A 112,895-nucleotide genomic window follows, 5' to 3' on the forward strand; every position below is an offset into this window, starting at 1 on the left:
GGCCACAAGGAGATCGGCTTCGCGCCGGTCAGCCTGAGCGCTTCAGGCCTTGCATCGGCGCTGGCGCCCTTGGCCGAGAGCCAGCCGGTGCTGCACTGGCACGGGGATCAGTTCGAGATCCCCGCCGGCGCCAGCAGCCTCGCCACCACCGCGCTGTGCCCGAACCAGGCGTTCGAGATCGGCAGCACGGCGCTCGCGCTGCAGTTCCACCTGGAAGCGGACCCGGCGCGCTTGGAGCAATGGCTGATCGGCCATGCGGGCGAGCTGTCGCAGGCGGGCGTGTCGCTGCAGACGCTGCGCGAGGACGCGGCCCATCACGGCGCGGGACTGCGCGCGGCGCTCGACGCGGTGCTCGATCGCTGGATCGCGGGCTGGCCAAACACACCATCCCGCGCGTCTGCCGACGCTCAATCCGCGGGGCAGTAACGCACCGCGTGGGCCTCGGTCGGCACCGGCAGCTCCCACTTGCGCAACATGCCCTGCAGCGCGGTGTTGCTCAACGAGGTGTCGCGGCGGCCGTTGCGGCGCAGCAGCTCCGCGCGCGGCCGCTCCAGATAGACGATCTCGACCTCCGCCCCGTACGCGAAGAGCAGGTCCAGCGTCTTGTCGCGCATCTGCTGGCTCAGGTGCGTGGCGTTCCAGACGAAGGGGGCGTGCTCGCGCAGCAGCGCCTTGGCCTTGTCGACCGCCGCATGCGCGACCGCGCCTTCGTTCTGGCCATGCCGCAGCCCCAGCGCCATGCGCGCATCGTCGAAGGACACGACTGGCAGACCGGGCCGATGCCGCGCCACCCAGGTGTCCTTGCCTGAGGCCGGCAAGCCGCACATCACCGTCACGCGCGAGCCGGGTTCCTGGAACAGCGCGTAGTCCGGATGCACGTCCGCGCCGCGGAAGTAGCTGACGCGGGTGTGCGCGTCGGCGAACGCGCGCGGCTGGCCGTAGCAGCCCTCCTCGCGCGCGAGCTCGCGGAAGAGCTCGATGTGGTCGAGCACCCGATCGCGGTCCTCGCAGATGCGGCCGCGCATGTCGGCCTCGGCCAACGCGGCCAGCAGCCGCAGATCGAGCCGGCAGGAGAGCTCGCGCACGGTGAACTCCGGCGACACGCCACGGCGCGAATCCGCCAGCGCGAAGAACGGCACCTGGTGCACCGCGATCAGCCGGCAGACGGCCTCGCGCTGCTCGAAGGGCATGCCGGCATCCCACAGCAGCACGCGCGCGTCGACCGCGCCCAGGCGCGAATGCCCCGGCTGCCCGATCGCGCCGGTGACCGGATCCACCACCGTCGTGGCGTGCTTGGCGACGTCATGCAGCAGCGCGGCGAAGAACAGCACCTCGCGCTCGGCAAGCGTCGATTGCTGGTAATCGGGCAACGCGAGCAGCGCGTCGACGACCATCATCGTGTGCGTCCAGACGTCGCCCTCCGCGTGATATCGAGGATCCTGCGGCGTGGTCTTGGCGAGCTCGAGGACCGGGAAGGCATCGAGGCAAGCCGTGTAGTCAGGACTTCGTCCGTCGGCGGGCACGAGCGCCCGCCAGGTGTTCCATGAGGTGTTCATGAGGTGCTCCCTCGCACGTGGGGCCGCGCTCAACCGGCGCGGCGTTCTTGTTGTTCAGCGGCCAGCGCGCGCAGCTCGATCAGCGAGCCCAGCGTGCGCAGGCCGAGGTCCTGCCAGCTCACCGTGGGCGACTCGGCGAACAGGTCGGCACCCGGGGCCAGCGCGTTGGGCAGGATGGGCCGGCGCGCGTGGTGGCTGTCGCTGTCCAGGATGGTCTGCGTGAACGACGGCCGGACCAGCTTGAAGCGGCCGAGCACCTGGACGTCGTCCTCGACCTTCAGGTACAGCCCTTCGGACTGGTCGGCCTTGTCGGTCTGCTTCCAGCACAGGTCCAGCGGCAGCGACTCGCGCCGCGCGGTCGATTCGAAGGCCTCGCGCCAGCGCGCCGACTTCGCCAGCGAGGGCCCGACCAGCGCCCACAGCAGCTTGGGCGAGGTCGGCATCGGTCCGGCATACAGCACCGGGACCGACACCACCGGCGAGCCTGCCAGCAGCGCGTGCCGGCGCGGCGTGGACAGGAACTGTCCGGTGGCGCGATCGAGGATGTCGAACTCGTTGAAGTAATGCGGCAGCCGGTCGTACCAGACGCTGTGCTTGGCATAGGCCCACTCGCCGTACATGACATAGCGGTCTTCGAGTCGCTCGATCAGCCGATGCTCGTGGGCCAGGGCCCAGAGCTTCATCGGGCTGAACTGGCGCTCGCCGTAACCGCCGGTCAGGTAATGGCCGCGGGACTGCAGCAGCAGATCGCCGCCCTCGCTGAAGGAGAGGCCGGCATTGGCGCCGTCGATCTTTTCCTCGATGACGACGTGGCAGCCGCCGAGCGCCGCGAGCGGCTGCTGGTCATGGGCGCTGTCGCCCGGTTGCAGGCGACTGCCCGCGAGGTGCGCCGTGCGCGGATAGCGCAGCAGCGGCAGGGATTGCAGATACATGGGGTCCGTCACCCGCCGCGTTGTTGGCGCGGTCAGGTCCTGAGGGTCACAGGGGGCCGACGGACGTGTGGCAGGCGCGGTCAGGTCGCCATCGGGTCGGGGGAACCGGATGGAGTCGCGGCTGGAGGAAGCGGGAGGATTCGCGAGCCGTCGGTCTCATGGCAGACCTGGGGCGGATCAGGAACCGGTGCCGCAGCCTTCGCGGGCGCAGACGGCGCCGACACGATGCTGCTCAGATGCAGTCGTCGGCAATCAGCAGGGGATGGACGTACGGATCTTCATGGGGCACCTCCTGGAATTGAAGAGGTTGAACGTCGCGCGGACGGAGCCGTCCGGCGTGGGCGCGATTCTTCCACTGCGTTGTTGGCGGCGTCAACCCCGCAGCGTGGCGATCACGGTTCTGATGCCTGCGGCGTTGCCGTCACAGCGTCAGGTAGTTCAGCAATTGACGACCGGGCAGGAAGAAGTAGCCGCCGCCCCTCAGCGTCACGAACTGCGGCAATGCCTTCAAGCCGACCGGCCCTCGCCGCGTGGGGATGGTGAAGCCGTCGCCGCCGGGCAACCCGCGGCCTGCGATCGGGTCGGTCTCGGCATCCAGTCCGTGGAACTTCGTGCTGCCCATCCAGGTCTGCTGGACGAATTCGAATTGACGCTCGAGGTCGCCATTCAGGCACATGAACATCAGACCGGACGTCGTCTTCCCGTCCTCGCCGAGATAGCCGCGGCCGACACGCAGGATGCGATGCCGATTGCTGATGGCGATCTGGTCCTGCGAGCCCGGCGAGAGGCTTTCGCGAGGATTGGCACGCCGCACATGGGCGCCATACGGGCAACGCACGCCCTGTGGGTCCTCCGTGCCGAAGAGGAAGTCGTTGTCGGGCTTGATCGCGCGGACCTCGGGATCGGCCCGCTTGTCCGGCGAGGAGATCGCGGTCGCGGCGTGCTCGGCGGGCAGGCTCTCGGGGCGCGAGGCTGCGGTGCCCGGGTCGCGCCCGGTCCGCTCGCGCACAGCGCTCGCGGGGATGTAGGGGTTGCGGATGAGCGATGAGCCGTCCTGCCAGCGGCCGATCAGCTTGGCACCGATGTAATGGGCCATCTCCTCGGGACCTGGCATCAGGGGCAGATCGGGAAATGCATCCTTGAGCCGTTCGCCCTCGCGCAGGCAGTAGTGACGGAAATCGTCGGTGTGCTGCTCAAGCTGGCGAATCACGAGGAACGATCCGTTGTAGCCCACCAGCCTCGGGTTGTCCGGCGCGTTGCTCGCCATGCCATGCGCCGCGCCCGCGACCGGAAGACACATGGCCGGATCGCCGCTGGCGGCCATCGTCGGCCCCGGCGGCACATTGCCGCGGTTGTCCGGATAACCGAGCACGAACTCGCCAGGCTCGACCAGGTGGATGGGGTCGTCATTGCGCAGGCCCCGATAGGTGCCGCGCATCGCCGGCTGCGAGACGCCGTCCACGAAGCCGAAGGGCTCCTTGCGCTCGCTCAGGCTGGCCCCGACCTTCGTCAGCGCCTGACGGAACACGATCCGCGCGCCCATCGGCACCGAGAGACCCTCGATGCGCGCTGTCAGCGCCGCGACGTCCTCTGCAGTGTTCCCGTAGATCAGCAACGCGACATCGTTGCCGTCCCGGCCCCACAGCCATTGGCTGGCCTCGTTGGCACCCAGATCCCCGAGGATCCGATCGCGCCCGGCCCCATGCATGCCTTGCGTGAACGCGGGCGGGAAGGTCGACACGGTCTGCGCATCCAGCCCGAGCCGCGCCAAGCCCCGCGCGCCGAGCGCCAGCGAAACCACGGCAGGCCGGGCCTCATAGCGACCATCGTTGAAGGCCACCAGGGGCATGACCTCCCGCAGCCATGCGCGGTTGGAGGCCTGCGCATCCCCCAGGTCCACGACCAGCAGAAGACCTTCCGGCTTGAACTTCATGCCGCCGAAGACCAGGCTCTGGATCTGCGTGGTCTCGAGCTTCTCGACTGGCCGAGGCGCGGATCCGAACAGGGTCAGCCACTCGACGGCGTCCATCTCCGTCTCGGCCCAAGCGAGTCCGCTACGGATGCGTCGATTCGCGCGGATGTTGTCCGTGGTGAGCGACGGGTAGGCGCAGTACCAGAACGGCGTGTGCAGCATCGACTGCCGGGCGTAGCGCTTGAAGCGTTCGCCATCGGTCGCGCCATCGAGAAAGAGGCTGCGCGTGCGCGGGAAACCGACGGTGTTCGACCACACCGCGGTCAATCCGGCATGGGCCTTGGTGATGAAGTCTTCGAGATAACTCTCCCACGAGCCGCTGAAGTTGGAGAAGAAGACGAAGTCCCGCGTGCCGGGAATGGTGATCCAGCGCGCGAAGTGGATGGTGCCGATGTCGCCCAGGCGGCCGCGACGCGGATTCAGCGCCGTGAGCGTGGCCACGGCCCAGAGCGCCAGGCGAATGCTCAGGTAGCGCAGCGCGCCGGGCTTCAAGACCGTGCACGACATCATGTGGTTCTGGACGTGGCCGTAGGCGTTCTCCCGGCCCACCATCTCCAACAACTCCGCCGGATCCGGGCGTCGATCCGAGGGCACATCGCGCTGCTCCTGACGCAGGAACATCAGGTAGAGGCCAAGAAGGACCGCGCCGGTGATCACGAGCAAGGTGCTTGCGAGGGCGGCGATGAACAGGACGGCCCGCCGAACAGCGTCAAGCGCGCTCGTGGCCGACGTCTCGGGCCACACCAGCCACAGACACAGCGGAAGCAGGACCAGGAGCAGCGGCCACAGGAAGGTGGCGACGAAAGACGGCGACAAGGCCTTGACCTTGGTCCAGACACTCGGCTCTGCACCAGGCGCGGGTTCTGGTGCCACCTCTTCAGCCAGGATGGCCGCGAACACGGGATCGCCGCTCAAGGTCGCCTTGACCTTGTCCAGCTTGGCCAGCGGCGCCAGATCGCGATGGCCGGGGTCGGCGAGAAGTTCACCCACCTTGCGGGCGAGTCGGTGTTCCTGATGGATCGACACCACGCTCTGTCCTGGCGTGCCGCAGAACGCCAGACCCGGTGTGTCGAACAGGCCGACACCGATGCGCAGTTGATGCCCTTCGAGGTAGGACTGCAAGGTCTGTCCCGGCCGCCAATCGCTGGCGGCCTCGAAGATCGGCGTCAGCAGCGAGCCCACGTTGTCCGCGAGCTGTCGCAGCACCTCGGCCGGCGAGCCGTCGCCGGAAAGCTCCAGGATCAGATGGCCGCTGTCGAGCGCATGGCCGCGGTCTTCGCCATCCTGGCGCGCGAGCACATGCAGGCTCGCGAAATGGAGGAATCGATGCGCAGGATCGGTTTCAACCGCCTCTCGGAACGGAGCGCCGGCCGGGTTGCCCAGCAGACTGGCAATCTGCCCCTTCAGCGGCTCGATCCGGGCGCGATGAATCGGCGCCACGATGGTCACCATCGATTGAACGTCTGACATCCAGGCCTCCCAGCCAGTGCGCGCGGATGGTATGCGCAAAGGCTGTCCGAAGGCCACGATCCCCCATGTTTGCAGGGAGTTCCGCGACCCGCGCCATCGCGGCATCAAAGGTCGGTGACGAGCTCCAATCGGGGCAACACGCCCTGCCCCAGTTCCTCGATCACTTCACCGTCATCAGGCCGATGGTGAGGCGTTCGGCTTCGAAGACGGCGCGGTGGCCTGGGTGGGACATGACAGCACGACATCCCTGCATTGACCGTTGCGCATGCGCTCGCGCACCCATACATCAGGCACCTCTTTCGCGATCCCGATCCATTGCGGATCGCGCGGCGCAAGCCATTCAAGCGCTTCGTTCCGGATCGACTTGCCATCGAGTGTCCACTTGCGCATCTTCTCGACGAAGCGCTCCGGGTACTCCCTGGCCGGGACGCTGAGATTGCTCCAGGGATCGCAGGCCACCAATCCCGGCGGCCAGGAAGACATCGGCTGAGACACGGTCGCTGCATCCAGATGACCGATGACCACGAGCGTGTGGTCGCGCCCCAGGGTCACCAGGTTCGTCGGCAGATCCGGATGCCGATGCGCGATCACATCGAGCGCGGCCAGCGCGAGGTCGTGGCCGTTGTGGGATTTCGCCTGCCAGATGTCCGCACTCTGCACCGCGCATTGGACCGGTGCTGTGGGCAGGTCCCCGGCATGGGCCTTCTCGCTTTCCGACGGCATGAGGATCGGTTCGGGAGAGCGATTCTTGTTGTAGGACTTGAGCGCCCCGAAGCGGTGGTCATAGAGGGCCAGCCGCACCAGGCGCAGGGCCTCGGCGCCAGCTCGCGTCGCGGCAGCCTTCGAGCCGCCGTCGCGCCTGGTGGCGACCAATTCATTCGGCCACTCACCGAGCGCGATGCGTTGTTGACTGCGCAATGCGCGTGCTTCGTACTGGGCACGCAGCCGCCGCGCGACGGCCCCGTCCTCAGTTGACCGGAGCTTCACCGGCAGCAGCGGATGCGCGAGATCGTTGCCGACGGCGACGCCGTCAACCGGTTCGCCGGGACGATGCCAGACGGCCTCGACTGACGTGAAGGGAATGCGCATGGGACCTCCTCGAAAGAAGGGCCCGTAGTCACGCCATTCGCGTCGAGGTTCTCACTTGGCCTTCTTCTGCACCACCTTGGCGTAGTCGGCCTGCATCTTGGTCATGAAGTCGACGGTGGCGCGGAACTGCTGCTCCTGGAAGTCGATCAGCTTCTGGAACTCGTCGGCGGCGACCTCGAACGGCGTGCCCGCCGTGCGCATCGAGTCCATGATCGCCTTCTGCGATGCGAGCACGGTGCTCCACCCTGCATAGTTCTGCTCGAACGCCTTCTTCGACTGCTCGAAGAAGGTCTTCGCGAGTTCGACCTGGGCCTGCTGGATCATGAGATGTCTCCTGTTAAGCGTGGGGGGACCGAAGCACGTGCCCGCGCCGTTCCCGGCGTCAGGGCGTGCGGGCCATCCTAACGCCAAGCCTCCCCACCCTGCTGGCGCGCTGGTTCAGGGCATCAATCGATACCCGACTCCGGTCTCCGTCAGCAGGTGCCGGGGGCTCGCCGGCTCGGCCTCGAGCTTCTGGCGCAGATTGCCCATGTAGACGCGCAGGTAGTGGTTCTGCTCGACGTGCGACGGTCCCCACACCGCCTTCAGCAGTTGCCGGTGCGTCAGCACCTTGCCCGCATTGCCGATCAGGTGGCTCAGCAGCCGGTACTCGATCGGCGTGAGGTGCACGTCCTCGCCCGCGCGGCGCACGCGGCGCGCGGCCAGGTCGATCTCGACATCGCCGAAGCGGAACGCCGGGTCCTGATGCTCGCTCGCGCGCGATTGACTGCGGCGCAGCGCCACGCGCACCCGCGCCATCAACTCACCGACGCCGAACGGCTTGCTGAGGTAATCGTCGGCCCCGTGGTCCAGCGCGGCGATCTTGTCGTCCTCGGCGCCGCGCGCCGACAGCACGATCACCGGCACCGACGACCACGAGCGCAGATCCTTCAGGAAGTCCTGCCCATCGCCATCGGGCAGCCCGAGATCAAGGATCACCAGATCCGGCCGGCGCGTGCCCGCGTCGATCAGGCCCTGGCGCAGGGTGCCGGTCTCGTGCACGGTCCAGCCCTCGCCTTCGAGCGAGAGCCGCACGAAGCGGCGGATGTTGGGTTCGTCCTCGACGATCAGCGCCACGGGGGGCACGCTGGTCTGCGGCTCGGTCACGATGGGGAGTCCTCCTCGAAGGCCGGCAGCGCCGGCGGCTCGCCCAGCGGCAGCGCCAGACTGAAACGCGCGCCGCCGGCCGGTGATGCGCGCTCGGCCCAGATGCGCCCGCCGTGGGCCTGCATGATGGCACGGCAGATCGCCAGGCCCAGGCCCACGCCGGGCAGGTGCGATTCGCTGTGCCCGCGCGTGAACTTCTCGAAGAGCGCTTCCTCGCGCCCCGGCGGCAGGCCTGGGCCGTTGTCCTCGACGGACAGGCGCATTTCGGCTGCTCCCGCGCCTCCGCGCTCGCCGGCGATGCCGTGCGCGCGTGCGATGACGCGGATCTCGCTGCCCGCCGGCGTGTACTTCGCGGCGTTCTCCAGCAGGTTGGCCAGCACGCGCTCGATCAGCACCGCGTCGAGCTCCACCATCGGCAGCGTCGCCGGCACGTCCAGCACGACGCGGTGCGCGGCCAGCGCCGGGCCCATCAGCTGAAGGCTCGTCCCGATCACTTCGTCCACCGGCTGCCATTGGCGATGGAGCTTGAGCGCGCCGCTCTGCAGCCGCGCCATGTCCAGCAGGTTGTGCACCATCGCGTTGATGCGCAGCGACTGCTGCTCGATCGCGCGCGCGGTCTCGGCCGTGCCCGCGTCGAGCTCGCGCCGCGCGAGCGTCTCGGCCAGCCCCTGCAGCGCCGCCAGCGGCGTGCGCAGGTCATGCGAGAGCGCTGACAGCAGCGAGTTGCGCAGCCGCTCCGATTCGATCTGCAGCAACGCCTGCTGCGCGACCTCGACGTAATGCACGCGCTCCAGCGCCTGTCCGGCGATGCGCGCGGCGGTGTCGAGCTGCGCGCGGCGCTCGGGCAGCAACAGCGTCTGCGCGTCGCCCGGGCGCAGCGCCAGCACGCCGCGCGTGCGCATCGGCGCGCGCAGCGGCAGGTAGAACCATTGGCTGCCGGGCAGCGTGTCCGTGCCCTGCCCCGCCGCCTGCTCGTGATCCAGCGCCCAGCGCGCGGTGCCGGCGTCGGAGCCCTCGCCCGGCGGCAGCGCGGCCTCGCTGGGCGACGGCTGCAGGCGGTCGTCGTCATCGAGCACATACAGCAGCGCCCGTCCGCCGAATTGCTGCGCGAGCTGCTGCTCGGCGGTGGCCACGACCTGCTCGGTCTGCAGCGCGCCGGCCAGCTCGCGCGTCAGCTCGAACAGCCCGCGCGCCCGCGCCTCGCGCTCCGACGACACGCGCGCCTCATAGCGCAATCCCGCCGTCAACTGTCCGGTGATCAGTCCCACGGCCAGCATCACGACGAAGGTGATCACGTATTGCACGTCGCTGACGGCCAGGCTCAGCTTGGGTGCGACGAAGAAGAAGTCGAACAGCGCCACGCTGAGGAAGCTCGCCAGCACCGCCGGGCCGCGGCCCCAGCGCATCGCCACGGCGACGACGCCCAGCAGGAACAGCATGACGATGTTGTCGTTGGCCACGCGGTGCGACAGCGGCCAGCACGCCAGCGCGACGCCCACGCAGGCGACCGACGCCCACAGGTAGCGAAGCGGCGCGTCACCGAAGCTCGGGCCGGCGTCGTCCTCGCCAGCGCGCTGCGTGGCGGAAGCGCCGATCTGGATCAGGTCCAGCTCCGGCGCGGCGAGCACCAGCGAGGCCGCGAGATCGCGCCGTCCCCAGCGCCGCGCCGAGCTCGCCCGCGCGAGGCTGCGGCCCATCAACAGCTTGGACAGGTTGTGCTCGCGCGCGTAGTCGGCCAGCGCCTGCGCCGGATCCTGCGCGGCCAGCACCGACGTCGTCGCGCCGAGATCCTGAGCCAGCCGCACGACGCGCAGCACGCGCTCGCGGCGCGCGTCGGGCAGGCGATGCAGCGCGGGGGTCTCGACGTAGACCGCATGCCAGCTCACCGCGAGCTGGCGCGCGAGCTGCGCCGCGGCGCGGACCACCGACTCGGCCTCGTCGCCGGGGCCGATCGCGCACAACACCGCGGCCTCGGTCTTCCAGACCGGCGCGATGCGCTCGTTGCTGCGCCAGGCCTGCACGTCGTCCTCGACGCGATCGGCCGTTCGGCGCAGCGCGAGCTCGCGCAGCGCCATCAGGTTGCCCTTGCGGAAGAAGTGCTGACCCGCGCGCTCCGCCTGCGCGCCCTGGTACACCTTGCCCGCCTTGAGCCGCGCGAGCAGCTCGTCGGCCGGCGTGTCGACCAGCACGACCTCGTCGGCGCGGTCGAAGAAGGTGTCGGGCAGCGTCTCCTGCACGCGCACGCCGGTGATGCCGCCGACGACGTCGTTCAGGCTTTCCAGGTGCTGGACGTTGACCGTGGTGTAGACGCTGATGCCGTTGGCAAGCAGCTCCTCGACGTCCTGCCAGCGCTTGGGATGGCGTGAGCCGGCCACATTCGAATGCGCCAGCTCGTCCACCAGGATCAGCGCGTCCGGCTGATCGCGCAGGCGTTCCAGCGCGCCGTCCAGATCGAACTCGGGCAGCGTGCGGTCGCGGTAGGCGACCTGACGCATCGGCAGACGCGGCAAGCCTTCAAGGAGTGCGGCGGTGTCGGCGCGGCCGTGGGTCTCGACGACACCGATCAGCGGCGCGCGGCCCTGATCGGCCAGTTGGCGCGCGGCCTGCAGCATCGCGAAGGTCTTGCCCACGCCGGCCGACGCGCCGAAGTAGATGCGCAAGCGGCCGCGCGAGTCCGCCGATTCCTGCTGGCGGATCTGCGCCAGCAGGCTGTCGGGGTCAGGTCTGTCGTCGGTGACGCTGGGCATCCGGCGATTCTCTCCCTGGATTCACGCGCGCGGCGCTCAGAACGTCTTGCTGACGCTCAGCACCACACCCGTATCGCCCAGGCGTTTCGCGCGAGCACCGGCGCTGTCGCCGGCCTGGTACAGCGCCTTGTCGGCATCGGTGCCGACGACGGCCAGAGCGAGCGTCAAGCCGCCCAGGTCCTTCAACTCCTTGCTGACCGACAGTTTCCAGTCGGTGTAGGACAGGTCGCCGTACTGGCGCACCCACAAGTGGCCCACATGCACGCCGGCGTTGAAGCCCTGCCCCAGCTCGAAGCCGTAGTTCAGGTCCAGGTAGGCCGTGCCCTTGGAAGATCCCTTCGCCGGCAGCGCGCTGAAGTAGGCATAACCGGCGGTCTCGCCGTCCAGGCCGAAGTAGTCGGTCGCGGCGACGGACAGCTTGGCCGAGAACGCGCCCGCGGTGACCGCGGCGTAGACATCGACGTTGTCGTACTTGTTGGCGGTCGGCTGACCGGGCGCGGCGTTCAGGCGCGCGGCGGGATAGACGTAGGCCAGCGCGCCGAGGTCCAGCGTGACGGCGTCGGTCAGCGGCAGCTTGTAGCCGCCGTACAGGTCCCACTCCATGCCGGCGCCGTTGTTGTAGCTGTTGCCCGAGACGTTGGACGCCCAGGTGCCGGCGTACAGGCCGCTGGAGTGGCTGTAGTCGAAACCGGCCTGCACGGCCGGGCGCTTCCAGGTCTGGCTGATGCCGCGGAAGCGGTAGTCCGAGACGAAGCCGACGTTGCCGGTGAAGGTGTGCTCGGGCGTTGCGGCCGGGGCCGCGGGCGCGGACGTGGCGGCGGGGGCCTCGCCTTCAGCGCGCGCGGCGGCGTGCAGGAAGCAGGAAGAGATCAGGAAGAGAGACAGCAGACGGGTTTTCATTGGGACGCATGCGCCTTGTCGAGCGCGAGGTTGAGCTTGAGCACGTTGACACGCGGTTCGCCGAGCACGGCGAGGTCGCGGGATTCGGTATTGGCCTGGATCAGGCGCTGGATGGCATCGGGCGAAAGGCCGCGCTCGCGGGCCACGCGCGCGGCCTGGTAGCGCGCGGCGGCCATGCTGATGTGCGGATCCAGCCCGCTGGCCGAGGCGCTGACCAGGTCCACCGGCACGGGCGCGGTGTTGGTCGGGTCGGCGGCCTTGAGCGCCGCGACGCGGGCCTTCACGGCGTCGACCAGCGCGGGGTTGGTCGGGCCCTGGTTGGAGCCGCTGGAGCCGGTGGCGTTGTTGGCCATCGGGCCGGTGGCCGACGGGCGGCCCCAGAAGTAGCGCGGCGAGCTGAAGTTCTGGCCGATCAGCTCGGAGCCGACGAGCTTGCCGTCCTGCAGGACGAGGCTGCCCTCGGCCTGGAACGGGAACAGCGTCTTGGCCACGCCGGTGACCGCCGCGGGATACAGCAGCCCGGTGACGGCGCTGAGCAGCGCGAAGCCCACGAGCGCGGGGCGAAGCATCTTGAGAGTCGAGTTCATGGTGAGTTCCTCCGCGTCACACGAGATGGAGCGCGACCAGCAGCAGGTCGATCGCCTTGATGCCGATGAACGGCACGATCAGGCCGCCCAAGCCGTAGATCCACAGATTGCGGCGCAGCAGCGCAGCCGCGCCGATGGGCCGGTAGGTCACGCCCTTGAGGGCCAGCGGGATCAGCGCGACGATGATCAGCGCGTTGAAGATCACCGCCGACAGGATGGCCGAGGCCGGGCTGTGCAGGCCCATCACGTTAAGCGCGGCCAGCTGCGGGTACACGCCCAGGAACATCGCCGGGATGATGGCGAAGTACTTCGCGACGTCGTTGGCGATGGAGAACGTGGTGAGCGAGCCGCGCGTCATCAGCAGCTGCTTGCCGGTCTCGACGATCTCCAGCAGTTTGGTCGGATTCGAATCGAGGTCGACCATGTTGCCGGCTTCCTTGGCGGCCTGCGTGCCGCTGGCCATGGCCACGGCGACGTCGGCCTGGGCGAGCGCGGGGGCGTCGTTGGTGCCGTCGCCGGTCATCGCCACGAGCCGGCCTTCGGACTGGTAGTCGCGGATCAGCTTGAGCTTGGCCTCGGGCGTGGCCTCGGCGAGGAAGTCGTCGACGCCGGCCTCGGCCGCGATCGCGGCGGCGGTGAGGCGGTTGTCGCCGGTGATCATCACCGTGCGGATGCCCATCTTGCGCAGCTGCGCGAAGCGCTCCTTGATGCCGCCCTTGACGATGTCCTTGAGCTCGACGACGCCGAGCACGCGGGCCTGGCCGTCGCTGAGGTCCGCCACCACCAGCGGCGTGGAGCCGCGGCGCGCGACCTCCTCGGCCACCGCGGTGACCTGCGCGGGCATCTGGCCGCCGTGTTCCTCGACGAAACGACGGATGGCCTCGACGGCGCCCTTGCGCAGCTGGCGCTTGGGGTGGTCCGGATCGCCGAAGTCGACGCCGCTCATGCGGGTCTGCGCGGTGAAGGGCACGAAGTGCGCCTGCAGCGCGGCGAGCTCGCGCTCGCGCAGGTTGAAGCGCTGCTTGGCCAGCACCACGATGCTGCGGCCCTCGGGGGTCTCATCGGCGAGCGAGGCGAGCTGGGCGGCGTCGGCCAGCACCTGCTCCTGCAGCGTGGGCGCGGGCAGGAAGGCCGAGGCCTGGCGGTTGCCCAGCGTGATGGTGCCGGTCTTGTCGAGCATCAGCACGTCGACGTCGCCGGCGGCCTCGACGGCGCGGCCCGAGGTCGCGATGACGTTGGCCTGCATCAGGCGGCTCATGCCGGCCACGCCGATGGCGGACAGCAGGCCGCCGATGGTCGTGGGGATCAGGCAGACAAGCAGCGACACGAGCGCGGTGATGGACACGACGGTGCCGGCGCCGGCGGCTTCCACGCTGAACAGCGAGTACGGCAGCAGCGTCACGGTGACGACGAGGAACACGAGCGTGAGCGCGACCAGCAGGATGGTGAGCGCGATCTCGTTGGGCGTCTTCTGGCGCTTGGCGCTCTCGACCATCGCGATCATGCGGTCGAGGAAGGCCTCGCCCGGGTTGACGGCGATGCGCACGACGACCCAGTCGGAGAGCACGCGGGTGCCGCCGGTGACGGCGGAGAAGTCGCCGCCCGATTCGCGGATCACAGGCGCGGATTCACCGGTGATGGCGCTCTCGTCGACGGAGGCGACGCCCTCGATGACCTCGCCATCCAGCGGGACGAGATCGCCGGCCTCCACCAGCACGACGTGGCCCTTGCGCAGTTCCTCGGAGGCCACGGGGTGCCAGGACGAGCCATGGCGCGGGGTCTCGAGCTTCTTGGCCCAGGTCTTGGCCTTGAGGCCGCGCAGCGAGGCGGCCTGCGCCTTGGAGCGGCCTTCGGCGAGGGCCTCGGCGAAGTTGGCGAAGAGCACGGTGAACCACAGCCACAGCGCGATGGCGAGCATGAAGCCCGGGCCCTCGGCGCCGGCGAGTTCCGGCTTGGAGAAGCTGGCGAGCCACAGGCCGGTGGTCAGGATGCTGCCGGCGTAGACGACGAACATCACCGGGTTGCGCAGCTGCACCGCGGGCGCGAGCTTGGCGAAGGACTCGCGGATGGCGGGCTTCACCAGCTTGGGGTCCCACATGCCGGTGTTGGCATCGGGGCGCGGCGATTGCGGCGGTTGTGGATCTTGCGGCGCGGAGCCGGTGGGCTTGACGCCGCCCAGGACCTCGGCGCGGGCCGAGGCCGGCACGGAGGTGTGAAGGGTCTTGAGTTGATTGGTCATGACGGGCTCCGAAGGGTCACTTCCAGAGCATCAGGTGCTCGACGACGGGGCCCAGCGCGAGCGCGGGGACGTAGTTCAGCAGGCCGACGAGGAGGACGGTGCCGATGAGCAGGACGACGAAGAGCGGGCCGTGGGTGGGCAGCGTGCCTTCGCCGACGGGGATGCGCTTCTTGGCGGCCAGGCTGCCGGCGATGGCCAGCACGGGGACGATGACCAGGAAGCGGCCCAGCCACATCGCGATGCCGAGCAGCGTGTTGTAGAACGGCGTGTTGGCGGACAGGCCGGCGAAGGCGCTGCCGTTGTTGTTGGCCGCGGAGGTGAAGGCGTAGAGGATCTCGCTGAAGCCGTGGACGCCGGGGTTGGCGATGCCGGCCTTGCCATCGCCGGAGAGGACCGCGGTGGCGGTGCCTGCGAGCACGACGATGGGCGTGACGAGGATGGCGACGGCGCTCATCTTCATCTCGAAGGGTTCGATCTTCTTGCCGAGGTACTCGGGGGTGCGGCCGATCATGAGGCCGGCGATGAAGACGGCGAGGATGGCGAAGATCAGCATGCCGTAGAGGCCGGTGCCGACGCCGCCGAAGACGACCTCGCCGAGCTGCATCATCACCAGCGGCACGGCGCCGCCGATGGGGGTGAAGCTGTCGTGCATCGCGTTGACCGCGCCGCAGGAGGCGGCGGTGGTGACGACGGCGAAGAGCGAGCTCGCGGCGATGCCGAAGCGCGTTTCCTTGCCTTCCATGTTGCCGCCGGGCTGGAAGTCGGTGGCCTGGATGTCGACGCCTTGCGCGGCCACGAGCGGGTTGCCGGCCTGTTCAGCGGGGGTGGCGACGAGCACGCCGGCGATGAACAGCGTGCTCATCGCGGCGAGGATGGCGATGCCCTGGCGGCGGTCGCCGACGAGCTGACCGAAGCTCAGGCACAGCGCGGCGGGGATCACGAAGATCGCCACGATCTGCAGCAGGTTGGAGAGCGGGGTCGGGTTCTCGTACGGGTGCGCGGAGTTGGCGTTGAAGAAGCCGCCGCCGTTGGTGCCGAGCATCTTGATGGCCTCTTGCGAGGCGACCGGGCCCATCGCGAGGGATTGCTCCTGCGTGCGCTGGTTCTCCATGACGGGCTGGCCCTGGGCGTCCTTGAGGGGTTGGCCGTCGGTGCCGAGCTTGGGGGTCTGGTAGTCCTGGGCCTCGAGGGTCTGCACGGTCTTGTAGCCGTCGAAGTTCTGGATGACGCCTTGCTGGACGAAGGCAATGGCCAGGACGAAGGACAGCGGCAGCAGCAGCCAGAGGGTGCAGCGGGAGATGTCCGCCCAGAAGTTGCCGACGTGGCCGGAGAGCTTGTTGGCGAAGCCGCGGATGAGCGCGAAGACGACGGCGATGCCGGTGGCGGCGGACAGGAAGTTCTGCACCGTCAGCGCGAGCATCTGCGTGAGGTAGCTCATCGTGGACTCGCCGCCATAGCCTTGCCAGTTGGTGTTGGCGACGAAGGAGATGGCGGTGTTGAACGAGGAGTCCGGCGAGATCGCGCCCATGCCTTGCGGGTTGAGCGGGAGCACGTCCTGGAAGCGCTGGAGCGCGTAGACGACGAGGACGCCGATGAAGTTGAAGATCAGCAGCGCGAGGGCGTACTGCTTCCAGCCCATGCCTTCATCGGGATGGATGCCGGCGAGTCGGAAGAAGGGGCGCTCGATGGCGGCGATCCAGCGGGGCATGTGGCCCTTGGCGAGCGCGGTGATCCAGCGGGCGAGCGGCCACGCGAGGAGGAGCGTGACGAGGAGGTAGAGGGCGAGGTTGGCCCAGGCGAGGTTCGTCATGTCAGAACTCCTCGGCGCGCCAGAGGGCGATCAGGAGGTAGACGAACAGGCCGGCGGAGAGGAGGCCGGTGAGCCAGTAGAGGGCGTTCATTGCTTGGCCTCCAGGCGGTGGGAGGCAGCAGCCAGGCCCACGGCGATGAGGAACAGCACGACGCTCAGTCCAAGAAAGAGTGCATCCATTTTGTTGAGGTCCCAACCCCCCGACAGGAGGGCGTGATGGGATGGATGGACTCTAGGAAGGACGGGGTCAAGAGCTTGTAGAAGCTCGGGTAGGGGGTATCAAGATTGCATAAAGACGATGGGACTTGCTGGCATCGGGTGACCCCCAGGAAATCCCCGATCTCGCCGATGTCGGGTAGCTCCACAAGAGTTCGTTATAGAGAGGGAGAGAGTCAAGAGTGGCAACGACTGCTCACCGGAAAATCCAGTTCTAACTGCCGCGTTCTAGCCCGAGGGATGAAGTTGATGTCGCGTCCAAGTTTTTCGCGAAGGCTTTGGTATGACCACCGTGATGGCGATGGGGAGGAAGATCGCCGCACCCTTATTCAAACCGACTTGCCCGAAAAGCCAGAGTCAATCGTTGTGCTCGGTGAAGCTGGAATGGGGAAGACCGAACTGCTGCAGTGGCTAGGTACTCAGCCTGGTCATGTCTACTGCACGGCTCGACGACTCAGGAACGCGGGATCGAATCCATCGCGAGTGTTAGGCGACGCTTCCACACTAGTCATCGACGCGCTCGATGAGCTCAGCACCAAAGACGATGGCGACGCGGTCGATCTCGTACTGCAGAAGCTCGCCGACCTAGGATCTCCACGGTTTGTCTTGTCCTGCCGGATATCCGATTGGCGCAACGTCACCAGCAAGGCTGCGATCAAGGAGCAGTATCCGGACCTGGATCCGCTGGTAGTCCATCTGCAGTCTCTTGATGAGCTAGAGATTCGGGAACTGCTCACCTTCGAGCTGGATGGGGACGTCGTCAAGGCTGAAGTCGTGATGGATCACCTGTCTGCCTCAAGTCTTGCAGGCCTGATGGAAAATCCCCAGACGCTGCAGATGTTGGCGCGTGTCGCCAAGGACGGCCCGCTCCCAAAAACGAAAACTGAATTGTTCACGAGTGCTGCCGAGATCCTCCAGCGCGAACACAGCAACGCCAAATACGAACTCCAACCAGACGCACAGTCAGCTCTAGATGCCGCCGGTGCTGCATTCGCAGCATTGATCTTGACTGGCTCCGAAGCCATCGTTGTAGAGAATGCCCAGCCGGATGAGTTTGAGATGCCGTTCTCCGAAGCCGCGGCGATGCCCGGCGCGAGCCATCTGCGTTCTGTTCTGGGAAGCCGGCTATTCGGAACTGCCGCCGCGTCAAATCGCTTGACCTACTGGCATCGAAGCATCGGCGAGTACCTCGGTGCGCGCTGGCTTGCTCGACAAGCCAACACGGCGATGAAGCGCAAACGCCTGCTCGCTCTGTTTCACTCCCATGGTGTTGTCCCCGCATCGCTTCGGGGACTGCACGCGTGGCTGCCGCTCCACAGCGGTGATCTGGCGGCTGACGTCATCAACGCCGACCCGTCCGGCGTAATCGAGTACGGTGATGCTGGCGCACTCACGCAACAGCAGACGATCAACCTTCTCGATGCATTGGAGCGAACTGCAGCAGAGGACCAGCGATTCGTTGCAGGTACTGGCGCCGCATTAGCCATGAGCAGTCTCATGCGCGCCCATCTGGAGAGCCGAGCCAGGAACATCATTACAAGCACCACCGTGCCGTTCGGTCTGAGGGTGCTGTTGATCGAGGCAATAGCTGGGTCGGAACTCGCCGAATCGCTGAGAAACGACCTTAGAAGACTAGTCTCGACTCCGGACGACGGGTACGCCATTCGGTGGGCTGCGTTCGCGTCTCTGCAGGTCTTGGGTGGGGAGGACTGGCCGGCGATCCTGCGTGAGGCGCTTCCAAGCGGGAAGAACGGACCTCGCATGGCCGCAGATATCGTGAAGAGCGTTGGCGCTACGCCGTTCACGGACCAGGAGATCGTCAGTGTCGCCATCCAGTATGCGCGTCAGGATCGTCGCATGGCGATGCAGTTCAGCGGCCTCGAAGCGTCGATACCGGACGCGCGACTAGAAGGCGCACTTGACGCGCTTGCGCAGCAGTTGGGCGCGCTGGGAAATCGACATGACCGTCCCGGCAACTACGAACTAACCGACATGGGGTTTCGTTTGATCGAGCGCCGACTCGCGCTTGGCCCAGTTGAGCCCGCTCGCCTTTGGAACTGGCTGCGCCACTTCGACGCCGATATCGGCTACCGGCGTGAAACTCGCATACGCGTTCATGATTGGCTGCGCGGCTGCGACGAGGTTAGACGTGGCATACAGCGTCTGGTGCTCCTAGAAGAGCCCGGCCCCAAAACCGTGTGGCAGCGCGCATTCCGGGCCACCACTCGCTCCGCCGGCCTATCCACGTCAGAAGAAGACATTGTTTGGCTGCTAGCCTCGTTGAATCCTCAAACCGAGAGCTCGGATGATCGATGGCAGGACCTCGTTCGGATGACGCCGCACTCGCCGACTGAAGGCGTGCTGGCCCGTCGTGCAGCGCTTCGATTTGTTGGGGAGCGCCTTGAAATGGAAAACTGGCTTGAACAACTGGCCGTTCCTAGAGTTCAAGACTGGGAGCTGGACAACGCGCGTCGAGCGCGTCGAGAGGATCGCGCGCGCGCACTCCGCTGGGAACGAGTAAGGCGAGAGATGAGCGACGGCATCCATGAGATTCGCCAAGGACAAGGCGGCTTCATTCTCGGTTTGGCAGAGGCCTACCTCAACTGCTTTCACGACCTTCACCTAGACGCAACGCCAATTGAGCGCCTCAACGGCTGGGTCGGCCCCGAGATCACAGCGGCTGCGCTCGTCGGATTCGAAGCTTTCCTACACACTGACGCCGCACCCACGTCAAGGCAGATGGCGGAAAGCAACGCTGAGTCGCGGCGATGGAATTTCACCAAAGTGATCGTGGCGGCGCTCGCAGAGCGCGTAAGAGTTGGTGCTGGATTTCATGGTGTGCCGGAGGACCGACTCATCTCTGGTTTTTTTGAACTGCGCGACACCGGAATCCAGGAGCGTGCCAAGCTTGTTGACCTGCAACCTGCATTGGAATCAGAGATGCGTTCTCTTGGTCTGTTCGAGAGCGCTTTGCGACTCTGGATCGAACCACAGTTGGAGAAGCGTAGGTCGAACGTCGATCAGCTCGACTCGTTGATGCACGGGGATCTCGCCGACCCAGCTGCTGCTGACCTAGCAGAACAGTGGCTGACGGCATACCCCGACATGGCATTGGAGCCTGAGGCGACGATGATTGATCGGCTCATTGAGTCGCGGAGATATGAGGCGCTGAAGGGAATCGCCAACTCACGGCTGTCTGGCAAGCTTACGGATGAGCGCCGCCGAAACTGGGACTCGGCTTCTTTTGTCGGGGACTTCGACGCACAGCGAGCTCGCCTGTCGTTGGCCGCTGCCCAAGATCCAAAGCTGCTCTGGTCCATCCGAAGGCGGGCATTCCACGGAAGGAACCGGCCAACAAGCACTTCGTTCAACCTCGACCAACTCGTTTGGATCTTCTCGAGCTTCCGAGGCGTTCATCCGGTCAGCGGGCGACCAGAGAATGGATGGACAGGTAGCGAGAACCCATGGGACGCGACGGACTTTCTGGTTTCTTTAGCGAATCGCCTCGCGGCCATGACGTCGGTTTCGGCGCTGGAGGCAATGCGAAACCTGCGCGATGCGCCTGAGGACAGCTACACCGCGACTCTACGAGTCCTGTTCGCTGAGCAGCGCCGCAAAGTGACCGAAGAGGTGTATCGCCCGCCGACGCTTAGCCAAGTCCGAGCGATCGTCGAAGCGAGACCGCCTGAGACGGTGGTCGATTTGCAAGCCACGTTGCTGGAACTACTCGGGCAAGTTCAAAGGCGCATAGTCGGCGATCCTGCGGATCCCTGGCAAGGGTTCTTCCAGAAGCAAGGGATGCCCTTCAACGAAGAGCGCTGTCGAGATCACCTGCTGACAATGCTGTCCCCAAGGCCCGAAGGAATAGAGCTTGCGCCGGAGGGCCATCTCGCCAACGACAACAGAGCCGACATCAGCGCGACTTTGAACGGGATGCGGATGCCTGTCGAGATCAAAGGGCAATGGCACAAGGACGTCTGGCATGCGGCAGACACGCAGTTGGATCGCCTCTACGCAAGTGATTACGCAGCGGAGCGCCGTGGCATCTACCTTGTTCTTTGGTTCGGAAGTAATGCGCCGCCTTCAAAGCAACCTCGATCATCCGGCAAGGGGAAGCGGAGGCCGACGACGGCAACCGAGTTGAAGATGGGGCTCGTCTCGCGCAGTCGTGCGGCGCTCGAAGGTCGCGTGGAGGTCGTCGTACTCGAGATCGAGCAATCTCCTCGGTAGCGGTAATCGATCGTTGCCGAGGATGCGACCTATCGCTGCGGTGTCCCAAACGACTTCTAGAAGTCAGACGAGTTGGAGCACTTCTTCCAAGTGCACGGCGCCGACACTGTCAGCTGCCAGTGAGCCCGTCATCCTTCCGCGCTTAGGCCTAGACGCAGCAGCAACCGAGCCAATCGATCCCCCATCGAGTTTCGATACCGGGGCGCGTACTGCGGAATCGCGTCAAGGATGTCCAGCCATTCGCGCAGGAATGCAGCATCCATGGCAAGGCTCTTGCGGTCCGCGGCCCAACGCGCCTGGCAAGCCCGTTCCCTAGTCCTCAAGCGGAACAGCTCCGCATTGCATGCGGGGCAATGGATGCGTTGCTGCCGGATGTCGTTCTTCTTAACCTCGAACGAGTGCTTCTGCTCTTCGGCGGTGAAGACTGCCGCTGCCCCGCACTTCGCGCAATTGTAGTGGAGGTCCCCGTAGCTGCCCTCGGAGCACACCTCGTACTCGAAAGACTGCTTGCTGGACTGGGACCACTGCTCGCGGTCGATTTCTACCTTCGGCACACGCCACCTCCCTGAACCCGGGGAGCATACGTCCCGATCCCCGCGCATAACGCGCTACGCTGCCTCCCCTACAACACCAACGATTCCAGGGAACGCCCATGCCGGCCATTCACCGATCCAGCCTCGCGCGCCTGACCGTCGTCCTTTGCGCGACCGCTGCTATCACCGGCTGCGCCACCGCACCCCAAGTCGACCGCCAAGGGCGCCCCATCGACAACAGCAGCCCGATCACCGCCGACACCAGCCCGGACCCCGGCCCCGTGCCCACGCAGGCGGAGCTGCTGACCGTCGTGAAGCGCGACTTCCCGCGCGATGGCTTCACCTTCGAAGTCCGCTCCGTGCGGCCCACCGCATGGAACATGTGGGGCGGGCGCCTGTCCGGATGGCTCGTCTGCTTCGAGACCTCCGGCAAGAACTTCCTCGGTCAGGCCGGGACCTACCGCAATGGCGCCATGTACGCCCGCGAGAAGTCCGGCGAGTTGAAGCTCTACGGGCAATTCGCGCAGAGCGCCTTCACGCAGTGCCAGTGAGGCAGGACTTCAAGGAGACACCGTGCAACCCATCCATCTCAAAAGCCTCGTCCGATTCGCATCGGCCTTCTTCGCCGTTGCCCTGATCGCCGGCTGCGCCACCCAAGTCGACCGCCACGGTCGTCCGATCGACAAGCTCTCCAAGATCACCGTCGACACCAGCCCCGATCCCGGCGCCCCGCCGACTCGCGACGAACTCCTGGCCGCCTTGCAACGCGACTTCGGCAAGAAGGACACGAGCTTCGCGCTGCGATCCAGTCGAGACGCCGCCTGGTCCCATGTCGGCACCGTCATGTCGGGCTGGCTCGTCTGCTACGACGCTACCGGCCCCAACGTCTTCGGCCAGATCAAGACCAATCGCACGGGCGCCACCTACATCCGCGAAAAGAGCGGCGAGCTCAAATGGTTCTTCCAGCTGCAGGATTCCTCCATCCGCCAGTGCCAATAACCCCCCCATGGCCCCGCTCCTCCAATCCACCCTCATCCGCGTCGCCATCGTCCTCGGCGTCTTCTACGCGCTGAAGGGGCTGTATCTGAGCGGGGAGGTCCTGCCCACCATGGCCGGGATGATGATCTGCGTGGGACTCGCCGCCATCGTGCTTCCCCGCGCGGTCATCGAGATCGCCTCCGCCATCCGCCAGCGATTCCGGGAGGCGCATTGGGCCGATGACGAGGGTCGATGGCGCGTCTTCCGAGGCGCCTCCATCATGGTCCGCGAGCATCAAGGCGACCTCTGGATCCGCGCCGACGACGTTGCCAAGGCGTGGGAATCTCCGCTCCCTCCCGACGAACCCGCTCGCGTCCGCCTGCCCCAGGCCCGCGGCGACTTCGCCCGCCTCTCCCTCGTGCGCCGCGTGCTGTCGCATCAACCCACGGCCAACTCGGACCCGCGACACATCGCGTTCATCCATTGGCTGGATCAGATCCAGACGGAACGCTCCCGCCGCTGAGCGCGACGCCATCGCTATAGTCCGGCGCCATTCATATCGACCTGGGGAGCAACGCCAATGGGCTTGTGGAATCGCTCGAGAGCATCACGCGTGGCAGTCGCCTTCCTCTTCGGAATCGGCGCTTCAACAGCGGCCGACGCGGGCGTCCTGTCCTCGCAGAAGCCGATCAACTGCAGCTCCACGCCGTTCCCCGTCACCCCCGTCAATGCCGACGGGTATGGGGTGTTTGGTGAGATCACCGTGAACGCCGTCTTCGCGGACGGCAAGGTGCAAAGCGTCGAGCTGGTGTCCGGCGAACCCGCGCTGCTGAAGACCACCGAGGCCGCGCTGCTCCGCTACAACTGCGAGAAGACCGAGGCGCCTCAAACCCTGACGATGACCTTCGAGTTCGAGAACAGCTATGCGAAGCGTCCCCGACCGTTCCCCGTCTTCGACAGCCGCAACACCGCCATCGGCTCCAACTCCCTCGTGCGTGGCTACTTCCCGACGCGCGTGGACGCCGTCCTGAACGTCTCAGAAATGGAATCGGGTCGCTTCACCCCGCTCCGCCTGCTGGAAGACGCGAAGCCGGTGTCCCCCGGCCGCAACCCCAGAAACCGCGGCGACTGGACCGTCACCCTGGTGTTCCTCGTCGAGACCGATGGCAAGCCGAGCAACATCACCATCCTGTCCAACGCACCACCCGCGGTCAGGGACGCAGCGAGGACGGCGCTCGAGCGTTCCAGGTTCGCGCCAGCGACCTACGGGGACACCCCCGTCCCGACGGCCTCGACGAAGAAGTACCAGTTCCTCATCGACTGACGAGCCCCGCGGTCGTCGATGCCCGACGCGTATGACGCGGATGACGCGTCCTGACGACGCTTCGGGCAACACCTGGCGCCTGGCGGCCCTTCACGGCCCACCGCAGCGCCTCCAGTCGTGAACTTCTCCACACTCCCTGGGGAAAGTCCTGCGTTGTGGCAACTGCATACATGTCTTGTCAGCGCCTTCACGGAAGATGCGCCCCTTTCCTGAAGTGCCACGCCGTCATCCGCTCATGAATCGCCGTCACCTGCTCCAGAACTTCGCCGCCCTCGCCGGTGCCAGCGCCCTGCCCGTCTTCGCCGACAACTCCCGCATCGTGCTCGGCCAGTCCGCGCCCTTCAGCGGCCCGGCGCGCGAGCTCGGCGAGCAGTTCAAGGAAGGCGCCATGCTGGTCTTCGATCAGATCAACCAGCGCGGTGGCGTCAACGGCCGCCGCATCGAGCTCAAGTCCCTCGACGACGGCTACGAACCCGAGCGCTGCGCCCTCAACACCCGCCGCTTCATCGAGGACGGCGTCAACGCGCTCTTCGGCTACGTCGGCACCCCCACCACGCTCGCCGCCCTCCCGCTGCTGACCGCCGCCAAGATCCCGCTCGTGGCCCCGTTCACCGGCGCCGAGAGCCTGCGCACCCCGTTCAACAAGTACCTCTTCCACATCCGCGCCTCCTACAACGACGAGGCCGCCGAGATGGTCAAGCAGGTGCTCGCCGTCGGCATCAAGCGCGTCGCCGTCTTCTATCAGAACGACGCCTACGGCCAGTCCGGCCTGGCCGCCGTCACCGCCGCGCTCAAGGCCCACAACCTCGCCCCGGTCTCGCAAGGCACCGTCGAGCGCAACTCCGTCGACGTTGACGGCGCGCTCAAGTCCGTCATGGCCGGCCAGCCCGAGTGCATCGTCCAGGTCGCCGCCTACAAGTCCTGCGCCGCCTTCATCCGCGCCGTGCGAAAGACCGGCTTCCTGGGCAACTTCTACAACTTCTCGTTCGTCGGCGCGCAGGCGCTGGCCAGCGAGCTCGGCAAGGACGCGCGCGGCGTCGTCGTCTCGCAGGTCGTGCCCTTCCCGTTCTCCGGCCTCACCCCCGTCGCCGGTGAATACCTCCAGCGCACCAAGGCCGCCAAGGCCGACGTCAGCTACACCGGCATGGAAGGCTTCATCGCCGCCAAGGTGATGGTCGAAGGCCTGCGCCGCGCCGGCAACAACCCGACGCCCGAGAACATCGTCTCCGGCCTCGAAGCCCAGAGCCAGCTCGACCTCGGCGGCTTCTTCATCGGGTTCTCCAGTCAGCGTCACACGGGGTCGCGGTACGTGGATATGACCATCCTGACCGAGGACGGCAAGGTCCGGCGCTAATCGCCAGTGCACCAAAAGCCCCTCGCCCGCGCAGCGGGAGAGGGGGGTAACTCCCCCTCAAGGGGGTGAAGGGGTTTCGAGCACCCGATCGGGCGAGCGCGCCACGGATACTCCGGCGCCATCGACCGCCACGTCTCGCGACACCATGCCCGCCTTGCGCCCTCTGCTGCTGATCCTCGCCCTCCTCCTCGCGCCGCGCTGGGCTGCGGCGGACGAGGAAACGGACCTCACCGCTGAGGTCGAGCAGATCTCGCGCACCGTGATCGCCGATTCGCAGATGGCCGCCGAGGCCACGGTCTGTCCGACCCAGCTGATGTCGGGCCGCAAGGGATCGTCCCTCCTGCCGCCGATGTATTGCCGCGTCGGCAACATGTCGGTCTGCCTGGCCAAGTGCCAGGAAGGCACGGCCAGCGCCTGCTACTGGCTCGCCCAGGTGCTCGAATACAAGAAGGCGCCCGAGACCGCCACCGCGCCGCTCTTCCAGCGCGCCTGCCGATTCGGCATTGCCTCGGGCTGCACGAATCGCGCATCCCGCCTGCTGTCGCTGGAGGCCAGCAACACCGCCCAGCAGCGATGCGCCGCCGCCACCTTCGTCGCGGCCTGCGACGCCAACGACCCCTGGGCCTGCACGATGAACGCGATGGTGCTCGGCCAAGGCCTGGCCGGCCGCACCGACTTCGACGCCGCGCTGAAGTCGCTCGAGAAGTCCTGCAACAACGGTCAGGACGACCCCGCCTGCACCTACGGCACCCGTCTGCGCGAGGACATCGAGGCGCGCAAGGCCGCCAAGCCCTGAGGCACAAGGGACCCGAGCGCCGCGATCAGGACCTCTGCGTTTCCCCACGCATCAGGCTGATCAATCCCGCGGCCAGCGCGAATCCCGCAGCGACGCCGAGCCCCACGTGCGATGCGCTCGCCGCTGGCAGCGCGCTGAACAGCAGCCCCATCAGCAGGCTGCCCATCGTCTGGCCGGTCAGCCGCGCCATGCCCTGCGCGCCGCCCGCCGCGCCGCTGCGGTCCTTGGGCGCCGACAGCAGCATGTTGCGGTTGTTGGGCGTCTGGAAGAGCCCGAACCCCGCGCCCGCCAGCACCGTGAACGCGACCAGCGCCGGCCGAGGATCCGCCTGCACCGGCCAGAGCGCGCACAGCGTCAGGCCCGCGGCCAGCGCGCCGCCGCCAATCGCGCACAGCCGCGCCGTCGACACGCGGTCCGCGAGCTTGCCCGCCAACGGCGCGGTCGCCATCACCGCCAGCGGCCAGGGCGTCATCAGCAGGCCGGTCTCCAGCACGCCGAGCCCGAGCACGTGATGCATGTAGAACGGCAGCGCGACATAGCTCGCCATCTGCCCCGTGAAGCAGCACACCGACGCGACGATCGACATCCGGAACGGCGGCGAGCGCAGCAGATCGAGCGGGATCAGCGGCGCCGCGCGCGGCAGCTCCCGCCGCACGAGCATGACCAGGCAAGCCACCGCCACCGCGAGCAGCACGCCGCCCTGCAGCGGCTCGGCGATCACGCGATCCCCGCCCATCACGAAGCACGCGAACATCGCCGCGTTGAGCAGCACGCTCCACGGATCGATCGCGCGCCGCGTGCCCGGCGTCGCGGGCAGCGAGCGCGCGGCGAGCAGCACGAGCAGCCCCACCGGCAGGTTGACCGCGAAGAGCCAGGGCCAGCTCGCCACCGACAGGATGGCCGCGCCCACGGCGGGTCCCGCGGCCGACGCGGCGGCCACCGCCAGCGCGTTGTAGGCGATCGCCTGGCCCAGCAGCCGCTTGGGATAGGTGAATCGCAGCAAGGCCAGACCCAGCGGCATCACCGCCGCGCTGCCCAACCCCTGCAGGCAACGCCCGGCCACCAGCCACGCGAGTGACGGCGCCATCGCGCACAGCGCCGACGCCGCGGTGAAGAGCGCCACGCCGCTCACGAACACGCGCCGATAGCCCAGGCGCTCGCCGAGCGCGGCCGCCGGCAGCAGGAACATCACCACGACGAGCTGATACGCGGTCACGACCCAGACCGTGTCCGCCGGCGAGGCCGACAGCCGCTGCGCGATGTGCGGCAAGGCCACGTTGGCGATCGCGCCGTCCAGCACCACCAGCACGATGGCGCCGAGGATCGCAGCGACCGCGGCCAGGCGCCGCGGCATGGGCACGCCATCGGAGTCGCCGTCAGCGTGGGGCTTGGCGTTGACGTTGGCGCTGCCCCCGGGTTCAGGTCGATCGAGCGAGGCGGCGGGTCGGGAGGAAACGGTCATCGGGAACTGCGGTGCGACGAAAGATGCATCCAGTATGAAAGCCGCGAGGCCCGTCAGCCAGCGCGCCGCGCGCAGGGACACCTTGCACGGCACGCCAGCCGCACCGGCCCTTGCGCCGTGCTAGCGTCGCCCGATGGCCGACGACGTCGATCTGAACCTGCTCACCGCGCTGGATGCCTTGCTCGCCGAGGGCAGCGTCACACGCGCCGCCGAGCGTCTGCGCCTGAGCGACTCCGCGATGAGCCGCACCCTCGCCCGCCTGCGCGAGGCCACCGGCGATCCGCTGCTGGTGCGCGCCGGCCGCGCGATGGTGCCCACGCCGCATGCGCTCGCGCTGCGCGAGCAGGTCCGCGACCTGGCGCAAGGCGCCCGCGCCGTGCTGCGGCCCGCCGGTGCCGACTGGGATCCGCGCACCGTCGAGCGCCGCTTCACGCTGCGCGCCAATGACGGCTTCATCGAGGCCTTCGGCCCGTTGCTCGTGCTGCGAGCCGCGGCCCAGGCGCCCGGCATCGGCCTGCGCTTCGCACCCAAGCCCGACAAGGACGTCCGCCCGCTTCGCGAGGGCCTCATCGACCTGGACATCGGCGTGCTCGGCGAATCCGGCCCGGAGGTGCGGCTGCAGGCGCTCTACCGCGATCACTTCGTCGCCGCCGTGAGGCACGGCCATCCGCTGCTCGAGGAAGGTCCGCTCACCGCGGAGCGTTATGCCGCAGCCAGCCACGTGGTGACCTCGCGCCGGGGCCGCCTCGGCGGACCGGTGGATGAGGCGCTTGAGACGCTGGGGCTGAAACGCCGCATCGCCGTGGTCGTGCCGAGCTTCCGCGCGGCCTTGGCGATCGCCGCACAGACCGACCTGGTGGCGCTGGTGCCGCGGTCCTACTTCAGCGCGGAGCTCTCCGGCGGCACGGTGACCGCGATCCCGCTGCCGGTAGAGACCGAGTCCATCACGATCTCCCAGATGTGGCATCCGCGCATGGACCGCGACCCCGGCCACCAGTGGCTGAGGCGCCTGCTCGTCGACGTGTGCGGCGCGCCTGGCAGCCTCACGGCGCCGACCGCTTGAACCGCGCGACCCGCATCTTCGGCGTGCCGTCCTTCAGGAAGTAGGTCTCGGTCTCCGTGAGCACCGCGCCATCCGCGCTGACCGAATACACCCGCGTCGATCGCGGGATGCCCTCGAAGATGAACTGCATCACCAGCACGTTGGGCTCGGGCATCCTCGCCGCCACGACATCCACGAAGTAGCTGCCGGTCGCCTTGCCCGGCGAGCCGTCCAGCACCACCGTCGACGCCGAATCCAGCCGCTGGCCCGCGGCGTCGATGATCTCGACCTTCGTCGCCCATCGATCCGGCGCCACGTCGCGGAACTCCAGCGACACGCGCTGCGGCCGCACCTGCGGCGGCATCGGCAAGGTGGCGACATCCAGCGTCCACGCGCCCACGAGCGGCGACGTCACGCCCGCCGCCGTCGCAGCTCCCGCCACGGTCATCAGACCCGCGGCGATCAGCGTCTTCATCGAGGTGCTCATCGACCTGCTCATCGACGTCTTCATCGATCTCTCCATGCCTGCCTCCTTGATCGTGCGCGCGGCGAGGGCCCTTCCCTTCGCCGAACGGGCGCAGTGTCCACCATCGTCACGGCAGGCGTCTCGTCGATTTCCATCCGCACAAACCTCCCCCCTTCAGGGTGACCAAGGTCGCCTTGTCGCTGAGGGATACTCCTGCGCAGCGGTCAAGTTGGATCGCGTTTTTCCTGGAGCAGCGCCATGGGCCTGATGGACTTCATCAAGAAACAGTTCATTGACATCATCCAGTGGACCGAGGACGACAACGGCGTCCTGGCCTACCGGTTCCCGATGCAGGACTTCGAGATCCAGTACGGCGCCTCCCTCACCGTCCGCGAATCGCAGATGGCCGTCTTCATCAACGAAGGCAAGGTCGCCGACGTCTTCGGACCCGGCATGTACAAGCTGACCACGCAGACGCTGCCGGTCCTCACCTACCTCAAGAACTGGGACAAGCTCTTCGAGTCCCCCTTCAAGAGCGACGTCTACTTCTTCTCCACCCGCCAGCAGGTCGACCAGCGCTGGGGCACCACCCAGCCCGTCACCATCCGCGACAAGGACTTCGGTGCCGTGCGCCTGCGCGCCTTCGGCAACTACAGCTACCGCGTCGTCGATCCGAAGAAGTTCCACACCGAGATCTCCGGCACCCGCGAGCGCTACACCGTCACCGAGCTCGACGGCCAGCTCCGCGGCCTGATGCTCCAGCACATCTCCGACGCGGTCGCGCAGTCCGGCATCCCCTTCCTCGACCTCGCTGCCAACCAGGTCGAGTTCGCCAAGGCGCTGCAGGAAGCCACCGCCCCGGCCTTCGACGCGCTCGGCCTCAAGCTCGAGCTCGTCACGCTGCAGAACGTCTCGCTGCCCGAGGAGCTCCAGAAGATCCTCGACCAGAAGATCGGCATGGGCATGATCGGCCAGAACATGGGCCAGTTCATGCAGTACCAGACCGCGCAAGCCATCCCCAAGCTCGCCGAGGGCGTGGGCTCGGGCGGCGGCAGCGGCATCGCCGGCGACGCCATGGGACTGGGCGCCGGCCTGGCCCTGGGCCAGACCATGGCGCAGCAGCTCCAGCAAGGCCTGGCCAACGCGAACCAGGCCACCGCCAACGCGGCTCAAGCGGCGCAGGCCGTGCCGCAGCCGATCACCCAAGGCGCCGACGAGGTGCTGCTGCTGCTCGAGAAACTCGGCGACCTCAAGGCCAAGGGCATCCTCACCGACGAGGAGTTCGCCGCCAAGAAGGCCGAGCTGCTGAAGAAGCTGAGCTGACCGCGGTCCGCGCGATTCCCGGGTCCTGATTGGCTACCGCTTCCCCCCAGCGCCGTTGGCAGGCGCACTGCCCGAACTGCGGCGGGCCGGTCGAGTTCGCCTCGGCCGCCTCCGCCAGCGCCGTCTGCAGCTATTGCCGCTCCACGCTGCTGCGTGACGGCGAGACGCTGCGCAAGATCGGCACCAGCTCGGAGCTGTTCGAGGATTACTCGCCCCTGCAGCTCGGCGCCGCCGGGCGCTATGCCGGCGCGGGTTTCCTCGTCGTCGGCCGGCTGCAGATGTCCTATGCCGACGGCGGCTGGAACGAGTGGCACATCCTCTTCGACGCCAGCGCCGACCAGACGCCACGCAGCGGCTGGCTGGCCGAGGACAACGGCAGCTTCGTCATCAGCTTCGAGGCGCCGCTGCTCGATCGCGCGCCCGATCCCGCGACGCTGCGCCCGGGCGGCATGCAGATGCTCGCCAACACGGCGTGGCAGGTCGCCAGCATCGTCGACGCCACGCTGGCCGCCGCCGAGGGCGAACTGCCGCATCCGCCGCAGCTCGCCAAGAGCTACCCCGTCGTCGAGCTGCGCAACACGGCCAACGAGGTCGCGTCGCTCGAGTACAGCGATCCCGTGCAACCGACCTGGTCCGTGGGCCGGCCGGTCAAGCTCGCCGACCTGCAGCTCACCGGGCTGCGCGAGGCCAGCGGCGCGACGCTGCAGTCCCGCGCGATGCCCTGCCCCAACTGCGGCGCCTCGCTCGAACCCAAGCTCGACAACTCACAGTCCATCGTCTGCGGGCAGTGCAAGTCCGTCGTCGACATCTCCAAGGGCGCCGGCGCGGACCTCGCGGCCTACCAGCAGAACACCGGCGGCGAGCCGCAGATCCCGCTGGGCACCATCGGTCAGCTGGCGATCTCCGGCGGCACACCGCAGTCCTGGCAGGTCGTCGGTTACCTGGAGCGCTGCGACCTCCCCGAATCGGCCGAGGACGAACAGACCTTCTGGCGCGAGTACCTGCTGTTCAATCGCATGGAGGGCTTCGCCTTCCTCGTGGACACCGAGGACGGCTGGAGCCTGGTGCGCCCGATCACCGGCGCGCCGGCCAACGCGAAGTCCAAGTCGGTCAGCTACCAGGACAAGGACTTCAAGCACAAGTGGACCTACACCGCCAAGGTCACCTACGTGCTGGGCGAGTTCTACTGGCGCGTCAAGCGCGAGGAACGCGCGCTGGTGCGCGACTACGAGTGGCGCAACGGCACGCGGCTGGAGCTGCTCAGCAGTGAGCAGACCGGCAACGAGGTCACCTGGAGCCATGGCCGCGCCGTCGACGCAGCCGAGGTGCGCCGCTTCTTCGCGCTGCCCGAGGACCGCATGCCCGCGCTGCAGCGCGATGTGTCCTCCGGCATGGACCAGGGCAAGCTGCTGCGCAACATCATCGTGGCGATCTTCCTGATCGCCCTGCTCTTCGCGCTGCTGCGCGCCTGCAGCAAGGACGACTGCGACCGCTACAAGGACACTTACGGCGCCAGCAGCGCCGAGTACCAGCAATGCAAGCGCAGCAGCCGCGGCAGCGGCGTCGGCTACGTGGGCTCCAGCGGGGGCTCGTACGGCGGCTACAGCAGCGGCGGCGGCGGACACAAGTAATCAGGTCTCGACCAGGAGAACGACATGGAAGGTTTCGAGTGGCTCAAGCCCGCGATCGTGCTGGGCTCCATCCTCTACGCGCTGATCGGCGTGCTGGTGTTCTGGATCAGCTTCGTCGTCATTGACAAGCTCACACCCTACAAGCTGTGGGAAGAGATCGTCGAGCACAAGAACATGGCGCTGGCCGTGGTCGTCGCCGCGATGTGCATCTCCATCGGCCAGATCGTGGCCGCGGCGATCCATGGCTGACGGCCCAACGTCCGTGACCGTCATCCGCGACCGTCATCCGCGACCGTCATCCGTGATCGTCATTCGTGAAGGACTTCACGGCTGCCAAGCTCGCGGCCGCAGGTCTTGTCACCAGCGGTAAGGGACCCTGGACCCCGCCGGGAGCCGCCCCCTAGACTCGCGCGCCCGCCGACCCTGTCGGCCTCCGCCCGACTCTCCGCTCGTCCGATGCCCGCTTCCGCTTCCGCCCGCAGCGCTCTCACCGCTCGCCCTGTCCGCACCCGGTCCGTGCTTTGCGCGTTGACGCTGCTCACCGCGAGCCTGACGGCCGCCCACGCGGCCTCCCCCACGCCGACCCCGCCCAAGCCCCGGCCCAGCATGGGCATCGCGCCGCGCGGCGAGCTCTTTCCTGATTCCTCGGCCAGCGCGCCGGCCGCCGCCGCGGTCGAGGAAGGCTCCGATGAAGCCTTCCGCGCTGATGCCGAGGCCCGAGTGATGCGCCGGCTGGCGCTGGGCGTGCGCCGCGACGGCCTGCGACTGATGCTGCCGCTGGCCAAGGGGCGCCCGGAGATGCTCGACAGCGTGCGTCCCGACCCCTTCGATGCGACGCGCCCCTACGTCGATTACCGCCTCGACGGCCTGTCGCCGGACCGCGCGTTCTACGTCATCCGCGTCACGCTGGCCTTCGGCGAGGAACTCCTGTGGATCTCGCGGGCCGACGGCACGCGCTACGAGATGCACGGCAATGTCCATCCCTCGCCGGATGGCCGCCATCTGGTGGTGACCCACGCCTCGCCCGGGGTGGAGTTCAACGGCGTCGTGATCTGGAACGTGGCCGACGGCAAGCTCATCGAGCGCTACAAGTTCCAGCCCCAGCCCGACCAGCCGCGGATCAGCTTCCGCTTCATGCGCTGGCGCGATGCCGACACCGTCGAGCTGGAGCAATACGCCGAGGTCGATCCCTCGACCTGCGCGATCGGGACGCTGGCGTCGCTGGCGCAGCTCAACCGCAAGGGCGAGCGCTGGATCCTGCGCAGCGCCAGCGGCCAGTCCTGCGAGCGCTGACCCCGGATTGCCCGACCGGCATCCGGACCTGGACCGGGCACGGCCCTTGCCCCTCTCGCGGCCGACCTTCGCCGCCCTCGCCTTAACACGTTCTTCAAGCCCGCCGATGCCGCCGAGTTGCATCCGTTGTGACGCTCGGTAATCGAACTTGTAACAGCGCCAGGGGCGGACCTAGGATTTCATCCGTCCCCCTTTTTTTCAGGTCCACCATGAACCGACAACAACAAGTCTCCCGCCCCTCCCTGGCCAAGCGCGCGATCGCGTCGACGCTGATCGTGTCGAGCACGCTGATGGCGCTGCCGATGCACGCCAGCGCGCAGATCGTGCCGACGGAGGCGCTGGTGCAGCCCGCCGCGACCGCTGCCACCGCGGAGAGCCGCGCCCGCGTCAACGCCTTCTTCGCCCGCGACGACGTGCGTCAGGCGATGGTCAAGGAAGGCGTGGACGCCACCGCCGCCCAGGCCCGCGTGGACGCGATGTCCGACGAGGAAATCCAGGCGCTGGACGGCCGCATCGCCAACGCCCCCGCCGGCGGCGAAGTGCTGGGCATCATCTTCACCGTGTTCGTGATCCTGCTGGTGACCGACATCCTGGGCTTCACCAAGGTCTTCCCGTTCACCCGCTCGATCCGCTGAGGTCCCGCATGCGCGCCGACTGGTCGTTCCCCGGCATGCCGTCGCGCCGTCCGGCGCGCTCGCGTACGTCGTTGACCCTGGCCGCGCCGGCGCTTGCGCTGGCGCTGCTGCTGGGCGGCTGCGCGAGCACGCCGCCGCAGTTGCAGGCGCTGGAGCGCCAGTGGCCCGCGGAACTGCCGGCGCGCGTGGACCTGTCCGCCGCGACGCCTTTCGTCGCGCAGGACGATTACGAGTGCGGCCCCGCCGCGCTGGCGATGCTGCTGCAGACGGCCGGCAAGCCGGCGACGGTGGAGCAGCTCAAGCCGCAGGTCTTCCTGCCCGGCCGCAAGGGCTCGCTGCAGACGGAGATGCTGGTGGCCACGCGTCGCCAGGGCCTGCCGGCCTACGTGCTGGCGCCGCGTCTGGACGCGCTGCTGACCGAGGTCGCCGCCGGACATCCGGTCATCGTGTTCCAGAACCTGTCGCTGGACATCGCGCCGGTGTGGCATTACGCGGTCGTGGTCGGCTACGACAAGCAGCGCCGGACCATCCTGCTGCACAGCGGCAAGACCGCGCGCCAGGAGGTCGAGCTGCCCGTCTTCGAGCGCACCTGGGCGCGCGGCGACTACTGGGCGATGACGACCTTGCCGCCGGATCTGCTGCCGGCCTCGCTGGACGGCGCGCAGACGGGCTCGGCCCTGGCCGCGCTGGAACGGCTGAACGCGCCGGCCGCGCGCAAGGGCTACAGCACCGCGCTCACGCGCTGGCCCGGTGAACCGGTGCTGCTGCTGGGGGCGGGCAACACCGCCTACGCCGCCAAGGATCGGCGTGCCGCCGCGCGCCATTACGCGCGCCTCACCGATGTGCGCCCCGACCTGCCCGAAGGCTGGAACAACCTGGCGCAGGTGCTCATGGAGCAAGGCCTGCGCTACAAGGCCTCGCTGGCGATCGAGCGCGCGGTCGCGCTCGGCGGACCGCGCCTGGACCAGTACAAGGCGCTGCAGAAGAAGATCTCGGCGGGCAGCTGAGCCCGCCAGGACCGACCGGGCCGGAACAGACCCGACCGAGCTGACCAGGCCTGCTCAGGCCCGATCAAGCCCGCCCACATTCAAGGCCTGAAATCGATCGCCCGCTGCGCCGCTTCCAGCGCCGCGTCGGCCGCGTAGCTCCACGTGTCGAAGCTGCGCTCAAGGTCGTGCCAGTAGCCGTCCAGCACCGCCTGCCCATCGGGCTGCGCGTGCGGAGCGATCACCAGGTATCGCGCCCGGAAGGGCCCGTCCCCGACGACTTCGCGGACGAACCAACGTCCGTTGTGACTCTCGACGCCGCCGACGGCATCGGTGTGGTCCGGTTTTGCTGACATGAAGGACGCTCCTGCTTTGGTGTTGTGATCAGAACCGGATCCCACCCGCAAGCAGGTCCGGCCTTCACGCCTTGGCAAGTTTCTCTCCAAGCGTCGTCCGGCGTCACCCTCATGGACGTTCGGACCCCCAGCTTTACCCCCCGTTGACGGGGGCGCCCCAAGCAACTTCCACACCGAAGGTGTCGGAATTCATTACACCCGCTGCCCCTTTCTCCAGGGACAGGACACGCAAGTGCTTGTGAGGCCTCAGCTTCCGCCCCGGTGGCTTGGATGTTGCTTCCCCGTGCCGCTTCCGGCCCCTCCCACCCGGCCCCCACAAGAACGACAGTCAGAGAGAACCCATGCGCTCGATCCCCCAGGTCCTCCCCCTCCTGCGCTCCGCGCTGATCACCGCCGCGCTGTGCACTGGCGCCCTGGCCGCCCAGGCCTCGGTGCTGATCCTCGGCGCCACCAGCCAGAACGGCGGCCTGGCGGACGTGCAGTCCAAGATCTCCGGCACGGGCATGGTCAGCGGCGCGGTCGACGTCTTCAACGCCAACACCGGCACGCCCACGCTGGCGCTGCTGATGAGCTACGACGCGGTGCTGGTCTTCAACGACAGCTCGACCAAGCCCTTCGCCAGCGCCACGCTGCTGGGCAACGTGCTGGCGGACTACGTGGACGCCGGCGGCGGCGTGGTCGAGGCCGGCCTGTCGCATGCGACGACGGGCTTCGGCGGACTCAACGGCCGCTTCATCACGGCCAACTACGACGTCTTCAACGCCAACAACAACCAGAACTCGTGCGGCAGCCTGGGCGTCGTGTCCGATCCGCAGAGCCCGCTGATGCGCGACATCGACAGCTTCAGCGGCGGCCTGTCGGCGCTGTGCTATCGCGTCACGCCCAAGGCCGGCGCCAGCGTCGTCGCCTACTGGACCAACGACAAGCCGCTGCTGGGCTACCGCACCGATCACAACGGCATCGTCGTCGGGCTCAACATGTTCCCGGTCTCCAGCGACGTGTGGAACGGCGGCTGGAACACCTCCACCGACGGCGCGCTGCTGATGGCCAACGCGCTGGCCTTCGCCGCGGGCGAGCTGCCCGAGCCGGGCTCGCTGGCGCTGCTGGGCATCGCGGCGCTGGCCGCGGGCATCGCCCATCGCCGCCGCGCGGCCGGCACGATGGCAGGCGCACATCAAGGCTGAGCACCAGGGCTGAGGACCCGGGCCGAGGACCTGCGCTGAGGGATACTCCGGCGCATGTCCACGCCGCCGACCTTCAGCTTCCCCGTCCCGCCCGCCGACCTGGTGATCACCGAGGAAGAGCGCGCCGCGCTCTACTTCATCCCGCAGGCGCCGGGCGGCATGCCGGTCAGCGAGGAGATGCAGCAGCGGCTGCAGGACAAGGGCCTGGCGACGGCCATCCGCGAGGACGGCCGGCGCTGGCTCACCGAGCTGGGCGACCGCGCGCGGCTGGGCAAGATCTGACCCCCGCCCCGGCGGCCACGGCGCCCCGAGACCCTTCAGCGGCGCTCGTACTGGGTCCGGCCGAACAGCACCTCGCGCGCCTTGTCATCGACCAGCGGCCGGCGCTTCTCGACCAGCACCTCCACCGCGCGCATCACCGCGGGGCGAGCCGCGATCTCGTCGAACCAGCCCTTCAGATGCGGGAAGTCCGACATCTCCACGCCCTGGTTCTTCGCGCCGCGCAGCCACGGGAAGATCGCCATGTCGGCGATGCCGTACTCGGCGCCCGCGATGTACTTCGTGTGCGCGAGGCGCCGGTCGATGACGCCGTACAGGCGCTTGGCCTCGTTGGTGTAGCGGTCGATGGCGTACTCGATCTTCTCGGGCGCGTACATCCGGAAGTGGTGCGTCTGGCCGAGCATCGGCCCCACGCCGCCCATCTGGAACATCAGCCACTGCAGCGCCTCGTAGCGCCCGCGCGTGTCCGGCGGCAGGAACTGCCCGGTCTTGCCGGCCAGGTACAGCAGGATGGCGCCGGACTCGAACAGCGAGATCGGCTGACCGTCCGGCCCGTGCGGGTCGACGATCGCGGGGATCTTGTTGTTGGGGCTGATGGCGAGGAATCGCGCGTCGAATTGCTCACCGGCGCCGATGTCCACGGGAATCACCCGGTAAGGGAGGCCACATTCCTCCAGCATGATGTGGACCTTGTGGCCATTGGGCGTGGGCCATGAATACACTTCGATCATCAAGCGTTCCCCATAGGGGCGCGAGGCCCCGCTCGTCGACACGTCAATGCACGGACCCAGGGCCCCGCGCGCATCGTCCCGCCTCATGGTAATCAAACAAATCAAGCAGTGGTTGACCGCCCGTGCCAACGCGGCCCGGTGGCGGCCCCTGGCCGACTGGGCCGCCGAGCGCGGCGGTCAGCTGCGCCACGCCCGCGACGGGCGCGGTCTCATCATCGACCTCCCGCGCACGCTGCCCGGGCTGACCCGCATCGAATGGGGCCCGTCCCAGCGCAGCTACATCGAGGGCTACGAGCTGCGCATGCGATGCGAGCTCAAGGTCAATCCCGACATGCAGATGATGCTCATCGAGCGCAAGCTGATGGAGCGGCTGGAGAGCAGCGTCTTCGAGGCCTACACCGACACGCTGCGCACGCGCGTGGACACGGACACGCCCGAGGAGATGCGCTGGCTGGTGATGTTCCCCAAGCAGTCACAGATCGAGTCCAAGCTCGTGCGCCAGCGCTTCGGCGCCGTGGGCATCAACCGCGAGCTGATCATGGCGTGGCTGGACCGGGACCTCACCGAGCGCCTGGCGCAGGCCACGCAGGACGTGCTCATCGAGGGTCGCCCCTTCGTGCTGCTGAGCCTGCGCGGCAATGTGTACCTGCGCACCTCGATGGCGGACCCGACGCTGGCGGACATCCAGGCGCTCACGCGCGTGCTGGAAGCCGCCTCCGCGAGCGCGCTGGCGGTGCACCAGCGCCTCGGCGATGGCGGCCCCTGGCCGACCACGACCTCGGTGGCCTGGCACAACCGCCCGTCCGAGGGCGATTACAGCGCGCCGGCCTGACGACCCTCGGCGCGGCGATGCTCAGACCGGGGTCGGCCTGAGCCCGATCACGCGAAGAGATCCGCCGCGCCGGCGACCGCCTCGGTGCAATCGATCAGCTTGCCCTGCCCGGTGATGAAGGCGCAACGCACCGCGTCGCCGGGCTGCAGCGTGCTCACCGCCTCGCGGTAGCGCCACAGCTGCAGCAGGTACTCGGGATTGCGCTGCGGCGCCGGGTGGAGCTTGTAGTCCAGCACCCACCAGGTGCGCGCGCCGGCGCTGTCCTCGCGGCAGACCAGCCGGTCCAGCCGCATGTCATGGCCCTGCCAGCTCAGCGGCACCTCGTTGCCGTGCCAGGCCAGCACGGACGCGTCGAAGAACGGCGCGCAATCGCGGCTCGCGAGGATGGCCTTCACGCTGCGCTGCAGACGCTCATCGCGACGCGCATCCAGCCCGTACATCTGCGCGGCGGCAGCCATCAGGCGCTCCAGCGCGTGGGCGCGACCCTGCGGCCCGCTGTGCCACTCGAGCACCCGATGCAGCGCCTCGCCCAGCGCCGCGCTTTCCTCGACCTCCTCCGGGCTCTGGCCGACCGCCGCGCGGGCATCCGTCGATGGGCTTCCGTCTTCCTCGGCGGACACCTGAACTGCCTCCGCGCTGGCCGGCAGCGGATCCACGCGCGGCAGCACCTTCAGGCGGACCACGGCGCGCTCGGCGTCGACCAGGGCGGCGCCCTCATTCACGTCGACTTCGGGCAGGGCCAGCGGCTCCGCCTGCGGAGAGACCCGCGCCCACCAGCTCGCCGAGGCGCTCTGGCGCCGCGCAGGTGTGCGGCTCAGCACCAGGCGATGCCGCGCGCGCGTCATCGCGACGTAGAGCGCGTTGAGTTCCTCGCGCTGGCGCTGTTCCTTCTCGTCGTCGAGCAGCGGCTGCAGCGACGGCGGCGGCTTGGCCTCGGAGACGAGGAAAGCCACCGTGCGCGGCACCGGCTCGTGCACCGGCCAGGAGATCGCCAATGCCATGCTTTCGGCGCGAGCCGGACCGGCCTCCGCGTCCATCAGGATGACGACCTGCGCTTCCAGCCCCTTGGCGCCGTGCACCGTCAGCAGTTGCACCGCGTCGGGCTCGGCCGGCGCGGCCAGCTTCAGCGCGCGGCTCTTGAGCGCGCGCACGAAACCGTAGAGGCCGGCGTAGCGGCCGCCGTCGAGCTCCAGCGCGAGCGCCAGCAGCGCCTCCACCGCATGCAGCCGCGCGCGGCGCTCACTGGCCGGCACCGCGGCGGCCAGGCGCGCCATCAACTCGCCCTCGTGCACGATCGCGTCCAGCAGGTCATGCGGGCTGCGCAGCACCGCCATCGACGCCCACCCCGACAGCAACGTGCGGGCGCGCGTCAGCACCGGGCTGAGCTCCGCTGGATCGGCCTGCATCAGCACCTCCCACCAGGAGCGGATGATCGGGGCCTTCGGGGCCGTGCCATCGGCGGCGTCGGGCCCCGCATCGGGCACCGTGTCCGGCACCGCATGCGGCACCGGAATCGGTGCCTCGCGGGCGTCATCGCCCTGCCCCAGCCACCGCACCGATCCCGAGGTCGCGGCGAGCCACAGCAGGTCCGCCTCGCTGGCACCGAACAGCGGGCTGCGCAGCGCGTGCGCCAGCGACAGCTGATGCCCGCTGGACGCGAGCGCATCCAGCAGCGCCAGCAGGTCGCGCACATCGGGCGCGTCCAGCAGGGCCATGTCCTCCGGCGCCGCGTGCGCGATGCCGCGGCCCTTGAGCACCTGCGCCAGCACGCGCAGACTCTCGCGCTTGCGCGCCAGCACGAAGATGTCGCCCGGCTGCGTGCGTCCGTCCGCCAGCAGTTGCTCGATGCTCGCCGCGATGCGCGCGGCCTCCGCCTCGCGCCGATGCAGCTCGGGCTCGCGGCGCGGCTCGGTCAGGCTTGGGCGCCAGGTGCCGGCGTCGCGGCCGATGCCCGCTTCCGCGCCCTCCTCCTCGGCCACCTCGGTCTCCTCGTCATCCTGCGCCCCATCGCCGGCCAGGAAGAACACACCGTCCAGCGGATCGCCGCCGGACGACTCGGTCGTGTGCGCGCGGAAGCCGCTGTACTGCTGCGCCAGCGAGGCCTGCTCGAAGACGGCGTTCACCGCCGCGAGCACCGGCACCGAGTTCCGCCGCGTGTGATCGCAGGCGAGCAGCGCGCCGTCCAGCCCTTCGCGGACGAAGTCCCGCGCCGCGGCGAAGACGCGCGGTTCGGCGCGCCGGAAGCGGTAGATGCTCTGCTTGGGGTCGCCGACGATGAACACCGACGGCGGACGCTGGCCGCTGACGCCGCCGCCCGCGCCGACGTAGCCCGACAGCCAGGCATGCAGCGCGTGCCACTGCAGTGGGCTGGTGTCCTGGAACTCGTCGATCAGCAGGTGCCGCACCTGGCTGTCCAGCCGTTCCTGCACCCAGCCCGACAGCTCGACATCACCCAGCAGCGCGAGCGCGCCGCGCTCCAGGTCGTTCATGTCGACGATGCCGCGCTCGCGCTTGAGCCGCTCGAACTCGGCCAGCAGTGTCAGCGCCAGCGCGCACATCTGCTGATGCCAGGTCCGCGCGCGGTCCTGCTCGAGCGCCAGCTGCAGCCGGTCGAGGCGCTCGCCCAGCTCGAGCAGCAGCGGCGATTCGCCCAGCGCCTTCACCAGCGTGCCGGTCTTCGTGAAGAGCGCGGCACGCGCCGCGGTCATCGTGGCGAGGTCCCATTCAGCGATCGACATCGCCGGGTCGCGCGGTGCCGACAGCGCCATCTCGAGCGCGACCGCGGCGTCCTTCTGCTTCTTGTTCTTCCCCTGCCCCAGCTCGATCGCGAGCGCCTGCAGATCGCCGCGCATCGGCCCGAAGGCCTCGATGGGATCGGTGAACGCGGCGAACTCCGGCACGACCTCGGTGGCCGCCGGCATGCTGTCCAGCAGTCGGCCGTGGCGATGCGCGAGGGTCAGTTCCACGCGTTTCTCGAAGGCCGCGGTGAGCCAGTTCACCAGCTTGTTGCGGCCATGCGCGAGGCTCAGCTCGCGGTAGGTCGCGAGCAGCGTCTCGTCCGCCAGCACCGCGGCGTGGAAACGCTGCCAGAGCTCGGGCATCAGATCGCTCTCGTCCTCCAGCAACTGCAGCTCGGGTGAGAGCCCTTGCGCGCGCAGCAACTCCAGCGGGGCGGCGCGCAGCAGCTGCGAGAACCACGCGTGGAAGGTGCGGATCTCCACCGGGCGCGCGTCCTGCAGCAGCCGTTGCTGCAAGCCGGCCAGTCGCGGCGCGAGGGCGATGGCCTCGGCTTCGGGCAGGCCGCGCTGGCGCAGCGCGAGCACGCGGCCCGCGTCGTCGCAGTGGGCGAATTCGTGCAGCCACTCGTTGAGGCGCGCGCGCATCTCGCCGGCGGCCTTGCGCGTGAAGGTGATGGCGACGATGTCCTGCGGCCGCGCGCCGTCGAGCAGCGCGCGCAGGATGCGCGACACCAGCATCCAGGTCTTGCCCGCGCCGGCGCAGGCCTCGACGACGACACTGCGCGCGGGATCGCAGGCGAGCTCGTAGAAGCGCTCGCGCGCCACCGGGGCGCCGTCTTTCGTGTATGCCGCCGCGCCGAGCGGTCCCATCGTGGATCCGGTCATGGCGCAGCCCCTTCCCAGTCGTCGCGCCGGCACAGGCCGCGCATGTCGCAGTAGGCGCAGGCGGAGCCCTCGCCCAGCGCCGGCAAGGCATCGCCAGCACGGATGGCCAGCAAGTCCTGCCGCAGGCCGTCAAGCATCACGGCGGCGGTGGTGCCGACGTCCTCATGCTCGATCTCGGCGATGCCCTTGGCGTCGTCGAGCGCGACGTACTCGGCACGCAGGGTACCGGTGGTATTCCCAGTCCCCATCAGCACCGCGTAGACCGCCAACTGCGTGTCCTCGAGAGGATTCGATACCTTGTCCTTGAGCCCCTTCACGCTGCCGGTCTTGTAGTCGATCAGCTGCGGGCCCGCAGGGGTCTCGTCGACCCGGTCGATGCGCCCGAGCAGCTCCAGCGCCTCGAGCTCCGGCTCGAACTCCGCCCAGGGCCGCACGCGCCGATCCACCTCGCCGCGCTCGAATCGCAGCCCCTCGGCTTCCCGCTCCTGCAGCCATCCCAGATAGGCCGGGACAAACCGCGCGAAGCTCGCCGAATACGGCAGGAACTCCGCCGGCGACAGGCCCAGCTCGCGCATCTGATCCTGCGCCGCGCGCTGCAACCGCGAGGCGTCATCGAGCGCCGGATCGTGTCCCTCGACGCGCTCCGTGTGGAACTGGTGCAGCACCGCGTGCAGCCACGTGCCGTAATCCCGCTTGTCCGCCTGGACCTCGAGCTCATTGGCTTCCCGCAGCCCCAGCAGCACCCGCGCGAAGAACTGATACGGACACTGGCGCAGCGACTCCACCGCGCTGGCGCTCAGCGCCGCCGGCAGACGCCCTTGCGCGCGCGCCGCGGCGCGGTCCGACGGCGTCGCGACCGACGTCAGCTCGACACGCGGATCCGTCCAGTGGGGCAGCGTGCGGCCGACCGCCTGCAAGGCCAGATCCAGGCGGTCCAGCAGCGGACTCGCCGCCAGCGGCTCGCTGCCCAGATGCCCGCGCCGCAGCAGCGTCACCGCCGGCGCGCGCAGCAACTGCGCGAACTGCCAGGCGAGCGCGTGTCGTTTGTCCTCGGCCGTGGGCAGCCCGAGCTGACGCGCGAGCGTGTCCCCGATCAGCACCGGCCCCGGCGGCACCGGCCCCAGCGTCGCGGCATCCGCGCCGGGCAGCACCACGGCGCCGAACGGCCGCAGCATCGTGCGCGCCAGCGGCGTGATCATGATCTGCAGCCCGCCTTGCAGCGGCGGCTTGTACTCGCCGGCCTCCAGCGTCTGCGACACCCAGTCGACGAATTCCGAGGCGCTCAGCGTCGCCTCGCGCAGCACGGCCTCGTGGCCCGAACCCGGCCACGGCGTCTTGCTGAGCCACAGCGCCTCCAGCACCTGAGGACCACCGGCCTCCTGACGCTTGAGCTGCTCATCGGCGCCGAGCTGCTGCAGCGTCTGGCCGAGCGCCGCGATCCACGCCTCCAGCGTCGGCGCGCCGCGCAACTGCAGCGGCGCGAGCGCCTCGCGCGCGCCTTCCCACAGCCGCGCGCTGCCCGGAGGCAGGCGATCGGCGCGCACCGCCTGCGGCGCGGACCAGCCGCGGCGGCGGCAGTGCGATTCCAGCGCCCCCAGCGACGCGCTGCCGCCGAGCTCGCGCAGCGACGCGGCCAGCGGCGTCTTGAGCCAGGCGAGCCAGTCGTCGACGGTCGCGTCGCGGCGCGCCGCGCGCAGCATCGCCATCAGCTGGGCCGCCGGCGCGGTGGTGGCGAGCGTCCAGCCCGTCTCGTCCTGGATGCCCAGCCCCTGTCGCTCCAGCAGCGCGCGCACGCGGCGCAGCACCACCCGGTCCTGCGCGATCAGCGCGACCGGCGCGCGGCCCGCCCGCAGGTGGTCCAGCACCGACGCGGCGCTGCACTGCGCCAGGTCCTCGAAATCCTCGCAGACCGCCTGTTCCAGCCGCCCCAGCGGCTCGCCGCCGTCGAAGGCGGCATCCAGCGGCAGGTCCGCGTTCAGGCGCAGGCACGGAATGCCGGCCGCCTCGGCGCTGGCCATGAGCGCGTCGGCCAGCGTATCCGGTCCGCCGCACTGCAGGTGCAGCCAAGCGCTGGGTCGCAACGCGAAGAGCGCATCGGTGGCCGGCGCGCGCGGATCGGCCGCGGCCCATTCCAGCGCCACGGCCAGCAGCGCGCGTTCCAGGTGACCGACACCGCTCTGCGCGGCCAGCGCCTGACGGCCCTCGTCCCAGAACGCCGCGCGCCGCGCCGGATCGCGCAGCGCCGCGCCGCGCGCCAGCGCATGCGCGGCTTCCACCAGCCGGCCCACGGCGGCGTCGTGGGCGCGCGGATCCTCGTCGCGCAGCGCCTCGGCCCAGCTCTGGCCGCGCAGCAGCGCGCGCGCCGCGAGCGCGTCGATCGCAGCGTCGCCGGTCAGCTGCTGCGCCTGCGGGAGCGCGCTCGGGCCCAGCGCCGAGGCCAGGCTGTGCGTGGTCTCGATGCGCGGCTGCCAGCGCGAGAGCTTCATCCACGCGCGTCGCGCCGGCGCCAGATGCTGCGCGAAGGGCAGCAGCAACACCGCGTCGCGCGACGCCACGCCCCGTTCCTGCATCCAATCGGCGGCTCGGCGGACGACGCCGTCCCAGATCGCGGCGCTGGTGTGGGCGGGGAGCAACGGGAAATCCGGGGGGGATGGCGGCGGCGAAGTCGTCAAGGCGGTGGCGGGCTCTGGCGAATGGGGGAAGTCGAAGATTCTGCGAATGGCGACGATAGCGAATTCCACGGCCGCGGGACCTTGAGATCCGCTGAGCGCACCGTCATGTCGGTCCTGCGCCTACTCGGGCCGAGGTTTCCGGGCTTGTGTGAGAATCGACGCTCCCTGCAAGCCCTGGGGCCCCCGCGGCGACGCATTGTCGCCCGGCCGGCCGCCCGCCCGTGGCATCCGCCCGGCAGGGACATCACGCAAGGACCATCTCCATGAGCAGCGAACAGATCAAACACATCTCCGACGCCTCGTTCGACAACGACGTCATCCAGTCCGACAAGCCCGTGCTGGTGGATTACTGGGCCGAATGGTGCGGCCCCTGCAAGATGATCGCCCCCATCCTGGACGAAGTCGCCAAGGACTACGGCGACCGCCTGCAGATCGCCAAGCTCAACGTCGACGACAACCGCGAAGTCCCGGCCAAGTTCGGCATCCGCGGCATTCCGACGCTGATGCTGTTCAAGGGCGGCCAGCTCGCGGCGACCAAGGTCGGCGCGCTGTCCAAGGCCCAGTTGACGTCCTTCCTGGACGCCCACCTATAATCATTCGATCCGTCGGGGCCCATGCGGCCTCGACGGTCACTTTGCCAACACGCCCTCCCGGGCACCGCGGCGTCCTCGGACGCCGTCGACGTTCCGGGCGAGCGCGTGTACTCGGCGCCCAAGACTCCACGCATTTCCATCGTCCGCCAACACGCGGCACGCGCGTCCCTTGGGCTCGCCGTTGTTTGTGTCCCTGGCCTTGGCAGGCCCTGGACGACAGACCGGGTAAACCCCCCCATGCATCTTTCTGAACTGAAGGCGCTTCACGTCTCCGCCCTGATCAAGATGGGCGAAGAGCTGGAGATCGACAACGTCGCCCGCCTGCGCAAGCAGGAGCTGATGTTCGCGATCATGAAAAAGCGCGCCAAGGCCGGCGAGCAGGTGTTCGGCGACGGCGTGCTGGAAGTCCTGCCCGACGGCTTCGGCTTCCTGCGCTCACCCGAGGCCAGCTACATGGCCTCGACGGACGACATCTACCTGTCGCCCAGCCAGATCCGCCGCTTCAACCTGCACACCGGCGACATGGTCGAAGGCGAGGTGCGCGTGCCCAAGGACGGCGAGCGCTACTTCGCGCTGGTCAAGGTGGACCGCGTCAACGGCCTGACGCCGGAGGAGTCCAAGCACAAGATCATGTTCGAGAACTTGACGCCGCTCTTCCCGAAAGAGCAGTTCAAGCTCGAGCGCGACATCCGCGGCGAGGACAACATCACCAGCCGCATCATCGACCTGATCGCCCCGCTGGGCAAAGGCCAGCGCGCGCTGCTCGTCGCGCCGCCCAAGTCCGGCAAGACGATGATGATGCAGCACCTGGCGCACTCGATCGCGGCCAACTATCCCGAGGCTCATCTGATGGTGCTGCTGGTGGACGAGCGCCCCGAGGAAGTGACCGAGATGCAGCGCACCGTGCGCGGCGAGGTCATCAGCTCCACCTTCGATGAACCGGCCGCCCGCCACGTGCAGGTCGCCGAGATGGTCATCGAGCGCGCCAAGCGCCTGGTGGAACTGAAGAAGGACGTGATCATCCTGCTGGACTCGATCACCCGCCTGGCCCGCGCCTACAACAACGTGCTGCCCAGTTCCGGCAAGGTGCTGACCGGTGGCGTCGACGCCAACGCGCTGCAGCGCCCCAAGCGCTTCTTCGGCGCGGCGCGCAACATCGAGGAAGGCGGCTCGCTGACGATCATCGGCACCGCGCTGGTGGACACCGGCTCCAAGATGGACGAGGTGATCTACGAGGAATTCAAGGGCACCGGCAACTGCGAGATCCACCTGGATCGCCGCATGGCCGAGAAGCGCGTCTATCCGTCGATCCTGCTGAACAAGTCGGGCACCCGTCGCGAGGAACTGCTGCTCAAGCCGGAGATCCTCCAGAAGGCCTGGATCCTGCGCAAGCTGCTGTACCCGATGGACGAGATCGAGGCGATGGAGTTCATCCTCGACAAGATGAAGTCCTCGAAGAACAACCACGATTTCTTCGACATGATGCGGCGCGGCGGGTAAATCTCGCTCCGCATGGACTTCACGGAAGCCGCCCCCTGGGCGGCTTCTTGCATTTCAGCTATACTCCGCGTTTTTCCGCTGTCGACAAGTGCATCGCATCGGGCGATGTGGCTGGCGGCACCGCAGCGAGGATTTTCAAATGGCCAAAGAAGGCATTCACCCCAACTACCGCGAAGTGGTCTTCCTGGACCAGTCCAACGGTTCGCAATTCGTGATCCGTTCGACGGTGCACACCAAGGAATCCATCAAGCTGGACGACGGCCGCGAACTGCCGCTGGTCAAGCTGGAAACCTCCAGCGAATCGCACCCGTTCTACACGGGCACGCAGAAGAGCGTCGACAGCCTGGGCGGTCGCGTCGAGAAGTTCCGCAACAAGTTTGCGAACCTGCGCAAGAAGGCCTAAGCAGCCCTCCCCGACCGGATCTCATCCGGTCCCCCGAAGAAGGCAGCCCCACCGGCTGCCTTTTTTCATGGCCTGACCCGTCCTGCCCCACGTTGACACCTCGGGCTCGCTGAAAGGGCGGGATCGATGGATAAGGGGATCAAGAGAACGCAGCGCGATTACACGATGGCCTTTAAGTTGGCGGTCGTGGCGCAGGTGGAGAGGGGGGAGCTGACCTACCGGCAGGCACAGGCCGAGTACGGCATCCAGGGCCGATCGACGGTGTTGAAGTGGCTGCGCAAACATGGTCGCCTGGGCTGGGGAGCTGGGGCATCATCGGCAGCCATGCCGATAGACAAGACCCCCACGCCGCTGACGCCGGAGCAGCAGATCAAGGCGTTGCAAGTACAGCTCAAGGAAGCGCAGCAGAAGGCGCAGCTGTTTGAAGCCGTGATCGATGTGTTGAAGAAGGATTACGGAGTACGCGTCGTAAAAAAGCCTTCAGGCAAGTCCTCGAGCAAGACCTTGTCCAAGGGTTGAGCGTCAGCGGGGCTTGCCGACACATGGGCATAAGCCGTCAAGCTTATTACCAGGACCGCTGCCGCCAGGCAGCGCTGGCGCAGAGGGCGCAGGCGGTGGTGAGTCTGGTGCGGGAGAGGCGACTGAGGCAGCCGCGGGTGGGTACGCGAAAGTTGCATTGCATGCTGCGCGAGCCGCTGGAGCGCCAAGGCATCAGCGTGGGGCGAGATGCGATGTTTGATGTGCTTCGCAACGCGAGGTTGCTGGTGGCGCCGCGCAGGGCGTATCACAAGACCACCGATAGCCATCACCGCTTCAGGCGTCATCCGAACCTGCTTAAGCCTGGGCCGGAGCAGATCAGGCCAACCGGGCCGGAACAGGTCTGGGTGGCTGACATCACGTATCTGCCGACGGCGGGGCGATTCGTTTACCTGAGCCTGGTCACGGACGCGTATTCAAGAAAGATCGTGGGCTGGCACGTGCACGCGAGTCTTCAAACGGAGGAAGTGGCGCAAGCGCTGAAGGTTGCGCTCAAAGGGAGGAAGACCAGACAGCGGCTGGTGCATCACTCGGATCGAGGGATCCAGTACTGCTCGACGCTCTACCAGGAGCTGCACGGACGGCATGGACTGACCTGCTCGATGACAGACGGGTATGACTGCTACCAGAACGCGTTGGCCGAGCGGGTCAACGGGATCCTGAAAATGGAGTTCCTGCTGGACAGGCCCAACGACCTGAAGGAAGCCAGGCGGATGGTGCAAGAGTCGGTCCAGATCTACAACGAGGAGCGACTGCATTTGTCGCTGAAAATGCAAACGCCCGATGCTGTGCATCGGGCGCTACTGGTCGGCTGACGCCGACCTTTACAACCGTCCGAGACTGTCAACGCAGTTCAGGACGGGTCAGCCGAACCGGAACCGGCCCGGCCGCCCCACGCGGCTTTACCGTGCGCTGTCAGGAGACTCATCCTGGCGCTGCCCAAGCTGCGGCATGATGCGCACCGGCATCCACAACGACAACGAGACAGACGCGCATGAATCTGCCTACCCCGGCCGTCGTGGCCGAGCGCAGCACCCACCCGATCCCGCGCTGGGCCCTGCTGCTGTTGTGCGCGGCCTATGTGCTGCCCGGCCTGTTCGGCCGCGACCCGTGGCGCAATGCCGACCTCACCGCCTACGGCTTCATCGCCAGCATCGCGCAAGGCCATGCACCCTGGCTGCAGCCCGCGATCGCCGGACTGCCCGCGGACGGCGGCCTGCTGCCCTACTGGATCGGCGCGCTGGGCATCAAGCTGCTGCCCTTCCTCGATCCGTCGGTGGCCGCGCGGATCCCCTTCGGGCTGATGCTCGCGGCGGTGCTCGCGCTGGTCTGGTACAGCTGCCTGCACCTGGCACGCACCGAGGCCGCCCAGCCGGTGGCCTTCGCCTTCGGCGGAGAAGCCCATGCGGTCGACTACGCCCGCGCGATGGCCGACGGCTGCCTGCTCGCGCTGATCGCCAGCGTGGGCCTGCTGCGCCTGGGTCACGAGATCACGCCGGAGATCCTCCAGCTGCTGGGCATCACGCTGTTCGTCTACAGCCTGGCGGCGCTGCCCTTCCGGCTGTGGAAGGCGCGCGCGGCGATGTTCGCGGCGCTGCCCATCCTGGCCACCAGCGGCGCGCCCGCGGTGGCGCTGGCGCTCGCCATCGGCGCCCTGTGGCTGTGCTACCGGTCGACCTACGAGGACGCACGCCAGTTCCTGCCGTGGATCCTGGGCGCGATGGCGCTGGCGGCGCTCATCGCCTGGCCGATGCACGGCTGGGCCTGGCGCGTGCGCGCCAGCGAGCGCAGCGTGCTGGACTGGCTCCGGCTGGTGGGCTGGTTCTGCTGGCCGGCCTGGCCACTGGCAGCCTGGTCGCTGTGGCGCTGGCGCACGCACCTGATGCGGCGCCACCTGTCGGTGCCATTGCTGGCCTCGGTGGTGCCGCTCACGGCCAGCCTGCTGATGGGCGCGGATGATCGCGCCATGCTGCTCGCGCTGCCGCCGCTGGCGGTGCTCGCGAGCTTCGCGCTGCCCACCTTCCAGCGCAGCGCGAGCGCCCTGCTCGACTGGTTCTCGGTGTTCTTCTTCAGCGCCGGGGCCATCTTCCTGTGGCTGTACTACACGGCCATCCAGATCGGCTGGCCCGCCAAGCTGCTGGCCAACGTGCGCAAGCTCGCGCAGGGGTATGAGCCCGAATTCGGCCTGCTGACCTTCGTGCTGGCGGTGCTGGGCACGCTGGCCTGGTTGTGGCTGGTGCGCTGGCGCACCGCGCGCCATCGCCATGCGCTGTGGAAGAGCCTGGCGCTGCCGGCGGGCGGTGTCGCGCTCGCCTGGCTGCTGGCGATGACGCTGGGCCTGCATACGCTGAACTACGCGCGCAGCAACAAGCCGCTGGTGGATCGCATCGCGGCGCACCTGCCGGGTCAGCCGGAATGCATCGCCGCGCCGGGGCTGCCCACGCACGCGCTGGCCGCGCTGGAGTTCCAGGGCCACTGGCGCGTCGATGCGACGCAAGGGCTGGACCGCACGCGCTGCCCGATCGCGATCTCGGTGCAAGCTGAGAGCACGCCGATGCCGCCCTCGGGCTGGAAGGTGCTGGGCGTCGTGCGTCGACCGACCGACCGATCCGGCACCTACCTGGTGATGCAAAAGGATCAATGAAAAAGGCCCCGAGGGGCCTTTTTCGTTGTGAGCGCGGTGGACCTCAGAGGTCCTCGCCTCCCGCGAGCGCGGCGGGCGCCGATTCATCGCCCATCGCGGTGGCATCGGCCATCCGCACGCGGGCGGACGGGAATTTCAGTCGGAAGCTCGAGCCCTTCCCGGGTTCGCTGTCGATGCGCAGTTCGCCGCCATGGCGTTGCACGACGTGCTTCACGATGGACAAGCCCAGGCCCGTGCCGCCCGTATCCCGCGAGCGGCTGCCATCGACGCGATAGAAGCGCTCCGTGAGCCGCGGCAGGTGCTCGCGCGCGATGCCCGGACCGTTGTCGATCACCGAGATCTCTCCGCCCATCTCCGGCGTCCAACGCCATTGCAGCTCGATCCGCCCGCCTTCCGGCGTGTAGCGCACCGCGTTGCTCAGCAGGTTGGCGATCGCGCTGAGGAGCTCCGTCTCGACCCCCGCCAGCTCCACGCCGGTCTGGCGCTCGCAGACGAGCTCGTGACGTCCTTGCGACAGGGCCTGCGCGTCCGCGCCGAGCCGCGCCAGCAGCGGGTCCAGCGAGATCCAGTGATCGGCCGCCGGACGCGGGCTGCCCTCGAGCTGCGCCAGCGTCAGCAGATCGCCCACCAGCGTCTGCATGCGCGTGGTCTGCTGCTGCATCAGATGCAGCACGCGCTTGCGCTCCGCCTCGGTCAGCTGCAGGCTCGCCATGGTCTCGATGAAACCGGCCAGCACCGTCAGCGGGGTGCGGATCTCATGCGAGACGTTGGCGACGAAGTCGCGCCGCATCGCCTCGTTGCGCTCGCGATCCGTCACGTCCAGCGACAGCACCAGCTTGCGGCTCTCCCCGCCCACGCCGTAATCGCGCACCAGCACCTGCAGTGTCGACTTCGCGCGGGTGTTGGTCAGCGTCAGCGGCTGCTGGAACTGGCCCTGCTGCAGATACGACACGAAGGCCGGATAACGGACCAGGTTGGTGATGCGCTGCAGCTTGTCACGCTGCGGATCCAGCGAGAAATGATCGCCGGCGACGACGTTGCACCACAGGATGTGGTCCTGCCCGTCGAGCAGGATCACGCCGTTGGGCGAGGCCTCGATCGCCTGCAGGAACTGCTCGAGCTGCTGCCGCTCGCGATCGAAACGCCGCTCGCGGTCGCGCAGGCCGCGCTCGACGCGATAGGCCATCTCGCCCCAGAGTCCGCCCAGGCGGGGCGCGTCATCGTCCTGATCGCCGCGCAGCCAGGTCACCAGACGATGCGCGCGCGCCGCGTCCCACACGGCCATGACGATGACGGCGACCGCGGCGGCCAGCGCCGCCGCCAGATGCGGCATCTGCATCCACTCGCCCAACCAATAACCCAGCCCGCCCGCGATGCCGGTGCCCAGCACCAGCATCAGCACCCGCGACAACATCCATGCCATGGATGCGTCCTCAGGCCGACAGGGCGCTGCTTTGTTGGGTCAGGCGGTAACCGGCGCCGCGCACCGTTTCGATCATGCGCGCGCAGCTGACCTTCTCCAGCGCCTCGCGCAGGCGCTTGACGTGGACGTCGACGGTGCGTTCCTCGATGAACACGTGGTCGCCCCACACGCGGTCCAGCAGCTGCGAGCGGCTGTGCACGCGCTCGGGGTGCGTCATGAAGAAATGCAGCAGGCGGAACTCGGTCGGACCGAGCTTGACCTCCACGCCCTCGCGGCTCACGCGGCGCGTGCCCGGATCGAGCACCAGACCGCCGACGTCGACCGCGGAGTCCAGCGCCTCGGGCGCCTTGCGACGCAGCACCGCGCGGATGCGCGCCAGCAGCTCGTTCGTGGAGAACGGCTTGGTCAGGTAATCGTCAGCGCCGGCGTCCAGCCCGGACACCTTGTCCACCTCTTCCGCGCGCGCCGTCAGCATGATGATCGGCAGCTCGCGGGTGCGGGTGGCACCGCGCCATTGACGCGCCAGCGCCAGGCCCGTCTGACCCGGCAACATCCAGTCCAGCACGACCAGATCTGGCAGCACGCGGTCCACTTCCAGCTGCGCCTGCTCGGCATTGCCGGCCAGCGTCACCTCGAAGCCGGCGTGGCGCAGGTTGATGGAGATGAGCTCGGCGATGGCGGATTCGTCCTCGACGACCAGGATGCGACTCATGCGGGGTAACTCCTCTTATTGGGGTCTTCCGGCCTACCCGCTCCCGGAGGTGCTGGTCGGCCGGAGGGGTTCATCGCTTGCGGTGCTCAGCGCACCAGTTGCTCGACGGCGTCGGGCGTGTTGTGGCGGACGTCCGTGCCCTTGACCACGTAGATGATGACCTCGGCCAGGTTCTTGGCGTGGTCGCCGACGCGCTCGATCGCCTTGGCGACGAACACCAGGTCGATCGACGACGAGATCGTGCGCGGGTCTTCCATCATGTAGGTGATGAGCTTGCGCATCAGACCGTCGAATTCCTTGTCGATCTGGTCATCGGCCTTGAGCACTTCCAGCGCGCGGTCCACGTCCAGGCGCGCGAACGCGTCCAGCGCCTTGCGCAGCTGCGCGGTGGCCAGCTCCGCCTCGTACGACAGGTCGGACATCGGCAGGCGCAGGCGGCTCGACACGCCGGTGTTGATCAGGCGCTGCACGGTGCGGGCGATGCGCGCGGCCTCGTCGCCGACGCGCTCGAGGTTGGCGATCGTCTTGGACACGGCGATCAGCAGGCGCAGGTCCCGCGCGGTCGGCTGACGGCGGGCGATGATCGTCGACAGGTCGCGATCGATCTCGATCTCCATCGTGTTGACGATCTCTTCCTGCTTGAGCACGTGGCTGGCGATGTCGCCGCTGAAGGTGCCCAGCGCCTCGACGGCCTGCGCGACCTGCGATTCCACAAGGCCGCCCATCTCCAGCACGCGCGTGGAGATGCCGCTCAGCTCGGCGTCGAATTGGGTAGAGAGATGCTTGTCGGTCATGTTGTTGCTCCCTGGTTGATCAGCCGAAACGACCCGTGATGTAGTCCTCGGTGTCCTTGCGCTTGGGCTTCATGAAGAGCTCCGCGGTCGGTCCGAATTCGATCAGGTCGCCCAGGTACATGTAGGCGGTGTAGTCCGAGCAACGCGCGGCCTGCTGCATGTTGTGGGTCACGATCGCGACGGTGTAGTCGTGCTTAAGCTCGTGGATCAGCTCCTCGATCTTGCCCGTGGAGATCGGGTCCAGCGCCGAGCACGGCTCGTCCAGCAGCAGCACCTCCGGCTTGATCGCGATGCCGCGCGCGATGCACAGCCGCTGCTGCTGACCGCCCGACAGACCCGACCCGCTCTGGTTGAGCTTGTCCTTCACTTCATTCCACAGGGCCGCCTTCTTCAGCGCCCATTCGACGCGCTCGTCCATCTCGACGCGCGACAGCGTCTCGAACAGGCGAACGCCGAAGGCGATGTTGTCGTAGATCGACATCGGGAACGGCGTCGGCTTCTGGAACACCATGCCGACCTTGGCACGGATCAGCGACACGTCTTCCTTGCTGGTGAGGATGTCCTCGCCGTCCAGCAGGATCTGACCCTCGGCGCGCTGCTCCGGATAGAGCTCGAACATCCGGTTCAGCGTGCGCAGCAGCGTGGACTTCCCGCAGCCCGACGGGCCGATGAACGCGGTGACCTTGTTCTCGGGGATGTCCAGGTTGATGTTCTTCAGCGCGTGGAAGCTGCCGTAATAGAAATTCAGGTTCTTCACCGAGAGCTTCGCCTTCTCGGTCACCGGCATGTCGACTTTGACGTCCATGTTGTTGCTCGATTCGTTGGATTCGTTGATCGTGGACCGAAGCCGGTCAATGCTTCTGCTTGAAGGCGTAACGCGCCAGGATGTTCAGGATCAACACGCCGATCGTGATGATGAACACCGCCGCCCAGGCCAGCTTCTGCCAGTTCTGGTAGGGGCTCATGGCGAAGTCGAAGATCACCTTGGGCAGGTTGGCCATCGGGCCGGTCAGGTCGGTCGACCAGAAGCGGTTGTTGAACGCGGTCAGCAGCAGCGGCGCGGTCTCGCCCGAGACACGGGCCAGCGCCAGCAGCACGCCGGTCAGCACGCCGGCGCGAGCCGCCTTCAGCGTCACGGTCATGATGACCTTCCACTTGGGCGTACCCAGCGCGTAGGCCGCCTCGCGCAGCGCGCCAGGGACCAGGTTCAGCATGTTCTCGGTCGTGCGGATCACCACCGGGATCACGATCAGCGCCAGCGCCATGACGCCCGCCCAACCGGAGAAGCCCTTGAAGCGCAGCACGATCAGGCTGTAGACGAACAGGCCGATCACGATCGACGGCGCCGACAGCAGGATGTCGTTGATGAAGCGCACGGCGCTGCCCAGCCAGGTCTTCTGGCCGTACTCGGCCAGATAGACACCGGCGAGCACCCCGATGGGCGCCCCGATGAAGGTGGCCATGGCCACCATCAGGGCGGAGCCGAAGATCGCGTTGGCCAGGCCACCCTCGTCCGAATTGGGGGGCGGCGTCATCTGCGTGAAGGTGGCCCAGCTCAGGCCACCGATCCCCTGGGTGATCGTCTCGAACAGGATCCAGATCAGCCAGATCAGACCCAGCGACATCGCACCCAGCGACAGCGTCAGCGCGATGACGTTGATGCGGCGGCGCTTCTGGTACATCGCCATGCGGCCGGCGGTGGTGGCGCTCATGTGCGCGCTCCTTCGCTCTTCTTGAGCTTGTTCAGCAGGACCTTGGAGAACGCCAGCACCACGAAGGTGATGAAGAACAGGACCAGGGCGAGGTACAGCAGCGAGGCCTGATGCAGGCTGCCCGGGCCGGACTCGCCGAATTCATTGGCCAGCACCGAGGTGATCGTGTTGGCGGCCTCGAACAGCGACAGCGAGCTCAGCTGGTTCATGTTGCCGATGACGAAGGTGACCGCCATGGTCTCGCCCAGCGCGCGGCCCAGGCCCAGCATGATGCCGCCGATGACGCCCGTCTTGGTGTACGGCAGCACGACCTTCCAGACCACCTCCCAGGTGGTCGAGCCCAGCCCGTAGGCGGACTCCTTGAGCATCGCGGGCGTGACCTCGAACACGTCACGCATCACCGACGCGATGAACGGGATGATCATGATGGCCAGGATGATGCCGGCCGACAGGATGCCCAGGCCCACCGGGGGACCGGACACCAGCGCGCCCAGCACCGGCACGCCGGTCAGCAGGTTCTGCAGCGGCGTCTGCACGTAGGTGGCCAGCAGCGGCCCGAACACGAACAGGCCCCACATGCCGTAGACGATGGACGGCACGGCGGCGAGCAGCTCGATGGCGATGCCCAGCGGGCGGCGCAGCCAGCCCGGCGCGAGTTCCGTCAGGAAGAGCGCGATGCCGAAGCTCACCGGCACGGCGATCAGCAGCGCGATGAGCGAGGTCACCAGCGTGCCGTAGATCATGACCAGGCCGCCGAACTTCTCCTGCACCGGATCCCAGTCGGTCGACACCAGGAAGCCCAGGCCGAACTGCTTGATCGCGGGCGCGGCGCCCATCAGCAGCGAGCCGATGATGCCCACCAGCAGCGCCAGCGTCAGCCAGGCGGCGCCGTGCGTGAGCAGCGAGAACACCGTGTCGGCCCAGGGCGCGACGCGACGGCGCTCGGGCGGACGGCCGCCGGGCTTGGCGCGTTCCTGACCGCGTTCTCGGTCCATGGGGTTGGCTGGAAGTATTGCGGCCACGGGGCCTCCGCTCGTGTGTTTGAAATTCTTGTGCGAAAGCCCGGTGTCCGCGACGGGCGCACCGGGCTGTTCTCGTCAGGCGACGATCACTTGTAGCTGACCGCCTTGCCGGCGCTGTCCTTCACGTGGTCGGTCCACTGCTTGCGCACCAGATCCTTGACCGCGGCCGGCAGCGGCACGTAGTCCAGCTCGTCGGCCATCTTGTCGCCCTGGGTGTAGGCCCAGTCGAAGAACTTCAGGGCGGCGGCGGCCTGGGCCGGCTTGTCCTGCGCGACGTGCATCAGGATGAACGTAGCGCCGGTGATGGGCCAGCTGTCCTTGCCCGGCTGCTCGGTCAGCACCTGGTAGAACGATTCGTTCCACTTGGCACCGGCGGCGGCGGCCTTGAAGGCGTCATCGCTCGGGCTGACGAAGGCGCCGTTGGCGTTCTTCATCAGCACGTAGGTCATCTTGTTCTGCTTGGCGTAGGCGTATTCGACGTAGCCGATCGAGTTCGGCAGACGCGTCACGAAGGCCGACACGCCTTCGTTGCCCTTGCCGCCGGCGCCGGTCGGCCAGTTCACGGCGGTGCCTTCACCGACCTTGGACTTCCACTCGGCGTTGACCTTGGACAGGTAGTTCGTGAACAGGAAGCTGGTGCCCGAACCGTCGGCGCGGCGGACCACGGCGATGGCGGCGTCCGGCAGCGCCACGCCCGGGTTCAGGGCGGCGATGGCGGGGTCATTCCACTTGGCGACCTTGCCCAGGTAGATGTCGCCCAGGACCTGGCCGCTGAGCTTGAGCTGACCGGGGTTGATGCCCTTGACGTTGATCACGGGCACGACGCCGCCGATCACGGTGGGGAACTGCACCAGGCCGTCCTTGGCCAGCTGGTCGTCCTTCAGGGGGGCATCGGACGCGCCGAAGTCGACGGTCTTGGCCTGGATCTGCTTGATGCCGGCGCCGGAACCGACCGACTGGTAGTTGATGCGGACGCCGGTCGACTTGTTGTAGGCATCAGCCCACTTCGTGTAGACGGGCGCCGGGAACGACGCACCCGCACCGGTCACGTCTTGAGCCTGGGCCGCGGAGAACATCGCGGCGCAAGCGGCGAACAGCAGGCCAGCACGCAGTTGATTCATGGTCATTCAGTCCTATCGCTTGGGGTTGGTTGGCGAACGGAGCGGATGCTATGACCTCAATGTGACACATCCGTGACGCCGGCCCGAAGCCGGAAAAATGTCGTTACGAATAGCGCACCAGAGGAGAAACAGGCCTTCGCCGGCGGCTCCTCGACCATTGTCATATTCGATTCACCCCGCTGTCATCTTCGCTGCGTAGCCTGCCGGCCGTGCGGGAAAACCCTGCGAGAGACGATGTCAGCACCATGACGGTGCCATTGAACCCGAAGAGCCGTGCCTCAAACGGCCGACGACCAATGCAGTTAGGCCGCCGACGCTCACGCGCCGACGGCCCATTTTTTTGGTCGGTTCGACCGCGGCTTCGACCGTGGATTCGGCTGCGGATTCAGCTGCGGACTCAGCCGCGAATTGCGTCCGCCAGTCGTTCGGCGCAGCGTTTCGCGAGCTCGGCATCGCTGGCCTCGACCATCACGCGCAGCAGCGGCTCGGTGCCCGACTTGCGGATCAGCACGCGACCGCGGTCGCCGAGCTCGGCCATCACCTCGGCCTCCGTGCGCGCGAGCGCCGGGTTGCTCTTCCAGTCCTGCTGATCGGCCTGCAGGCGCACATTGATCAGCGTCTGGGGGAACAGCGTCACGCCGTCCAGCAGGTCCGCCAGGCGGCGTCCGCTACGGCACACCGCTTCCAGGACCAGCAGGCTGCTGACGATGCCATCTCCGGTGGTGTGGCGATCCAGCGCCAGCAGGTGGCCGGAGCCTTCCCCGCCCAGTTGCCAGCCGCGAGCGGCCAGCTCTTCCAGGACGTAGCGGTCGCCGACCTTGGCCCGCACGAACTCGACATCGCGCTGTCGCAGCGCGAGCTCCACGGCCATGTTGGTCATCAGCGTGCCCACGGCCCCGGCGACCCGCTCACCACGCGCCAGCCGGTCCGCCACCATGACGTAGAGCAGTTCGTCGCCGTTGTAGAGACGGCCGTCGGCATCGACCATCTGCAAGCGGTCCGCGTCGCCGTCCAGCGCGATGCCGTAATCGGCGCCATGCTCCTTGACCGCCGCGACCACCGCCTCCGGTGCTGTCGCGCCGACCTTGTCGTTGATGTTGTAGCCATCAGGCTTGTTGCCGATGGAGATGACCTCGGCGCCCAACTCGTGGAACACCGACGGCGCGACCTGATAAGCCGCGCCGTTGGCAGCATCGACCACCAGCTTCATGCCACGCAGGCTCAGGTCGCTGCTGAAGCTCGCCTTGCAGAATTCGATGTAGCGGCCCTGTGCGTCATCCAGGCGGCGCGCCCGACCCAGGCCGGCGGAGTCCACCCACACGGGCGGTTCCTCCAGGACGGCCTCGACATCCAGCTCCCAGGCGTCGGGCAGCTTCTCGCCCTTGGAGGAGAAGAACTTGATGCCGTTGTCCGCGAACGGGTTGTGCGAGGCCGAGATCACCACGCCCAGGTGCTGGCGCAGCGCGCGGGTCAGGTAGGCGACGCCCGGCGTCGGCAGCGGGCCGGTCAGCAGCACGTTCACACCGGCCGAGGCGAAACCCGCCTCCAGCGCGGACTCCAGCATGTAGCCGGAGATGCGCGTGTCCTTGCCGATGAGCACGCTGGGCTTGGCGTAGCTGCGCTTGAGGACGCGGCCGACCGCATGGCCCAGACGCAGCATGAAATCAGGGGTGATGGGGGTGCGGCCCACGGTCCCGCGGATCCCGTCGGTTCCGAAATACTTCCGGCTCATTGAAGCGACCTCCTGCGACTTCTCGATCTGAATCCGCGGATTGTCACCCAAGCCGGAGCGCGCACTGCTCGCCCACTCGGGGGCCTGTGTCGAAGGCCCTCGCGGATCAGGCCTCGGGGGCGCCGAAGGCCCGCCACACCTTGAGCGCATCAACGGTCGCCGCGACGTCGTGCACGCGCACGACACGGGCACCGAGCGTCACCGCCGTCACCGCTGCCGCGACGCTCGCGTGCAGGCGCTCGTCCACCGATCTGCCGGTCACGGCGCCGAGCGTGGACTTGCGCGACCAGCCGATCAGAAGCGGCCGCCCCAGCGACAGGAGCTCGCGCTGGCGCCGTTGCAGTTCGAGGTTCTGCTCCACGGTCTTGGCGAAGCCGTAACCCGGATCCAGCGTGATGCGTTCAGGCACCACGCCCGCTTCGATCAGGCGGCGCATGCGCTCGCCAAGGAAGTCCGCGACCTCGAGGACGACGTCCTCGTAGTCCGTCAGCTGTTGCATGCCGGCGGGCTGTCCGCGCATGTGCATCAGGCAGATGCCGGCACTGCCGTGCTCGGCGAGCAGCGCTTCAGCACCCTCATCGCGCAGCGCCTGGACGTCGTTGATGATGTCCACGCCGAGGTCCAGCGCGCGCCGCATCACCTCGGTCTTGCACGTGTCCACCGAGACTGGCACGCCGAAGTTGAGCGCCGCGCGCACCACCGGCTCCAGCCGACGCCATTCCTCATCCGCGTCGAGCCGAGGTGCGCCCGGACGCGTGGATTCGCCGCCGATGTCGAGGATGTCGACGCCTTCACCGAGCAGGCGCTCGCAGAAGTCGATGGCGCGCGGCGCATCGTCGTGCTGACCGCCATCGGAGAAGGAGTCGGGCGTCACGTTGACGACGCCCATCACCAGCGGGCGCTCGGCCAGGTCGAGGTCGAAGCGGGTGGTGGTCCAGATCGAGGGGGACGACGAAGACGAGGGAGACGAGGCTGAGGTCATGGGCGGCTGAGTGTCAGAGCGCATGGACCGCGCTCGCTCGCGCCAGGGGACATCCACGCCAGACAGCGAGTATGACGGAAAGCAGAAGGGCCAGTCTCTCGACTGGCCCTTCGGGGTGCGGAGCGGAGCGTGCAAGACGCTCCGCGTGGATCGCTCAGCCTTTCAGCCTTTCAACCGATCAGGCCGCGGCCGGTGCGCTGCCCGTGTTCACGGCGGGTGCTCCGCCGTTGTCGGACTTGTTGGTCGGCGGCGTCCAGTCCTTGGGAGGACGCGGAGGACGGCTGTCCATGATGTCGTTGATCTGCTCGGCGTCGATGGTTTCCCACTCGAGCAGGGCCGTCGCCATCGCGTGCATCTTGTCCTTGTGCTCTTCGATCAGGTTGCGCGCGATCGTGTACTGCTCATCGATGATCTTGCGGATCTCCTGATCCACCTTGCGCATCGTCTCTTCCGACATGTTGGTCGTCTTGGTCACCGAGCGGCCGAGGAAGACCTCGCCCTCGTTGTCCGCGTAGACCATCGGACCCAGCTCATCGGTCATGCCGTAGCGGGTGACCATGTCGCGGGCGATCGCCGTGGCACGCTCGAAGTCGTTGCTGGCGCCGGTGGTCATCTGGTTCATGAAGACTTCTTCCGCGATCCGGCCGCCAAACAGCACCGAGATCGTCGACAGCATGCGTTCCTTGTCCATGCTGTAGCGGTCACCCTCGGGCAACTGCATCGTCACGCCAAGCGCGCGGCCACGCGGAATGACCGTCACCTTGTGGACCGGATCGGTCTTGGGCAGCAGTCGGGCCACCAGGGCATGACCCGCCTCGTGGTACGCGGTGTTCTTGCGCTCTTCCTCGGGCATGACCATGGACTTCCGCTCGGGGCCCATCATGATCTTGTCCTTGGCCTTCTCGAAGTCCTGCATGTCGACCACGCGGCCATTGCGGCGTGCGGCGAACAGCGCGGCTTCGTTGACCAGGTTGGCCAGATCCGCACCCGAGAAGCCCGGGGTGCCGCGCGCGAGGATGTCGGCGCGGACGTCCTGTCCCACCGGCACCTTGCGCATGTGCACGTTCAGGATCTGCTCACGGCCACGCACGTCCGGCAGCGTCACGTAGACCTGACGGTCGAAACGACCCGGGCGCAGCAGCGCGGGATCCAGGATGTCCGGACGGTTGGTCGCGGCCATCACGATGACACCGAGGTTGGTGTCGAAGCCGTCCATCTCCACCAGCATCTGGTTGAGGGTCTGCTCGCGCTCATCGTTGCCGCCGCCGAGGCCTGCACCGCGATGGCGGCCGACCGCGTCGATCTCGTCGACGAAGATGATGCAAGGGGCACTCTTCTTCGCCTGCTCGAACATGTCGCGCACGCGGGCCGCGCCCACGCCGACGAACATCTCGACGAAGTCAGAGCCGGAGATCGTGAAGAACGGGACCTTCGCCTCGCCGGCGATGGCCTTGGCCAGCAGCGTCTTGCCGGTACCCGGAGGGCCGACCAGCAGCACGCCGCGCGGAATGCGGCCGCCCAGCTTCTGGAACTTCTGGGGATCCTTCAGGAAGTCCACCAGCTCCTTGACCTCTTCCTTCGCCTCGTCGCATCCGGCGACGTCAGCGAAGGTGGTGGAGTTGTTGGCCTCGTCCAGCATGCGCGCCTTGGACTTGCCGAAGCTGAAGGCGCCGCCCTTGCCGCCGCCCTGCATCTGACGCATGAAGTAGACCCACACCGCGATCAGCAGCAGCATCGGCCCCCAGCTGAGCAGGATGCTCATCAGGACCGACGGCTCCTCGCGGGGCTTGGCGTCGAACTTGACGTTGTTGTTGATCAGGTCGCCGATCAGGCCCCGATCCATGTACGGCGCCGTCGTGCGCAGCTTGTTGCCATCGCTGGTCTGGGCCACGATCTCGGTGCCCGCCGGCGTTTCCTGCAGCGTCACCTGTTTGACGCGCTTGGCACGGACTTCCTCGAGGAAGTCAGAGTAGGCGATCGGATTCCCCTGGGTTGCGCTGCGATCGAACTGCTTGAAGACAGTGAACAGCACGAGGGCGATCACCATCCACACAGCCACTTTCGAGAACCACTGATTGTTCACCGCGACTCCTTTGTCATTCCATCACCGCCTGCCCGGGGCAATCCCCTGGGCAGCGGACTTTCACGGCATATGGGGCGGATTCTAGGCCAGTCAAGTCCCAGGATCTGATTGGCATTCCCACACGCCACGATAGATATTGCCACGCCCTCGGCCGATCAAACCCCGCAAGCAAGGGCGGTCTTGACGCTTGATCGGGCCTTGGATCGATGTCGAACCGCCAGCGCGCCAGCCAGATCGACCTCTGAGCGCATCAATCGCCACACATCGGGCTTCACGGCGTTCGCCATTCGAATGGTTCAGCCGTGTTCAGACCTTCTTCAGTCCGATGCCGACGAGGAAGTTCTCCGACGAGCGCTCGCGCGACGCCTTCGGCTTGCTGGTCTTGACCTTCTTGAACTGCGCGCGGAAGGCATGCACCAGTTGGTCATACCCGCTGCCATGAAAGACCTTGGCAACCAGCGCGCCTTCCGGCTTCAGGTGCTGCTGCGAGAAGTCCAGCGCCAACTCGATCAGGTGCTCCATGCGCGCGGCATCCGTGCTCTCGATGCCCGAGAGATTGGGGGCCATGTCGGACACCACCAGGTCCACCTTGGCGCCGCCGAGCATAGACTCGAGCTGACTCAGCACCTCGTCCTCGCGGAAGTCGCCCTGGACGAACTCGACGCCCTCGATGGGCTCGAACTCGAGCAGGTCCAGCGCGATGATCCGGCCGTTCAACTGCCCGACCGCCGCACCGCCCGCACCCGCCTCCTTCGGCGCGAAGCGCCGGCGCAGGTATTGGCTCCAGGCGCCGGGCGATGCGCCCAGATCGACGACCACCTGTCCAGGACGGATCAGCTGGAATTCCTCATCGATCTCCTTGAGCTTGTAGGCAGCCCGGGAGCGATAGCCCTCTTTCTGGGCCAATTTCACGTAGGGATCATTGACGTGGTTGTTCAACCACGCCTTGTTCACCTTCTTGCTTTTGGTATCGACTTTCATTGCACGGATAATAGGCAGATGCCTGCTATTCAATTGACCCCTGCCCAGCGCAAGGAAAAACGCGCCGACGCACACCATCTCGACCCGGTCGTGATGATAGGCGCCGATGGCCTGACGGCTGCCGTCACCAAGGAGGTCGACGCCGCGCTCAAGGCCCACGGCCTGATCAAGGTCCGCGTCATGTCGGACGATCGCCAGGGCCGCGAGGAGTTCCTCGCCACGCTCGCCGAGCAGCTCGACGCCGCCCCCATCCAGCACATCGGCAAGCTGCTGGTGCTCTGGCGCCCGATGCCGGAGAAGGAAAAAGTCGTCAAGGACGATGCCCGCTCGGCCCCCAAGATCGTGAAGATCGTGAAGTTCTCGAAGAGCGGCAACAACCGTCCGCAGATCAAGAAGGTCACCGTGCTGGGCAACCAGCGCGTCACCCAGGGCGGTGAGGTCAAGCGCGCCAAGAAGCCGCGCCAGACCAGCGTCAAGAAATCCAGCCAGGGCTGACACCAGCCCCTCGGCACCAACAGAAAGACGGCCCGCGGGCCGTCTTTTGCGTTGGATGCCTCAGGATCGCGTCGACACGCTGACGCGCCAGGCCAGCGCCAACACCACCAGCGTCCTCAGGCCGAAGCAAACCAGCGACACCGCATGCAGCTGAAGAAAGGTCCAGCTGCCCTGCCCTTGCCGCGCCGCTTCCATCATCGGTTGCAGCGCGTAATAGCCGGCCGCCGTGAGCCCGATCGCCACCAGCGGCAGCCAGAAGCCCGGATTCATCGCCGATCCGCCGACCACCCCATCGCGATGCAGACGCCGCTCCATCAGGATCAGCAACACGCCCGCGGCGAGCGCGAAGCGGGCGTCCATCTCGAACAGCCGCGCCACATACTTGCCGGCCATCGCGCGCTCCAGCGTCGCGAAGGCATTGGGCGCCGCCAGCAACGCGACGGCGAGCAGCTCACCCGCCCACAAGGCGGCCAGCAGCGCGCGAATCCGCAGCAGCATCGGCGAGCGCCTCAGAGGTAGCGGACGTCGACGATCTCGTAGCGCTTGATGCCGCCCGGGGCCACCACCTCGGCCACGTCGCCGGCTTCCTTGCCGATCAGCGCACGCGCGATCGGCGAGCTGATCGAGATCAGCCCCTGCTTCAGATCGGCCTCATCGTCGCCGACGATCTGGTACGTGACCTCGTTGCCGGACTCTTCCTCTTCCAGGTCGACGGTCGTGCCGAAGACGACCTTGCCGCCGGCATCCACCGACGACGGATCGATCACCTGCGCCGAGGACAGCTTGCCTTCGATCTCGATGATGCGGCCCTCGATGAAGCCTTGCTTGTCCTTGGCGGCCTCGTACTCGGCGTTTTCGGACAGGTCGCCCTGCGCGCGCGCTTCGGCGATCGCGTTGATCACGGCATGCCGCTCGACCGTCTTGAGCCGATGCAGTTCTTCCTTGAGCTTCTCAGCGCCGCGCTTGGTCAATGGGATCGTCGTGGCCATGTCTCTAGAACCTTGAAAAACAAAACAAACCGCCGCTGCCGCTCAGGGTCGCTGAGCAGCGGCGGCGGAATGGATGGGCCAGTTTAATGCAGTTCCGCGTGCAGTTCCTGCAGCGATTGCACCAGGAGTCCATCCTTGTGCTTCATGCCCTCGACCGCGGCCTCGCAGCCGGCCATCGTCGTGTAGTACGTCACCCGGTTGGCCAGCGCGGCCTGACGGATGTGACGGCTGTCGGCGATGGCCGCGCGGGTCTCGTCGACCGTCGTGAACACGAGCTGGATGTCCCCGCCCTTGATCATGTCGACGATGTGCGGACGGCCGTCCTTGACCTTGTTGACGACGCGCACCGGGATGCCGGCGGCCTCGATGGCCGCGGCCGTGCCCTTGGTCGCCACCACGCCGAAGCCCAGCGCCGCCAGGTCACGCGCCAGCGCGACGGCCCGATCCTTGTCGTTGTTCTTGACGGTGATCAGCACGTTGCCCTGACGCGGCAGGCGCGAGCCCGCGCCCAGCTGGCTCTTGAGCATCGCCTCGCCGAAGGTCCGGCCGGCGCCCATGACCTCGCCGGTCGAACGCATTTCCGGGCTGAGGATCGGATCCACGCCAGGGAACTTGTTGAACGGGAAGACGGCTTCCTTGACGCTGAAGTACGGCGGCTGGATCTCCACCGGCGGCTTGCCCGCGGCGCCCTTCTGGTCCTTGAGCTTGATGCCGGCCATCGCGCGCGCGGCAATCTTGGCCAGCGGCTGGCTGGTCGCCTTGGACACGAACGGCACCGTGCGCGAGGCACGCGGGTTGACCTCGAGCACGTACACCGTGTTCTCGGCCAGACCCTTGGTGACGTCGCCCTGGATGGCGAACTGCACGTTCATCAGGCCCACGACCTTCAGCGCATGCGCCATAGCGGCCGTCTGGCGGCGCAGCTCGTCCTGCAGTTCCTTGGACAGCGTGTACGGCGGCAGCGAGCACGCCGAGTCACCCGAGTGGATGCCCGCGGCCTCGATGTGCTCCATGATGCCGCCGATCATCGTGTCGGTGCCGTCGCAGATGCAGTCGACGTCCACCTCGACCGCGTCCTCCAGGAAGCGGTCCAGCAGCACCGGCGACTTCTCGCTCACGCGCACGGCTTCGCGCATGTAGCGCTCGAGGTCCTTGTCGCCGTGCACGATCTCCATCGCGCGGCCGCCCAGCACATAGCTCGGACGCACGACCAGCGGATACCCGATCTCGTTGGCCAGGGCCACGGCCTGGTCCTCGTTGCGCGCCGTGCGGTTGGGCGGCTGCTTCAGACCCAGCTCATGCAGCAGCTTCTGGAAGCGCTCGCGATCCTCGGCGACGTCGATGGAATCGGGCGTCGTGCCGATGATGGGTACGCCGTTGGCCTCGAGGTCCAGTGCCAGCTTCAGCGGCGTCTGGCCGCCGTACTGCACGATCACACCGACCGGCTTCTCCTTGGCGACGATCTCCAGCACGTCCTCGAGCGTCACCGGCTCGAAGTACAGGCGGTCCGACGTGTCGTAGTCGGTGGAGACGGTCTCGGGATTGCAGTTGACCATGATGGTCTCGTAGCCGTCCTCGCGCATCGCCAGCGCCGCGTGCACGCAGCAGTAGTCGAACTCGATGCCCTGGCCGATGCGGTTCGGACCGCCGCCCAGCACCATGATCTTCTTCTTGTCGGTCGGGTTGGCCTCGCACTCCTCGTCATACGTCGAGTACATGTAGGCGGTCTGCGTCGCGAACTCGGCGGCGCAGGTGTCGACGCGCTTGTAGACCGGGCGCACGTTCAGCGCATGGCGCGTGTTGCGCACCTCGTGCTGGTTCGTGCCCAGCAGCTTGGCCAGGCGCTTGTCCGAGAAGCCCTTCTTCTTGAGCAGGCGCAGCTCATCGGCCGACAGGCCGGCCAGTTCGCGGCCCTTCAGGCTTCGCTCGATCTTGATCAGCTGCTCGATCTGGGCCAGGAACCACGGGTCGATCTTCGTTTCCTCGAAGACCTCGTCCAGCGTCATGCCGATGCGGAACGCGTCGCCCAGGAACAGGATGCGCGACGGACCGGGTTCGCCGATCTCCTGCACGATCTCCTCGCGATCGGTGCTGACCTCGGACAGGCCGTCGATGCCGGTCTCCAGGCCGCGAAGCGCCTTCTGGAAGGATTCCTGGAAGTTGCGGCCCATGGCCATCACCTCGCCCACCGACTTCATCTGCGTCGTCAGGCGCGAGTCGGCCATCGGGAACTTCTCGAAGGCGAAACGCGGGATCTTGGTGACGACGTAGTCGATGCTGGGCTCGAACGACGCGGGCGTGATGCCGCCCGTGATGTCGTTCTTCAGCTCGTCCAGCGTGTAGCCGACGGCCAGCTTCGCGGCGATCTTGGCGATCGGGAAGCCGGTGGCCTTGGAGGCCAGCGCCGACGAACGCGACACGCGCGGGTTCATCTCGATGACGACCATGCGGCCGTCGACCGGGTTGATCGAGAACTGCACGTTGGAGCCGCCGGTGTCCACGCCGATCTCGCGCAGGATCGCGATCGAGGCGTTGCGCAGCAGCTGGTATTCCTTGTCGGTCAGCGTCTGGGCCGGAGCCACCGTGATCGAGTCGCCGGTGTGGATGCCCATCGGATCCAGGTTCTCGATCGAGCACACGATGATGCAGTTGTCCGCCTTGTCGCGGACCACTTCCATCTCGTATTCCTTCCAGCCGATCAGCGATTCCTCGATCAGCAGCTCATTGGTCGGCGACAGGTCGAGGCCGCGCTTGCAGATCTCCTCGAACTCCTCCGGGTTGTAGGCGATGCCGCCACCGGTGCCGCCCAGCGTGAAGCTGGGGCGGATGACCATCGGGAAGCCGCTGCCGCCGATCTCGGCGTGGATGCGCTTCTGCACGGTCCACGCCTCTTCCATCGAATGCGCGATGCCGGAGCGGGCCGAACCCAGTCCGATCTTGGTCATCGCGTCCTTGAACTTCAGACGGTCCTCGGCCTTCTCGATCGCGTGCTCGTTGGCACCGATCATCTCGACCTTGTACTTGTCCAGCACGCCGTGCTTGTGCAGGTCCAGCGCGCAGTTCAGCGCGGTCTGGCCGCCCATCGTCGGCAGGATCGCGTCAGGACGCTCCTTGTCGATGATCTTCTCGACGACCTGCCAGGTGATCGGCTCGATGTAGGTGACGTCCGCGGTGTCGGGGTCCGTCATGATCGTCGCCGGGTTGCTGTTCACCAGGATGACCTTGTAGCCTTCCTCGCGCAGCGCCTTGCAGGCCTGGGCGCCCGAATAGTCGAACTCGCAGGCCTGGCCGATGATGATCGGGCCGGCGCCGATGATGAGGATGCTTTTGATATCAGAACGCTTGGGCATAACTCGTCTCCCCCTTCATCAGGCCTTGGACATCAGACCGATGAAGCGGTCGAACAGATACGAAATGTCGTGCGGGCCGGGGCTCGCTTCCGGGTGACCCTGGAAGCAGAACGCCGGCTTGTCGGTGCGGGCCAGGCCTTGCAGCGTGCCGTCGAACAGGCTGATGTGCGTCGGGCGCAGGTTGGCCGGCAGCGTCTCGGGATCGACCGCGAAACCATGGTTCTGGCTGGTGATGCTGACGCGGCCGTTGTCCAGGTCCTTCACCGGGTGATTCGCGCCGTGGTGGCCGAACTTCATCTTGAAGGTCTTGGCACCGGAGGCCAGCGCCATGATCTGGTGACCCAGGCAGATGCCGAAGGTCGGGATGCCGGCCTCGATCAGCTGCGCGGTGGCCTTGATCGCATAGCCGCAAGGCTCCGGATCGCCGGGGCCGTTGGACAGGAAGACGCCGTCGGGCTCGAGATCGAAGACCTCGGAGGCCGGCGTCTGCGCCGGCACGACGGTGATGCGGCAGCCGCGCGAGGCCAGCATGCGCAGGATGTTGCTCTTCACGCCGAAGTCGTAGGCCACGACGTGGAACTTGGGCGCGGTCTGCTCGCCGTAGCCCTTGCCGAGCGTCCACTCGGTCTCGGTCCAGGTCTCGCGCTCGGTGCGGCTGACGACCTTGGCCAGGTCCAGGCCGGCCATGCTGGGCGCGCCCTTTGCGGCGGCGATGGCCTCGTCGACGTGTGCTTGCGTGATCTGCTCACCGGCGGCCAGCGCCAGGATGCAGCCGTTCTGAGCGCCCTTCTCGCGCAGCACGCGCGTCAGGCGGCGCGTGTCGAGGTCGGCGATGGCGACGGTCCCTTCGTCCTTCAGGTACTGGCGCAGCGTGCGGCCCTTGCGGAAGTTCGAATCGAGGACCGGTGCCTCCTTGATGATCAGGCCAGCGGCAAAGATCTTCGATGCCTCGACGTCCTCATCGTTCACGCCATAGTTGCCGATGTGGGGATACGTCAGGGTGACGATCTGGCGGCAATAGCTGGGATCGGTGAGGATTTCTTGGTAGCCGGTGAGCGAGGTGTTGAACACCACTTCACCGACGGTCCGGCCGGCAGCGCCGAGCGCGGAACCCTTGAAGACCGTGCCGTCTGCCAGGGCAAGAATCGCGGGGGGAGCGGAAAGCAGATCGGGCAGCACGGGAAACTCCGTTGTTGTGCGCGCGCCCGGCTCTGCTTCAGGGCCCTGGATCGGCACCGGCACGCGCCGTGGACGGCTGGCGCGCGGGTGCGACCGGGTCTCCTGGGAGGGAGTCGATCCGTGTGGGGATCCGATGCGATCGGGGGTGAAGTGTGCGGGACGCGGTAGGTTGCGGGTAAACCTGACAAGTATAACCCGCCAGGGTATTCACGGAGAAGATTTGCGCAAACCGGACTACGTTCCGCGAACTTCAACCGAGCGCGGCGATACCCGCCTTGGCGATCTGCGCGTCCTCGGTCGACTTCACGCCGCTGACGCCGACCGCGCCGACGCAGAAGCCATCGACGATCACCGGCACGCCGCCCTCGAGCATCCCCTCCAGCGGCACGCTCAGGAAGGCATTGCGGCCGTTGTTGACGATGTCCTCGTAGACCTTCGATTCACGGCGGCCCAGCGCGGCGGTCTTGGCCTTGGCCGGCGCGATCACGGCGGAGGTCGCCGCGGCATTGTCCAGGCGCTGCAGCCACAGCAGATGGCCGCCGTCGTCGGCGATGGCGATGGTCACGGGCCAGTTGTTCTTGAGCGCCTCGGCTTCCGCGGCGGCGGCGATGCGCTTGACGTCGTCCAGGGTCAGGAAGGGCTTCTGTTTCATCTGCGGCCTCAAAGCGGTCATTGAAGGAAAGACGAGCACTTTAACGAAGCCTTAAGACCCGTGCCTACAATCAACGCCAACTCTCACTTCATGGGGCGCACGCACATGAACGACCGCATCATTGACCTCAACCCGGGCGGCTACGGCTCCTCGCTGTCCGCCGACCGCCAGCGCGTCCTGCGCAACACCTACGCGCTGCTCGCGCTCTCGCTGATCCCGACCGTCCTCGGCGCGTGGATCGGCGTGGCCACCGGCTTCATGGCCGCGATGGGCACCGGCATGAGCATGCTGGTGTTCTTCGCCGGCGCCTTCGGCCTGATGTTCCTGGTCGAGAAGACCAAGCACTCCGCCGCCGGCGTGGCCTCGCTGCTGGGCTTCACGTTCTTCATGGGCCTGATGCTGTCGCGCCTGCTGGCCGCGATCCTGGGCTTCAAGAACGGCGGCACGCTGATCATGACGGCCTTCGGCGGCACCGCCGCGATCTTCTTCGCGATGGCCTCGCTGGCCACCGTCGTCAAGCGCGACCTGTCGGGCCTGCAGAAGTTCCTGTTCGTCGGCGCCGTGATCGCGATGATCGCCGGCGTCGCCAACGCGTTCCTGCAATCGACCGGCGTGCACCTGGCGCTGCTGGTGGCCGTGCTGGGCATCTTCTCGGCCTTCATGCTGGTCGACGTCAAGCGCGTCATCGACGGCGGCGAGACCAACTACATCAGCGCCACGCTGAACATCTACCTGGACCTGTACAACGTGTTCACCGCGCTGCTGCAGCTGCTGGGCATCTTCGGCGGCGACCGCGACTGATCCTCGCCTCCTCCCAATGAAAAGCGCCTCGGTCTCCCGAGGCGTTTTTTTCATGGGCTGGCGTCAGCCGGGCATCAGGCGGGCGAGCGTCAGGTGCGATGCGCGACGACCGGCTTGATCGCGCCGGTGCCGATGAAACGGGCGTACTCGCTGCGTGGCATCAGCGCGCTCAGACGGGCGTCGCCGTCTTCCCAGCCCAGCGTGACGTCGAGCTCGTTGACCTCGACCTGCACGGCGCCCTGGCGGATCGTCATCAGCGGGCCGTCACCGGTCCGGTAGGTCACCTCGCCGCAGATGAAGGCCTGCTGGCTGAGCGGCGCCTCGTTGACCTCCTGGCGCTCGGCGGACGGCGCCACCGTGGAAGCGGTGGAGGCGTCGGCGGGATGTTCGGGCGGAAGGGGTGGTCGTGCGCTCATGTCAGGTCCTCCTGGGTCTCGTCCCACGCCAGCTCGTCGAGCCATTGCCAGAGCCGCAGCGCCAACGCGGTGGCGGAGCAGGTGGCCAGCGTCATCAGCATCAACATGTTGTCATCCATGGTGGGCCTCGAACCGGTGGGGAATGGGTTGCGATGACGAGATCCTCGCCGCCGCCGCACGCGGGGCGAAGCAGCGGGCACCTCGACGCGCTGTAGGCGCAGTCCCACGCGGCATCCGGCGCGCCTGACGGCGTCCGTGCAAAGCTACGTGAAGTCCCGGGCGGCGATCGACCGGACCGTCAACGCCCGCCAAACGCCTTCCGTTGTGCCCACAGGATGTAGGACGACGCCGGACACGGCCCACCGACCGGCACCGACACCGCGCACCGAGCTGCGCTGATGGGAAGTCCGATGGCCAGCGCCGATAGTGAAATCAAAGGAACTCACCAGGAGAACGACATGAGCCTCCAGATCACCGCAGACGCCAACGCGCCGCAGTTCGAGGTCCGTTTCGAGTCCATCTTCGACGCCGGCCGGGCGATGTCCTTCCCGTGCGACCCGCAGGGCCACGTCGACCTGGACAGCCTGCCCGCCCGCGCCCGCAACAACTACCTGTTCGCCCGCGCGATGGTGGGCAAGGATTACCTGCCGCCCGCCGTGCGCGGCCGCAACACGCATTGAATTGAACGCTCGGGCCCAGGCCGGGTCCGACGATCCGAGGAACGGCGCCACGGCTCTCAAGGCCGCCCGGCGCTCACCGGGATCGCCGTTTGCCAGATTCCGCTTGCATGACTGCATCCTCCCTGTTGCCGCGTCGCGCCCTCGGGCCGACGCGGCTCTTTTTTGGCTCAGCGAGCCGCAGGGGTGGCCGTCGCCGGTGACGCTTCCTCGAAGCGGTCGACCCGGCGCAGCGGCTTGAACAGCGCCGCCCAGGTCGCCACCACGCCCAGCGTGCACACCGCGCCGGTCACCGCGGCCGGCACCGCGCCGAGCGCCGCGGCCGCGCTGCCCGCGCGGAACTCGCCGAGCTCGTTGGACGAGCCGATGAACAGCATGTTCACGGCGTTCACGCGACCGCGCATCTCATCGGGCGTCGAGAACTGCACCAGCGCGCCGCGGATGTAGACGCTGACCATGTCGGCGGCGCCGGCGATCGCCAGCGCGCCAAAGGACAGCCAGAACGTCGTGGACAGCGAGAACACCAGGTTGGCCAGCCCGAACACGGCGACCGCCGCGAACATCGCCTTGCCCACATGGCGGTTGAACGGACGCAGGCTCAGGTAGAAACCGGCCGTGACCTCGCCCACCGCCATCGCGCTGCGCAGCGCGCCCAGGCCTTCCGGCCCGGCATGCAGCACCTCGTGCGCGTAGATGGGCAGCAGCGCGACCACGCCGCCGAGCAGCACCGCGAACAGGTCCAGCGAGATCGTGCCCAGGATGATGGGCCGCGAGCGGATGAAGTGGATGCCGGCGCCAAAGCGCTGCCAGATGTTGCCGCCCGCCGGGGCCGGCGGCGCCGCGAAACGAACCGGCACGGCGCCCACCAGCAGCGCGGTGCCCAGCACGAAGCAGGCCAGGCAGACCAGGAAGGTCAGTTGCGCGCCGCCGAAACCGTACAGCAGTCCGCCCAGGAACGGACCGCCGATGCTGGCCACGCGCAGCAGCATGCTGTTGGCGGCGATCGCCTGCGCGAGCTGCTCGCGGGGCACGATCTGCGGCAGCAGGCTCTGCAGCGCCGGTCCGGAGAACGCGCGCGAGCAGCCGAACAACACCAGCACCGCGTAGATGCCGGTCACGCCGGCGTGCCCATGGCCGGACAACCACCACAGCGTCAGGCTGCACAGCGCGCTGACGGCCCAACTGATCGCCAGGATCGGCTTGCGGCTGAAGCGGTCGATCATGTCGCCGGCCGGCAGCAGGAGCAGCAGCATCGGGATGAACTGCGCCAGGCCGACATAGGCCAGCGCGAGCGGTTGCCGCGTCAGGTCATAGACCTGCCACGCGACCACCACGGCCTGGATCTGCTGCGCGAAGACCGCGGCCAGCCGGCAGACCAGGAAGGCGGTGAAGCCCGGGTGGCGGAAGACGCTGGAGGAGGAACTGGCGGGAGTCGTTGCGGTCACGGCGTAGGGTGTTCGAGGCCTTCTTCGGCGGGCGTCGGGCAGTTTAGCCAGCCGATCCGGGACGCTGGGCGCTGGCCGCGCCGCCAGCGCCCTCGACATCGGGGCGATGTCACAACCGCGCAGGCTGGGTCGTCTTGTGGGGGAGGACACGACATTCCCCTTCCCAACCCGATCCTCACAAGGAGTGAACGATGAGCCAACGCCTGAACTACATGCAGCAGATGCCCGCCCCCTTCAAGCAGCTGGTGACGCTGTCGATGGGCCTCAAGGACAGCAGTCTGGAGCCCGAGCTGCTGCCGCTGGTGGAGATCCGCGCCTCGCAGCTCAATGGCTGCGCCTTCTGCCTGGACATGCACATCAAGCAGGCGACGATCGCCGGCGAGCGCCCGCTGCGCCTGCATCACGTCGCGATCTGGCGCGAGTCCCCGCTGTTCTCCGCCCGCGAGCGCGCCGCGCTGCTCTGGACCGAGACGCTGACCCGCATCCCCGAGGCCGGCGTGTCCGACGCCGTCTACGCCGAGGTCAGCGCCGTCTTCTCCGCGGCCGAGCTCACCGCGCTGACCTGGCAGGTGTCGACGATCAACACCTGGAATCGGCTCAACGTCGCTTTCCAGAGCGTGCCGGGCTCGCAGGACCAGGCCTTCGGATTGGACAAGGCAGGACTGATCTAAGCCTTTTGAAGGGCGACAACCAGCCTTGATGAGTCAGGCTCGCCTGATCAATGATCAAGGCTTGCTATCCCCGTTTTCGCGTGCAACTCCGAGCATGTCGGCTTCGCTTCGCTCGAAGCTTGATTGCCCGGAGTTTCCATGATCCCCCTCGCGCTTTCGCGCCTGATCTCCCTGTTCCAACGACGATGGCCGGCCCGCCCGGCCGTCGGCGCTTGCGCGGTGCCGATGCTGTTCGGCGCCCTCGTCCTGACCGGCTGCGGCGGCTCGTCCGGCCCGGCATCCACGGACACCCCTCCCCCTCCCCCCGTCGCCCGCACCGCGCCCGCGCTGACGGTGACCCCGCAGCCGCAGTTCGCGGCCAGCGGTCCCGGCTCCTATCAGGAAGCCCTGCAGAACTACCAGCAGGTCGGCGAGGTGCTCCATGGTCAATGAGATTCGCACCTGCCGCCCACGCTGGACGCAAGCGCTGCGCGTGGTCCTGTTCACGCTGCTGGCCGCCTGCGCCAGCGCGATGATCCTCACCGCGCCGGTGTGGTCCAGCGGTGCCACCTCCCCCACCAATGCGCCGGCCTGGCGCGCGGCCACCACCTACGCCAACGCCAACCAGTACGTCACCTTCCGCGCCACCGTGGACGGCACGACGAAGGAAGGCGTGTTCGTCAACGCGTGGTGGACGCAAGGCGAGAGCCCGAGCTTCACCAGCGGCGATGGCCCGTGGAAGCTGGTCGGCCACGCCAAGGTGATCGCCGCCGACGGCAGCGCCACGCCGGACCTCGCACCGCGCTGGAACGCGGCGACGGCCTACACCGGCGGCACCGTCGTGTCGGCGGTCGTCCAGGGCGCGAAACGCTGCTTCAAGGCCAAGTACTGGAACCGCGACACCGATCCGGCCGCGTCGGTCCAATTCGATTGGCAGACGCCTTGGGACGCCCTCGCCAGTTGCCCGACGTCGACATCGGCGTCGGACGCCACCTCCAGCCCGACCACCGACGTCGTCATCGACAAGCTGCCGCCGAGCCCCGCCAACCAGCCGGTGACGCTGCCGGCCGGCACGCCGGTCGTGCCGCCGGTGATGCCCGTCTCGCCGCCCGCCACAAGCACGCCCGCGCCCGCGCCCGTGCCCGTCGGCGACGCCGGCAGCACCTTGCCGGCCACGGGATACGCCTTCCTGCGCCAGGTCACCGACGCGGACTGGAACTGGCTGTTCCCGCTGCGCTCCGGCCGACTGGTGGCCGGTGGCGCCGAGCGCAACTCTCCGCCGTTCGCCAAGGCCGACGGCTCCACCGACACCTTCACGCTGCCCGCGTTCCGCCGCGCGGTGCTCGAGTACAACCGCTGGGCCGCGGCCAACGGCTTCAAGCAGTTCCTCAATGAAGGCACGGCCAAGCAGCAGGCCCAGGAGTTCCTCGTGTTCTGGGCCAAGGCCTCGCGCGAGACCTCGGGGTCCTGGGAAGGCGCGCCGTCGCCGTGGATCGAGCCCTACACGGACCGCGCCGGCGTTCGCACGCAAGTGTGGAAGGGCGGGCTCTACTGGGTCGAGGAAGTCGGCTATTCGACCGCCGCCGACGGCACGAGCAAGGCCATCGGTTATGTCGACAGCGGCTCGGCGGACTTCCCGCCGGTGCCCGGCCGCTCGTACCACGGCCGAGGCGTGATCCAGCTGTCCTGGAACTACAACTACGGCGCGTTCTCGCACTGGCTCTATGACAACGGCCTGATGCGCGATGTGATCACCGCGCGCGACACGCTGCTTCGTCGACCGGATCTCGTCGCCACCAACGGCGCGCTGTCGATCCTGTCGGGCGTGTGGTTCTGGATGACGCCGCAGGGCCAGAAGCCGTCCTCGCATGACGTGCTGTACGGCGACGTCACGCACATCTCCACCAGCGGGGACGATCCCGGCCTGCCCCAGCTGCGCACCGGCATGACCGTCGCGGGCAAGACCACTGGTCCGGTGGCCGCGGGCGACACCACCGATGAAGCGGTGATGGCCTTCCGCATCGGCACCATCATCAACATCGTCAACGGCGGTCTGGAGTGCAATGGCGCGGCCTCGTGGCACAACGGCCCGCCGCAGCGCATCAGCTACTACAACGCGTACGCGACCTACTTCAATGAGAAGAGCAGCTCGCCGATCGCCTCGACGCCGGTGACGCGCGTGACCAAGGCCACCAATCTGTGGACGGCCAAGATCTCCGCGAGCTCGGACGAGACCGTGCAGAGCGCCACCTGCTTCAACCAGAAGTCCTATTACGGCTGGTAAGCCAGGCGGATCACCCCAACGCCAACCCAAAGAAAACGGCGCCCCTCGGGGCGCCGTTGCAGTTGGTGTCGACAGGGGGAGCCAGGCGGGCTGTTGGAGTTGTTGACCTGGATCCGCCGGTGCGACGACAGCGAGGTTCGGCGTTGCCGTTCCGCGCCCCCACCGGGGTTGTTCTTCAGAGCCGATCAGCACTGGTGATCGGCAGTGGCCACCGGGTCGGCGGCCGGGGATCAGCGCTGGTTGTAGCGGGCCTTGGCCGAGTTCACGCACACGTCCTTGGCGTCGCCCGACAGCGTGTTGCACTTCTCGGAGGCCAGCTTGTAATCGGCCTTCACGCGGGTCTCCTCGGCATCATCGACGGCGGCGGCGACCTTCTTGTTCATCTTCAGGTCAGCCTTGGCCTTCTCGTACGAGGTCTTGGCCTCGCGCTGGCAGACGTCCTTGGCTTCGCCGGAGCGGTCGTCGCAGCGTTCCTTGGCCACGTCGTAGCGCGCTTCATAACGCGCCTCGACCAGCTTGGCCTCGTCCTTGGCGTTGCCGCTGTAGTTGTATTCCAGCTGGGCCAGCGCCACGTCCTCGCGGCCCTTGGCCTCCTTGACGCAGATGTCCTTGGCGTTGCCCGACAGCTGGTCGCACGCATCCTTGTCGACCTTGTAGGTCTTCTTGATGTCGTCCTTGGCGCCGTCGTACACCGACTTCGAGAAGTTGGCGGCCTGGGCCATGCCGGCGCACAGGCTGAGGGCGGCGGCGATGAGGGCTGCGGTGGCGGGCTTGTTCATGGATTTCCTTTGGTTGTTGTGGGGGACGTGATCGAGCGACGAGAGCGTCACTTGCGCAACAGGCTCATCACGAAGGTCGCGACCGCCATGATCACGAACACGAAGAACAGGATCTTCGCGATGCTGGCGGCGCCGGCAGCGATGCCGCCGAAGCCGAACAGCGCGGCGATCAAGGCAATGACAAAGAAGACGACGGCGTAGTGCAGCATCTTGGTTCTCCTGCGCGGCACCGTGCCGCGATGGAATGAACTGTAGGGACTGCGCCGCGCCGCCCGGGCAGTCCCGGGCCGCGAGCGCGCGTCGGAGCGCTCACCGACGCGCTGTAGGAATGGACCTACCGCGCCCTTCCCCTGCCCTGCCTCCGCCTCTGCCCACCTGCCCGATCGATCCCGAGCCCGAAAAGCAAAAGGCCGGCGAATGCCGGCCTTGCTGCGGAGCGGAAAGCGCTCACCAGATCTTCTGGAAGGTCACCCCGACGCGACCGCCACGAGGACGGAAGGTCAGCGAGGATTGCCCGCTCAACTCCATGCGGAAGCCCTTGCGCAGGTCGGCATAGGGTTTGCGGCTGTTGAACGCCAGGCCCACCCGCACCTGTCGCTCGCGGTTGTTGAGACCGGCCACGTTGAGCTCATCAGCCTGCGGCCGCTGCGGGTCCAGCAACGGTGTCTGCAGGAAGGCATGGGAGCGCGGACCGGTCGGCATCGCGACGCCGACGAGCACACCGGCGTCGCCGGCCGCGCCGGGACGCAGGTTCTGATACGGCGCGGACTGGAAACCGCCGACAGCGGCCCCGCGCTGCTCGACCCCCACCCCCAGCCGCATGCCGCTGCCGGCCCAGGGCTTGGCCCACACCATCGTCTGCGTCGCCTGGGCGGCGCGCCCTTGCCAGCCGGCGGCACCGGCGGACTGGTTGGCGGTGGCCAGCGGCTCGGCGGCGTGCTGGGTCACGGTGTAGCGCGATCCGCCGTTGCGGCCGCTCTCTCGCGCGGTCTCGCTCAGCCTGGCCGACTGCGACCGCGCGCGGTCCGCGAGACTACGCCCGCTGAGCTCGACGCGGTCATCGAGCGAGGTGGGCGTCGGATCGACGGCCGGAGCCGCCTGGGCCAGCGAGCCCATCGACAGGACCGCCGGCGCGAAGGCCGCGGCGAGGAGGAGATTCCGGGGGCAGAAGTGGCAGAAGGCGTTCATGGCTCAACTCCCGTTCTGAACAGCTTAGGACGCGGGTTGTGACAGGAAGATCTCGATCCGACGATTGGCGGCCCGGCCGGCTTCAGTGGCATTGCTCGCCACCGGCTGCCGGCCGCCGCGGCCCTCCACGAGCAGGCGGCCGCGCCGCACGCCGTGCTGGACCAGGTACTCGCGCACGGACTCGGCGCGGTCCTGCGACAGCGGTCCGTTGACCGCGTCGCCCGACGCGCTGTCCGTGTGGCCGACGATGGTCACGCGCACCGGGTCGTCCAGACCGCGCGCGACCTCGTCCAGCACCGGACGCAAGGCCGGCTTCAGCTCCGATCGGCCGGGCTCGAAGGCCGCGTCCATCGGAACGATCAACTTCAACTGGTTGTCCGTCGTACGTACGACGGACACGCCGTGGCCCGTTCCGGCGCGGACGACAGCCTCACGGCGGCCTTCCATGCGGGGAGTCCAGAGATTGCCGCCGAGGACGGCAGGCGCGGCGCCGGGTGCCGCTTCAGGCGAGCCGGCCGGTGACTGGCTCGCGGAGCCGCTCATCGACGCGCAGCCGCCCAGCGTCAGCAGGACCGCGGCGGCCAGGAGGGGGAGACTGCCCGCGAGCCAACGATTCCAGCCTCGCGCCTCGATCCGATCGACGGCAATCAACGGAACGATGACGGAATCATGAGGGCGGCGCATGTTGTCTCTCCGGGGTCAGGGTCAAGGCGTCGGTCACACGGTAGTCGGACCAGCTTGAGCATCATCCTAGGGAGATCACGGGGCGCCGGGTGTAGTCGGGCGGCGGAAGCGCGAGTCGGACTGCGCCGACAAGGTTTCCCCGAGGTCCGAGCGGCCCGGGACGATTGCCCCGGCAAGGGTCAGGGGCTCAGGCGTTGATCGAGGTGTCCGCCGGCTCGTTGTCCAGCGGCAGCAGGTCGGCCTCGGTCAGCTCGGCGGCATCGACTTCCTCGTCGAAGCGGGCCTGGTCGGCGGCGCCGCGGTGCGCGATCAGCGGCTTGTCCAGCGGGCGGTAGACGCGGCTGCGCAGACGGGCCAGACGCTCCGAGCAGGCCACGTCGTGCACGACGCGCTCCGGGTCGATCAGCATGGCGAACGGGTTGGCGGCGAAGGAGGTCGAGGTCTGCATGGCGGTCTCCAGAAGGATTCAGTTGATTCCGTGGGGCCTGGCTGCGAGGGCTTGAGGCGCCGCCGACACCGTGTCGGCATGGGATGAACTGTAGAGACCGGCCCCGGGCGCCAACAGTGGGCGGCCCGCCAAACCGTATGTCGGACGAATTCCTACGGGATTGCCAGCAGCCGCCTCACGGCGCTGTCCGTCCGGCGCCGGAAGCCTTGGCGCGCGCCTTGGCCAGGCGATCGAGCTTGTCGGCCATGTCGTCCTGACCGGCGCGACGGGCGAAATCGGCGGCGCTCAGTCGCTGATCGTTCAACAGCGTCACGTCGGCGCCGGCCTCGATCAGGATCTCCGCGCCGCTCAGACCGCCATAACCAGCGGCCATCATCAGCGGCGTCGTGCCGTTGGGCGAGCGGGCATCGAGCTCCGCGCCCTGCTGGACCAGCCAGCGCACGACCTGCTCATTGGGGCCGGCGGCCGCGTAGTGCAGCGCGGACCAGCCGGGCTCGTTGATCAGCGCGCCATGCGCCACCAGCGCCTGCACCCAGTCGAGGCGGCCCTTGATCGCAGCGAGCATCAGCGGCGTCTCTCCGGCCTGGTTGATGGCCTTGACGTCGGTGCCGGGGCTCTTGAGCAGCGCCTCGAAGGCCTTGCCCGATTCCTCGCGGATGGCCACGTGCAGCGCGGTGTTGCGCTGCGCGTCGCGGACATTGGGATCCACGCCCTTGAGCAGCAGCGACATCACCGTGCTGGCGTGGTCATTGCGCGCGGCGACGTGGAGCTCGGGCGCCTCGGCGGCCGGTGCGGAAGGTACGACCGGGGCACCGATGGCGCCACCCGCCAGCAGCGCGACGGCGAGCGCCAGGGACACCGGAACGGCGGCCAGCGCGCGCATCTCAGGCCGCTTCCGGCAGCCGGAACAGCCGGCGCGTGTTGGCCGTGCACTGCGCGGCCAGCGTTTCCACGGGCACGCCGCGGACCTCGGCGATCAGCTTGGCCACATGCGGCACGTAGGCCGGCTGGTTGAGCTTGCCCCGGTACGGGACCGGCGCCAGGTAGGGGCTGTCGGTCTCGATGAGGATGCGATCGTCGGGAACCATCCGCGCGACCTCGCGCAGGTCGGCGGCGTTCTTGAAGGTCACGATGCCGGAGAACGAGATGTGGAAGCCCAGGTCCAGCGCCGCCTTGGCGACGTCCATCGTCTCGGTGAAGCAGTGCACGACGCCGCCGGGCTGGCCGGCGTCTTCCTCGCGCATCAGCCGCAGCGTGTCCTCGGCCGCCGAGCGCGTGTGGATCACCAGCGGCTTGGCCGTCCGGCGCGCCGCCCGGATGTGGTTGCGGAAGCGCTCGCGCTGCCATTCCATCTCCTCGATGGTCCGGCCGTTCAGGCGGTAGTAGTCCAGCCCGGTCTCGCCGATGGCGACGACCTTGGCGTGCGCCGCGCCCGACACCAGTTCGTCGACGGTCGGTTCATGGACCTCGTCGCTGTCCGGGTGGACACCCACCGTGGCGAAGAGCTGCGCGTGCGCGTCGGCGATCTCGCGGACCTCGGGGAACTCCTCCATCGTCGTGCAGATGCACACGGCCTGGGTCACCTGCGCCGCGTCCATCGCGGCGAGCAGGTCGGGGAGCTGGGACTTGAGCTCGGGGAAGCTCAGGTGGCAATGGGAGTCGATGTACATCGCAAGGTCGCCGCCGTCAGCGGTGCTGGGCGCAAGGGGGAACAGGTCGCCGGAAAGCGGGTCGTCAGATCGTCTGCGTCGGCTTGGCCGAGGAGATCGCGGTGCCGAGCAGCTCCTCGATCTTGAGCTTGATCAGCCGGGTCTTCTCGTCGCCGGGGAACCGCACGCCGACGCCCTGCGTGCGGCCGCCCGACGCGTTGGCCGGCGTCAGCCAGGCGACCTTGCCGGCGACCGGATAGCGGTTGGGGTCTTCGGGCAGCGTCATCAGCAGGTAGATGTCCTCGCCGAGCTTGTATTCGCGCGTGGTGGGAACGAAGACGCCGCCTTCCGAGAAGATCGGGATGTAGGCCGCGTACAGCGCGCCCTTCTCCTTGAACACGAGCTGGATCACGCTGGGCCGGCTGCTGCCGGCGGGGGCCGGGGCCGGACTCCCCGGGGCGGATGCGGGCGGCGTGGTGCTCATCGGTTTCAGGCTGAGTTCGCTCATGAGGGGCGAGTCTACTCGCCGCGCCCGCGGGTCAGATTCGGTTACCGCGCCGGGCGCATCGCCTGTTGCCCCTGGGCCACCAGCGATTCCATCAGCAATCCGGCGTTGAGCGGGTGGTCCGCGTGGCGCGCCGCCTGCAGCAGCACCTTGGCCCACTGCTCCAGCGCCGCGCGCACCGCGGGCAGCTTGGGCAGGGCATCGCGCGGGAAGTAGGCCGGACCGGCCCCATGGGCGATGCGCATCAGGTCGTGCACGAGGCGCTGCATCGCCGCGATCGCGCGCGGCACCGGCCAGTCGGTCAGCGCCGAGGCTTCGCCCCGGGCGATGCGCCGCGGCAACTCCAGCCAGGTCTTGGCGCCCAGGCCCTCCTCGCTCCAGAGCAGCGCCTCCTGCGGCCGGCCGCCGGTGGCGTCCAGCAGCACGCCGGGCTGGTCCACGCCCTGCGTGGTGAGCCAGGCCAGCGCGGCATCGCGCGCGGGCAGCGCCATCTGCAGCGGCTGGCAGCGGCTGCGGATCGTCGGCAGCAGTTGCTGCGGCGCGGCGCTCGCCAGCACGAAGCGCAGCAGGCCGGCGGGCTCCTCCAGCGTCTTGAGCAGCGCGTTGGCCGCGACCGTGTTCAGCGCCTCGGCCGGATACACGACGACCACCTTGGCCTTGCCGCGCGCGGCGCTGACCTGCGAGAACGCCAGCGTCTGGCGCACCGCCTCGATCTTGATTTCCTTGCTGGGCTTGGTCTTGCTGGCCTTGGCCGAGCCACCCTCGCCCTCCGCGTCCATCGCGCCGAAGCCCAGCGGCTCTCGCAGCGCCTCGGGCAGCAGGACCTGGAAGTCCGGATGCGAGCGCGCGCGCAGCAGCCGGCAGCTGGCGCACTGGCCGCAGCCGGGCTGATCGTCGCCGGTGCGGGCCTCGCAGAGCCAGGCCTGCGCCAGCAGCAGCGCCAGGTCGAACTGGCCGACACCGGCCGGCCCCTGCAGCAGCAGCGCGTGGCTGCGTCCCTGCGTGAGCGCGCGCCGCAGCGGCTCGCCCAGCCAGGGCAGCGGGAGCTGGCCGTTCTCGGCCAGCGCGGTCACGCCGTCGGCGTCGATGGCGGTGTCGCTCACCATCCGCGGCGCTCCAGCTCGGCGCGGATCTGGGCCGCGACGCCCTCGATCGTGTCACCGGCGTCGATGCGCACGATGCGCGCCGGGGCCGCCTCGGCCCGGCGCTGGTAGCCGGCCCGCACGCGGCTGAAGAAATCCAGGTCCAGCTGCTCGAGCCGGTCCGCGTCTCGCGCCTGCGCGCGGCGCTGGGCGGCGATGGCCGGGTCCACGTCGAACCAGAAGGTCACATCGGGCTGGCGCCCCTGCTGCACCCATTGCTCCAGCGTCGCCAGCACCTGCCAGTCCATGCCGCGGCCGCCGCCCTGGTAGGCGAAGCTCGCGTCGGTGAAGCGGTCGCAGAGCACGGTCTGCCCCAGCGCGAGCGCCGGTGCGATGACCCGTTGCACGTGATCGCGCCGCGCGGCGAAGACCATCAGCGCCTCGGTCAGGCCGTCCATGTCCTGGTGCAGGAACAGCCCGCGCAGCGACTCGGCCAACGCCGTGCCGCCGGGCTCGCGGGTCTGGACCAGGTCAGCGCCGCGCTGGCGCAGATGCTCGGCGACGGTGGTGATGTGGGTGGACTTGCCCGCCCCGTCGATGCCCTCGAAGGTGATGAAACGACCGCTCACGCGTGGCTGCTCTCTTGATCTCGGTGCGGGCCTGCCTCAGCGGCCGCGCTGGTACTTGTTGACGGCGCGATTATGCGCGGCGAGGTCCTCGCTGAACTGGCTCGTGCCGTCCCCGCGCGACACGAAATACAGCGCCTTGGACGGCGTCGGATGCAGCGCGGCCTGCAGCGCGGCCAGCCCCGGCATCGCGATCGGCGTGGGCGGCAGGCCGCCGCGCGTGTAGGTGTTGAACGGCGTGTCGGTCTGGAGATGGATCTTGCGCAGGTTGCCGTCGAACTCGGCGCCCAGCCCGTAGATCACCGTCGGATCGGTCTGCAGCGGCATGCCGGCCTTGAGCCGGTTGACGAAGACCGCCGCCACCAGGCCGCGGTCCACCGCGGCGCCGGTCTCCTTCTCGACGATGGAGGCCAGCACCAGTGCCTCATCGGCGCTCTTGAGCGGCAGGCCGTCGGCCCGGCCGGACCAGGCGCTGTCCAGCCGCTTGCGCATCAGCGCGTGGGCGCGCTTGAGCACGGTCAGGTCGCTGACGCCGCGGCTGTAGGCGTAGGTGTCGGGGAAGAAGCGGCCCTCGGCGGGCTGGTCGGGCACGCCCAGCGCGGCCATGACCTGCGCGTCGGTCATCGACGCCGTGGTCTGCTTGAGCGCGGGCGCGGCCGCGATCGCGGCGCGCAGCTGGCGGAAGTTCCAGCCCTCGATGATGCGCAGCTGCTCCAGCACCTGGTCGCCGCGGACCATCTTGTCGAGCAGCTCGCGCGGCGTCACGCCGGCATGGATCTCGTAGCTGCCGGCGCGGATCTTTCGGGCCTGGCCGGAGTAGCGGAACCACGCGTACAGCAGCCGCGGGTCGGTCTCCACGCCCGCGGCGATCCAGGCCTGCGCGACCTGCTGCGGCGCGGTCCCCGGTTCGATGGACAGCTCCACCTCGGGTTTGGCCAGCACCAGCGGCGATTGCAGCCACCACATCACCGCCCCGGCGGCCCCGGCGCCCAGCAGCGCGGCCACGATCAGCACCGTCAGCAGCCAGCGCCCGATGCGACCGCTCTGCCGCTTCGGTTTTTTCGCAGTGCTGAGAGATTTGTTCTTCGCGCGTGACAAGACCCGGTGCCCTTCGTGAAATGCGGGGGCTGATGATAATCGGCCCCATGATCGAAGACCTCCACCACGCCCCGCTGCCCGTGCCGTCCTCGGCGCTGGGTGCCGTCCGTCTCGCTGACTGGGGGGTGATCCGCGCCCAGGGCGAGGAATCCGCCAAGTTCCTGCACACGCAGCTGACGCAAGACCTGGCCCTGCAGACGCCGGCCCAGGCCCGGCTCGCCGGGTACTGCTCGGCCAAGGGCCGGCTGCTGGCGACGATGCTCGCGATCAAGCCCGACGAGCAATCCGTGCTCCTGGCGCTGCCCGCGGACGTCCTGCCCGCCACGGTCAAGCGCCTGTCCATGTTCGTGTTGCGCGCCAAGTGCAAGCTCAGCGACGACAGCGCCGCCTGGGCCGTGTGGGGGCTGTCGGGCGCGCAGGCGCGTGACTGGCTGGTCGATCGACTGGGCGGCGCGGCGCCCGCGGACATCTGGACCGTGGGCCGCCTGGCCCTGGCCGATGGCCGCGAGGCGTTCGCCACGCGGCTGCCCGATGACGGCGTGACGCCGCGTTTCCTGCTGCTGCAACCGGCGGATGCCGCGGCGCCCGCGCTGCCGGTCATCGACCCGGAGGAGTGGCAGGGGCTCGACGTGACGGCCGGGCTCGCCTGGATCCGTCAGCCGACGGTCGAGCAGTTCGTACCCCAGATGCTGAACCTGGAACTGATCGGCGGCGTGAACTTCCAGAAGGGTTGCTACCCGGGTCAGGAGATCGTCGCGCGCAGCCAGTACCGCGGCACGATCAAGCGCCGCACCCACCTGTTCGCGATGGAGGGCAGCGACGCCGACGCCACGCCGGGCCAGGAGATCTTCCACAGCGCCGATCCGGAGCAGCCGGCCGGCATGGTCGCGGGCTTCGGCCGGCTGGAGGGCCGTCCGCTGCTGCTGGCCGAGGTCAAGCTCGCCGCGTTGGAGTCCGGCTCGCTGCACCTGGGCAGCGCGCAAGGCGCCGTCCTGACCCCCCGTCCCCTGCCCTACGTCATCGGAGAACCTGAATGACCACCTCGCCGCCGACGCGCGCCGCCGCGCCCCCCGCCGTCCATCCTGCGGACCGCTCGCCCCCGCCGGTCGAGCTCTACGTCTACTACCGCGTCCACGCGGACCAGCTCGCGGCCGCGCTGGCCGCCTTCGAACAAGCGCGCGAGGGCCAGCCGGTGCGGCTGCTCCAGCGCCATGACAACGATCCGGTCTTCCAGACCTGGATGGAGATCTACGGCGCCGATCTGCCCGACGTGGCGGACGCGGAGCGCCGGATCGCCGCCGCCCTGGGCGCGTTCGCGCAGGGCCCCCGCCACCGCGAGGCCTTCGCCGCCGTCGCCGGTCCGGGAGCGGCACGCTGATGGAACACAACGTCTCCCTCATCTCCACGCTGGCGGCGGGCTTCGGCCTGGCGCTGATCCTGGGATTCATCGCCGAGCGCATCAAGCTGCCGGCGCTGGTGGGTTACCTGCTCGCCGGCATCGCGATCGGACCGGCCACGCCGGGCTTCGTCGCCGATGTGGGCATCGCCGCGCAGCTGTCCGAGATCGGCGTGATGCTGCTGATGTTCGGCGTCGGGCTGCACTTCTCGCTCAAGGACCTGATGGCGGTCAAGCGCATCGCGCTGCCGGGCGCCGTCGTGCAGATGGGCGCGGCCACGCTGCTGGGCATGGGCCTGGCGATGTGGTGGGGCTGGCCGGCCGGCCAGGCGCTGGTCTTCGGGCTGACGCTGTCGTGCGCGAGCACGGTGGTGCTGCTCAAGGCGCTGGAGGCGCGCGGCACGCTGGAATCGGTCAACGGCCGGATCGCGGTGGGCTGGCTGGTGGTCGAGGACCTCGCCACGGTGCTGATCCTGGTGCTGCTGCCGCCGCTGGCCACCGTGCTGGGCGGCAATCCGACGCCGGGCGCCGAGGAGGCCCCGCTGTGGCGCACCATCGCCGAGACGCTGGCGCAGATGGCGGCCTTCGTCGTGCTGATGCTGGTGGTGGGCCGCCGCGTGCTGCCGTGGATGCTCTGGCAGGTGGCGCGCACCGGCTCGCGCGAGCTCTTCACGCTGATGGTGATCGCCGTGGCGATCGGCATCGCGTACGGCGCGGGCGTGCTCTTCCACGTGTCCTTCGCGCTGGGCGCGTTCTTCGCCGGCATGGTGATGCGCGAGTCCGAGTACAGCCACCGCGCCGCGCAGGAATCGCTGCCGCTGCGGGATTCGTTCTCGGTGCTGTTCTTCGTGTCGGTGGGCATGCTGTTCGACCCGATGACGCTGGTGGAACAGCCGCTGCACCTGCTGGGCGTGGTGGCGATCGTGATGCTGGGCAAGGCCATCGCGGCCACGGCGATCGTGATCCTGTTCCGTTATCCGCTGAACACGGCGATGACGGTGTCGGCCAGCCTGGCGCAGATCGGCGAGTTCAGCTTCATCCTGGCCGGACTGGGCCTGCAGCTGGGCCTGCTGCCCAAGGCGGGCATGAACCTCGTGCTGGCCGCGGCGCTGATCTCGATCGCGCTGAACCCGGTGATGTTCGCGATGATCCGGCCCATCCAGCGCTGGGTGCTGGAGCGGTCCTCGTTCGCGCGCAAGCTCGAGTCGCGCGACGATCCCTACGCCGAGCTGCCGCAGACCACCGAGCGTCAGTACCTGGAAGGCCAGGTGGTGCTGGTCGGGTACGGCCGCGTGGGACGCCGCATCGCACAGGCGCTGACCGAGCGCGACATTCCCTTCGTCGTCGCCGACCAGGGCCGCGAGACCGTCGAGGGGCTGCGCAAGCGAGGCATGGCGGCGGTCAGCGGCGACGCGAGCGACCCGATGGTGCTGGTCCAGGCCCACATCGCCAATGCCGCGATGCTGGTGGTGGCCGTGCCCGACTCGATGAAGGCGCGGCAGATGGCCGACACGGCGCGGCAGCTGAACCCGGGCATCGAGATCGTGCTGCGCACCCACGGCGAGGAAGAGTCCGCGCTGCTGCGCCGGGAGCAGCTCGGCACCGTGTTCTACGGCGAGGAGGAACTCGCCAAGGGCATGAGCCGGCATGTGCTGCGGCGCTTCAACGCGGAGATTCCCGACGAGCTGTCGGTCGCGGCATCGCCGGCGCATTGAACGCCAGCTTGTCGCCGGTTTACATCGTCCGCTTAGCGTCGCCGCCCATGATCGATCCGACCCAGCCGGCCGCGCGCGCCGCTTCCCCCATGGCCCCGGTCACACCGGCCGCCATGGCGTTCCCGCGGCCGGCGCGCTCACTGCGCTGGACCATCGCTGCGGTGATGGGCGCCGCGGTCCTGCTCGCGGGATGTGGCGGCACGCCCAAGGCGCGGCTCGATGAACAGCAGCAGCAGCGCGACTTCAACGCTCGCGGCTACGCGCCGCGCGACGACGCCGCGATGGTGTTGCCCGTCGTCTGGCGGCTGCGCGGCGAGGACGTCCGGCTGAGCCTGACACTGCCCGCCGCGGGCGTGTCCGCGCCGGTGCCGCAGCCGGTGATCGTCTACCTGCCCGGTCTGGGCGAGAACGAGACCGCCGGCATCCGCTGGCGCCGCGCCTGGGCGTCGGCGGGATATGCCGTGCTGTCGCTGCAGCCGCTGGAGGACGACGCGATGGCGTGGTCCTCGGAGCTGGCGCGCTCGGCCGAGTTCACCGAACTGGGCCGGCGCCATTACGCCGACGCGCAGATGCGGCGCCGGCTCGTCCGGATGGATGAACTGCTGGCCGAGGCGCAGCGGCTGGGCCGTGAGGGCAACGCGCCGTGGCGGGCGCTGGACTGGTCGCGCACGGTGGTGGCCGGGTATGAACTCGGCGCGCAGATGGCGATGGCGCTGGCCGGCGAACGCCAGGCGGATGGCTCGGTGCTGCGCTCCAGCGCGATCCAGCCGATCGCCGCGATCGTGATCAGCCCGCAGGTGTTCGCGCAACCGGAGGCGGCGCGATATCGCGAGGTGTCGATCCCGGTGCTCGGCCTCACGGGCGCGGCCGACAGCGACGTGCTGGGCCTGGTGCGCGATGTGGCGTGGCGCCAGGCGCCGTTCACGGCGATGCCGGCGGGGCGAGGCCGGCTGCTGAGCGTGAACGAGGTCCGCCACGCGGCCTTCGCCGGGAATGAGCCTCGCGCCGAGGACGTCGAGCGCGAGAACAAGCGCATCCGCGCCGCCGAGGATCAAGCCCAGTCGCAGCCGCAGGGCCGCCGGAGCGGCGGCATGCGCGGCGGCCGGGGCGGCCAGGAAGGTCCGACGCGCCTGGCGCCCGTCCCGGCGGTTCCCGACTACCGCCAACTCCACGAGCAGCAGCTGGGCCTGATCGCCGCGCAACAGGTCAGCGTGGCCTTCCTCGATCTGCAGGTGAAGCGGTCGGAAGCGGCACAGACCTGGTTGGCAGGACCGGCAAGCACCTGGTTGTCACCTGCCGGGACCTGGCGGGGGCCTGCTGCACCGTGACCGCGCCGTCGGGCGGAGAGCTCACTCGGGAACGCCCGGTCACAACGGCGGCACCGAGGCGGCTGACACGGGTGGGATGAAGTAGAGGAATTCGAGGAGGATGACGCCTCCGGCGCTGGCCATTCCATCCCGATTGCCTTCCGTGTTGCCCGCTCGATCGAACACCACGTAATTGAACACATTGGGACCAGGCTTCAGCAACTCGCTGGGCAATGCGGCGTCCGTCAGGCCACGGTGCCATTCGTACGGCACGGGCCCTCCTCCCATTCCTCCAAGCGTGGTCCCACTTTTCGAGACTTCACCGTCACGATAGACACCGACATCCCACGTCGCCTTGGGCTCGAGGGATTTGAGGGCGAGCGTCCCGGCATTCACCACGATGAACGACGCGTTCTTGTCGTTCGGGTCGTAATCCGTTCCCTTGTAGTTGACCTTTTTTCCCTCAATGAGTTTTCCGGTGTCGCCACGGCTCAACCGGTAGTCGGACAACTTGGGCGGCGTCCTGTCGATCTCGAAGTCGAGCTTTGCCTCCGCGTTGACGACCCCTGCCGAATTGAAGGCGCGGACCTGCACCGCCACCGCGCCCTCGTCCTTGAACAAGGCATTGGCAAGCTCGTTCGACGCGGCTCCCGGCACCCACGCGCCGCCATTGATCTGGTACTCCCAGCGCGCATGCGCCAACGGATCCAGGCCGCTCACGTCCAGCGTGGCGTCATAGGTCAAGCGGTCGGACAGTTGCGCCTTGGTCCGTCCGGTGTCGTGGCGCAGCTTGACGCGCAAGGTGTCTGCGACTTCCACGGTCCTCGAGGTGACGTCGCTTTCATTCCCGTGGGCATCGAACTGCATGACCCGCACCGCATGCATGCCCTTCTCCCACAGCAGCTCGTGCGTGATGGCGTCGCCCTGCCCAGGCAGCCAGGGTCGGCCGTCGATGGAGAACTGCCAGCGGGCGTCCGGCTCCAGCGCCTTCACCTTCAATCGCTCCCCTCGATGCATGACGACATCGGTCGTCGGCGCATCGATGTGGGCCGGCAACTCGGCCACCAACCCGGGCGCGTTCGGTGGGGTCAGTTCCACGTGCAGCCGAGTCCACGGCGATTCGTTGCCGGCCTCATCGACCATCGCCGCCGAGATCTGACCCGCGCTGGCCGGCAGGCCCTCAGGCAGGCGCACGGCACCGTGGCGGTGATGATGCTCCGTCGCCACCCCATCCTGCGACGACGACCACTTCAGCGTCCCCGGTTCCGACGGCTGCAGCACGACGTAGCCCGGCTCCCGGAGTTGGGTGCCGCGGTCTCGCAGCGTGGTCGGCTGGAAAACGACTTGCGGGATCGCCGGAGCCGTTCGATCGAGGACGAACTCCAGCTGCTGCTCCGCGCTGATCGCACCATCGGGTGCGCGTTGTCGAGCCAGCACGCGTTGATGCCCGTCGGGGCGATCGTCGAAAACGGAAGCTGTGATGCGATCCTGGACGGCAGTCCAGGTCTGCCCCCCATCGAGGCTGACCTCGGCCATGGCGCCCGGGCGCAGCTCGCGGGTGTCGACATCGATGTCGGCCAGCCGGGTGATGCCGTCTCCTGCCGTGCCGGTGTCTTCCACCAGCGTGAGCCGCGGGGCCTTCAGCGGCGCCTCCTTGGGGTCCGGATTCGGATCGGGCTTCGGATTCGGCTTGGGTTCCGGTTCGGGCTCAGGCTTGGGTTCTGGTTTGGGCCCAGGTTTGGGCTCCGGTTTGAGCTCAGGTTTGGGGCCGGGCTTGGGTTGAGGTGTCGGATCGGGAGGGGGCGAGACCGGCCCCGCCTTCGCGGAGGGCCAGGGATCGGACCCCGCGGCGGCCAGCGCCGCGCCACCGACCGCCGTCGCGCCGACGGCCCAGACCAGCAGGCGTTCGCGATCAGAGGAGGAGTCTTCAACGACGATCCCACCCAGCTCTTCCTCGCTGCCGGCCGGAGGGTCGGCCACGTCCTCGACGGCCCCGTCCTCGATCCCGTCCTCACCGTCACGCCGCCCTCGGGCCGCCACCCGGCGTCGCGCTTCCGGGATCGGATCACGGCTCACGCTCGGCTCGATCGATCGCTTCAACATCTGAACACCCCTTCAAGGCAAACGAGCAGTATGAAAACTCCCTCGGCTCGCCGCACTCGTGCCGACTGGGGGTCCATGGACGGCCCGCCGCCTCAAGCTGTCTACCGCCTTCCCCATCCAAGGGCTCCGCGTTCGCATGCGAAAATTTCTGTGTTGACAGAAATTTCTGTCGGACTACAGTTCGCGGCATGGAACTCACCGACACCGCTCGCCGATTCGTCCTGCACTGGGGCGAGATGGGCAGCGCCTGGGGCGTCAACCGCACCGTGGCGCAGATCCACGCCCTGCTCTACTTCCACGGCCGGCCGCTGAATGCGGAGGAGCTCGCCGAGACCCTGTCGGTGGCGCGCTCCAACGTCAGCACCAGCCTGAAGGAGCTGCAGAGCTGGAACCTGATCCGCGTGACCCACGTGCTGGGCGACCGGCGCGACTACTTCGAGACGACCGCCGACGTCTGGGAGCTGCTGCGCACCATCGTGCGCGAACGCAAGCACCGCGAATTCGATCCGACCGTGCGCATGCTCTCCGAGCTGGTCGCCGACGAGGGCTTCCAGAACGAATCCCCCGACGCCCAGGACCGCGTGCGCGAATGCCTGCGGCTGATGCAGACGCTGGGCGCCTGGTCCGAGGAAATGATGCGGCTGTCGCCGGCGACGCTGGAGAAGGTGCTCAAGCTCGGCGCCAGCGTGCAGCGTTTCGTGCGGGGCGACGGCAACTGAACGCCGCCCTTTTTTTGAACACGAATTTCTGTCTTTACTGAAATATCGAACGATCACCTCAAGGAGGACGCGATGACTGCCGCCACCCTGAATCCCGATCCCGGTGCCTATCCGCTGACGCTGTATTTCGATGGCGCCTGCCCGATCTGCAACGGCGAGATGCGCAACCTGATGCTGCGCAACACGGCCGGGCTGCTGCGGTTCGTGGACATCGCCGAGCCGGGCTTCTCGGCCTGCCCCGCCGGCACCGACCGCGCGGCGCTGATGGCGATGCTCCATGGCGTGCGGGCCGACGGCCGGCTGTCGACCGGGTCGGAAGTGCTGCGACTCGCCTACCGCGGCGTGGCGCTCGACTGGGTCGCGCGCGTGACCGAACTGCCAGGCCTGCGCTTCCTGTTCGACCGCGCCTACCCGGTGGTCGCCCGCTACCGCTACCTGGTGCCCAAGCCAGTGGCGCACCTGGTGCTCGAAACCGCGCTGCGACGCGCGGCGGAACGCCGTGCCGGCGCCTCGGCCTGCCGGGATGGCGCGTGCGACATCGCGGCCGGCGACGCGCGGACCTATACCAAGCCGACCGCTTCCAAGGAGTGAGCACCATGGACCACGCTCCCCAATCCCCCCGTCCCGCCGTGCGTTCGGTGCTGGTCTGCGGCGCCAGTGGTTTCGTCGGCCGGCGCGTCGTGCGCGCGCTGCGTGAGGCCGGGCTGGCCGTCACCGCCGGCGACTCCCGGACCCACGATTTCCAGCGCGGCCTGACGCCCGAGGCCTGGCTGCCGCGGGTGACCGGCTTCGACGCCGTGGTGAACGCCGTCGGCCTGCTGCGCGACACCCCGCGTCGCAAGCTCGAGCCCATCCACCACCAGGCGCCGGCCGCGCTGTTCGAGGCCTGCGCCCGGGCGGGCGTGACGCGGGTGGTCCAGATCTCGGCCAACGGGGTGGAACGCAGCGCGACCCGTTATGCCTCCACCAAGCGCGCCGCCGACGAGGCGCTGCTGCGGCTGCGCGCGGAGGGCCGGCTGGACGCCACGGTGCTGCGTCCGAGCATCGTCTTCGGCCGCGGCGGCGCGAGCACGGCGCTGTTCATGACGCTGGCACGGCTGCCGGTGCTGGTGCTGCCGCGCGCGGCGGTCCAGGCCCAGGTGCAGCCGGTGGCGGTGCCGGATGTCGCGTTGGCCGTGCTGCGGCTGCTGCAGGACGGCGGCCCGGAGGTGGTCACCGCGGTGGGTCCGCGCGCGTTGAGCCTGGCGGACTACATCGGCGAGCTGCGCCGTCAGCTCGGCCACGGCCCGGCGCGCGTGATCCCGTTGCCGGACGCGCCCAGCCGCTGGAGCGCCCGGCTCGGCGACCTGGTGTCGAGCTCGCCCTGGAGCAGCGAGAGCCTGTCGCTGCTGGAGCAGGACAACGTCGGCGATGCCTCCGCCTTCGAGCGCGTGCTGGGCCGTCCGGCGGTGCCGGTCGAACGATTCGTGGAGGCCGCATGGGCATCGGGCTTGTGAACTTCCGCCACCGCCGGACCCGGCGGGTGGCCCGCGGCGGGCTGATCGCGCTGTGGCTGATGACCGGGCTGGTCAGCCTGATCGAGGTCAACGGTCAGAGCCGCGCGCTGATGGAGGCGGCGTCGACGCCGCAAGCGTGGATCGAACCGGTGATCGTCGCGGGGGCGCTGGCGGACGTGCTGATCGGCGCGGCCATGTGGCGCTGGCATCGGCGATGGGTCTACCGGCTGGCGGGCGCGATGATGCTGCTGATGACCGCGGTCGCGACGGTGATTCTTCCGAGCCTGTGGCTGGACCCGCTGGGCTGCCTGAGCAAGAACCTGCCGGTGGCGATCCTGCTGCTGATCCTGGACGAGGACGCGCCGGCCTGAGCCGGGGCGCCAAGAGCCTCCAACAACGACGTCCAACGGCGACTTCCAACAACAACTTCCAAGAGACCTCAGGGGGAATCCATGAACAGCTATCTCGTGATCAAGTGGCTGCACATCGTGTCGAGCGTGCTGCTGGCGGGGACGGGTTTCGGCTCGGCCTTCTATCTGTTCTTCGCGAACCGGAGCGGCTCGATCGCGGCGCAGGCGGTGGTGGCGCGGCTGGTCAAGCGGGCGGACTTCTGGTTCACGACGCCCGCGGTGATCGTGCAGCCGGTGACCGGCGTGTGGCTGGCGTCGCAGGCGGGCTGGTCGCTGGACACGCCGTGGCTGGCGCTGTCGATCGGGCTGTACGTGGTGATCGGCGCATGCTGGCTGCCGGTGGTGTGGCTGCAGATCCAGCTGTCGCGGATGGCGGATGCCGCGCTGGCGAGCGGGCAGCCGCTGCCCGCGCTGTACTGGCGCTACGCCCGGTGGTGGGAAGGCCTGGGCTACCCGGCCTTCGCCGGCGTGCTCGTGGTCTTCTACCTGATGGTCAACAAGCCGATGTTGTGGGGATGAGGTCTGCGCGCGATCACCGGACGTGCAGGACGATCACTCGACGATCAGCGTGTAGCTGACGGCCTGGGACATGTCCGAGAGCGCCCCGCCAAAGTTGATCGTGTGCCGGCCGCGCGGCAGCGGCTTGAGCATCACGTAATAGCCGTTGGCGGCCGCCGGGAAGACGCGCCAGCCGTGGGGGTTGCGCGCATACGGGTTGAAACACTCCGGGCTGGGCTGCCGATGGCGTTGCAGGCCGTCCTGGCGCACGCCGTCGATCTCGAGCACCAGCAACTGCGCGTTGTCGGTGTCTCGACCGGCATCGCGGGTCACGTCCGCGCAGGTGCGCGCCGCGCCGCGGCCGACCGCCATGTGGAGCATGTTGACCAGCGGGAAGAACAGGTACTTCTCTGCCGGGACCCGGCAGGTGCGCACGGTCCGCGCGGTGCCGTAGGTGCCGGCGAGGAAGAAGACGTCGCCCGATTGGCGGTTGCCGCACTGGGCGCCGGTGCGATCGGCGACGGGGCTGAAGTCATCGTCGAACGAGAAGGCCCACTCCCACCAGCGCCGCGACCACTCGGCCTGCGTCACCCAGCCGACCTGCTCGTTGGGGGCGAGCAGCGGGGAGCTCGAGCGCGCCTCGCTGGTCGCGGCGGTGGCGGTGTCGGCCGCATCCGCGGGGCTCATTGCCAGCAGGCCCAGCAGAAGTGCTGCGGACCAAGACAGGTTCTTCATCTTGTGATCTCCCTTGAAGCGGGCGCATTCTCGCCGCGCCGCGAAGCAGCCGTGCGTGACCTCCGCCACAATCCCGCCCCATGAGCTTCGAACCCACCCCGATGCTGGACATGGCCAGCCCCGAGGCCAAGCGCGCCTCCTATGACACCCTCGTCGCCCAGACGCAGGCCCTGATGCACGGCGAGCGCGACCGCATCGCCAACCTCGCGCAGTTCGCCGCCCTCGTCTTCAACGCCGTCCCGACGCTGAACTGGGCCGGCTTCTACCTCGTCCACCCCGCCAACCCCGAGGAACTCGTCCTCGGCCCGTTCCAGGGCAAGGTCGCCTGCGTGCGCATCGCCTTCAGCCGCGGCGTGTGCGGCGCCTGCGCCCGCACCCGCGAGGTCCAGCTCGTCGAGGACGTCCACGCCTTCCCCGGCCACATCGCCTGCGACGCCGCCTCCCGCTCCGAGCTCGTCCTGCCCGTCGTCACCGACGGCACGCTGCGCGCCGTCTTCGACCTCGACAGCCCCGAGCCCGCCCGCTTCGACGCCATCGACGCCGACGGCTTCCAGCGCGCGCTCGCCGTCCTCGTCGCCGGCACCGACTGGGCCTGACCGGCATGCGCGCCCGTCATGCGCTGGCCGCGCTCGGCCTGATCGCCGGCTCGGCCCTGTCGCTCGTGTCGATGCCGCTGTCCGCCGCGGAGCTCAAGCTCCGCGTGCTGGAGACCAGCGACATCCACATGAACCTGCTGAACTACGACTACTACCAGGACCGTCCGGCCCAGGAGTTCGGCCTGGCCAAGACGATCACCCTGATCCACCGCGCCCGCGCCGAGTCGCCCAACAGCCTGCTCTTCGACAACGGCGACCTGCTGCAGGGCAACCCGCTGGGCGACGTCGTGGCCCGCGTCAAGCCGCTGGCCGCCGGTGACGTCCACCCCGCCTACAAGATCCTGAACCTGCTCGACGTGGACGCCGCCAACCTCGGCAACCACGAGTTCAACTACGGCCTGCCCTTCCTGCGCCAGGCCATCGCCGGCGCGAATTTCCCCTACCTGAACGCCAACGTGATGGAGGCCGACGGCCACCGCCACGCGTTCACGCCTAGCGTGCTCCTTGAACGCGCGATGCGCGACGAGACCGGCCAGGCGCACACCTTGAAGATCGGCGTGGTCGGCGTGACGCCGCCCCAGATCCTGGAATGGGACCGCCAGAACCTCGCCGGCAAGGTGCAGGTCCGCGACATGGTCGAGGCCGCCACCGAGCAGGTCACCGCGCTGCGCCGCCGCGGCGCCGACCTGGTCGTCGTCATCGCCCACACCGGCATCGACAAGACCGAGCTACCCCGTCTCTCGGAGAACATGGCCGCCCAGCTCGCCCGGGTGAAGGGCGTGGACGTGCTGCTGCTCGGCCATGCGCACACCGAGTTCCCCGGTCCCGGCTTCGCCGGTTATCCCGGGGTCGACCTCGCCAAGGGCCAGCTCTTCGGCACGCCCGCGGTCATGCCCGGCCGCTGGGGCGATCACCTGGGCATCGTCGACCTGACCCTGAGCTCGACCGGCAAGACCGCGCCCGGCCAGCGCTGGAAGGTCTCGCACAGCCGCGCCAGCCTGCGCCCGATCTTCGACCGCGCGACGCGCAAGCCGCTCGCCGACGCCGACCCGATGCCCGCCGTCGTCATCGCCCAGGAGCACCAGGCCACGCTGGACTACGTCCGCAGCCAGGTCGCGGTGGCCGACCAGCCCATCCACAGCTACTTCTCGCAGGTGCTGGACGGCAACGCGGTCCGGCTGGTCGCGCAGGCGCAACTGGCCTACGCGCTCAGGGCGGTCCAGGGCACGGCGCTGGAGAAGCTGCCAATGCTCAGCGCCGCCGCGCCCTTCAAGTCCGGCGGCCGCCAGGGCTGGACGCAGTACACCGACATCCCCGCCGGCCCCGTCGCGATCAAGCATGTGGCCGACCTGTACGTCTATCCGAACACCGTCAAGGTCGTGAAGCTGACCGGCGCGCAGGTGCGCGACTGGCTGGAGATGTCCGCCGGCCAGTTCCGCCGCATCGATCCGCAAGGGCCGGCGCGTCAGGACGTCGTCGACACCGGCTACCCCAGCTTCAACTTCGACATGATGCTGGGCCCGGACAACGCGCTGCGTTATGAGCTGGACCTGACCCAGCCGGCGCGTTTCGACAAGGACGGTCAACGCCAGGGCTCCGGCGATGCGCACCGCGTGGTGAACCTCACCTGGCGCGGTCAGGCGCTGGATGAGCGCGCGGAGTTCCTCGTCGTGACGAACAACTACCGCGCCTACGGCGGCGGCCATTTCCCGGCGCTGGCCGCGGACAAGGTCGTGGTGGACGCGCCCGATGAGACGCGCGAGGCCGTGGCGCACTTCCTGGCGTCGCAGCCCTCGCTGAGCGCCGCGGTGGCCGCGCCGTCCTGGCGCATCCGGCCGGTCCCGGGCGTGACGATGCAGTTCGTGTCGGGCAACGGCGCCCTCGCCCACCTGAAGGACACGCCCCAGGTCCAGCGCGTGAAGGACAACGGCGACGGGTCGTCGCTGTTCGAGCTCAGGCCCTGATTCACGGGCATCCGCACAGGCATGCGGAAATGACAACGGCCGCTCGAAAGCGGCCGTTTGTCATTGGAAAGTGCGCTTGCTCAGACGTGGATGTCGAGCAGCGCGCCCTCGGCCCGGATCTGGGTCTGCAGCACGCGCAGGTTGGCGACGTACGCGTAGGTGGCCGACTTCTGTTCGACGACGTCGGTGGCGAGGTCCTCGCCCGGGGTGGGCACCTTCTCGACCTTGGTCGTCACGCCATTGCCGTCGGCGGCGGTCTCGGCCTCGATGCGCTCGCGGCGATAACCGGGCGTCGACACATTGGCGATGTTGTTCGCGGAGGCGCGCAGCCGTTCATTGGCGGCGGAGATCCCGGACAAGGCGGTCGACAGGCTGACGGACATGGGCTTCTTTCCAGTATCCCGGCCTCAAGCGACCGGACATACCGCCGTCATCGGCACTTGCCGGCCGATCTTTAGAAAAGAAATGGATTTTTCCGGCTTTTCTTTTGATCAATGATCCGTTAATCGCACAAATCAGGCGACTTGGGCCGAACCAGCTCTGGCGGACCGGCCCGGCTTGGCCGGAGGAGGCGGATCAGGCGCCCGCCAGTTCCTCGAAGCTGCCGCTGGAGATGAACACCCGGACGCTGTCGCCGCCGGAGGCCTTGGCCTCGGTGCAGGCGAGCTGGCCGGCGCCGAGCACCGCGTCGACGGTATCCAGCGAGGGCTGCAGCTGCACCACGCCCAGGCTGGCCTTCACGCGGGCCCGATGCAGGCCCCAGCGCAGCCGGTAGCTGGCGATCGAGGAGCGGATCTTCTCGGCCACGATCTGCGCGTAATGCTGGTCGCAGTCCGGCAGCAGGACGACGAAATGGTCGTTTTCCAGCCGCGCGACGGTGTCGGAGGCCCGCACCTTGGTGATCAGCATCTGGCCCAGCCCGTACAGGAAGTGGTCCGCGACCTCCGCGCCCATGCCCTGGACGATCTCGGTGAACTTGTCGATGTCCACGAACAGCACCGACACCGGCTCATGGCGGCGGCTGCCGACGTGTTCGGCCAGGCGGCGCTCCATTTCCCGGCGGTTGGCCAGTTCGGTGACGTCGTCATGCTTGGCCGACCAGGTCGGCTGCAGTCGTAGCTGCCGGGCGGCGGTGACGTCGTCGACGATCCACATCGCCTCGCCGGCGGGCTGTTCCCAGTGCACCGGGGTGGCCTGGAGCCGCCCCCAGAAGCGCGAGCCGTCGCGGCGGACGAACTCGATTTCCTCGTCCAGCGGGCGTCCCGCGCCGAAGGCGGTGCCCATGCGGGCCTGCAGGGCCTGGTGCGAGGCGTCGGAGACGACGGCCGAGCGCTGGTCGGTGCCGCTCAGGTCGGTGTCGTCCCCGTGCCCGAAGAGGTGGTTGAACTGTTCGCTGACCACCTCGAAGCGGCCCGCGGCCACGAAGGCCACGGCCAGGGGCGCCCTCACCAGCATGGCCCGCATGCGGGCGGCGATCGGGTCGGCGGCGTCGTGTTGGGATTGCATGTCGTCTCCTGGCGTATGGATGACGGTGTACCTGTTTTGATCGGGACTTGGAACCCCGGGGAGCACCGGGTTCAAGGGCTGCCCGTTCAGCGCGAAGTCACGGCGGTGGGGGCGCGATGTGCTCTGCCCATTCGTAAAGCGCCGACAGGATCTCCCCGGCGCGTTCGTCTTCCGACTCCTCCGCCGTCTGCGCCAGCGTGTCGATGCGCTCGAAGAAGGCCTCGAGCGTCTGCGCGCCGCCGGCGCCCTCGTGCAGCCGCACGGCGCGGTGATGCTCCCAACGCGCCTGCTCCTCCCCGCTGAGCGTCTCCGGGAAGTTCCGGGCACGGTATCGGAAGAGGATCTCCTCCAGCCGGGCGTCCTCGAACGCCGCCTTGCCCTGTGCGACGCGGTCCGCCAGCGCCTGCGGCGCCAGTCCACGCAAGCGCTCCAGCGTGCGCCGGTCCTCGTTGGACACGAACCCGCCGTACAGGTCCTCGTCCACGTCGACGCCGCCCTCGCCCGCCGGACGCTGGAACACCTGCGGCCAGGTCCGGCCCATGTCCCCACCGCGCGCGGCCAACGTGCGCGCATGCGCCAGGCCCTGCTCGATGTCCATGCCCCAGCGCTGCGCCATCTCCGGCGACAGGATCTTGAGCGAGGCGATCACGATCGGCGACTTGTTCACGTGGATCGTCTTGATCGGCAGCCGCGTGACGCCCTCGGGCAGCGCTTCCTGCTTCGTGTACATCCGCAGCCGGATCGCGTCGGCGTCCAGCGTCAGCAGCTCGGCCGGATCGAAGGCCAGGTCCCAGACGATCAGCTCGTTCTTGTTGGTCGGGTGCGGCGCCAGCGGCCACACCAGCGCGATGCAGCCGCGGTCCGGCCCGTACATGCCCGACACGTGCAGGAACGGCCGGTTCATGCCGATCTCGGCCCAGACGGCGTCCTTGCGGCGCAGCTTCAGGCAGAAATCCCACAACCTCGCCTGCTTTTCCTTGATCAGCCGCGCCAGCGCGATCGTGGCCCGGACGTCGGACAGCGCATCGTGCGCCGCCTCGTGCGCCAGCCCGTTCGCGGCGGTCAGGTGCTCCAGCTTGAACGAGGGCCGGCCGTCCTCGTGCTTCGGCCACTCGATGCCCTCGGGCCGCAGCGCGTAGGCGCAGCGCACGACGTCCAGGAGGTCCCAGCGGCCGCAGTCGTTCTGCCATTCCCGGCCATACGGGTCGATCAGATTGCGCCAGAACAGGAAGCGCGTGACCTCGTCGTCGAAGCGGATCGTGTTGTAGCCCAGGCCGACGGTGCCCGGACGGGACAGCTCGGCGTGGATCTCGGCGGCGAAGCGATGTTCGGGCAGGCCTTGCTCGGCGCAGGTCTGCGGCAGGATGCCGGTCAGCAGGCAGGACTCGGGATCGGGCAGCGAATCGGTGGGCGGCTGGCAGTACACCATCAGCGGATCGCCGATCTCGTTCAGCTCGGCATCGGTGCGGATGCCGGCGAACTGCGCCGGGCGATCGCGGCGCGGCACGCGTCCGAAGGTCTCGTAGTCGTGCCAGTAGAAAGTCATCTCATGCATGGGGCGGCACGATACCTCAGCCTCATGGATACTTCGGCGCCCTGGCGGCCACCCCATCGGGCGCCCCCGCACGAGGGTGATCCACCCCACTCGCACGATGACGCTTCCGCTGCTGTCCCCGATCCCGCTCAGCCACCTGCTGCTGGGCCTGGCCATGCTGGCCGCGCTGGCGCCAGTACGCGCGCCCTGGCCGTGGTTGTCCCTGCTGATCCTGGCGATGACCGCAGGCCTGATCCACGGGCAGCTGACCGTCGCCGCGATGGTCCCGATCGCCGCGCTGGCCGGCCTGGCCTGGATGGCGCTCGAGGCCCGCCAGCGCCCGCGCCGCGAGGCCGTCCTGATGGGCCTGATGTTCGTCATCGGCCTGGCGCTGTCGCTGCACTTGCTGCCCGGTTTCCTGAACCCGACCTACCTCGCGTCGACCTCCGACGCCCGCGGGCCGACGCTGAGATACCTGAACTTCGACAAGGGCGTGGCCGGCTTGCTGCTGCTGGTGGTGCTGGCGGCGCGACAGCGCCGGGATCCCGATCCCGCCGTCGCGAGTCCCCGTGCGGGCACCGAGCCGCTGCCCCTGCCCGCCTCCGGTCTGCCGCGCTGGGCGCCGTGGGCGGTGGCGGCAGCCACGCTCGCCCTGCCCTGGGCCATCGCGGTCGCCACCGGCGTCGGCCGTCCCACGCTGCGCTGGCCCGAGAACGCCGCGGTCTTCCTCGCCGCCAACCTCTTCCTGACCTGCGTGGCCGAGGAAGTCGCTTTCCGGGGCGTGATCCAGGGGCTGCTGGCGCGCCGGCACGGCACCGACCTGCGGACGATGAACGGCTGGCTGCCGGTGCTGCTGGCCGCCGTGCTGTTCGGCCTCGCGCACGCGGCCGGTGGACCGGCCTATGTCGCGCTGGCGCTGCTGGCGGGGCTGGGCTACGGCCTGATGTACACGCTGAGCGCCCGCATCGAGGCTGCCATCGCGCTGCACTTCGCCCTGAACGCGCTCGTCTTCCTGACGCTGGACTTGCGGATCGGCTAAGCGTCCCCCGCAGGGGCGAACCGCGCGGGTCAGGCACGTCGCCTGCCAAACGGCGGCCTCGCCCCCCGTTGGGGGTGGGTCCCGTACACGGTTCGTGTGTCGACTGTGTGCGGTTTGTTGCCGTCAGCGCGCGGGCCGAGACAGGACGCGCCGTCTGACGATAATCCGCCGACCTGAACTCGTGCGCCCCGCATGCAGCCGATCGCCCAACTCGCCCGCAACGTCGCCACGGCCGTGGCCCGCTTCTTCCAGGCGCTGTGGCGCCGCACCGCGCCGATGCGCGCCTCGCTGCGCTCGCTGCCGACCTGGAAGCGCATCGCCGTGTGGTCCGGCGCCGGGGTGCTCGCCGTGGCCCTGCTCGTGGCGGGCGCGGCGGCGGTGATCTGGCCGGGCCTGCCCGACCTGGACCGCCTCACCGACTACAACCCCAAGCAGCCGCTGCGGGTCTACACCGAGGACGGCCAGCTGCTGGCCGAGTACGGGGCCGAGCGCCGCAGCTACCTGCCGCTGGACCAGATCCCCAAGCAGATGCAGCAGGCGCTGCTGGCGGTCGAGGACACCAACTTCTACGAGCATCAGGGCGTCTACGTCCCGGGGATGATGCGGGCGTTCTGGGTCAACCTGTTCTCCTCGTCGCGCAGCCAGGGCGCGTCCACGATCACGCAGCAGCTCGCGCGCGACCTCTACCTGACCAAGAAGAAGCTCTACACCCGCAAGTTCGTCGAGATCCTGCTGGCCTTCAAGATCGAGAGCCAGCTCTCCAAGGACAAGATCCTGGAGGTCTACATGAACCAGATCTACCTGGGTCAGCGGGCCTACGGCTTCGAGGCGGCGGCGCAGGCCTACTTCGCCAAGTCGCTCAAGGACCTGACGATCGCCGAGACCGCCATGCTCGCGGGCCTGCCGCAGAGCCCCTACCGCGCCAATCCGATCACCAACCTCAAGCTCGCCCAGCGGCGCCAGTCCACGGTGCTGATGCGCATGGTGGACGTGGGCATGATCACGCCCGAGCAGGCGCAGCAGGCCCGCGAGGAGCCCGTCAAGCTGCGCAGCGCGCAGGACCAGCGCCTGCCCTGGGGCCAGTACGCCGCCGAGATGGTCCGCCAGGTCGTGCACGCGCAGTACGGCGAGGAGGCCTACAACCGCGGCCTGCGCGTCACCACCACGCTGCGCATGGACGACCAGGTCGCCGCGTACAAGGCCCTGCGCCGCACACTGATGGATTACGAGCGCCGCAAGGCCTGGCGCGGTCCGGAAGGCGACGTGGATCTGCCCGACGGCATGGACGGCCAGGATCAGGACGCGGCCATCGCGCAGGTCTTCACCGAGCACCCTGACAACGACGACCTGCGCACCGCGGTCGTGACGCAGGTCGCGTCCAACAAGATCCTCGCCAGCCTGTCCGACGGCGATGACATCGAGATCAAGGGCGAAGGCCTGCGCTCGGTGCAATCGGCGCTCGCGCCCAAGGCCAAGGCCGACCTGCGCATCCAGCGCGGCTCGATCATCCGCGTGCTGCGCGGCAACCCGACCAAGGAGTTCCCCAAGGGCGCCTGGGCGGTGACGCAGTCGCCTGAGGCCGAGGGCGCGCTGGTCTCCGTCGAACCCGACAGCGGCAAGATCCTGGCGCTGGTGGGCGGTTTCGACTTCAACCGCAACCAGTTCAACCACGCCACGCAGGCCTGGCGTCAGCCGGGTTCGAGCTTCAAGCCCTTCATCTACTCGGCGGCGATGGACAGCGGCGCCGGCCCGGCGACGCTGGTCGACGACGCGCCGATCTCGGTGGGCGACTGGAATCCGCGCAACTCCGACGGCAACTTCGACGGCCCGATGACGCTGCGCCAGGCGCTGGCCAAGTCCAAGAACATGGTCACCATCCGCGTGCTGGAGCAGCTCACGCCGGGCCGCGGCCGCGCCTGGGCCGGCAAGTTCGGCATCGACGTCGACAAGCAGCCCGAGAACCTCACGCTGGCGCTGGGGTCGGGCTCGGTGACGCCGCTGCAGATGGCCAGTGCCTATTCGGTCTTCGCCAACGGCGGCTACCTGCTCAAGCCGCTGCTGGTGACGAAGATCGTGGACGCGCAGAACCAGGTGCTGTTCCAGGCCGAGCCGGAGAAGCTCACCGAGGACCGCCGCGCCATCAGCGAGCGCAACGCGTTCATCACCGGCTCGCTGCTGAGAGAGGTGGCGATCCGCGGCACCGCCTACAAGGCCAGCGCGTCGCTCAAGCGCTACGACCTGTACGGCAAGACCGGCACGACCAACGACGCGGTGGACGCGTGGTTCGCGGGCTTCCAGCGGCGCGTGGCGACGGTGGTGTGGATCGGCTACGACCAGCCGCGCAGCCTGGGCGCGGGCGAGTCCGGCGGCGGCATCGCGCTGCCGGCCTGGATCGAGTACATGCAGGTCGCGCTCAAGGGCATCCAGCCCTCGGAGATCGAGCCGCCCAAGGATGGCGGGCTGGTCCAGGAGCAAGGGCCCTATGGACCCGACTGGGTCTACAGCGAGTTCGCCGGTGACGCCGGCTGGAAGACGATCGGCCCGATGCCGCCGCCGCTGCCCGCGTCGGACGCGGCGTCCGGACCGGCGACCGGCGCCTCGGGCGTGCCGCCGTCCTGGTGGATGGGCGGCGAGCGCAGCGGCGGACAGTGAGCATGCGGATCGCGCTCGCCCCCATGCTGATCGGCGTCCTGATGGCGACGTCGATGTCCACGGCCCACGCGGCCGATGACGGCAAGGACGCCATCGAACCGGACCAGCCCGGCATCGTCGAGTCGAGCAGCACGGTCGGCCAGGGCCGCGCGCTGCTGGAGACCGGGCTCGGGTATCAGCGCGACAAGAGCGACGGCGTGCGCAGCCGGCTGTGGTCGACGCCGACGCTGCTGCGTTTCGGCTTCGCGCAGGACTGGGAGTTCCGCGTCGAGACCGACGGCTACCAGCGGCTGCGCGCAAGTGACGCCAGCGGCACGGTGCGCGCGAGCGGCTGGGCCGACACGGCGCTGGGCGTGAAGTGGCATGTGCAGGACGGCGACGCCAACACGAACAAGCCGGGGCTGGCCTGGCTGCTGCACGCGGACATGGACAGCGGGTCGGCCGCGTTCCGCGGCCAGGGCTGGCGGCCCTCGCTGCGGCTGACGGCCGAATGGGACCTGCCTCGCGACTGGTCCGCGGGGCTGATCGGCGGGCTGTATCGCGACCGCCGCGAAGACGGCGGGCACTTCATCGGCGGCATCCTCGGCGCGTCGATCGGCTGGCCGATCGCCGAGCAGTGGAAGGGCTACGCGGAGATCGCCGGCGATCAGCTGGCGTCGACACGCAACGGCGGACGCAGCATCTCGGCGGGCACCGGCGTGACCTGGCTGGTCGACCGCCGCGTGCAACTGGACGCCTCCATCAATCGCGGACTGACGAAGCAGACCGCGGACTGGGTGCTGGGACTTGGTATTTCGATCGGATTCTGAAATGCGCTTTCGCTTCGCCGTGACGGCCTTCGTCTTCTCGTTCTTCTCGTGCCTGGCATTGCCGGCGGCCTGGGCCGCGCCTGCGAGCGGCACCTTCACCGCGTCGCGCGCCTGCGACGCGCTGCAGTCCTTCCGCAAGGGCACCAATCCCGACGCCTCGAAGCTGTCGCCGGGCACGGGCTACACCATCCTCGAATCGCATGCCGAGGGCTGGACGCGGGTGCAGGTCCCGGGCGCGCGGCCACCCGAGCGCTGGGTCCCCAACGACTGCGGCAACGCCGGCGGCGGTTCCACGTCCGCGGCCGCGCCCTCCTTCGGCGACCGCTCGAATGCCCGCAACGGCTCGGACGCGCCGTCGATGAGCGGCGGCGGCATGTGCAAGACCGCCGACCAATACGACAGCTTCGTGCTGGCGATGTCGTGGCAGCCCGGCTTCTGCGAGTGGACGGCGGGCGGCAAGCGCGGCAAGCCGGAGTGCGAGGCGATGGAGAGCGGCAAGCTCAAGGTGAGCAACCTGACGCTGCACGGGCTGTGGCCCAACCGTCAGCAATGCGGCATCAGCTATGGCAACTGCAGCAACGCGCCGATGACGCTGTCGCGCGAGACGATCGCCTACATCGGGCCGTGGATGCCCAACTTCCTCTACGAGAAGGACTTCGGCGAGCACGAATGGCGCAAGCACGGCACCTGCCAGTCGATGCCGCCGGACGCGTACTTCCGCCGCGCGGTCGACCTGGTGAAGCAGTTCAACGACTCGGGCGTGGGCCGGTACATCCGTCAGAACATCGGCGGGACGATCTCGCGGCGCGCGTTCTACGACAAGCTGCAGGCCGAGACTGGGTCGGAGGCCTATCGGGACAGCGTCAAGCTGATGTGCTCGGGCCAGTACCTGACGGAGATCCAGGTGAAGCTGCCGCGGGATTACCGCGCGGGCGGATCGCTGAAGGACCTGCTGGGCGACCGGCCTGGCGGCAGCGGCGGCGGCACCTGCCGCGGCGATGAGATCCGGATCGAGGCGAGCGGGCGGTGAGCGGCGCGTCGGCCGCCGGCGCCTTCGGCCGCTGGGAGCGCGTGCGTCGCGCGCTCGGTGAGCGCCAGAGCCGGCATCTCTTCGAGGAGGTCATGCGCCATGGCTTGACGGTCGCGCGCCGACGCCGCCCCGCGCTGACCGCCCCGCTGCTGGTGGCCTACGTCCTGGCGCTCGGCGTGCACGGCGTCGGGCTGCTGGCTGGCATCCTGGGCCTGGTGCTGCTGGCCAGGCCGTGGTCCAACCTGTTCATCCCGCTGGCCGGCGTGACGCTGTTGCTGCTGTGCGTGGCCGCGCGTCCGCGCCTGGCGCGGGAACCGGACCAGCCGCTGGACCGCGCGCGATTCCCGGCGCTGCACGCGCTGAGCGACCGCGTGGCGCGCGCGCTCGGCGTCCCGCCTCCGGATGGACTCGCGATCTGCGCCGACTTCACCGCCAACTACCGGGCGGCCGGCTGGCGCCGCCGCCGGCATGTCGAGCTGGGCAGTCCGTTGCTGGCGATCCTGACGCCGGAGGAGCTGGCCGCGATCCTCGCCCATGAGCTCTCGCATGGCGCCAACGGCGATCCGCTGCGCGGTCAGTTCCTCGGACAGGCCATTCACCTGCTGGCCACCTGGGGCACCGCGGTGCGGCCGCTGGCGCTGGGCGACCTGGGCCGTGGATCGGCCGGCGGGCCGATCGTGTCGCTGCTGGCCTTGCCGCTGGAGTTCGCGATGCTCGGTCTGTCCGAGCTGCTCTTCGCCTGGGCGCGCGGCATGTTGTGGCTGGTGATGCGGGAATCGCAACGCGCGGAGTACCTCGCGGACCTGCTGGCCGCGACGGTCGTGGGCTCGGCGGCGATGCGCGCCGCGCTCGAGAAGCTGTACCTGCACGAGGTCGTGGACGCCGCGATCCGCGTGCATGCGCTGACCACGCCCGACGACGCCATCGACGCGCGGATCGCCGACGCAGCGCGGGCTGTCGACGCGGCCGAGTTCGCGAGCTATCGCACCACCTCGCGCAACGAGTCATGGCGCGCCGATGCCAGCCACCCGCCGACGGCGATGCGGGTGGACTTCCTGGCGGCGCATGAGGCGCTCGCCGCCACGATCACGATCGATGACGAGGAGCGATTGGCGCTAGCCGAGGAAATCTCACGCCTGCTCGCGCTCACGCGCGCCACGCTGGTCGGGCGCAAGCTCGAGGCGATCTACGGTTGAGCGGCCCCAGGCCGCCGCTGAAGCGCGGGCCTCGATGCGCCGGCCGACACATGGAGGGAGAGAAGCCATGCAATGGCTCAAGCAACTGCTCGCACGACCGACAGCGGGACGGGCGACATGACGAACCCGCGCCGCCACCGCCCGCGGCGAGTGGCGCTCGCCGTGGCGGTCAGCCTGGTCGCTGCGATCGCGATTTTCACCATTGGGCGAGCCTGGCTCGGGGGCTCTGCGTCGACGAGCGACTCCTTGCCTTCCGGCGCCGCATCCGCCGGCAATTCCCCGGCGTCAGCCACCGCCGGCTCATCAGACTGGCCCTGGCACATCGCGGGCAGCGCCGCATCCGATGCTTCAGTCGGCGACGCCGAGGAGCGACAGCGGACCGCCGCGGGGACGGGCACCGAGAGCACCTCGGCCCACGCGCCACCGATCGTCAAGAACGAGCGCCGCGACACGATCTGCGGCGACGACACGCCGCTGCCCGAGCAGACCCTGGATGGTCCTGACGTCGTCATGGAGCGGCTGGCCCAGAAGCATTCGCCGCTGGGACGTCAGCTCGAGGCCTTCGCCAAGCAGTTGGACGGCGCGAGCGACGAGCTCGGGCAGCTGATGCGCGCGATGCTGCGCGACGACTGGACGCGCGTGGCCGCGATCGCCGAGGCCAGTCACGATCCAGGCATCGTCGGAATCGCGGCGAGCCGCTGCGACTTCGGCCGCGACGCCGTCTGCATGCGCGTTCCGGCCGCCCGCTGGACCTCGATGGATCCGGGCAATCTCGTGGCCTATCTGCTGGAAGCGCAGCACAGCGGCGATTCGACGGAAGCGCTCCGGCACCTGCGGCGCGCCGTCGCGGCCAACGCAACGCAGATGCGCACCGGTGATGAGCTCATCACGCGGCGCCTGGCTCAGATGGGATTCGCGAATCAGCAGCAGGCCAGCGCCGTGCTGCTCAAGCTTGAGCCGATGCGGCTGGAGCTGGTCCTGGCGAATTCGGTCGACCGCGCCTGCCCGGATACGAAGGACGCCGCGGCCTTGTCCGTCTGCAAAGGCATCGCGATCCAGGTGGCGAAGTCCGAGTTCCCGTTGCATCTGCGCTTCTTCGCGGCCACGATCGCCCGCGCGCAGTACGGTGCCACGGTGGCCGAGGTGCCGCCGCTGCCCAAGGATGTGCAGGCCTTGATCGGCGCGCTGTCGCGACGTGGCGGCTCCTATCGCGGCGGCAACTTCGGACATCCCTCGCTGAGCTGCGACAAGCAGGCGCGCGAGTTCCGCTTCGATGTCGATCGGCTGGACCGCGATGAGATCACGCTCGCGAGGGAGCAGTTGGCGCGGGAGGCTGAACGTCCTGCATCGGCCACTGGCCCTCACCCCCCGCCCTCTCCCGCTTCGCGGGCGAGGGGGCCTTGACGGCTTCAGCGCTTCTTGACGATCACGCTGCCGACGGAATAACCGGCGCCGAACGAGCAGATCACGCCCAGGTCGCCCTGCTTCAGATTCGCGCGATGCTCGTGGAAGGCGATCACCGATCCGGCCGACGCCGTGTTGGCATACGTGTCCAGGATCAGCGGCGCGATCTCCGCGCCGGCCTCGCCACCGACCAGCTTCTTGATCACCAGCTGGTTCATGCCCAGATTCGCCTGGTGCAGCCAGTACCGGCTCACGTCCGTCGGCTGGATGTGCAGCGCGGCCAGGTGGTTCTCGATGTGCGCCGCGGCAATCGGCACCACTTCCTTGAACACCTTGCGGCCTTCCTGGCGGAAGGTCTTGTCGCGCGCGTCCGGATCGCTGTCCTCGGCCTTGTTCATGAAGCCGAAGTTGTTGCGGATGTTGTTGGAGAACTGCGTCGCCAGCTTCGTGCCCAGGATCTCCCACTGCTCCGCCGCCACCGCCAGGTCCGCGCGCTCGACCACGATCGCGGTGCACACGTCGCCGAAGATGAAGTGGCAGTCGCGGTCCTTCCATTCCAGATGCGCCGAGGTGATCTCCGGATTCACGATCAGCACGCACTTGGACGCGCCCGAGCGCACCGCGTTGTAGGCCTGCTCCAGCGCGAAGGTCGCCGACGAGCACGCCACGTTCATGTCGAAGCCGTAGCCGCCCGCGCCCAGCGCCTGCTGGATCTCCACGGCCATCGCCGGGTACGCGCGCTGCATGTTCGCCGCCGAGCAGAACACCGCGTCCACGTCCTCGGGCTTGCGACCCGCCGCGGCCAGCGCCTGGCGCGCCGCGTCCACCGCGATCTCCGCCATCAGCGAGAGCTGGTCATCGGCGCGTTCCTCGAAGCGCGGATACATGCGCGTCGGATCCAGCACCCCGTCCTTCTCGATCACGTAGCGCTGCTTGATGCCCGACGCCTTCTCGATGAACTCGACGCTCGAATGCACCAGCGCCGCGCGCGTGCCCGCGGCGATCGCCTCGGCGTGCTCGGTGTTCTGCAGGTCCACGTAACGGTTGAAGGCCTCCACCAGTTCGGCGTTGGTGATGACGTGCGGCGGCTGGTAGAGACCGGTACCGCTGATGACGACGGAATGCATGAGGCTTGACTGGTGATGTCGCCCGTTGAAGGGCCAAGGGGGCGAAGTTTAGCGAACTGTGCGCGAAAGCCCCCGATCCGTGCATGCTGCACCGCAGCGCGGCAGGCGATGCGTCGAGAGGATGCGTAGAATGAGCCACCGGGCCCAAATTTTGGGACCCGGTTTTTCATGGCCGGGTTCCAAGTCAAGCGCTCGCAGCCCAGGGCAAGCACTGCATCAACGCTGCCCGACATTGCGACTTTGGACCATGGAAATCTTTGACTACGACAACATCCTGCTGCTGCCGCGCAAGTGCCGCGTGACCAGCCGCAGCGAATGCGACACCTCCATCGACTTCGGCCCGCGGCGCTTCAAGCTCCCGGTGGTGCCGGCCAACATGAAGACGGTCGTCGACGAGTCCATCACCGAATGGCTGGCCGCCAACGGCTACTTCTACGTGATGCACCGCTTCGACCTGGACGCCGTCGCCTTCGCCCGCACGATGCGCGACAAGGGCCTGATGGTGTCTCTGAGCGCCGGCGTGAAGGACGCCGATTACGCGTTGATCGACCGCCTCGCCGCCGAGGGCCTCGGCGCGGACTACATCACCATCGACATCGCCCACGGCCATGCCGACTCGGTGCAGCGCATGATCGCGCACATCAAGCACAAGCTCCCCGACACCTTCGTGATCGCCGGCAACGTCGGCACCCCTGAAGGCGTCATCGACCTCGAGAACTGGGGCGCCGACGCGACCAAGGTCGGCATCGGCCCGGGCAAGGTCTGCATCACGCGGCTCAAGACCGGCTTTGGCACAGGCGGCTGGCAACTCTCGGCGCTGAAGTGGTGCGCCCGCGTCGCCACCAAGCCCATCATTGCCGACGGCGGCATCCGCCATCACGGCGACATCGCCAAGAGCGTGCGCTTCGGCGCGGCGATGGTGATGGTCGGCTCGCTGTTCGCGGGCCACGAGGAGTCGCCCGGCAACACGGTGGAGGTCGACGGCAAGCGCTACAAGGAGTACTACGGCTCCGCGTCCGACTTCAACAAGGGCGAGTACAAGCACGTCGAGGGCAAGCGCATCCTGGAGCCCGTCAAGGGCCGCCTGGCCGATACGCTGCGCGAGATGGAGGAAGACCTGCAGAGCTCGGTGTCCTACGCCGGCGGACGCTCGCTGGCGGACCTGCGCAAGGTGAACTACGTGGTGCTCGGCGGCGAGAACGCCGGGGAACATCTGTTCATGTGAGCGCGTTGAACTGGGCGCTCTGACGCGCCAGTGAAAAAGGGCGACCCGAGGGTCGCCCTTTCTGCTTTCTGCTCTCTCAATATTGATAACGCAGCGTCGCCGAGACCTCGCGGCCGGTGCCGATGGTCTGCTGGTCGAAGGCGGCGAACATGCGGAAGTAGCGCTTGTCGGTCAGGTTGGACGCATTCACCTGCAGCGACAGCTGACGGCTGAATTCATAACGCGCCATCAGGTTGACCAGCGCGAAGCCCTTCTGCTCGATGCGCTGCACCACGCCGACCGGGTTCGTGGCGTCCGTGTAGGACTCGCTCTCGTAGTTGACGCCGCCACCGACCGTCACCGCGCTGAACGCGCCGGGCAGCTGGTAGGTCGTGAACAGCTTGAGCGTCTTGCGCGGATAGATCGAGTTGAAGTCCACACCCGCCGCGTCCTTCGCGCGGAACTGGCTGTAGCCGACGCTGGCGTTCCAGCCCTGCGAGATTTCCCCGTTGAGCTCGAGCTCGAAGCCCTTGCTCGTCGCGCCCTTGGACGCGCGGTAGGCGGTCTCGGGCGGCGTCGTGCCGGGGATGTTCTCGCCGGTGGACTGGCCCAGGCCGTCCTGCTCGATGTGGAAGACCGCCGCGGTGGCGTTGAGCTTGCCGTTCAGGAAGGCGCCCTTCACGCCGGCCTCGATCGCCTTGCCCTTGATCGGATCCAGCGTCTTGCGATTGATGTCGCGCACCGACTGCGGTTGGAAGATCGAGGTGTAGCTCGCGTAGACCGAGATGTCCTTGGTCGCGTCGAAGACGATGCCCGCGTACGGCGTGACCTCGTCCTTCACCTTGACCGGGTTGGCCGAGTCGCTGGCCACCTGTTCGTACTTGCTCACGCGCGCGCCCAGGATCAGCTTGAGCGGATCGGCCAGGCTCAGCTTGCTGGCCGCGTACAGGCCTTCCTGCTTGGTCCTGCCGTCACTGTAGAAGGCCAGCGCGCCCCACTGCGGCGCGGGGATCCAGGACGGGTTCCAGGCGTTGAAGTTGGGCGCGGCGCCGAAGTCGCCGGCGCGGGTCTGCGACAGGAACTTCTGGCTGGAACGCGTGTAGCCCACGCTCAGTTCATGCGTGCGGCCGAAGGCCTCGAACGGGCCGCTGGCCTGGACGTTCAGGTCGTTCTGGTCGGTCTGCGGCTTGTAATAGGCATTGAAGTAGTTCATGCCCAGGCCCGTCGTGCGGTCCGGCGCGCCGCTCAGATACGACAGGTAGGCGTCGCCCACGCGCTCTCCGCGGCTGAAGGACGCCTTCACGCGCCAGCCGCTGTCGAAGCGGTGCTCCAGCGCGGCGAAGTAGTTGGTGTAGGTCGAGTTCCAACGCACCCAGTCCGAGGAGGTCGTCGTCGACTGATCCCAGTTCGTGCGCGTGCCATCGGCGTACCAGACCGGCAGGCCGCCCCACATCGCGCCGGTGGAGTCGTTCTCCTGACGCGAGACCCCGCCCGACAGCAGCGTGCGCGGCGTCAGGTCGGCCTCGAAGGTCGCCAGGCCGGTCTTGGTCTTGCGCTCGATCAGGCGGGTCTCGCTGCCTTCCTCGTTGTACTCGGCGATGAAGCGCGCGCGGATCGTCTTGTCGGCGTTCAGCGCGGTGCCCACATCGGCCATCACGCGGCGCTTGTCGTGCGTGCCCAGTTGCAGCTCGGCCGTGCCGGTCAGCGTCGTGGCCGTCGCGCGCTTGCGGATCATGTTGATCGCCGCGCCCGGATCACCGGCGCCGGTGGTCAGGCCCGTGGCGCCGCGCACGGCTTCCACGCGGTCATACATCGCCAGGCTGGAGAAGATCTCGCCCGAGCTCCACGCCTGGTTCCAGGTCGTGGGCACGCCGTCGATCATGATGTTGTTGATGTCGAAGCCGCGCGCGGTGAACTGGGCGCGGTTCGTCTCGTATTGATGCACGGCCAGGCCGGTCACATTCGCCACCACGTCGGTGATGTTGAGCAGGCCCTGGTCCTGGATGCGCTGCTGCGTGATCACCGACACCGATTGCGGCGTCTCGCGCAGCGACAGGCCCAGCGGCGTGGCGGTGCTGTTGTCCTCGGCCGTGTAGGTCTTGGTCTTGGCCGACTTGCCTTCCACCTTGACCGCCGGCAGCGCGGTGTTGTCGGTGACGGCTTGCTGCGCGAAGGCCATGCCGTGAACGGCCAGCGCAACGCACAGGCACAACGGGCGAATCGGGAACGGACCTTGGGACATCGAGAAATCCTGTTGTTGGGGTAAGGAGGATCAGAAGCGATCAGGGAGCAACCGACACCGAATTGCGCCTATCGCACACAAACTTGCTATCGCGAATGCGAATTGTATGCATCTAAGTCATTGACAAGACGATAATGCCTCGCATTTACAACAGCGCTTGACGTAAGCTGCCGCAATGACAGATACCGCTACCACCGCACCTCCGGTCTCTGCCGGCGCCGCCGGCGCGGGTCGCCGGTCCGCACGGGGCCTGCCGTGGGCGCTGCTCTCGCGCATCGGCGCCGCGGTGCTGGGCGGCTACGCGTTCTGCTGGGGCTTCATCGCCCTCGCGCACAGCGGCCTGTACGCGCTCGGCATGCCCTTCCATGACGGTGAGCACCTGAGCGCCATCCTCGGCGTGCTGCTCTACCTGGTCGTGTTCCTGTGGACCTTCGCGGCACGCCGGACCGGCGTGACCTGGACCGTGCTGCTCGCGGGCGGCGGTGTGATGACGGGAGCCGCCGCGCTGATCCAGCGCGCGCTGCTCGGCTGAACGAGGACTTCGAGATGTTCCAGAACTTCCGGCTCTCGATGGCCTGGCTGC

105 protein-coding genes (2 of these 105 running past the window's edge) are annotated in these 112,895 nt (G+C 68.3%); 49 read left to right on the forward strand and 56 right to left on the reverse strand.

The features are described from left to right. On the forward strand, positions 1-426 hold the 3' portion of the coding sequence (locus ACNI65_RS11585; protein WP_416763165.1) for a glutamine amidotransferase. The gene continues 408 nt to the left of window position 1, outside the view; 426 of the gene's 834 nt are visible here — the last part of the coding sequence; its start codon lies off the left edge, out of view; the stop codon is at positions 424-426. Here ACNI65_RS11585 and ACNI65_RS11590 read toward each other — a convergent pair. The 12 genes from ACNI65_RS11590 to kdpF all read right to left on the reverse strand — a co-directional run bounded on the left by ACNI65_RS11590 (position 408) and on the right by kdpF (position 16,539). Beyond that, complete coding sequence (locus ACNI65_RS11590; RefSeq protein WP_416763167.1) at positions 408-1,556, reverse strand: AAA family ATPase; 1,149 nt, start codon at positions 1,554-1,556, stop codon at positions 408-410. The genes ACNI65_RS11585 and ACNI65_RS11590 overlap by 19 nt on opposite strands. Before the next feature lie 29 nt (positions 1,557-1,585). Next, a complete protein-coding gene (locus ACNI65_RS11595) occupies positions 1,586-2,488 on the reverse strand; it encodes an RNA ligase family protein (RefSeq protein WP_416763168.1) in 903 nt (300 codons plus the stop codon). Positions 2,489-2,909: 421 nt separating this feature from the next. Next, complete coding sequence (locus ACNI65_RS11600; protein ID WP_416763169.1) at positions 2,910-5,930, reverse strand: Dyp-type peroxidase; 3,021 nt, start codon at positions 5,928-5,930, stop codon at positions 2,910-2,912. A gap of 174 nt (positions 5,931-6,104) precedes the next feature. After that, positions 6,105-7,019: a hypothetical protein gene (locus ACNI65_RS11605; RefSeq protein ID WP_416763170.1), complete on the reverse strand. Its 915-nt coding sequence runs from the start codon at positions 7,017-7,019 to the stop codon at positions 6,105-6,107. Between the two features lie 51 nt (positions 7,020-7,070). Next, entirely contained in the window at positions 7,071-7,343 is a 273-nt protein-coding gene (locus ACNI65_RS11610) for a hypothetical protein (protein ID WP_416763171.1), read from the reverse strand. Between the two features lie 114 nt (positions 7,344-7,457). Further along, positions 7,458-8,165, reverse strand: a complete 708-nt coding sequence (gene kdpE, locus ACNI65_RS11615) for a two-component system response regulator KdpE (protein WP_416763172.1) — start codon at positions 8,163-8,165, stop codon at positions 7,458-7,460. Further along, positions 8,162-10,912, reverse strand: a complete 2,751-nt coding sequence (locus ACNI65_RS11620; protein WP_416763174.1) for a DUF4118 domain-containing protein — start codon at positions 10,910-10,912, stop codon at positions 8,162-8,164. The genes kdpE and ACNI65_RS11620 overlap by 4 nt, the downstream gene beginning before the upstream one ends. Positions 10,913-10,948: 36 nt before the next feature. Continuing rightward, positions 10,949-11,812, reverse strand: a complete 864-nt coding sequence (locus tag ACNI65_RS11625; RefSeq protein WP_416763176.1) for a TorF family putative porin — start codon at positions 11,810-11,812, stop codon at positions 10,949-10,951. After that, entirely contained in the window at positions 11,809-12,399 is a 591-nt protein-coding gene (kdpC, locus tag ACNI65_RS11630; protein ID WP_416763177.1) for a potassium-transporting ATPase subunit KdpC, read from the reverse strand. The genes ACNI65_RS11625 and kdpC overlap by 4 nt, the downstream gene beginning before the upstream one ends. 16 nt (positions 12,400-12,415) lie before the next feature. After that, on the reverse strand, positions 12,416-14,497 hold the full coding sequence (kdpB, locus tag ACNI65_RS11635) for a potassium-transporting ATPase subunit KdpB (RefSeq protein ID WP_416763613.1): 2,082 nt from the start codon (positions 14,495-14,497) through the stop codon (positions 12,416-12,418). 157 nt (positions 14,498-14,654) lie between these two features. Continuing rightward, positions 14,655-16,448, reverse strand: a complete 1,794-nt coding sequence (gene kdpA, locus ACNI65_RS11640; RefSeq protein ID WP_416763179.1) for a potassium-transporting ATPase subunit KdpA — start codon at positions 16,446-16,448, stop codon at positions 14,655-14,657. 1 nt (position 16,449) lies between these two features. Next, positions 16,450-16,539: a K(+)-transporting ATPase subunit F gene (gene kdpF, locus ACNI65_RS11645; protein WP_091733683.1), complete on the reverse strand. Its 90-nt coding sequence runs from the start codon at positions 16,537-16,539 to the stop codon at positions 16,450-16,452. 365 nt (positions 16,540-16,904) lie between these two features. Here kdpF and ACNI65_RS11650 point away from each other — a divergent pair, with 365 nt between their 5' ends. Further along, positions 16,905-20,894 carry a hypothetical protein gene (locus tag ACNI65_RS11650; protein WP_416763181.1) on the forward strand — a complete coding sequence of 1,330 codons (3,990 nt, stop codon included), beginning with the start codon at positions 16,905-16,907 and terminating at the stop codon, positions 20,892-20,894. 128 nt (positions 20,895-21,022) lie between these two features. Here the strand turns inward: ACNI65_RS11650 and ACNI65_RS11655 are convergent, their stop codons facing one another. Then, complete coding sequence (locus ACNI65_RS11655; RefSeq protein WP_416763182.1) at positions 21,023-21,448, reverse strand: zinc-ribbon domain containing protein; 426 nt, start codon at positions 21,446-21,448, stop codon at positions 21,023-21,025. A gap of 98 nt (positions 21,449-21,546) precedes the next feature. Here ACNI65_RS11655 and ACNI65_RS11660 point away from each other — a divergent pair, with 98 nt between their 5' ends. From ACNI65_RS11660 to ACNI65_RS11685, 6 genes are all read left to right on the forward strand, one after another. Further along, complete coding sequence (locus ACNI65_RS11660; protein WP_416763183.1) at positions 21,547-21,978, forward strand: hypothetical protein; 432 nt, start codon at positions 21,547-21,549, stop codon at positions 21,976-21,978. 22 nt (positions 21,979-22,000) lie between these two features. Then, a complete protein-coding gene (locus ACNI65_RS11665) occupies positions 22,001-22,426 on the forward strand; it encodes a hypothetical protein (protein ID WP_416763184.1) in 426 nt (141 codons plus the stop codon). 7 nt (positions 22,427-22,433) lie between these two features. Then, positions 22,434-22,928, forward strand: a complete 495-nt coding sequence (locus ACNI65_RS11670) for a hypothetical protein (protein ID WP_416763186.1) — start codon at positions 22,434-22,436, stop codon at positions 22,926-22,928. 90 nt (positions 22,929-23,018) lie between these two features. Beyond that, on the forward strand, positions 23,019-23,729 hold the full coding sequence (locus ACNI65_RS11675) for an energy transducer TonB (RefSeq protein ID WP_416763187.1): 711 nt from the start codon (positions 23,019-23,021) through the stop codon (positions 23,727-23,729). Between the two features lie 235 nt (positions 23,730-23,964). Further along, positions 23,965-25,083 carry an ABC transporter substrate-binding protein gene (locus ACNI65_RS11680; RefSeq protein WP_416763188.1) on the forward strand — a complete coding sequence of 373 codons (1,119 nt, stop codon included), beginning with the start codon at positions 23,965-23,967 and terminating at the stop codon, positions 25,081-25,083. A gap of 145 nt (positions 25,084-25,228) precedes the next feature. Continuing rightward, entirely contained in the window at positions 25,229-25,879 is a 651-nt protein-coding gene (locus ACNI65_RS11685) for a hypothetical protein (RefSeq protein ID WP_416763189.1), read from the forward strand. 25 nt (positions 25,880-25,904) lie between these two features. Here the strand turns inward: ACNI65_RS11685 and ACNI65_RS11690 are convergent, their stop codons facing one another. Next, positions 25,905-27,341: an MFS transporter gene (locus ACNI65_RS11690; RefSeq protein WP_416763190.1), complete on the reverse strand. Its 1,437-nt coding sequence runs from the start codon at positions 27,339-27,341 to the stop codon at positions 25,905-25,907. 133 nt (positions 27,342-27,474) lie between these two features. On the opposite strand from ACNI65_RS11690, the gene ACNI65_RS11695 reads away from it, so the two are divergent. Next, entirely contained in the window at positions 27,475-28,404 is a 930-nt protein-coding gene (locus ACNI65_RS11695) for a LysR family transcriptional regulator (protein WP_416763191.1), read from the forward strand. Here ACNI65_RS11695 and ACNI65_RS11700 read toward each other — a convergent pair. After that, on the reverse strand, positions 28,385-28,870 hold the full coding sequence (locus ACNI65_RS11700; RefSeq protein ID WP_416763192.1) for a hypothetical protein: 486 nt from the start codon (positions 28,868-28,870) through the stop codon (positions 28,385-28,387). The two genes, ACNI65_RS11695 and ACNI65_RS11700, sit on opposite strands and share 20 nt — an antisense overlap. A 237-nt stretch (positions 28,871-29,107) precedes the next feature. Between ACNI65_RS11700 and ACNI65_RS11705 the strand changes: the two genes are divergently transcribed. From ACNI65_RS11705 to ACNI65_RS11730, 6 genes are all read left to right on the forward strand, one after another. Beyond that, positions 29,108-30,172, forward strand: a complete 1,065-nt coding sequence (locus ACNI65_RS11705) for an SPFH domain-containing protein (protein WP_416763193.1) — start codon at positions 29,108-29,110, stop codon at positions 30,170-30,172. A 29-nt stretch (positions 30,173-30,201) separates the two neighbouring features. Next, entirely contained in the window at positions 30,202-31,803 is a 1,602-nt protein-coding gene (locus ACNI65_RS11710) for a DUF4178 domain-containing protein (RefSeq protein ID WP_416763194.1), read from the forward strand. A 24-nt stretch (positions 31,804-31,827) separates the two neighbouring features. Further along, positions 31,828-32,052, forward strand: a complete 225-nt coding sequence (locus ACNI65_RS11715; RefSeq protein ID WP_297525741.1) for a DUF350 domain-containing protein — start codon at positions 31,828-31,830, stop codon at positions 32,050-32,052. Between the two features lie 279 nt (positions 32,053-32,331). Beyond that, positions 32,332-33,096, forward strand: coding sequence for a hypothetical protein (locus ACNI65_RS11720; RefSeq protein ID WP_416763196.1), 765 nt, complete (start codon positions 32,332-32,334; stop codon positions 33,094-33,096). Positions 33,097-33,305: 209 nt separating this feature from the next. Beyond that, complete coding sequence (locus ACNI65_RS11725) at positions 33,306-33,731, forward strand: PA2779 family protein (RefSeq protein ID WP_416763197.1); 426 nt, start codon at positions 33,306-33,308, stop codon at positions 33,729-33,731. Positions 33,732-33,739: 8 nt separating this feature from the next. Further along, positions 33,740-34,738, forward strand: a complete 999-nt coding sequence (locus ACNI65_RS11730; RefSeq protein ID WP_416763199.1) for a PA2778 family cysteine peptidase — start codon at positions 33,740-33,742, stop codon at positions 34,736-34,738. A gap of 80 nt (positions 34,739-34,818) precedes the next feature. Here the strand turns inward: ACNI65_RS11730 and ACNI65_RS11735 are convergent, their stop codons facing one another. Next, a complete protein-coding gene (locus ACNI65_RS11735; RefSeq protein ID WP_416763200.1) occupies positions 34,819-35,073 on the reverse strand; it encodes a hypothetical protein in 255 nt (84 codons plus the stop codon). A gap of 341 nt (positions 35,074-35,414) precedes the next feature. Between ACNI65_RS11735 and ACNI65_RS11740 the strand changes: the two genes are divergently transcribed. Together ACNI65_RS11740 and ACNI65_RS11745 are read left to right on the forward strand one after the other, a co-directional pair. Continuing rightward, the gene (locus ACNI65_RS11740) at positions 35,415-36,257 is read left to right on the forward strand and encodes a PEP-CTERM sorting domain-containing protein (protein WP_416763201.1); all 843 of its coding nucleotides are present in this window, start codon (positions 35,415-35,417) and stop codon (positions 36,255-36,257) included. Positions 36,258-36,311: 54 nt separating this feature from the next. Then, positions 36,312-36,539, forward strand: a complete 228-nt coding sequence (locus ACNI65_RS11745) for a hypothetical protein (protein WP_416763202.1) — start codon at positions 36,312-36,314, stop codon at positions 36,537-36,539. Between the two features lie 35 nt (positions 36,540-36,574). On the opposite strand, the gene ACNI65_RS11750 is transcribed toward ACNI65_RS11745, so the two are convergent. Continuing rightward, the gene (locus ACNI65_RS11750) at positions 36,575-37,267 is read right to left on the reverse strand and encodes a glutathione binding-like protein (protein ID WP_416763205.1); all 693 of its coding nucleotides are present in this window, start codon (positions 37,265-37,267) and stop codon (positions 36,575-36,577) included. Positions 37,268-37,352: 85 nt separating this feature from the next. Here ACNI65_RS11750 and ACNI65_RS11755 point away from each other — a divergent pair, with 85 nt between their 5' ends. Then, positions 37,353-38,099 carry a hypothetical protein gene (locus ACNI65_RS11755; RefSeq protein WP_416763206.1) on the forward strand — a complete coding sequence of 249 codons (747 nt, stop codon included), beginning with the start codon at positions 37,353-37,355 and terminating at the stop codon, positions 38,097-38,099. 47 nt (positions 38,100-38,146) lie between these two features. On the opposite strand, the gene ACNI65_RS11760 is transcribed toward ACNI65_RS11755, so the two are convergent. Further along, positions 38,147-41,722, reverse strand: coding sequence for a UvrD-helicase domain-containing protein (locus ACNI65_RS11760; protein WP_416763208.1), 3,576 nt, complete (start codon positions 41,720-41,722; stop codon positions 38,147-38,149). Further along, complete coding sequence (locus ACNI65_RS11765; protein WP_416763209.1) at positions 41,719-44,355, reverse strand: PD-(D/E)XK nuclease family protein; 2,637 nt, start codon at positions 44,353-44,355, stop codon at positions 41,719-41,721. Before ACNI65_RS11765 ends, ACNI65_RS11760 begins: the two co-directional genes overlap by 4 nt. A 302-nt stretch (positions 44,356-44,657) precedes the next feature. Between ACNI65_RS11765 and trxA the strand changes: the two genes are divergently transcribed. From trxA to ACNI65_RS11790, 5 genes are all read left to right on the forward strand, one after another. Then, entirely contained in the window at positions 44,658-44,987 is a 330-nt protein-coding gene (gene trxA, locus ACNI65_RS11770) for a thioredoxin TrxA (protein ID WP_416763210.1), read from the forward strand. Positions 44,988-45,224: 237 nt separating this feature from the next. Continuing rightward, positions 45,225-46,487 carry a transcription termination factor Rho gene (gene rho, locus ACNI65_RS11775; RefSeq protein ID WP_416763212.1) on the forward strand — a complete coding sequence of 421 codons (1,263 nt, stop codon included), beginning with the start codon at positions 45,225-45,227 and terminating at the stop codon, positions 46,485-46,487. A 139-nt stretch (positions 46,488-46,626) separates the two neighbouring features. Beyond that, complete coding sequence (locus tag ACNI65_RS11780) at positions 46,627-46,890, forward strand: type B 50S ribosomal protein L31 (RefSeq protein ID WP_416763213.1); 264 nt, start codon at positions 46,627-46,629, stop codon at positions 46,888-46,890. Between the two features lie 126 nt (positions 46,891-47,016). Further along, positions 47,017-48,242 (forward strand): IS3 family transposase gene (locus ACNI65_RS11785; RefSeq protein WP_416760490.1). Its coding sequence is split into 2 segments (ribosomal slippage): positions 47,017-47,359 and positions 47,359-48,242, totalling 1,227 coding nucleotides; the frame shifts between segments, so codons are not numbered across the junction. A gap of 179 nt (positions 48,243-48,421) precedes the next feature. Next, positions 48,422-50,071: a hypothetical protein gene (locus ACNI65_RS11790; RefSeq protein WP_416763214.1), complete on the forward strand. Its 1,650-nt coding sequence runs from the start codon at positions 48,422-48,424 to the stop codon at positions 50,069-50,071. Positions 50,072-50,114: 43 nt separating this feature from the next. On the opposite strand, the gene phoR is transcribed toward ACNI65_RS11790, so the two are convergent. From phoR to ACNI65_RS11845, 11 genes are all read right to left on the reverse strand, one after another. Beyond that, on the reverse strand, positions 50,115-51,494 hold the full coding sequence (gene phoR, locus ACNI65_RS11795) for a phosphate regulon sensor histidine kinase PhoR (protein ID WP_416763216.1): 1,380 nt from the start codon (positions 51,492-51,494) through the stop codon (positions 50,115-50,117). A gap of 10 nt (positions 51,495-51,504) precedes the next feature. Further along, on the reverse strand, positions 51,505-52,206 hold the full coding sequence (gene phoB / locus ACNI65_RS11800) for a phosphate regulon transcriptional regulator PhoB (RefSeq protein WP_416763217.1): 702 nt from the start codon (positions 52,204-52,206) through the stop codon (positions 51,505-51,507). An 86-nt stretch (positions 52,207-52,292) separates the two neighbouring features. Beyond that, entirely contained in the window at positions 52,293-53,000 is a 708-nt protein-coding gene (gene phoU, locus ACNI65_RS11805; RefSeq protein ID WP_416763218.1) for a phosphate signaling complex protein PhoU, read from the reverse strand. 19 nt (positions 53,001-53,019) lie between these two features. After that, positions 53,020-53,805, reverse strand: a complete 786-nt coding sequence (gene pstB, locus ACNI65_RS11810) for a phosphate ABC transporter ATP-binding protein PstB (protein WP_091733906.1) — start codon at positions 53,803-53,805, stop codon at positions 53,020-53,022. A gap of 46 nt (positions 53,806-53,851) precedes the next feature. Further along, entirely contained in the window at positions 53,852-54,712 is an 861-nt protein-coding gene (gene pstA / locus ACNI65_RS11815; RefSeq protein WP_416763219.1) for a phosphate ABC transporter permease PstA, read from the reverse strand. After that, positions 54,709-55,707, reverse strand: coding sequence for a phosphate ABC transporter permease subunit PstC (gene pstC / locus ACNI65_RS11820; protein WP_416763220.1), 999 nt, complete (start codon positions 55,705-55,707; stop codon positions 54,709-54,711). Before pstC ends, pstA begins: the two co-directional genes overlap by 4 nt. 113 nt (positions 55,708-55,820) lie before the next feature. Next, a complete protein-coding gene (gene pstS, locus ACNI65_RS11825; RefSeq protein ID WP_416763222.1) occupies positions 55,821-56,855 on the reverse strand; it encodes a phosphate ABC transporter substrate-binding protein PstS in 1,035 nt (344 codons plus the stop codon). 397 nt (positions 56,856-57,252) lie between these two features. Next, positions 57,253-58,587, reverse strand: a complete 1,335-nt coding sequence (glmM, locus tag ACNI65_RS11830; RefSeq protein ID WP_416763223.1) for a phosphoglucosamine mutase — start codon at positions 58,585-58,587, stop codon at positions 57,253-57,255. Between the two features lie 106 nt (positions 58,588-58,693). Then, on the reverse strand, positions 58,694-59,569 hold the full coding sequence (gene folP, locus ACNI65_RS11835) for a dihydropteroate synthase (protein ID WP_416763224.1): 876 nt from the start codon (positions 59,567-59,569) through the stop codon (positions 58,694-58,696). A gap of 178 nt (positions 59,570-59,747) precedes the next feature. Then, entirely contained in the window at positions 59,748-61,652 is a 1,905-nt protein-coding gene (gene ftsH, locus ACNI65_RS11840) for an ATP-dependent zinc metalloprotease FtsH (RefSeq protein ID WP_416763225.1), read from the reverse strand. Between the two features lie 306 nt (positions 61,653-61,958). Beyond that, entirely contained in the window at positions 61,959-62,633 is a 675-nt protein-coding gene (locus tag ACNI65_RS11845) for an RlmE family RNA methyltransferase (RefSeq protein WP_416763226.1), read from the reverse strand. A gap of 18 nt (positions 62,634-62,651) precedes the next feature. On the opposite strand from ACNI65_RS11845, the gene ACNI65_RS11850 reads away from it, so the two are divergent. Next, entirely contained in the window at positions 62,652-63,128 is a 477-nt protein-coding gene (locus ACNI65_RS11850) for a YhbY family RNA-binding protein (RefSeq protein ID WP_416763228.1), read from the forward strand. Positions 63,129-63,188: 60 nt separating this feature from the next. Here ACNI65_RS11850 and ACNI65_RS11855 read toward each other — a convergent pair whose 3' ends face one another. The 5 genes from ACNI65_RS11855 to ACNI65_RS11875 all read right to left on the reverse strand — a co-directional run bounded on the left by ACNI65_RS11855 (position 63,189) and on the right by ACNI65_RS11875 (position 69,298). Further along, complete coding sequence (locus ACNI65_RS11855; protein ID WP_416763229.1) at positions 63,189-63,626, reverse strand: DUF4149 domain-containing protein; 438 nt, start codon at positions 63,624-63,626, stop codon at positions 63,189-63,191. 11 nt (positions 63,627-63,637) lie between these two features. Continuing rightward, a complete protein-coding gene (gene greA / locus ACNI65_RS11860) occupies positions 63,638-64,117 on the reverse strand; it encodes a transcription elongation factor GreA (protein ID WP_416763231.1) in 480 nt (159 codons plus the stop codon). An 83-nt stretch (positions 64,118-64,200) separates the two neighbouring features. Further along, positions 64,201-67,467, reverse strand: coding sequence for a carbamoyl-phosphate synthase large subunit (gene carB, locus ACNI65_RS11865; RefSeq protein ID WP_416763232.1), 3,267 nt, complete (start codon positions 67,465-67,467; stop codon positions 64,201-64,203). Between the two features lie 18 nt (positions 67,468-67,485). Further along, positions 67,486-68,646 carry a glutamine-hydrolyzing carbamoyl-phosphate synthase small subunit gene (gene carA / locus ACNI65_RS11870; RefSeq protein ID WP_416763233.1) on the reverse strand — a complete coding sequence of 387 codons (1,161 nt, stop codon included), beginning with the start codon at positions 68,644-68,646 and terminating at the stop codon, positions 67,486-67,488. 250 nt (positions 68,647-68,896) lie between these two features. Further along, positions 68,897-69,298 carry a GlcG/HbpS family heme-binding protein gene (locus tag ACNI65_RS11875; protein ID WP_416763235.1) on the reverse strand — a complete coding sequence of 134 codons (402 nt, stop codon included), beginning with the start codon at positions 69,296-69,298 and terminating at the stop codon, positions 68,897-68,899. A gap of 105 nt (positions 69,299-69,403) precedes the next feature. Here ACNI65_RS11875 and ACNI65_RS11880 point away from each other — a divergent pair, with 105 nt between their 5' ends. Next, complete coding sequence (locus ACNI65_RS11880) at positions 69,404-70,099, forward strand: Bax inhibitor-1/YccA family protein (RefSeq protein ID WP_416763236.1); 696 nt, start codon at positions 69,404-69,406, stop codon at positions 70,097-70,099. Positions 70,100-70,188: 89 nt separating this feature from the next. Here ACNI65_RS11880 and ACNI65_RS11885 read toward each other — a convergent pair whose 3' ends face one another. Together ACNI65_RS11885 and ACNI65_RS11890 are read right to left on the reverse strand one after the other, a co-directional pair. Then, positions 70,189-70,515, reverse strand: coding sequence for a hypothetical protein (locus ACNI65_RS11885; protein ID WP_416763237.1), 327 nt, complete (start codon positions 70,513-70,515; stop codon positions 70,189-70,191). Beyond that, on the reverse strand, positions 70,512-70,634 hold the full coding sequence (locus tag ACNI65_RS11890) for a hypothetical protein (protein WP_416763238.1): 123 nt from the start codon (positions 70,632-70,634) through the stop codon (positions 70,512-70,514). Before ACNI65_RS11890 ends, ACNI65_RS11885 begins: the two co-directional genes overlap by 4 nt. 339 nt (positions 70,635-70,973) lie before the next feature. Between ACNI65_RS11890 and ACNI65_RS11895 the strand changes: the two genes are divergently transcribed. Continuing rightward, the gene (locus ACNI65_RS11895) at positions 70,974-71,195 is read left to right on the forward strand and encodes a hypothetical protein (RefSeq protein WP_416763239.1); all 222 of its coding nucleotides are present in this window, start codon (positions 70,974-70,976) and stop codon (positions 71,193-71,195) included. Between the two features lie 167 nt (positions 71,196-71,362). Here the strand turns inward: ACNI65_RS11895 and ACNI65_RS11900 are convergent, their stop codons facing one another. Next, positions 71,363-72,679, reverse strand: coding sequence for an MFS transporter (locus ACNI65_RS11900; RefSeq protein WP_416763614.1), 1,317 nt, complete (start codon positions 72,677-72,679; stop codon positions 71,363-71,365). Between the two features lie 149 nt (positions 72,680-72,828). On the opposite strand from ACNI65_RS11900, the gene ACNI65_RS11905 reads away from it, so the two are divergent. The 3 genes from ACNI65_RS11905 to ACNI65_RS11915 all read left to right on the forward strand — a co-directional run bounded on the left by ACNI65_RS11905 (position 72,829) and on the right by ACNI65_RS11915 (position 75,571). Next, positions 72,829-73,308, forward strand: coding sequence for a carboxymuconolactone decarboxylase family protein (locus ACNI65_RS11905; protein WP_416763240.1), 480 nt, complete (start codon positions 72,829-72,831; stop codon positions 73,306-73,308). A 138-nt stretch (positions 73,309-73,446) separates the two neighbouring features. Further along, complete coding sequence (locus ACNI65_RS11910; RefSeq protein WP_416763241.1) at positions 73,447-73,740, forward strand: hypothetical protein; 294 nt, start codon at positions 73,447-73,449, stop codon at positions 73,738-73,740. Then, the gene (locus ACNI65_RS11915; RefSeq protein ID WP_416763242.1) at positions 73,730-75,571 is read left to right on the forward strand and encodes a chitinase; all 1,842 of its coding nucleotides are present in this window, start codon (positions 73,730-73,732) and stop codon (positions 75,569-75,571) included. The genes ACNI65_RS11910 and ACNI65_RS11915 overlap by 11 nt, the downstream gene beginning before the upstream one ends. A gap of 230 nt (positions 75,572-75,801) precedes the next feature. Here the strand turns inward: ACNI65_RS11915 and ACNI65_RS11920 are convergent, their stop codons facing one another. The 11 genes from ACNI65_RS11920 to mltG all read right to left on the reverse strand — a co-directional run bounded on the left by ACNI65_RS11920 (position 75,802) and on the right by mltG (position 83,567). Beyond that, positions 75,802-76,350, reverse strand: a complete 549-nt coding sequence (locus ACNI65_RS11920; protein ID WP_416763243.1) for a hypothetical protein — start codon at positions 76,348-76,350, stop codon at positions 75,802-75,804. A gap of 47 nt (positions 76,351-76,397) precedes the next feature. Then, a complete protein-coding gene (locus ACNI65_RS11925; protein WP_083525687.1) occupies positions 76,398-76,559 on the reverse strand; it encodes a DUF1328 domain-containing protein in 162 nt (53 codons plus the stop codon). Between the two features lie 238 nt (positions 76,560-76,797). Then, on the reverse strand, positions 76,798-77,538 hold the full coding sequence (locus tag ACNI65_RS11930) for a hypothetical protein (protein ID WP_416763245.1): 741 nt from the start codon (positions 77,536-77,538) through the stop codon (positions 76,798-76,800). 24 nt (positions 77,539-77,562) lie between these two features. Continuing rightward, a complete protein-coding gene (locus tag ACNI65_RS11935) occupies positions 77,563-78,222 on the reverse strand; it encodes an OmpA family protein (protein ID WP_416763246.1) in 660 nt (219 codons plus the stop codon). Positions 78,223-78,409: 187 nt separating this feature from the next. After that, positions 78,410-78,670 carry a hypothetical protein gene (locus tag ACNI65_RS11940; protein ID WP_416763247.1) on the reverse strand — a complete coding sequence of 87 codons (261 nt, stop codon included), beginning with the start codon at positions 78,668-78,670 and terminating at the stop codon, positions 78,410-78,412. A gap of 175 nt (positions 78,671-78,845) precedes the next feature. Continuing rightward, positions 78,846-79,553 carry an ankyrin repeat domain-containing protein gene (locus tag ACNI65_RS11945; protein WP_416763248.1) on the reverse strand — a complete coding sequence of 236 codons (708 nt, stop codon included), beginning with the start codon at positions 79,551-79,553 and terminating at the stop codon, positions 78,846-78,848. A gap of 1 nt (position 79,554) precedes the next feature. Continuing rightward, positions 79,555-80,340 carry a TatD family hydrolase gene (locus ACNI65_RS11950; protein WP_416763249.1) on the reverse strand — a complete coding sequence of 262 codons (786 nt, stop codon included), beginning with the start codon at positions 80,338-80,340 and terminating at the stop codon, positions 79,555-79,557. A 64-nt stretch (positions 80,341-80,404) separates the two neighbouring features. Beyond that, positions 80,405-80,803 carry a PilZ domain-containing protein gene (locus ACNI65_RS11955; RefSeq protein ID WP_416763615.1) on the reverse strand — a complete coding sequence of 133 codons (399 nt, stop codon included), beginning with the start codon at positions 80,801-80,803 and terminating at the stop codon, positions 80,405-80,407. Positions 80,804-80,868: 65 nt separating this feature from the next. Beyond that, positions 80,869-81,930, reverse strand: a complete 1,062-nt coding sequence (holB, locus tag ACNI65_RS11960; RefSeq protein WP_416763250.1) for a DNA polymerase III subunit delta' — start codon at positions 81,928-81,930, stop codon at positions 80,869-80,871. Then, on the reverse strand, positions 81,924-82,535 hold the full coding sequence (gene tmk / locus ACNI65_RS11965) for a dTMP kinase (protein WP_416763251.1): 612 nt from the start codon (positions 82,533-82,535) through the stop codon (positions 81,924-81,926). Before tmk ends, holB begins: the two co-directional genes overlap by 7 nt. A 36-nt stretch (positions 82,536-82,571) precedes the next feature. Next, complete coding sequence (gene mltG, locus ACNI65_RS11970; RefSeq protein ID WP_416763616.1) at positions 82,572-83,567, reverse strand: endolytic transglycosylase MltG; 996 nt, start codon at positions 83,565-83,567, stop codon at positions 82,572-82,574. Between the two features lie 110 nt (positions 83,568-83,677). Between mltG and ACNI65_RS11975 the strand changes: the two genes are divergently transcribed. From ACNI65_RS11975 to ACNI65_RS11990, 4 genes are read left to right on the forward strand one after another with little or no spacing between them, the layout of a single operon-like run. Continuing rightward, positions 83,678-84,667 (forward strand): YgfZ/GcvT domain-containing protein, encoded by a 990-nt coding sequence (locus tag ACNI65_RS11975; RefSeq protein ID WP_416763252.1) that lies wholly within the window; start codon positions 83,678-83,680, stop codon positions 84,665-84,667. Continuing rightward, positions 84,664-85,008, forward strand: a complete 345-nt coding sequence (locus ACNI65_RS11980) for a DUF4936 family protein (protein WP_416763253.1) — start codon at positions 84,664-84,666, stop codon at positions 85,006-85,008. Before ACNI65_RS11975 ends, ACNI65_RS11980 begins: the two co-directional genes overlap by 4 nt. After that, complete coding sequence (gene ybaL / locus ACNI65_RS11985) at positions 85,008-86,741, forward strand: YbaL family putative K(+) efflux transporter (protein ID WP_416763254.1); 1,734 nt, start codon at positions 85,008-85,010, stop codon at positions 86,739-86,741. Before ACNI65_RS11980 ends, ybaL begins: the two co-directional genes overlap by 1 nt. Before the next feature lie 47 nt (positions 86,742-86,788). Further along, a complete protein-coding gene (locus tag ACNI65_RS11990) occupies positions 86,789-88,069 on the forward strand; it encodes an alpha/beta hydrolase family protein (RefSeq protein WP_416763255.1) in 1,281 nt (426 codons plus the stop codon). 39 nt (positions 88,070-88,108) lie between these two features. Here ACNI65_RS11990 and ACNI65_RS11995 read toward each other — a convergent pair whose 3' ends face one another. Continuing rightward, the gene (locus ACNI65_RS11995; protein ID WP_416763256.1) at positions 88,109-90,151 is read right to left on the reverse strand and encodes a hypothetical protein; all 2,043 of its coding nucleotides are present in this window, start codon (positions 90,149-90,151) and stop codon (positions 88,109-88,111) included. Between the two features lie 188 nt (positions 90,152-90,339). Between ACNI65_RS11995 and ACNI65_RS12000 the strand changes: the two genes are divergently transcribed. The 5 genes from ACNI65_RS12000 to ACNI65_RS12020 all read left to right on the forward strand — a co-directional run bounded on the left by ACNI65_RS12000 (position 90,340) and on the right by ACNI65_RS12020 (position 93,295). Further along, positions 90,340-90,870, forward strand: coding sequence for a GbsR/MarR family transcriptional regulator (locus ACNI65_RS12000; protein WP_416763257.1), 531 nt, complete (start codon positions 90,340-90,342; stop codon positions 90,868-90,870). Between the two features lie 72 nt (positions 90,871-90,942). Further along, positions 90,943-91,461 carry a thiol-disulfide oxidoreductase DCC family protein gene (locus ACNI65_RS12005; RefSeq protein ID WP_416763258.1) on the forward strand — a complete coding sequence of 173 codons (519 nt, stop codon included), beginning with the start codon at positions 90,943-90,945 and terminating at the stop codon, positions 91,459-91,461. A gap of 5 nt (positions 91,462-91,466) precedes the next feature. Beyond that, complete coding sequence (locus ACNI65_RS12010; RefSeq protein ID WP_416763259.1) at positions 91,467-92,366, forward strand: NAD-dependent epimerase/dehydratase family protein; 900 nt, start codon at positions 91,467-91,469, stop codon at positions 92,364-92,366. Further along, positions 92,348-92,737, forward strand: a complete 390-nt coding sequence (locus tag ACNI65_RS12015) for a DoxX-like family protein (RefSeq protein ID WP_416763260.1) — start codon at positions 92,348-92,350, stop codon at positions 92,735-92,737. The genes ACNI65_RS12010 and ACNI65_RS12015 overlap by 19 nt, the downstream gene beginning before the upstream one ends. A gap of 81 nt (positions 92,738-92,818) precedes the next feature. Further along, a complete protein-coding gene (locus ACNI65_RS12020) occupies positions 92,819-93,295 on the forward strand; it encodes a DUF2269 family protein (protein WP_416763261.1) in 477 nt (158 codons plus the stop codon). Between the two features lie 33 nt (positions 93,296-93,328). Here ACNI65_RS12020 and ACNI65_RS12025 read toward each other — a convergent pair whose 3' ends face one another. Further along, positions 93,329-94,009 carry a hypothetical protein gene (locus ACNI65_RS12025; RefSeq protein WP_416763262.1) on the reverse strand — a complete coding sequence of 227 codons (681 nt, stop codon included), beginning with the start codon at positions 94,007-94,009 and terminating at the stop codon, positions 93,329-93,331. An 80-nt stretch (positions 94,010-94,089) separates the two neighbouring features. On the opposite strand from ACNI65_RS12025, the gene ACNI65_RS12030 reads away from it, so the two are divergent. After that, positions 94,090-94,605, forward strand: a complete 516-nt coding sequence (locus ACNI65_RS12030; protein ID WP_416763263.1) for a GAF domain-containing protein — start codon at positions 94,090-94,092, stop codon at positions 94,603-94,605. A 5-nt stretch (positions 94,606-94,610) separates the two neighbouring features. Beyond that, the gene (locus ACNI65_RS12035) at positions 94,611-96,569 is read left to right on the forward strand and encodes a bifunctional 2',3'-cyclic-nucleotide 2'-phosphodiesterase/3'-nucleotidase (RefSeq protein WP_416763264.1); all 1,959 of its coding nucleotides are present in this window, start codon (positions 94,611-94,613) and stop codon (positions 96,567-96,569) included. An 80-nt stretch (positions 96,570-96,649) separates the two neighbouring features. Here ACNI65_RS12035 and ACNI65_RS12040 read toward each other — a convergent pair whose 3' ends face one another. From ACNI65_RS12040 to sbcB, 3 genes are all read right to left on the reverse strand, one after another. After that, positions 96,650-96,952, reverse strand: a complete 303-nt coding sequence (locus tag ACNI65_RS12040; protein WP_416763265.1) for a flagellar basal body protein — start codon at positions 96,950-96,952, stop codon at positions 96,650-96,652. A gap of 193 nt (positions 96,953-97,145) precedes the next feature. Further along, the gene (locus ACNI65_RS12045; RefSeq protein ID WP_416763266.1) at positions 97,146-98,075 is read right to left on the reverse strand and encodes a GGDEF domain-containing protein; all 930 of its coding nucleotides are present in this window, start codon (positions 98,073-98,075) and stop codon (positions 97,146-97,148) included. Between the two features lie 97 nt (positions 98,076-98,172). Further along, positions 98,173-99,630 (reverse strand): exodeoxyribonuclease I, encoded by a 1,458-nt coding sequence (sbcB, locus tag ACNI65_RS12050; protein ID WP_416763267.1) that lies wholly within the window; start codon positions 99,628-99,630, stop codon positions 98,173-98,175. Positions 99,631-99,727: 97 nt separating this feature from the next. On the opposite strand from sbcB, the gene ACNI65_RS12055 reads away from it, so the two are divergent. The 6 genes from ACNI65_RS12055 to ACNI65_RS12080 all read left to right on the forward strand — a co-directional run bounded on the left by ACNI65_RS12055 (position 99,728) and on the right by ACNI65_RS12080 (position 107,739). Then, complete coding sequence (locus tag ACNI65_RS12055) at positions 99,728-100,648, forward strand: CPBP family intramembrane glutamic endopeptidase (protein WP_416763268.1); 921 nt, start codon at positions 99,728-99,730, stop codon at positions 100,646-100,648. A gap of 192 nt (positions 100,649-100,840) precedes the next feature. Continuing rightward, positions 100,841-103,300, forward strand: a complete 2,460-nt coding sequence (locus tag ACNI65_RS12060; RefSeq protein ID WP_416763270.1) for a penicillin-binding protein 1A — start codon at positions 100,841-100,843, stop codon at positions 103,298-103,300. 23 nt (positions 103,301-103,323) lie between these two features. Further along, positions 103,324-104,109 carry a transporter gene (locus ACNI65_RS12065; protein ID WP_416763272.1) on the forward strand — a complete coding sequence of 262 codons (786 nt, stop codon included), beginning with the start codon at positions 103,324-103,326 and terminating at the stop codon, positions 104,107-104,109. Between the two features lies 1 nt (position 104,110). Then, on the forward strand, positions 104,111-105,139 hold the full coding sequence (locus ACNI65_RS12070; protein WP_416763273.1) for a ribonuclease T2 family protein: 1,029 nt from the start codon (positions 104,111-104,113) through the stop codon (positions 105,137-105,139). Then, positions 105,136-106,335 (forward strand): M48 family metalloprotease, encoded by a 1,200-nt coding sequence (locus ACNI65_RS12075; RefSeq protein WP_416763275.1) that lies wholly within the window; start codon positions 105,136-105,138, stop codon positions 106,333-106,335. Before ACNI65_RS12070 ends, ACNI65_RS12075 begins: the two co-directional genes overlap by 4 nt. A 246-nt stretch (positions 106,336-106,581) precedes the next feature. Continuing rightward, entirely contained in the window at positions 106,582-107,739 is a 1,158-nt protein-coding gene (locus ACNI65_RS12080) for a hypothetical protein (protein ID WP_416763276.1), read from the forward strand. 5 nt (positions 107,740-107,744) lie between these two features. On the opposite strand, the gene ACNI65_RS12085 is transcribed toward ACNI65_RS12080, so the two are convergent. Continuing rightward, the gene (locus tag ACNI65_RS12085; protein ID WP_416763278.1) at positions 107,745-108,866 is read right to left on the reverse strand and encodes a beta-ketoacyl-ACP synthase III; all 1,122 of its coding nucleotides are present in this window, start codon (positions 108,864-108,866) and stop codon (positions 107,745-107,747) included. A 247-nt stretch (positions 108,867-109,113) separates the two neighbouring features. Here ACNI65_RS12085 and ACNI65_RS12090 point away from each other — a divergent pair, with 247 nt between their 5' ends. Beyond that, the gene (locus ACNI65_RS12090) at positions 109,114-110,091 is read left to right on the forward strand and encodes a GMP reductase (protein WP_416763279.1); all 978 of its coding nucleotides are present in this window, start codon (positions 109,114-109,116) and stop codon (positions 110,089-110,091) included. A gap of 76 nt (positions 110,092-110,167) precedes the next feature. Here the strand turns inward: ACNI65_RS12090 and ACNI65_RS12095 are convergent, their stop codons facing one another. Next, entirely contained in the window at positions 110,168-112,312 is a 2,145-nt protein-coding gene (locus ACNI65_RS12095) for a TonB-dependent siderophore receptor (protein WP_416763280.1), read from the reverse strand. A 175-nt stretch (positions 112,313-112,487) separates the two neighbouring features. On the opposite strand from ACNI65_RS12095, the gene ACNI65_RS12100 reads away from it, so the two are divergent. Together ACNI65_RS12100 and ACNI65_RS12105 are read left to right on the forward strand one after the other, a co-directional pair. Further along, a complete protein-coding gene (locus tag ACNI65_RS12100) occupies positions 112,488-112,844 on the forward strand; it encodes an iron uptake protein (protein WP_416763281.1) in 357 nt (118 codons plus the stop codon). 14 nt (positions 112,845-112,858) lie between these two features. Continuing rightward, a protein-coding gene (locus tag ACNI65_RS12105) for a PepSY-associated TM helix domain-containing protein (RefSeq protein ID WP_416763282.1) crosses the window boundary here: on the forward strand, positions 112,859-112,895 show its start. 1,673 nt of this gene lie beyond the right edge of the window; 37 of the gene's 1,710 nt are visible here — the first part of the coding sequence; it begins with the start codon at positions 112,859-112,861; its stop codon lies beyond the right edge, outside the window.

Origin of the sequence: Roseateles sp. So40a (assembly GCF_048081605.1) — a bacterium.
Classification (GTDB): domain Bacteria; phylum Pseudomonadota; class Gammaproteobacteria; order Burkholderiales; family Burkholderiaceae_C; genus Roseateles.

Bases quoted from the DNA above. Each gene is read 5' to 3' on its own strand.
- ACNI65_RS12060 (WP_416763270.1), top strand. From the start codon at position 100,841: ATGCAGCCGATCGCCCAACTCGCCCGCAACGTCGCCACGGCCGTGGCC.
- ACNI65_RS11945 (WP_416763248.1), bottom strand. From the start codon at position 79,553: ATGCGCGCGCTGGCCGCCGTTCCGGTGTCCCTGGCGCTCGCCGTCGCG.
- ACNI65_RS12085 (WP_416763278.1), bottom strand. From the start codon at position 108,866: ATGCATTCCGTCGTCATCAGCGGTACCGGTCTCTACCAGCCGCCGCAC.
- ACNI65_RS11620 (WP_416763174.1), bottom strand. From the start codon at position 10,912: ATGCCCAGCGTCACCGACGACAGACCTGACCCCGACAGCCTGCTGGCG.
- ACNI65_RS11705 (WP_416763193.1), top strand. From the start codon at position 29,108: ATGGGCCTGATGGACTTCATCAAGAAACAGTTCATTGACATCATCCAG.
- pstA (WP_416763219.1), bottom strand. From the start codon at position 54,712: ATGAGCGCCACCACCGCCGGCCGCATGGCGATGTACCAGAAGCGCCGC.
- ACNI65_RS11715 (WP_297525741.1), top strand. From the start codon at position 31,828: ATGGAAGGTTTCGAGTGGCTCAAGCCCGCGATCGTGCTGGGCTCCATC.
- ACNI65_RS12020 (WP_416763261.1), top strand. From the start codon at position 92,819: ATGAACAGCTATCTCGTGATCAAGTGGCTGCACATCGTGTCGAGCGTG.
- ACNI65_RS11845 (WP_416763226.1), bottom strand. From the start codon at position 62,633: ATGAAAGTCGATACCAAAAGCAAGAAGGTGAACAAGGCGTGGTTGAAC.
- ACNI65_RS11680 (WP_416763188.1), top strand. From the start codon at position 23,965: ATGAATCGCCGTCACCTGCTCCAGAACTTCGCCGCCCTCGCCGGTGCC.
- ACNI65_RS11975 (WP_416763252.1), top strand. From the start codon at position 83,678: ATGATCGAAGACCTCCACCACGCCCCGCTGCCCGTGCCGTCCTCGGCG.
- ACNI65_RS11885 (WP_416763237.1), bottom strand. From the start codon at position 70,515: ATGAGCGCACGACCACCCCTTCCGCCCGAACATCCCGCCGACGCCTCC.
- phoR (WP_416763216.1), bottom strand. From the start codon at position 51,494: ATGGCATGGATGTTGTCGCGGGTGCTGATGCTGGTGCTGGGCACCGGC.
- ACNI65_RS11760 (WP_416763208.1), bottom strand. From the start codon at position 41,722: ATGACCGGATCCACGATGGGACCGCTCGGCGCGGCGGCATACACGAAA.
- ACNI65_RS12000 (WP_416763257.1), top strand. From the start codon at position 90,340: ATGGAACTCACCGACACCGCTCGCCGATTCGTCCTGCACTGGGGCGAG.
- ACNI65_RS11625 (WP_416763176.1), bottom strand. From the start codon at position 11,812: ATGAAAACCCGTCTGCTGTCTCTCTTCCTGATCTCTTCCTGCTTCCTG.
- ACNI65_RS11780 (WP_416763213.1), top strand. From the start codon at position 46,627: ATGGCCAAAGAAGGCATTCACCCCAACTACCGCGAAGTGGTCTTCCTG.
- glmM (WP_416763223.1), bottom strand. From the start codon at position 58,587: ATGAGCCGGAAGTATTTCGGAACCGACGGGATCCGCGGGACCGTGGGC.
- ACNI65_RS11915 (WP_416763242.1), top strand. From the start codon at position 73,730: ATGGTCAATGAGATTCGCACCTGCCGCCCACGCTGGACGCAAGCGCTG.
- ACNI65_RS11920 (WP_416763243.1), bottom strand. From the start codon at position 76,350: ATGAACAAGCCCGCCACCGCAGCCCTCATCGCCGCCGCCCTCAGCCTG.
- ACNI65_RS11670 (WP_416763186.1), top strand. From the start codon at position 22,434: ATGGCCCCGCTCCTCCAATCCACCCTCATCCGCGTCGCCATCGTCCTC.
- holB (WP_416763250.1), bottom strand. From the start codon at position 81,930: ATGGTGAGCGACACCGCCATCGACGCCGACGGCGTGACCGCGCTGGCC.
- ACNI65_RS11755 (WP_416763206.1), top strand. From the start codon at position 37,353: ATGGTAATCAAACAAATCAAGCAGTGGTTGACCGCCCGTGCCAACGCG.
- pstB (WP_091733906.1), bottom strand. From the start codon at position 53,805: ATGGACGTCAAAGTCGACATGCCGGTGACCGAGAAGGCGAAGCTCTCG.
- ACNI65_RS12035 (WP_416763264.1), top strand. From the start codon at position 94,611: ATGCGCGCCCGTCATGCGCTGGCCGCGCTCGGCCTGATCGCCGGCTCG.
- ACNI65_RS11925 (WP_083525687.1), bottom strand. From the start codon at position 76,559: ATGCTGCACTACGCCGTCGTCTTCTTTGTCATTGCCTTGATCGCCGCG.
- ACNI65_RS12040 (WP_416763265.1), bottom strand. From the start codon at position 96,952: ATGTCCGTCAGCCTGTCGACCGCCTTGTCCGGGATCTCCGCCGCCAAT.
- ACNI65_RS12065 (WP_416763272.1), top strand. From the start codon at position 103,324: ATGCTGATCGGCGTCCTGATGGCGACGTCGATGTCCACGGCCCACGCG.
- ACNI65_RS11735 (WP_416763200.1), bottom strand. From the start codon at position 35,073: ATGTCAGCAAAACCGGACCACACCGATGCCGTCGGCGGCGTCGAGAGT.
- ACNI65_RS11695 (WP_416763191.1), top strand. From the start codon at position 27,475: ATGGCCGACGACGTCGATCTGAACCTGCTCACCGCGCTGGATGCCTTG.
- ACNI65_RS12090 (WP_416763279.1), top strand. From the start codon at position 109,114: ATGGAAATCTTTGACTACGACAACATCCTGCTGCTGCCGCGCAAGTGC.
- ACNI65_RS11750 (WP_416763205.1), bottom strand. From the start codon at position 37,267: ATGATCGAAGTGTATTCATGGCCCACGCCCAATGGCCACAAGGTCCAC.
- ACNI65_RS11850 (WP_416763228.1), top strand. From the start codon at position 62,652: ATGCCTGCTATTCAATTGACCCCTGCCCAGCGCAAGGAAAAACGCGCC.
- ACNI65_RS11740 (WP_416763201.1), top strand. From the start codon at position 35,415: ATGCGCTCGATCCCCCAGGTCCTCCCCCTCCTGCGCTCCGCGCTGATC.
- ACNI65_RS11895 (WP_416763239.1), top strand. From the start codon at position 70,974: ATGAGCCTCCAGATCACCGCAGACGCCAACGCGCCGCAGTTCGAGGTC.
- ACNI65_RS12070 (WP_416763273.1), top strand. From the start codon at position 104,111: ATGCGCTTTCGCTTCGCCGTGACGGCCTTCGTCTTCTCGTTCTTCTCG.
- ybaL (WP_416763254.1), top strand. From the start codon at position 85,008: ATGGAACACAACGTCTCCCTCATCTCCACGCTGGCGGCGGGCTTCGGC.
- kdpA (WP_416763179.1), bottom strand. From the start codon at position 16,448: ATGACGAACCTCGCCTGGGCCAACCTCGCCCTCTACCTCCTCGTCACG.
- ACNI65_RS12015 (WP_416763260.1), top strand. From the start codon at position 92,348: ATGGGCATCGGGCTTGTGAACTTCCGCCACCGCCGGACCCGGCGGGTG.
- ACNI65_RS12025 (WP_416763262.1), bottom strand. From the start codon at position 94,009: ATGAAGAACCTGTCTTGGTCCGCAGCACTTCTGCTGGGCCTGCTGGCA.
- sbcB (WP_416763267.1), bottom strand. From the start codon at position 99,630: ATGCATGAGATGACTTTCTACTGGCACGACTACGAGACCTTCGGACGC.
- ACNI65_RS12030 (WP_416763263.1), top strand. From the start codon at position 94,090: ATGAGCTTCGAACCCACCCCGATGCTGGACATGGCCAGCCCCGAGGCC.
- pstS (WP_416763222.1), bottom strand. From the start codon at position 56,855: ATGAATCAACTGCGTGCTGGCCTGCTGTTCGCCGCTTGCGCCGCGATG.
- ACNI65_RS11875 (WP_416763235.1), bottom strand. From the start codon at position 69,298: ATGAAACAGAAGCCCTTCCTGACCCTGGACGACGTCAAGCGCATCGCC.
- ACNI65_RS11940 (WP_416763247.1), bottom strand. From the start codon at position 78,670: ATGCAGACCTCGACCTCCTTCGCCGCCAACCCGTTCGCCATGCTGATC.
- ACNI65_RS11730 (WP_416763199.1), top strand. From the start codon at position 33,740: ATGCGCGCCGACTGGTCGTTCCCCGGCATGCCGTCGCGCCGTCCGGCG.
- phoB (WP_416763217.1), bottom strand. From the start codon at position 52,206: ATGAGTCGCATCCTGGTCGTCGAGGACGAATCCGCCATCGCCGAGCTC.
- ACNI65_RS11745 (WP_416763202.1), top strand. From the start codon at position 36,312: ATGTCCACGCCGCCGACCTTCAGCTTCCCCGTCCCGCCCGCCGACCTG.
- ACNI65_RS11935 (WP_416763246.1), bottom strand. From the start codon at position 78,222: ATGCGCCGCCCTCATGATTCCGTCATCGTTCCGTTGATTGCCGTCGAT.
- ACNI65_RS11725 (WP_416763197.1), top strand. From the start codon at position 33,306: ATGAACCGACAACAACAAGTCTCCCGCCCCTCCCTGGCCAAGCGCGCG.
- ACNI65_RS11930 (WP_416763245.1), bottom strand. From the start codon at position 77,538: ATGAACGCCTTCTGCCACTTCTGCCCCCGGAATCTCCTCCTCGCCGCG.
- trxA (WP_416763210.1), top strand. From the start codon at position 44,658: ATGAGCAGCGAACAGATCAAACACATCTCCGACGCCTCGTTCGACAAC.
- ACNI65_RS11595 (WP_416763168.1), bottom strand. From the start codon at position 2,488: ATGTATCTGCAATCCCTGCCGCTGCTGCGCTATCCGCGCACGGCGCAC.
- ACNI65_RS12100 (WP_416763281.1), top strand. From the start codon at position 112,488: ATGACAGATACCGCTACCACCGCACCTCCGGTCTCTGCCGGCGCCGCC.
- kdpF (WP_091733683.1), bottom strand. From the start codon at position 16,539: ATGAACGCCCTCTACTGGCTCACCGGCCTCCTCTCCGCCGGCCTGTTC.
- ACNI65_RS11950 (WP_416763249.1), bottom strand. From the start codon at position 80,340: ATGTACATCGACTCCCATTGCCACCTGAGCTTCCCCGAGCTCAAGTCC.
- kdpC (WP_416763177.1), bottom strand. From the start codon at position 12,399: ATGAACTCGACTCTCAAGATGCTTCGCCCCGCGCTCGTGGGCTTCGCG.
- ACNI65_RS11905 (WP_416763240.1), top strand. From the start codon at position 72,829: ATGAGCCAACGCCTGAACTACATGCAGCAGATGCCCGCCCCCTTCAAG.
- ACNI65_RS11995 (WP_416763256.1), bottom strand. From the start codon at position 90,151: ATGTTGAAGCGATCGATCGAGCCGAGCGTGAGCCGTGATCCGATCCCG.
- rho (WP_416763212.1), top strand. From the start codon at position 45,225: ATGCATCTTTCTGAACTGAAGGCGCTTCACGTCTCCGCCCTGATCAAG.
- ACNI65_RS11910 (WP_416763241.1), top strand. From the start codon at position 73,447: ATGATCCCCCTCGCGCTTTCGCGCCTGATCTCCCTGTTCCAACGACGA.
- ACNI65_RS11610 (WP_416763171.1), bottom strand. From the start codon at position 7,343: ATGATCCAGCAGGCCCAGGTCGAACTCGCGAAGACCTTCTTCGAGCAG.
- pstC (WP_416763220.1), bottom strand. From the start codon at position 55,707: ATGGACCGAGAACGCGGTCAGGAACGCGCCAAGCCCGGCGGCCGTCCG.
- ACNI65_RS11790 (WP_416763214.1), top strand. From the start codon at position 48,422: ATGAATCTGCCTACCCCGGCCGTCGTGGCCGAGCGCAGCACCCACCCG.
- ACNI65_RS11605 (WP_416763170.1), bottom strand. From the start codon at position 7,019: ATGCGCATTCCCTTCACGTCAGTCGAGGCCGTCTGGCATCGTCCCGGC.
- ACNI65_RS11600 (WP_416763169.1), bottom strand. From the start codon at position 5,930: ATGTCAGACGTTCAATCGATGGTGACCATCGTGGCGCCGATTCATCGC.
- ACNI65_RS11590 (WP_416763167.1), bottom strand. From the start codon at position 1,556: ATGAACACCTCATGGAACACCTGGCGGGCGCTCGTGCCCGCCGACGGA.
- ACNI65_RS11650 (WP_416763181.1), top strand. From the start codon at position 16,905: ATGAAGTTGATGTCGCGTCCAAGTTTTTCGCGAAGGCTTTGGTATGAC.
- ACNI65_RS12045 (WP_416763266.1), bottom strand. From the start codon at position 98,075: ATGCAATCCCAACACGACGCCGCCGACCCGATCGCCGCCCGCATGCGG.
- phoU (WP_416763218.1), bottom strand. From the start codon at position 53,000: ATGACCGACAAGCATCTCTCTACCCAATTCGACGCCGAGCTGAGCGGC.
- greA (WP_416763231.1), bottom strand. From the start codon at position 64,117: ATGGCCACGACGATCCCATTGACCAAGCGCGGCGCTGAGAAGCTCAAG.
- ACNI65_RS11855 (WP_416763229.1), bottom strand. From the start codon at position 63,626: ATGCTGCTGCGGATTCGCGCGCTGCTGGCCGCCTTGTGGGCGGGTGAG.
- ACNI65_RS12010 (WP_416763259.1), top strand. From the start codon at position 91,467: ATGGACCACGCTCCCCAATCCCCCCGTCCCGCCGTGCGTTCGGTGCTG.
- ACNI65_RS11690 (WP_416763190.1), bottom strand. From the start codon at position 27,341: ATGACCGTTTCCTCCCGACCCGCCGCCTCGCTCGATCGACCTGAACCC.
- ACNI65_RS11955 (WP_416763615.1), bottom strand. From the start codon at position 80,803: ATGAGCACCACGCCGCCCGCATCCGCCCCGGGGAGTCCGGCCCCGGCC.
- ACNI65_RS11685 (WP_416763189.1), top strand. From the start codon at position 25,229: ATGCCCGCCTTGCGCCCTCTGCTGCTGATCCTCGCCCTCCTCCTCGCG.
- ACNI65_RS11990 (WP_416763255.1), top strand. From the start codon at position 86,789: ATGATCGATCCGACCCAGCCGGCCGCGCGCGCCGCTTCCCCCATGGCC.
- ACNI65_RS11980 (WP_416763253.1), top strand. From the start codon at position 84,664: ATGACCACCTCGCCGCCGACGCGCGCCGCCGCGCCCCCCGCCGTCCAT.
- ACNI65_RS11880 (WP_416763236.1), top strand. From the start codon at position 69,404: ATGAACGACCGCATCATTGACCTCAACCCGGGCGGCTACGGCTCCTCG.
- ACNI65_RS11700 (WP_416763192.1), bottom strand. From the start codon at position 28,870: ATGAGCACCTCGATGAAGACGCTGATCGCCGCGGGTCTGATGACCGTG.
- ACNI65_RS11660 (WP_416763183.1), top strand. From the start codon at position 21,547: ATGCCGGCCATTCACCGATCCAGCCTCGCGCGCCTGACCGTCGTCCTT.
- ACNI65_RS12095 (WP_416763280.1), bottom strand. From the start codon at position 112,312: ATGTCCCAAGGTCCGTTCCCGATTCGCCCGTTGTGCCTGTGCGTTGCG.
- ACNI65_RS12005 (WP_416763258.1), top strand. From the start codon at position 90,943: ATGACTGCCGCCACCCTGAATCCCGATCCCGGTGCCTATCCGCTGACG.
- folP (WP_416763224.1), bottom strand. From the start codon at position 59,569: ATGACCTCAGCCTCGTCTCCCTCGTCTTCGTCGTCCCCCTCGATCTGG.
- kdpB (WP_416763613.1), bottom strand. From the start codon at position 14,497: ATGTGGGACCCCAAGCTGGTGAAGCCCGCCATCCGCGAGTCCTTCGCC.
- ACNI65_RS12055 (WP_416763268.1), top strand. From the start codon at position 99,728: ATGACGCTTCCGCTGCTGTCCCCGATCCCGCTCAGCCACCTGCTGCTG.
- carB (WP_416763232.1), bottom strand. From the start codon at position 67,467: ATGCCCAAGCGTTCTGATATCAAAAGCATCCTCATCATCGGCGCCGGC.
- ACNI65_RS11890 (WP_416763238.1), bottom strand. From the start codon at position 70,634: ATGGATGACAACATGTTGATGCTGATGACGCTGGCCACCTGCTCCGCC.